Raw genomic sequence first — 115343 nt, forward strand, 5'->3', positions numbered from 1 at the left:
CGTGCGGGGCAAGGGGCTGGTCGCGGTGGAGACGGCCGCGCTGCTGCTCGGTGCCTTCCGGGAGGCCGCCCACGACGAGCCCGACCTGGCCCGGGTCGCCCACCGGGCCGAGCGCAGCATGCGCCGCAGGGCCGCCCAACTGCCCGGCAGCGATGTCGCCGAACGCTTCGTCACCGCGGTCTTCGCCGAGGTCCCCGACGACGAACCCGTGGTGCGCATCGTCAACTGCGGTCACCCGCCGCCCCTGCTCATCAGCGGCGGATCGGTCACCGAACTGCATTCGACCGACCCCGCGCCGCCCCTCAACCTCGGCGTCCTCTTCGGCGACGACTACCAGGTGGACACCGAGCCGTTCCGGGCCGGCGACCAACTGCTGCTGTACACCGACGGCGTGACCGAGACCCGCGACCGCGCCGGTGCCTTCTATCCCCTGCTGGAACGCGTCGGCCGGTGGACCGCCCTGCCGCCCCGGGAACTCCTCGACCGCCTCCACGAGGACCTGCTCACCTACAGCGAGGCCAGGCTGGACGACGACACCGCCGCTCTCGCCGCCTACCGGCTCCCCGAGGAGCCGGGCGGCCCACCGCACCCTCACGGGGACCGCCCGGCCGGTCAGAACTGACGTTTTGTCAGCGACACGCCTGGTAGACCGAGTTGTCGAGGTCCTTGGCGAAGAAGACACCGTTGAAGTCGTTGGCGTTGTCCTTGGGGCAGAACAGCGACGGGGTCATCAGCGGCTTGGAGGGGTCGTTGTCGACGTGGTCGCCCTGGTACTCGGCGTTGAAGACCGGCTTGCCGGCGTTCACGTACTGGTCGAGTCCGTAGGCGCCGTTGTCGTCGGTGGTGCACTCGGAGAACTGGTTGCATTCCTCGTTGAGGGCGGCGTCGAAGTACGGCAGGAGCTTGGGGATCTGCTCGTTGTCGTTCTTCTGGAGCACGCTCATGCCGCGCTGGTGGGTGTCGTTGGCGAGCGTGCTGTTGAAGTAGAGCTGGTCGTCCTTGGTGATCTTGAACGAGGTGTTGTTGGCGTACCCGTCGATGTTGTCCAGCTCGACCGCGTCGAACCCCTTCTGCCGGCACATGTCCAGCCGGGCGTCCATGATCTTGCGCAGCGCGCTGTCGGACTTCTGGATCTCCCGGACGTCAAGCCACTTCTCCCCCTTCCAGCCGTTGGAGTTGCCCAGTACGGCGGCGGGGAACTGCTTGGCGTCCGGACGCCAGTCCTCGTAGGAGCCGGCCGAGATGTAGCAGACCGCCTTGGTGCCCTGGGCGTGCAGCTTGGCGACCGTGTCCGCCGGGGTGTTGAAGCCGTCGACGTCGTACATGTCGACCTTGCGGAACGTGGTGGGCACCGAGCGCAGCACCCAGTCCCACGATGTCTTCACGTCGGGGTGCCAACACCCCGCGCAGGCGACGGGCTTGGGCATGGCCGGGGTGGCCGCCGACGCGTGCGGGGCCAGCGATATCGCCAGCAGGGCCGCGGTGGCGCCCGCGGTCAGCAGCCGGCCGGTACGACGGGAAACGGACATGGGATACCTCCGATGGGTCGGGACGAGCGCGCGCGAGCGCGCACGCACCACGGGGCGGAAACCGCCACGGGTACGGGCCTGGGGGGTGGGTTCAGTCGAGGGCGCCGGAGCGTCGGCGGGCGGCTTCCCCGGTGATGGTGCCGTGGTGCGGGCCCCGCGTCGACGTGTGGTGTCCGGACGGACAGGAAACTCTGCCTTCACGTCGCAGCAGCGCGTCGGCGCTGCCGGCGGCCCCCAGCACACCGAGGATCCGGGCCACCTCCTCGTCCATCGCCGCCCGCGCCGGTGCCAGGTAGCGGCGCGGATCGACCATGGCGGGCGCGTCCGCCAGCGCGGCGCGCACGGCGGCGGAGAAGACGCGGTTGAGGTGGGTGGAGAGGTTGACCTTGGTCATGCCGTTGCGCACCGCGTCGGCGATCATCGCGTCCGGCACCCCGGAGGAGCCGTGCAGCACCAGCGGAACGGGCACCACGGAGCCGAGGGTGGCGATCAGCTCCAGGTCCAGTACGGCGTCGCGCGAGGTCATGGCGTGCGAGGAGCCGACCGCGACGGCGAGCGCGTCGACCCCGGTGCCGGAGACGAACCGCGGCGCCTCGTCGGGGTCGGTGCGCACCCCGGGTGCGTGCGCGCCGTCCTTCCCGCCGATCTCCCCGAGTTCGGCCTCCACCCACACCCCGCGCTCCTGGCACCACGCGGTGATCTCCCGGGTGGTCTCCATGTTCTCCCGCCACGGCAGCCGCGAGCCGTCGTACATCACCGAGCTGAACCCCAGCGCCACGGCCTCCTTGACCAGCTCGGTGTCGGTGGCGTGGTCCAGGTGGAGCGCGGCGGGGGCCGGGCCCGCCTCGGCCGCCGCCAGCACCGCCTCGGCCAGCGGCGCCAGCGCCCCGTGGTACCGCACGGCGTTCTCGCTGATCTGCACGATCACCGCCGAGCCGGCCCGGGCGGCACCGGCCAGCACCGCCTCGGCCTGCTCCAGCAACGCCACGTTGAAGGCACCGGCGCCGTGGCCGTCGCGTACCGCGGCGGAGACGATCGTCGCGGTCGGGATCAGGGGCATGAGGACTCCTCATGGTGGGCGTCCGGCCGGGGAGGGCGCCCCGGACGGACACGGTGGCGGGTGGGGCCGGCCGCGTCGGGCGCGGGCGTCACTCGGCGCTCTCCAGGATCACCGAGCGGGTGAGGTTCGGCGGGTTGTCGACGTCCCGGTCGACGGAACGGGCCAGTTCGACCGCGACCCGCTGCGCCTTGATCAGCTCGGCCAGCGGGTCCAGGGTGCCGACCACCAAGTGGGCGCCGGTGCGCAGGATCTGCCGGTCCAGGCCCTCCGGGAGTGGGCCGAAGCTCCACACCGCGCGCCCCGCCGCGGCGACGCCGATCGGCCCGTGCCGGTATTCCATGGGCGGGTACGCCTCGGTCCACCAGGCGGCGGCCTCGCGGACCTTCAACGCGGCCTCCAGCGCGACCCCGCCCGCCCATCCCTCGCCGAGGAAGGTGATCTGGCCGGCCGAGCAGAGCATCGGGTCGAGTTCGTCCCGTACCGCGAACTCGGCGTCGGCCACGGCCGCCGACAGGTCCTCGCCGAGGTGGGCGCGGAGCAGCACGAGCTGGGTGGTGGGGAAGCGGGTCTGCACCACGGACTGCTCGTCGGCGTAGGTCAGTTCCACCACGTCGTCGGCGAACCGGGCGGCGGGCGAGCCGGTGACCGCGGTGATGACGGTGGTGCGCGCGTTGCCCTGGACCTTCTCCAGGGCGTCGATCACCTCGGTGGTGGTGCCGGAACGGGTCAGCGCGACCACCCGGTCGAAAGTGCGGGAGGACGGCAGCGGCTGGGACGCCGGGAACGCCTCGGTGTGGCCGGCGCCGGCCGCCTCACGCAGCGCCGCGTACGACTGGGCCATGAACCACGAGGTGCCGCAGCCGATCACCGCGACCCGCTCACCGGGTGCGGGCAGCGCCGGTGCGTGCTTCGGCAGTTCGTCGAGTACCCGTCGCCAGCACTCGGGCTGGGACGCGATCTCCTGGGCGGTGCGGGACATGGGATGACTCCTTCTACTGCACGGGCTGCTCACTTGTGCTCAACTTTGCGCGTCAACGTAGCAGAGATGAGCAACGCAGGGCAGTGGTCGCGGCGTAGCGGATCTCTCCCGTCGGGTGACAGCCCGGACGCAAGCCGTGAAAACAACAGACGGTTGCCGGAAGCTCTCAATCGAATGCTTGTTATTGAGCAGTTCATTTGCTAGACATACGGCCATCCGATCAACCTCGATCAGTCGGCCGCGACGCGGAGGGGCTGCCGCCGCCCGCCCGGCCCGGCGTCTTCGCGCCCCACCGCGCGCGACCTCCCCGACGGTCTGCAAGGAGTCCGCCCATGGCCCATACGCGAGGTGCACCCGTTGGACCCGCGCGGCGCGACGTGCTGCGTCTCGGCGCTTCCGCCGCCGTCGCGGCGGGGCTGACCGCCACGGTGAGCGGCTGCTCCGCCGCCATGGACGACGGGGTGGGCCCGGACGGCCGGGTCACCATCGAGCTGTGGCACGGCCAGGTCGACTCCTCCAAGGTGGCCGTCGAGGCGATGGTGCGCGAATTCAACCGCACCCACCCGAAGATCCGCGTCGACGCCGGCGGGGGAGGGGCGGTCGCCGACGACATGCTGCAGAAGGTCACCGCCGCGCTCGCGGCCGGCGCCTACCCGGACGTCGCCTACATCTACGGCTCCGACCTGCCCAACATCGCCCGCAGCCCACAGGTGGTCGACCTCACCTCATGGACCGGGCACGGCGCCACCCCCTGGCAGCAGTACTGGCCGGCCGCCCGCGAGGCGGTCACCGTCAACAAGCACGTCCGCGCCCTGCCCGCGCTGATCGACTCGCTCGCCGTCGTCTACAACAAGAAGCTCTTCCGGCAGGCCGGCGTCCCTTACCCCAAGGCGGGCTGGACCTGGGACGAGTTCGTGGAGACCGCCCGCCGGCTCACCGACCCCGGGCACGGTGTCTTCGGCACCGGCTGGCCGGGGGCCGGCGACGAGGACACCACCTGGCGGCTGTGGCCGATGATCTGGGACCTCGGCGGGGAGATCGTCGGCCCCGACGGACGCAGCATCGGCTTCGCCGACCAAGGCGTCCGCGCCCTGCAGACCCTCGCCGACCTCACCCGCGACCACTGCGTCTACATCGACTCCAAACCCGGCGGCGAGCTGATGTACCAGGTCTTCACCGGCGGCCGGCTCGCCATGGTGGCCACCGGCCCGTGGAAGCTCCCCGACATCATCGACGCCAAGGTCGACTACGGCGTCGTACCGCTGCCCACCTACAGCGGACGTCCGCTGACCATCTCCGGCCCCGACACCTGGACGATCTTCGACAACGGTCCGGCCCGTTCCCGGGCCGCCAAGGAGTTCGTCAGCTGGCTCATCCAGCCCGACCAGGACGTACGCCTGGACCTCACGGCCGGCACCCTGCCGCTCAGCCGGATCAGCGCCGCCCGGCCCGCCTGGCTGCGCGAGGTGGAGAGGACGACGGGCCTGGAGGTGTTCACCAAGGCACTCGACACCGCCCGGGTACGCCCGGTCATACCGGCCTACCCGCAGATATCCCAGGCGCTCGGCCAGGCGATCATCTCCGTGCTGATCGGCAGCCGCACCCCGGCCCAGGCCATCCGGGCCTGCGCCTCGACCGCCAACGCGGCCCTGCGGATACCGAGATGAGGAGGACAACCGTGTCCCAACGCCCCCGGTCGTTCGCCCCCCGGCCCGAGGTGGTCACGGCCGCCGCCAACCGGCGCCGGGCCCGCCGGGAGTCGGCCACCGCCTGGGCCTTCCTCAGCCCCTCGGTCCTGATCATCATCGGTCTCGGCGTCGTCCCCATCATCTGGTCGATGCTGCTCTCCTTCAAGGCCGACGACCTGGTCACCCCCAGCCGCTGGGTGGGGCTGGACAACTACCGGGCGCTGGTCTCCGACCCCAACTTCCACCAGGCGGTGGAGCACACCCTGGTGTACACCGCGCTCTACGTCCCGCTGAGCATCGTGGTGGGGCTGGCGATCGCCCTCGCGCTCAACCGCCGCATCCGGCTGATCGGCGTCTACCGCACGCTGATGTTCGTCCCCTTCGTCATCTCCGCCGCCGCCCAGGGCGTGCTGTTCTCCTTCATCCTCGATCCGCAGTTCGGCGCCGCCAACTCCCTGCTGCACCGGCTCGGTCTGCCCGCCCAAGGGTTCTTCGGCAGCCCGCACCAGGCGCTCTACCTGCTGGTCGCCATCTCGCTGTGGAGCGGCACGGGCTTCTGCATCGTCATCTACCTCGCCGCCCTCCAGGACGTGCCCGCCGAACTCGTGGAGGCTGCCAGGCTGGACGGGGCCCGCGGACCCACCATCCTGCGCCACGTCACCTGGCCGGCCATCACCCCGGTCACCGTCTTCCTGGTCCTGTGGCAGCTCATCCAATCGCTCCAGGTCTTCGACCTGGTGTACGTGACCACCAAGGGCGGCCCGCTGCAGTCGACCACGGTCGTCGTCTACTTCGTGTGGCAGCAGGCGTTCCAGGCGTTCACCGCGGGCTACGGAGCCGCCGCGGCCTACGTCCTGGCAGCCGCGCTGTTCGTGGTCGGCGGCCTGCTGCACCTGTTCCAGCGGCTGCGCAACCGGGCCGAAGGAGCCACCCGATGACCGTCCAGACCGTGCGTTCCGTGACGCGGCGGGCCGCCGCCACCGACGTGCCGGCGCCCGGCCGGCGCCGCTTCAAGCTGCCGTTCAGCCCGTGGCACCTGCTGCTGGCGCCGCTCTCGCTGGGCTTCGCCGTCCCGTTGCTGTGGCTGGTGCTCAGCTCGTTCATGAGCAACTCGGAGATCAACCGGTTCCCGCCGGCGCTCTTCCCGCACGGCCTCCACCTCGGCGGCTACCGCTACGTGCTGGGCAACGCGATGTTCCCGCGCTGGTTCGCCAACTCCCTGATCGTCTCGGCGGTCGCGGTCCTGGGCAACCTGGTGCTCGGCTCGCTGGGCGGATACGCCTTCGCGCGGATGCGGTTCTTCGGCTCCCGGGCGCTGATGGGTCTGATGCTCGCCACCATGGCGGTGCCGTTCCAGCTCACCATGATCCCGACGTTCCTGGTGATGAAGCAGTTCGGGCTGATCGACACCCTCGGCGCCCTGATCGTCCCGTCCCTGGTGACACCGTTCTCCGTCTTCCTGCTGCGCCAGTTCTTCCAGTCGCTCCCGCGTGAGCTGGAGGAGGCCGCCTGGATCGACGGGTGCTCGCGGCTGCGGGTGCTGGTCTCGGTGATCCTGCCGCTGGCCCGCCCGGCGCTGAGCACGGTGGCGGTGCTGACGTTCCTGAGCACCTGGAACGACCTGACCTGGCCGCTGATCGCGGTCAACCACGACACCCAGTACACCCTGCAACTCGGGCTGACCACGTTCCAGGGCCAGCACCACACCCAGTGGGCCGCGGTGATGGCCGGGAACGTCATCACCGTGCTGCCGGTCCTGCTGGCCTTCCTGCTGGCGCAGAAGGCGTTCATCCAGTCGCTGACCACCACCGGGCTCAAGGGGTAGCCGGCCCGCCCGGCACCGCCGCCCTGTCCGACACCGCCTTCCCGTCCGACACCGCCGTCCGCCCGATACCGCCGTGAGAGAAGACACCATGTCCCCAGCCTTCGACCTCCTCGTGGTAGGCGACGTCAACCCTGATGTCGTCGTCGGCCCGCTGTCCGGTGAACTCGCCTTCGGGCAGCGGGAACAACTCGTCGACTCCGGCAGTCTGCTGCTCGGCGGATCGGCCGCCATCATGGCCTGCGGTGCCGCCCGGCTCGGGCTGCGGGTGGCGTTCGTCGGCCGGGTCGGTGACGACGCCGCCGGCGCGTTCGTCCGGGAACGCCTCGTCGAACGCGGCGTCGACGTCAGCGCGCTCACCGTCGACCCGTCGCTGCCGACACCGCTGACCACCATCGTGACCCGCGGTGCCGACCGGGCCATCCTCACCGCGCCGGGCTGCCTGCTGGCCACCGGGCCGCAGGACGTGCCGCCCGCACTGGTCGCCGACTGCCGCCATGTGCACGCCGCCTCGCTCTTCCTCATGCCGCACCTGGCCGGCGCGCTGGCCGGGCTCTTCCGCACCGCGCGGGAGCACGGCGCGACCACCTCGCTGGACACCAACGACGATCCCAGCGGCCGTTGGGACCCGTTGCTGCTGCGTGCGCTGCTGGAGGTCACCGACGTGCTGCTGCCCAACGCGGCCGAGGCCCGGGCCATCGCCGGCTCGCTGCGCGGTGTGACGGGACAGGACGCCCCTGCTGACCTGGCGGAGGTCTCCCGCGAACTGACCCGGCGCGGCCCGCTCGTCGTCATCAAGGACGGGGCCGACGGGGCGCTGGCGGACGACGGCACCGGGCCGATCCGTACCCCCGCCGACCGGATCGAGCCGGTGGACACCGTCGGCGCCGGGGACAGCTTCGACGCCGGTTTCATCGCGGCGATGCTGCGCGGTCTGGGCCTGCCGCGCGCGCTCGCCTTCGCCACCGCCTGCGGGTCGCTGTCCACCCGCGCCGCCGGTGGCACCACAGCGCAGGCCGACTGGGCCGAGGCGGCACTGGCCGCCGACACCACCGGAAGGAAAACCGCATGACCCACCCGAAGATCACCTTCATCGGGGCCGGCAGCGTCGTCTTCACCCAAGGACTGCTCGCCGACATCTTCGCCTTCCCCGAACTCGGCGGCTGCCACGTCGCGTTGCACGACATCGACGCCGAACGCCTCAGCACGGCCGAGGCCGCCGCCCGCCGCATCGCCGAGTCCCGCGGCGTCAAGCCGGTGATCACCGCCCACCTGGACCGGCGGGCGGCGCTCGACGGTGCCGACTTCGTCGTCAACATGGTGCAGGTCGGCATGAACGAGGCCACCCGCACCGACTTCGAGATCCCCGCCTCCTTCGGGCTGCGCCAGACCATCGGCGACACCCTCGGCGTCGGAGGCATCTTCCGCGCGCTGCGCACCTTCCCGCTGCTGCACGGGCTCGGCCACGACATGGCCGAGGTCTGCCCGGACGCCTGGCTGCTGAACTACACCAACCCGATGGTGATGAACGTCGGCTACCTGACCGCGGCCACCCCGCTGCGCCGGGTGGTCGGACTGTGCCACTCGGTGTACTGGACGATGCACGACCTGTCCGCGCTGGTCGGCGTACCCTTCGAGGAGGTCTCCTACCTCGCCGCCGGGGTCAACCACCAGTCGTGGGTGCTGCGTTTCGAAAGGGCCGGGCAGGACCTCTACCCGCTGCTGGACCAGGCCATCGAGAAGGACCCGGAACTGCGCCGCCGGGTACGGGTCGACATGTACCGCCGGCTCGGCCACTACCCCACCGAGACCAGCGAGCACTCCTCCGAGTATGTCCCGTGGTACCTCCACCACGACAGCGAGGTGGAACGGCTGCGGCTGCCGATCGGGGAGTACCTGCGCATCGTCGAGGAGAACCTCGCCCAGTACCACGCGACCCGTGACGCGCTCGACGCCGGCCACCCGCTGCCGGTCGAAGGCAGCATGGAGTACGCCCCGCAGATCATCCACAGCATCGTCACCGGCACCCCGCGCACCGTCTACGGCAACGTGCCCAACCGCGGTCTGGTGGACAACCTGCCGTCGGACGGCGTGGTGGAGGTGCCGTGCCTGGTCGACTCGCTCGGCGTCCAGCCGACCCGGGTCGGCTCGCTGCCCCCGCAGTGTGCCGCGCTCAACCGCAACTACCTCGGGGTGACCGACCTGGTGGTGCGGGCGGCGGTGGAGGACGACCCGCGGCACATCAGGCACGCCGCCATGGCGGACCCGGCGACCGCCGCCACGCTGACCGTGGAGCAGATCTGGGAGTTGTGCGACGCGATGGTGCGTGCCCACGGCGAGCGGCTCCAGCCGGGGCTGCGCGCGGTGCTGGGCCATTGAGCCACCCCCGGGCCACCCCCCGTCCCACCATGGCAATTGTCCCTCTTTGCGCGAGTGATGCTCGCTCGCGCACGTTCTAGACTGGCAACATGCTCAAAGCTGATCGACTAGCCCGTCTCCTCGAACACGTGGCCACTGAAGGCAGCGCGAACGTGCACGAGCTGGCTGATCTCCTCCAGGTCTCCAGCGCCACCGTCCGCCGTGACCTGCACGTCCTGCACGAGCAGGGTCTGGTGCGACGCACCCACGGCGGCGCGGTGACCGGAGCCCTCAGTCTGGAACTCCCGGTCCGGCACCGGCTCGGCACCCGCCAGGCCGAGAAGAGCCGGATCGCCGCCAAGGCCGCCGCCCTCGTCCCCGACGGGGCGGTCGTCGGGATGACCGGAGGCACCACGGTGACCGAGGTCGCCAGGGCCCTGAGCGACCGCACCGGCATCACCGTGGTGACCAACGCCGTCAACATCGCCGCCGACCTGGTCATGCGGCGCGACATCCACCTCGTGGTGATCGGCGGCAACGCCCGCTCACAGAGCTACGAACTCGTCGGCCCCATCGCCGAACGCACCCTGGCCAACTACCACATCGACATCAGCTTCATCGGCGTCGACGGACTCAGCCCCGGCCAGGGATGCACCACCCACGACGAGATGGAGGCCCACACCGACCGCGCGTTCCTGAGCAACAGCGACCGCACCGTCGTCGTGGCCGACAGCTCCAAGATCGGCAAGGCCACCTTCGCCCGCATCTGCCCGCTGAACGAGATCGACACCCTGGTGACCGACGACGGCGCCGACCCGGCCCAGCTGGAGGCGCTGCGCACCATGGGCATCGACGTCATCGCCACCTGACCCACCCGCCTCTTCCCCGCCCCCGGCCGCCCCGCGCGGCCGGGGGCGGGCGCCGCGCATCGCACCCACCCCGCCGACCGGCGTGACGACCGTCACAGCGATTCCTCGCGACCGGTGTCGACCGGATGCCCCGCGCCGGGCGTATACCCGGATGAAGGAAGAGATCCGGGAGTGGCTGTTGACCGTCGAGGAGTTCGAAGAGTTCTACGCCCAGACGGTCGCTCGTCTCACGGGACAGCTGTACGTCATGCTCGGCGACCTGCACGAGGCGCAGGACGTCGTGCAGGAAGCGTTCGTCAGGGGCTGGAGCCGGCGACGCCGCCTCCAGCGGGACGGCCAGCCCGAGGCGTGGATCCGTACCGTCGCCTGGCGGCTCGCGGTGAGCCGGTGGCGGTTCCGGCGGCGCACGGCTGACGCCTGGAAGCGCAGCGGTGCACCGCCGCTCCACGTCGAGGCGCCCGGCCCGGAACGGGTGGCGCTGGTGGACGCGTTGCGCGGACTCCCCGCCCAGCAGCGCCGCACGCTCACCCTGCACTACCTGTGCGACCTCACCGTCGAGCAGATCGCCGGTGAGACGGGCCTGTCCGCCAGCACCGTCAAGACACACCTGGCCCGCGGACGGACCGCGCTCGCCGACCGCCTGCACGACCCGCGCATCGAGGAGGCCCCCCGATGTCTGAGCCCCAGGATCCCCTGCGGTCCCTGTTCCACCAGGCCGGCGCCGTGGGGCAGGCGCGCGCCGCCGCGCCACCGGTGGCACGGATCGCCGCCCGCGGACGTCGGGCGTACCGCCGCCGGATGGCCGTGCTGGCGGCGGGTGCCTGCCTGGTGATCGCCGCCGGCGGCACCGCCGTGGCCGCCTTGCTGCCGGGGCGCCCTGTGACCGTCGCCCCGGCCGGCCCCCCGTCCCTCCGCCTCGGCCCCTCCTCGACCAGCCCGCCGCCGATGCGGGACCTCCCGTTGCCCGGCCGGACCACCCTCGGCGCCCCCACGATGCCGAGCGGGGGATCCCTCGAATCGACATATCCGCCCACCACGCAGCCCCCCAGCTATCCGACCCGCACCTCCCCCTCCTCGCCCTGATCCGTTCCGCACCGCCACCGTGCCTGCCCGGACATCCGCCCGCGCCCGAAAGATCCGTCCACACCCATGCCTTCCTCCGAGCTGCGTCACCGTCCGCCCGAGTCGGCGAGACCCTCCGCACAGCATCCGCCGCCCCGGCCCCGCATCGCCCTCGCGGGACGCCTCGCCGCCCGCCTCGACCCGGCCGACCGCGCGGTGCTGGGGCTGTATCTGCTCACCCGGATATCCATCTGGGTCACCGCGTACGGCGTCCGTTACCTCTTCCCCGGCGACGCCGACTCCCACCGCGCCACCTCCCTCCTCGCCCCCTTCCAGCAGTGGGACTGGGAGCACTATCTGCACATCGCGCGGGACGGCTACTTCCCCGCGCGGACCGGCCCGTGGCTGCCCGGCTGGGACAACCGCGAAGCGTTCTTCCCCGGCTTCCCCTTCCTGCTGCGTGCCGTGCACACCGTCGTCCCGGACTGGACCGCGGCCGGGCTGCTGATCTCCCTGGTCGCCGGGGCCGTCGCCGTCCTGGCGTTGGCCCGGATCGCCCGGCTCCACCTGCCCGGCACCGACGCGGGCCGGCGCGCCGTGCTGTTCTTCCTCCTCTCGCCGTGCGCGATCTTCCTGGCCGTCGGCTACACCGAGGCGCTCTTCCTCGCGTTCGGGCTGCCCGCCTGGCTCGCGGCCCAGCGGTACAAGTGGGCCCTCGCGGCCACGCTCACGGCGCTCGCCACCACCGTGCGCGTCAGCGGGCTCTTCGTCGCCGCCGCCATCGCCGTGCACTTCCTCGTCACCGCCCGCGCCCGCGCGCACTGGCGTCCGCTGCCATGGCTGGCGCTGCCCGCCGTCCCCGCGGCGCTCTACAGCTGGTACCTGCACGCGCACACCGGCGACTGGATGGCCTGGAAACATGCCCAGGAACGCGGGTGGTACCGCACCTTCCACACCCCTTGGGACGCCTGGGCCAACACCTGGCGCGCCGCCTTCGAGGGCTCCCAGGCCACCGGGTACGCCATCATGTTCCGCGCCGAACTCCTCGCGGCGCTCGTCGGACTCCTCCTGCTCGTCGTCCTGCTGCGGCGGCGCCGCTGGGCCGAGGCCGTCTACATCGCCGTCAGCATGTGGGCACTGACCACCTCCTACTGGTTCATGTCCATCCCGCGCGCCACCCTGCTGTGGTGGCCGCTGTGGATCGGCCTCGCTGCCTGGAGCCTGCGCAGACCCCAGGTCAAGGCCGTCTACCTCTGCCTCGCCGCCCCCCTGACGACCGTCGTCGCCGTCACCTTCCTGTCGGGACGGTGGGCCGGCTGACGTCGGGAGCGCTGCCGTCACCTACGACGTTAGGCACCACGGGAACGCAGGGGAATCCCACCAGCACCCGTCCTGAGGGTGCGGAAGGTGTCAGGAACAGGGTGAAACAGGCACCACCCTGACCGCGGGCGTCCCGCCCACCGACCCGTCATCCACGTACCGTTCACACCACCGCACCCGACGCGCGGCCCCCACACGGCGCCGCCGCCCCGGCCACGACGCCGCGACGCCGCGGCGCGGACACGACGCCACGACGCGGACACACCATCCGTACCCCCACCGCGACGGCCCCGCGCGGGGGGCGGGCCCGCCCGGCGTGAACAGGCCATAGGCTGTGGGGCCGACGACGGCAGGCGAGGCGGCCGGGCGCTTGGCCCGGGAGGGAGCGGTGGCAGTGACGGGGACCGGCGGCGGTTCGAACGGCAAGGTACTCGCCGGGCGGTACCGGGTGATCGAGCAACTCGGGCGCGGCGGCATGGGCGTGGTGTGCCGGGCGATGGACGAGGTGCTCGGCCGCGAGGTCGCCGTCAAGGAGCTGCGTACCTTCGCCGACGCCTCGGCCGCCGAACTCGCGGAACTGCGGCTGCGCATGCAGCGCGAGGCGCGGGCCGCGGCCCGGATCCGGCACACGGGCGTGGTCTCCGTCCACGACGTGGCCGAGGAGGACGGCCGCCCGATCATCGTCATGGAGCTGGTGGACGGTCCCTCCCTCGCCGACGTGCTCGCCGGACGCGGCGTCCTCGAACCGCGCGAGGCCGCCGCCATCGGCGCGAAGGTGGCGGACGCGCTGGGCGCCGCGCACGCCGCCGGAGTGCTCCACCGCGACGTCAAGCCGGGCAACGTCCTGCTGGAACGCGGCGGCCGGGTGGTCCTCACCGACTTCGGGATCGCCACGATGGACGACCCCGGGGACGGCGCGGCGGCCGGCCTGACCCAGAGCGGCCAACTCGTCGGCTCGCTCGACTTCCTCGCCCCCGAACGCGCCCAGGGCCGACAGCCCGGCCCGGCCTCGGACATCTGGTCGCTCGGCGCGATGCTCTACGCGGCGGTGGAGGGCGACTCGCCGTTCCACCGTACGTCGACGTGGTCCACGTTCTCCGCCATCGTCACCGAGCCGTTGCCGGAGCCCCGGGCGGCGGGTCCGCTCGCCCCGGTGCTCAAGGCGCTGCTCGCCAAGGAGCCGCACGCCCGGCCGGACGCGCGGCGCGCCCGCGAACTCCTGGAGTCGGTGGCCCGGGACACCCCCTGGCCGGCGGCCGGATCGTTCGGGCCGCCGCCCGGAACGGAGGCCGCCGACCGGACGACCGAGGCACCGCGCACGCACGGCACGATGCCGGGAACGGTCCCCGCCCGGCCCGTGGAGAACGGGCCGGGCCCCGGTGACACGCAGGGCGGGAGCGGGGGTGCGCAGTCGGGTACGGCACCGTTCCAGCCCGGGTTCGGGCCTCTGCGGCCGGAGTCCGGCCACCCGCAGGCCGGGACCGCGCGACCCGGGCCCACGGCGGGCCAGCCGCGGCCGGCGACCGGCCAACCGCAGCCCGGCGCCGCACAACTCCGGCCCGGAGCCGACCAGTTCGACACCGCGTCCGACCAGCCACAACCCTGGGCCCCACATCCCGAGCCCGGGACCACACAACTCCAGCCAGGGACGGGCCAACCGCACCTCGGGACGGACCAACCCCCCTCCGGCATGGGCCAACCCCACGCCGCGACCGGCCACCCACAGCCCTGGGCCGCCCAACCCCACCCGGCAACCCCCCAACCCCAACCAGGTCACCCGCACCCCGGACACCCCCACCCCGGCACCCCCGCCCCCTTCCCCTCCCCGCAACCCCGTCCGCCGCGCGACACCGTCGCCGGGGGCGCGGACGCGGGATGGCGGCCTCCGTCGGGGGAGACGCGGGCAGTGCCTGCCGGGAGGGCGGGCGGGCGGCGTCAGCGGCGTACCGTCGTGGTGCTGGCCGCCGCGGTCGCCGTGATCGTGGTGGGGGGCGGGGTGACGTGGGGGTTGATGAAGACGTCGGGCGGCGAGGGGGACGGGGGTGCCGGAGGGCGGACGCGAGCGCAGGCGCCCGCGCAGCCGTCGCAGGGCGACCCCGTCGAGGGGTTGGCCGGCGGGGCGGCGGCCTCCGCGTCGCCGGGCACCTCTCCGTCCGCCGGGGCCTCCGCGTCCGCGAGCGCGGGCGCGCCCTCGGCCACCGCGTCCCCTTCCGCGTCCTCCGGCGCCGGGAGGAACCCGGCCGCGCCCGCGCCGAAGGCGCCCACGGACGACCCCGCCTACATCCCCGGCTCGCTGGCGTCGATCAACGGGTGCATGGCGTGGCTGGACTACAAGACGTCGGCGGCGGGCGGGTTCGCCATGGGAACGCTCGCGTCGGCCGGCCAGTCGTGCCAGATGCACTTCTTCCGCAGTTATGTCCCGGATCCGAAGTCCACCCAGAACCTCGACACCACGCACGTGCTCAACGGCGCGGGCAAGCAGTCCACTTACTGGTACTGGGACGGGCCGAAGTACTACGCGGCCGTCTGCGTCTGGCGCGCCGGTGACTTCCCGCATCACGACTGCGGTGGCCACTACTACGTGGACGGCGGGGCGCCCGTTTCCCGCTGAGCGCCGCCCGGCACTCAGGGGATGAACGAGGAATCAGTGGCCGACGCATCGTTCGTCGACGAAATGCGTTGACGCGATGGTCAGTCGCGATGGAATCATTGGCGGAACGTCCACCGATCGTTCCACGTGAGGTTTCCGCAATGAGCCATTCCGACCGGCGGCTGTCGCAGACGGACCGGACCCGGCACCGCCGGCTACGGGAGCAGGGGAGCGAGGACCGCGCCGACCTCGACGCGATACTCTCCGCCGGGTTCGTCTGCCACCTCGGGGTCCGGGTGGACGGGGACGTGCTGGTCGTTCCCACCGTCTACGGCAGCGACGGCACGACGTTGTACCTGCACGGTTCGGTGGCCAGTCGCAGCGTGGTCGCCGCGCCGGAGGAGACCGTGTGCGTCACGGTGACCCACGTCGACGGGCTGGTGCTGGCCCGGTCGGTCTTCGAGCACGGGGTCAACTACCGCAGTGCCATGGTGTTCGGCACGCCACGGCTGGTCACCGACCCCCAGGAGAAGCTGGCGGGGTTGCGTTGCCTCACCGAGCAGGCGGCGCCCGGCCAGTGGGGGTACGCCCGGCAGCCGAGCCGCAAGGAGCTCGCCGCCACCTCCTTGCTGGCGCTCTCCCTCGACGAGGCGTCCGTGAAGATCCGTACCGGTGCGCCGGACGACGGGGACGGGCCGGACGCCCGGCTCGGCCTGTGGGCGGGGGTGCTGCCGCTGCACGCCCGATGGGGCGACCTGGAGCCCGACCCCGCCCTCCCCACGGGCGTCGAACCCCCGCCGCACCTCACCGGACGGCAGGGCACGCCCGCGTCCTGACGGTCCCCGCCGGTCAGCCGTCCTCGGCGGGGACCGGGAGCAGCAGCGCCGAGTCCCCGTGCACCGTGACGCGCACCGCCGTGAAGTCGACCGCCTCGGCCCGTGGTTCGCCGGTGCCGGGGTTGCGGGCGTAACGGGGGTGGGCGCCGCCGCTGACCTGCCAGCGGATGCGGTGGCCGGGCAGGAAGCGGTGGGCCGCCGCGCCCATCGCCACGGTGACCTGGGACGGCGCCCGGTCCCCGGTGCTCAACTGGCCGAGTCCGTCGCAGACGTTGACGGAACGCCCTGCGGGGTCCACGTCGCACAGCCGGGAGAAGACATCGGTGTGGCCGGTGTCGGCGGAGACGGCCAGGCGTGCGGAGACCGGTCCGAGGACGTCCACGGCTGCGGTGAGCGGGGCGCTGGTGAACGTGAGGACGTCGGGCCGGGCCTCCAGCGCGGCGTTGTCGCGGGCGCCGGCGGTGGCGGAGAGCAGCGGGCCGCCGAGGGACGGGGTGGGGTCGTCGGGGTCGTAGCGGAAGGAGGCGACGGGCGCGTCCGGTGCCGTCGCCTGCCGGGTGAGGTGTCCGTCGGCGGTGGGGAACCACGGTGTGGTGGCCGGGGAGAGCGGCCACTCGTCGAGGTCCCGCCACGCGTTCTCGCCGCCGACGTGCACCCGTGCCGTGGTCGCGCGCAGGCCGGAGCGGTCGTCGCACAGGTGGGCGCGCAGCCACGCGAGGCTCTCGGCGAAGACCTCCGGCAGGCCTTTCCCCAACGCCGAGGTGTGCGTCCAGGGGCCGACGAGCAGGGCGGTCCGGCAGCCGGCCCGGCGCAGTCTGCCGTACTGCTCGAAGGTCTGGCCGGCCAGGACGTCGTGCCATCCGGTGATCAGGGCGGTGGGTACGCTCGGCCGCTCGATCGCCGTCGCCGGTGAAGCGCCGTGCCAGTAGGGGTCGTTGGCGTCCGGATGCGTCATGGCACCGTCCAGCCAGGTCACGTCGTCGCCGAACGCGGCGGTGTGGGCCCGGCGCAGCGGACGCGCGGTGGTGATGGCACGCAGCCGCTTGCGCAGCCGCAGCGTCGCCCGGAGGAAGGGCCGAAGTCCCCGGTGCTGGTAGGTCATGGCGGCGCCGACGGCGAGGGCGTTCTCCAGGGCGAACGCGCCGTCGCCGTGGAAGAAGGCGTGCGGGTCGTGCAGTCCGACCTGCACCACCATGGCCTTCAGCTCCGGCGGCGGCTCCAGGGCCAGTGCCCACTGCGCGTACCCGAGGTAGCTGGGGCCGATGGTGCCGAGCGCCCCGTTGAACCAGGGCTGTTCACGCAGCCAGGACACGGTGGCCAGGCCGTCGGCCGGTTCGTTGCGCCACAGGTCGAACGTCCCGCCCGAGCCGCCGGTGCCGCGGCAGCTCTGCACGACCACGTGGAAGCCCTGCTCGGCGAAGAGGATGCCGAGCATGGGCGACCATGGCAGGCCCCTGCCGTACGGCGAACGCACCAGGAGGGTGGGGAAGTCGCCCGCGGCGCGCGGGAAGTAGTGGTCGGTGACGAGCGGGGTGCCGTCGGCCGCCGGGACCACCAGGCGCGAGTGCCATCCGACGTCGTGCCGTCCGGCCGGCAGACCGCGCCAGGTCGCCCTCATCAGCCACGCGGACAGCGGCGGTCTCCCGGCCCTCGGTGCCGGCGCCGGGCTCGTCGCGGTGTCCCGCTGGAGTGAAGTCGTCATTCCCCCTCCTCATTTCCGGTACGTTGTACGAGAATAGAGGATGGTTGGATGGCCTGCGCAAGGGCCCGCAGTGATCAGGGGAAGGAGTGCGACGACCGTGTCCCGTGCCGAGGGGTCCGGCGCCACCGGCGTCGACCCGCAACAGCTCTGGCTGCGCCCCGCGCGGTCCGGCCGGGGCCGCAAGCCCGCCTTCAGCCGCGAGGCGATCACGGCGGCGGCGGTCGCCCTGGCCGACGCGGAGGGGCTGGAGGCCGTCACGATCCGGCGGGTCGCCGCGCGGGTCGGCGCCGGCGCGATGTCGCTCTACAGCTACGCACCCGACAAGGAGACGCTGCTGGAGCTGATGGTCGACCACGTCAGCGGCGAACTGCCGGTCACCGAACCGCTCACCGGCGACTGGCGCGCCGACCTCAAGGCCATCGCCCACCACCAGCGCGCCCTGATGCTGCGTCACCCCTGGCTGCCGGCGACCCTGACCACCCGCCGCACCCCCGGCCCCAACACCCTCGCCTTCCTGGAGCGCGCGCTCGCCGCCCTGCGGCCCAGCGGTCTCGACGGCGCCGCCAAGCTGGAGGTGTACGCCCAGCTCACCGCGTTCGTCGCCGGACACGTCGGGTACGAGATCGCGCAGGCGGCCGTCGCGTCCTCCCCCGAGCGGGCCGCCGCCGAGACCCGTTACCTCGCCGCCGTCGCCGCCGACGGCCACCACCCGGAACTCGCCGAAGCCCTCCGCGCGCCCGGCCGCTCCCTCGCCCCGGAAGCCACGTTCGCCCGGTTCCTGGGCCGGCTCGTCGACGGCCTCGACGCCGGCTGACCCCGCCGGGGCGGCGTGGTCGGGCGAGGGCGGCGGCGGATTTTGCCGAACGGTCGACCGGCGGGGCTCCGCCGTGCCGTAGCGTCGGCGGCGTTCCCGATCACGGACGCGGACGTCCGGCGGCGGTTTGCATCGCGTGCGCCGGAGGGCCGCTCAGGAGGTGCGCCATGAGCATTGTCGACATATCGCTAACAGCGGCCGGGTTGCCGGACGCCTGGAGTTCACGTCTGCTCGGGCGCGTCGGCGCCGCCGCGGTGAAGGTGGTGCGGATGGACGGACGTGCCCTGGCGCCGGAGTCCCACGGCACGGCGGAAGCGCTGCTGGTGCTCGACGGGACGCTTCGACTGGCCGTAGGGGACGCCGAGTTGGAGGTGGGCCCCGGCCGGATGTGCCTGGGCGAGGCCGGGGTGCGCCATGCCGTGCGGCCCGGCAGCCACGGCACGCTGGTCGTCGTGGAGCGGACGCCGGACGCCGCCGACGGCCAGGTCGTCTCTAACGCCAGGTCCGGCGCGGGGAGTCCGCCTTCGGGGTGGGTGGCTCGGGCGGCAGGACGCTGAGGGCGTAGCGGACGGCCTCGGCGCGGGAGCTGAGGTCGGCCTTGGCGAACAGGTTGTTGATGTGGGTCTTGACGGTGGCCTCGGAGATGAACAGCCGGGCGGCGATCTCCGCGTTGCGCAGTCCGTCGCCGATCAGCCGCAGGACCTCCCGTTCCCGCGCGGTGAGCATCGCGACCTGTTCGGCGGCGGGTCGCGGGCGGCGGGTGGCGAGGTCGAGCAGGCGACGCTGCACCTCGGGGGCGAGCACGGCCTGGCCGAGGGCGGCACTGCGCACCGCCTGGACGATGGTGGCCCGGTCGGCCTCCTTCGTGAGGTATCCGGCGGCACCGGCCTGGAGGGCGGCGAGCACGGATTCGTCGTCCTCGAAGGTGGTGAGCACGACCACCTCCGTCTCCGGCCGGTCGGCCCGGATCCGCCGGGTGGCTTCCACACCGTCCATCACCGGCATGTTCAGATCCATCAGCACCACGTCGGGACGGTGTTCGGCGACGACCGCGACCGCCTCCTCGCCGTTGACCGCGGTGGCCACCACGTCGACGTCCTCGTTGAGGTCGAGCATGACGGCCAGCGCCTCCCGGACGGCCGTCTGGTCGTCCACGACCACCAGCTTCACGCTGCTCACCTGGGTACCTCCAGCTTCACGGTCCACCCGCCCCGGGCGGGGTCCTCGACGGTCGGGCCGGCCCGCAGGGTGCCGCCCACCAGGGCCGCGCGCTCCCGCATGCCGACCAGGCCCATGCCGGTGCCGGAGGCGCCCTCGGGCGGCCCGCCGTCGGGGCCGGGGCCGTTGACGACGGTGAGGGAGATCCCGTCCGCGGTGTAGGCGAGCGTCATCGTCCGCGCCGCCCCCGGAGCGTACTTGACGGCGTTGGTCACCGCCTCCTGAGCCACCCGCAGCACGGTCTGCGCGGTCTCCACCGCGACCGGCGCCGGATCACCGAGCACGTCGAAGGAGACGTCCGCACCGGCGGCCATCAGCCGCAGCGTCTCCGGCAGCGGCAGGGTGTCCTCCCGCAGCGCGTGAACGGCCCGGCGGGTCTCGGCGATGCTGTCGACGGCCAGCGTGCGGGCCCGGCGGATCGCCTCGCCCGCCTCCTCGTCACGGCCGCTGCCGCGCAGCGCGTCGGCCATGTCCAGTTGCAGCGCTATGCCGGACAGGGAGTGCCCGAGCACATCGTGGATCTCCCGCGCGATACGCCCCCGTTCCCGCAACGCCGCCTCCCGCGCCTCGGAGTCCGTGGCGCGGCGGGCCTCGGCAGTCGCTCGCCGGGCGTTCTCCAACGCCTGCCGGAAATCACGGTTGGAGATGCCCATGTACACCGGGAGCCCCACGGTCAGCGCCAGCCACCACGACCAGCCGTCCTGTGTCGGCACGGTGTGGTTGACGATCAGCTGCGTCACGGCGCCGACGATCGAGCCGCCGGCCGCCACCAGCAGCGCGGCCCGCCGGGACGCCAGGTTGGTCCCGGCGACGGCGGCGGCGAGGTACGGCAGCAACGGGGCCAACGTCGTGTGCGCCAGCGGCAGCAGCAGCGACGCCGACCCCATGTAGCAGGCGGCCAGCGCGATTTGCCGGCCGGGCGACAACCGGTTCCAGAAGAGGCGCACGCAGACCGCGGCGACGGCGAGCACGACGAAGGCGGCGACCGCCAGCGGAGCGGCGATCAGCCGGTGCGTCGGCAACTCGACGGCGACCACCGCGATGACGGTGAACGCGACGAACGGCCGCAGGAGTTCGTCACCGAAACGCACGGTCCGCGGCGTCGGCGCGGTCTCCGTCACGGCAGGCCGGACCGACGCGGGATCCGCACCGGGTGTCGTTGATGGCACGGCGTGGGTTCTCCGCCCTCGGCTGCGTCGGGATGACGGGGGCCGGCATCCTCGTACGCGTCCAGCATAGGGACCCGCACGGACACCGGCGGCGGTGGGACGGTTCAGGCCGCGAGGATCTGGCGGGTGAGGGCCAGCAGATCGGGGACGGCGGGGTGCGCCAGCCCGTCGCGCCAGGCGAGGACGACGGGGACAGCCGGGGCGTCCAGCAGCGGGCGGTAGATCAGCGACGGCCGCGCGTGGGTGCTCGGGGTGGCCGACGTGGAGACGCCGACGGCGCGGCCCGCCGCGATGGCGATGAGCCACTCGTCGGTGTTGGTCACCTCGACGGTCGCGGTGGGGCGGGCCGACGGCGGCCACAGGTCCATGGTGGTGGTGCCGGAGACGGTGTTGAGGGCGATCGGATGCGGGGCGAGGTCGGCCAGGGTGAGGCGGGGGAAGGCGGCGAGCGGACTGTCCGCCGCCATGACGACCACCCGTTCCTCCCGCAACAGCAGCTCGGTGCGGATCCCGGCGGTGGTCACCGGGCCGCGCAGCAGCGCCGCGTCGACCTTGCCCTGGGTGAGCCCCGCCGTGCGGTCGTCCACCCGCAGCAGCTCCAGCGGGATGCCGGGGCGCGTCTCGTCCCAGCGGCGCAGCAACGGGACGGTGTGGTCGCCGAGCGCCGCCCAGGTGTGACCGAGGCGCAGCGGACGCCCGCCCAACGACCCCGGTTCCAGGGCGGTTTCGACGGCGGCGACGGCGGCCCGGGCCCGCTCGCGGAAGGCCCGGCCCTCGCCGGTCAGCTCCAGATGGTGGGTGGACCGGTCGACCAGGCGGGCGCCGAGGTGGCTCTCCAGTTGCCGCAGGGTACGGGAGAGCGCGGGGTGGCCCACATGGAGCCGGGCGGCGGCGCGGGTGATGGTGCCTTCCTCCGCTATGGCGAGGAAGGCCCGCAGGTGCCGCAGCTCGATGGTCATGCCTCAGAAGCATAACCGTGCCCCGACCGGCATTTCCCGCGACCGCCGAGGGTTCCTAGCGTGGTAGGCATGACATCCACCACGCCCACCTCCTCCGCGGCGACCGCCGCGCCCGCCGTCCTGCGTCACGCCCCGGGGCGTGGCACCCTCACCGGTGTCGGCCTGGTGCTGGCCGGGTCGGTCTCCGTGCAGTTCGGGTCGGCGTTCGCCGCGTCGCTGTTCCCACGGGCCGGAGCGCTCGGCACGGTCGCGTTGCGGGTGACGTTCGCCGCGGTGCTGCTGCTGGCCGTCGCCCGGCCGCGGCTGCGCGGGCACTCGCGCGCCGACTGGGCGGTGGCCGGCGGGTTCGGGCTGGCGCTCGGCGGCATGAACATCCTCTTCTACCAGGCGATCGACCGCATCCCGCTGGGGGCCGCGGTCACCGTCGAGGTGCTCGGGCCGCTGCTGCTGTCGGTCGTGGTCGCCCGACGTGCCGCCAGCCTGGTGTGGGCCGGGCTCGCGCTGACCGGGGTGTTCCTGCTGGGCCGTGGTGACTTCGGCCGCCTCGGCGTCGCCGGGGTCGCCTTCGCGCTGGGCGCCGGGGCGATGTGGGCGGCGTACATCGTGCTCAACGCCCGTGCCGGGGCCCGGTTCCCGAGGCTGGACGGCCTGGCGATCGCGATGACCGTCGCCGCGCTGGTCAGCCTGCCGCTGGGGGTCGGCGCGTCGGGCGGGCGGCTGCTGGAACCGGGGGTGCTCGGGCTGGGTCTGGTGATCGCGGTGATGAGCTCCGGGGTCCCCTACACCCTGGAACTCCTCGCCCTGCGACGGCTGCCCGCGGCCGCCTTCGCGGTGCTGACCAGCCTGGCGCCGGCCCTCGCCGCGCTCGCCGGCTACCTGGTGCTCGGTCAGGGGCTGTCGCTGCCGCAGTGCGCCGCCATCGCGATGGTGGTCATGGCGAGCGTGGGCGCGGTCCGTACCGGACGGTGCTGACCGGCACGGCTCGCGGCGTTGGCGGGAACCCGTCGAGGGCTGTCGGTCCGGCCCATGTCCCGGGGACGGCGACCCTCCTAGGTTGTGTCGTCAAGAGATCGCCGGCCGGAACGTCCATCACGCCGGGGTACCGCGTACCCCGGCGTCGCACGGTAGGAGTCGTCCCATCACCGCCGTCACCCCGTCGACGCCCAGGAGCCCGCGCGGCGCGCTGCGTGTCTCCGCGGCCGTCGAACTGATCACCCTGGCCGTCCTGTTGACCAACATGGCCACCCTGGACGCCCGTCCGGTCGCCGCGCTGACCGGCCCCGTGCACGGCTTCGCCTGGCTCTTCGGCGTCATCGTCACCTGGCGCGACGCCCGCCGCACCACCGGCACCGTGGTGCGCGCCGCGATCCCCGGCATCGGCGGCATGCTCGCGCTCCGCGCGCTGGGACGCGCCGACGCCCGGGCGGGGGCGCCTGCGGCGCGGTGAGGGCGCCGGGTGCTACCAGGGGAGCACGGCCGCGCGCCCCTGCGCCCGGCCGGCCTCGGCGGCGGGGGCGCGGGTGGCCGGGTCGAGGGCGTTGGTGCCCATGGCGGCAAGTGACGCCTCGTCAGGTGTGAACACGGCGACCTCCGCGCCCTCGGCCCGCAGCTTGCCGACGACGTCGGCGAAGGTGCCGGAGGGCCGGGGCAGGTTCTCGGGGTCCATCGGAAGGACCGCCACCACGCGGCGCGCCCCGCGGCCCAACGCCAGCTCCGCGTTGTCGATGGTGAGCACGCCGCCGTCGGTGTACCGGCGTCCCCGCACCGTGGCCGCCGGCCAGATCCCGGGCACCGCGCAGCTGGCGGTGACGGCGTCGACCAGGTCCACCCCGCTGTCGCGGTCGAAGACACGCGGCTCACCGGTCTCGGCGTCCACGGCGACGATCAGCAGGCGGTGTCCGGGCCACCGGTCGGACGGCAGCCGGGAGACGATCACCGCGCGGCGCTCCGCCTCGGGGACGGTCTTCGCCTCCAGCGCGAGCCGGCCGAGGCGGCGGCGCTGGTCCTCGGGGGAGTCGGCGGCCTCGTAGGCGGCGGCGAACGAGGCGGCGAACGCGTCGGCGTCGAACTCCGCGGCGATCTCGGCGGCTTGCAGCGCCGGGTCCACCTGCCGCGCGTACAGCTCCTCCAGGCTCAGCCCGCTGCCGAGCTGGGCGCCCACCGCGGAACCGGCCGACGTGCCGATGACGGTGCCGGCCCGGCTCACGTCGTTGCCCTGGTCCGCCAGCCCCGTCAGGAGACCGGTCGCCCACGCGATCCCGGCCACGCCCCCACCGCCGAGGATCAGGATCCGGTCCGACTCACTCATGTCCCCTCCAGGGCTCGTCACGCCAACTGGTCCGCGGTACACGGACGTCAGGCACAACCACGGGTGCGTCCGTGGTCTTCCCCACGCAACGGGTCGTCCCGGGGCGCCGTCAGGGCAGGTCCAGGCGCCACCTGACCTCTCCGTCGTGCCACTGATCGGTGGGGGTCAGCCCGGCCGCGGCGGCGACCGCGGCGGACGCGGTGTGGTCGGGGTGGATGTGGGCGAGGACCGTACGCACCTCGCGTGCCGTGAGCCAGCCGACCAGCCCGCGGGCCGCCTCGGTGGCGATGCCGCGCCGCTGCCACGAAGTCCCCACCACCCAGGCGACCTCCGCGACGACGCCGTCCTCCCCGCCGGTCACCGTGGCCTGGACGGTGCCGACGAGGCGGTCCGCCTCGGTGAGGCGGACCACCCAGTTGCACCAGGAGACGGTGGGGTCGGGCGAGCCGGCGACCAGTCGTTCGTAGCGGGCACGCAAGGCGTCGGCGGTGGCCGGGGCACCGCCGATGAAGGTGTGCAGATCCGGGTCGGACAGCACCGCGGCCATCTCCTCGGCGTGTTCGACCCGCAGCGGCACGAGGGAGAGCCTGCCGGTCCGGACGGGCTCCGGCGCGAGCGTGGTCATTCGGTGCCGTGCCGTGGGGAGCGGGAACAGGCGCGGGCCGGGGCCCACCGCGGCGCGGGCGGCGCCTTCGTGGGGTCGTCGGCGGCGGAGGTCATCGCGGGCGCTCTCCAGAGGGGGTCGGGTTGTCGTCCGGGAGGAATCCCAGGTCCGCCGTACACCGTCCGACGGACCGGCGGGCCCGCGGACGAGCGGCCTCCCGCGCTCCGGGACGTTGCCGGAACGCGGGAGGCCGGTGACGGGTGTGCGGGCGGATCAGGCCAGGTCGAACCGGTCGAGGTTCATCACCTTGTCCCACGCGGCCACGAAGTCGTGGACGAACTTCTCCTTGGCGTCGTCGCTCGCGTAGACCTCGGCGACGGCGCGCAGTTCGGAGTTGGAGCCGAAGACGAGGTCGACGCGGCTGCCGGTCCACTTGACCTCGCCGGTGGCGGCGTCGCGCCCCTCGAAGGTGGTGGCGTCCTCGGAGACCGGCTTCCACGTCGTGCCCAGGTCGAGCAGGTTGACGAAGAAGTCGTTGGTCAGCGTGCCGGGGGCGGTGGTGAGGACACCGAGGCGGGACCGCTGGGAGTTGGCGCCCAGGACACGCAGGCCGCCGACGAGGACGGTCATCTCGGGGGCGCTGAGGGTCAGCAGGTTGGCCCGGTCGATGAGCAGGTATTCGGCGGGCAGGCGGTTGCCCTTGCCGAGGTAGTTGCGGAACCCGTCGGCCGTGGGCTCCAGCGCCGCGAACGACTCGGTGTCGGTCTGCTCCTGCGAGGCGTCCACCCGGCCCGGGGTGAAGGGCACCTGGACCTCGAAGCCGGCGTCCTTGGCGGCCTTCTCGACGGCGGCGCAGCCGGCGAGCACGATCAGGTCGGCCAGCGAGATCCGCTTGCCGGAGGTCTGCTCGGCGTTGAACGACTGCTGGATCCCCTCCAGGGTGCGCAGGACGCCGGCCAGCTGGTCGGGGTCGTTGACCTCCCAGCCGCGCTGCGGTTCGAGGCGGATGCGCGCACCGTTGGCGCCGCCGCGCTTGTCGCTGCCGCGGAAGGACGAGGCGGAGGCCCACGCGGTGGAGACCAGCTGGGAGACGGAGAGCCCCGAGGCGAGGACGCGTTCCTTGAGGGTGGCGATGTCCCCGGCGTCGACGAGCGGGTGGGTCACCTCGGGGAGCGGGTCCTGCCACAGCAGCGTCTCGGACGGCACCTCGGGGCCGAGGTAGCGCGCGACCGGGCCCATGTCGCGGTGGGTCAGCTTGAACCACGCCTTGGCGAAGGCGTCCGCGAACTCGTCGGGGTGCTCCAGGAAGCGCCGGGAGATCTGCTCGTAGACCGGGTCGAAGCGCAGCGCGAGGTCGGTCGTGAGCATCGCCGGCGCCTGCCGCTCGGACGGGTCGTGGGCGCCCGGGACGGTGCCCGCGCCGGCCCCGTTCTTCGGCCGCCACTGGTTGGCGCCGGCCGGGCTCTTGAACAGCTCCCATTCGTAGCCGAAGAGCGTTTCGAAGAAGCTGTTGTCCCAGGTCGTCGGGGTGGGCGTCCAGGTCACCTCGAGGCCGCTGGTGATCGTGTCGGCGCCCTTGCCGGTGCCGTAGGAGTTCCGCCAGCCCAGGCCCTGCTCCTCCAGCCCGGCGGCCTCGGGGTCGGGGCCGACGTGGTCCGCGGGGCCGGCGCCGTGGGTCTTGCCGAAGGTGTGGCCGCCGGCGATGAGGGCCACCGTCTCCTCGTCGTTCATCGCCATCCGGCGGAACGTCTCGCGGATGTCGCGGGCGGCGGCCAGCGGGTCCGGGTTGCCGTTGGGGCCCTCGGGGTTGACGTAGATCAGGCCCATCTGGACGGCGCCCAGCGGGTTTTCCAGCTCCCGGTCACCGGTGTAGCGCTGGTCGCCGAGCCAGGTGGTCTCGGGGCCCCAGTAGACGTCCTCCTCGGGCTCCCAGACGTCCTCCCGGCCGCCGGCGAAGCCGAAGGTCTCGAACCCCATCGACTCCAGCGCCACGTTGCCGGCCAGGACCAGCAGGTCGGCCCAGGACAGCGCCTTGCCGTACTTCTTCTTCACCGGCCACAGCAGCCGGCGGGCCTTGTCCAGGTTGGCGTTGTCGGGCCAGCTGTTGAGCGGGGCGAAGCGCTGCTGGCCGGCCCCGGCGCCGCCGCGGCCGTCGCTGATCCGGTAGGTGCCCGCGCTGTGCCACGCCATGCGGATGATGAACGGGCCGTAGTGGCCGAAGTCGGCCGGCCACCAGTCCTGCGAGGTCGTCAGAACCTGCGCGATGTCCTGCTTGACCGCCGGCAGGTCGAGGCCGCCGAACGCCGCGGCGTAGTCGAAGTCCGCGCCCAGGGGGTTGGCCACGGCGGGGTTCTTGGCGAGAATCTTCAGATTGAGGCGCTCCGGCCACCACTGACGGTTCCCGCCGCCCTGGGTCGGGTGGAGGGCGCGGTCGTGGGCGACCGGGCAGCCCCCTTCGCCCGCTGCCTTGGGGTCGGTGACGATTGCATCGTGGTTCTCAGTCATGAGAATCCTTCCGGACTACGGACTGGGCGGATCACCGTGCTCAACAACTGCGGGCGGTGGAACGTGCGGGGCGGAACGGGCCGACGCGGCCGACGGCACGGAACGGCCGGGCACGAGGCGGTGGTGGTCCACGCGCCGTCCCCCCGGCCTCGTCCCGCTCCCTTGGCTGTCACCGGAACCGATCCTACGATTGACCAAATCCAAGTCAATATGGCGACCAGAACTGAACGAACTCTTTGGTCCGACCCTGTTGTCCGATGACGCACAGTGAGGCTGGTGGGCATGAGTGACCTGCTGGAACGGCTTCGCGGACGTGGCTGGCGGATGACCGCCCAGCGGCGGGCCGTCGCCGAGGTGCTCGACGGCGACCACGTCCACCTGACCGCGGACGAGGTGCTGGCACGGGCCGCCGCCAGGCTGCCGGAGATATCCCGCGCGACCGTCTACAACACCCTGGGCGAACTGGTCCAGCTCGGTGAGGTGGCCGAGGTGGCCGCCGACGGCCGCGCCAAGCGCTACGACCCCAACGCCCACCGCCCCCACCACCATCTGGTGTGCGCGCGCTGCGGCACGATCCGCGACGTCCACCCCGGCGGCGACCCGCTGGCCGACCTGCCGGCCGGCGAACGGTTCGGCTTCACCGTCCTGGCGGCCGAGGTGACCTACCGCGGCCTGTGCCCGGAGTGCGCCGGCGCGTGACCGCCGCCGGGGGCGCCGCTCACCGGGGCGGAACACCCGCTTCCGTCGGCTGGTTGAGATGCACCCGCCGGGCGGCGAGCCCGGTCAACTGGGGGCACAACCACGACGCCTTGGCGCGCGTGTACACACTCAGGTGCGGCCCGGTCAGCCGGGCCAGCGCCAGCGCCTCCGCCCAGGCGGTGAACGGGACGACCGAGGCGACCGGCCCGACAGGGGTACGCGGCGGGGAACCGGTCGCCCGGCCCAGCAGGACGAGCGGGTACGGCACCCGGGGCACGGCACCGTCCCGTACCGTCCGGTGCCACACGACCTCGACGCCGACGGCCGCCTCAGCGCAGGCGCTGAAGGCGCGACGCTGCCGCCGTTCGGGCAGCGCGGTGACCGGGGTGAACCGCTCGGCGGTGTAGGCGAGTTGCTCCAGGAAGGCCGGGAGCACACTGTCGTGCACCGCCACCGCGGGGGTGGCGGAGCAGGGGCGCCCGGCGCGCGCGAAGCAGGCGCGGAGCGTGCCGCGCACGGCGTCGGGCACCCGCGCGTCGTGCCGGACCACCAGGAGCCCGGGACGGTGCCGCGGGCTCCCCGGCCCGTACCGGCAGCACTGCGGCGCCGGCCCGTCGGCGTGTTCGGCGAGCACCGCGCGGACCGCCGAGGGATCCGCGTCCGCCGGGCCCCGGACGACCAGTTGCCACACGTGGCGCGGCAGCCCGGCCCGGCGAGCGGCGGCGACGACGGCGAGAGCCGGCACCGCGCTGCGCCGGTCCGCCTCGGTGACCACGGCGACCCCGTCGAGCAGCGCGGGCACCACCCCTTCCAGCAGCGAGGCGAGCGGACGGGCGTCGTCCACCCGGGAGAACACCACGGCCGGCCGATCGGCGGACCACCACGCCGTACCCGCACCGCCGCGCCGGGGCCGGACGGCCGCCGTGAGCGAACGCACCACCCGGTCCGCGTTCCGGCACTCGGCCTCGGCATCGGGCGGCCCCAGCCCGGAGGACTCCGGCAGCACGGCGAGGAAGGCGTCCGCACCGCACGCCATCGCCCGGCGCAACCGCCGTGCCCACCGCGCCCGTTGATCCGCCGGCACCCCGCTCCACCGCCCTGCCGCCTCCCGCGCCCGGACGACGGCCGCCCGCGCCTCGCCGGCCGAGGAGACCGGCACCGACAACAGCGGCCGGCCGGAGAAGACACCGGTCACCGGCGGATCCGGCCCGGCCGCCGCCCCCAGACCGCTGAACGCCAGCGCGTCGGCCGCGCACCCGCCGAGCAGCCGTGCCGTGGCCGGATCCGGACACACCTGACGACCCGTCACCGCACACCGCCGCCGACGACGGACACCGGCGCCGCCGCGACCGGCGGCGGAGCCTCCACGCACCAGGAAGGCAGCCGCACCCCGGCGAAACGCAACTGCGCCAGCCGGCTGTGGTAGGCGGCGCCCCGCAGCAGCGCCCCGGCCACCTCCGCCACGCGCCGGTTCTCCGGGGCGCTCCACGCGGTCCCCGCGACCCACGCGTTGAAGGCGCCCATCGCCGGGCCGCACCAGATCTGGAAGTCCGCCTGCCGGGCCGGGTCGCCGCGCGTCGCCCAGCGGGACGACAGCCCCAGGTACCAGCGGAAGACCAGGGCCATCCGCAGCCTGGGGTCGTGCTCGGCGCGCTCGGCCCGTTCCGGATGGTGCCGGCGCAGATAGGCGGCGACGTTGGGCCACATCGCCTCCAGCGGGCGGCGGAAGATCTCACGTTCCAGCCGGGCGCGGTCCGGGGCGGGGATGCCGTCGAGGCAGGCGTGGTCGCGGTAGAGCCGGTGGAGCCAGGCGGCCCGGCCGGGGAAGAGCGTGCCGCGTCTGAGTACCTGGACGTCCACCCCCATCTCGAACATGTCGGCCGACGGCGCCATGACGCAGTCGGTCACCCCGGCCTCCGCCAGCAGCGCCTTGACCGCGGTTGAGGTCCCGGCCTCCACGCACCCCTGGTTGACGGACCCGGTGACGATGTAGTCGGCGCCCAGCGCGAACGCCGCGAAGGCCGCCTGCGGGGTGCCGATGCCGCCCGCGGCCCCGACGCCCACCACCTTGCCGGGCCGTCCGGCGCGCGCCTCGTCGTCGCGCAGCGCGAGGACCAGGGGCAACTGGGTGACCAGCGGGCGGCGGTCGGTGTGGCCGGCGGAGTCGGCCTCCACCGTGATGTCGTCGGCCAGCGGCACCCGGGCGGCGAGCGCGGCCTGTTCGGCGGTGAGGGCACCCTGCCGCTCCAGGACGGCGACCAGTTCGGCCGGGGCGGGCCGGAGGAAGAACGCGGCCGGGCCGGCCTGGGAAACCTTGGCGATCACCTGGTGTCCGGCGTGCACCGTCCCGTCGCGGTCGCGGCGCAGCCCGGTGGCGCGGTAGCGGACCAGGTCGACGGTGGGCGTCATGAACGCCGACGCCTCGATCCTGGTCACCCCGAGCCGCAGGAAGAGGTCGACGGTCTCGCGTTCGGCTCGCGGATCGGCCGGGTTGTGGATGAGGTTGCATGCCCACGGCGCATCGGGCAGCCGCCGGTGGAGCTCGCGCAGGGCCCGTTCGACGCGTACGGTGCGCAGGCCGGCGGCGCCGTACGAGGCGAGGCATCCGGCGTCGGCCAGGGCGACCACCAGGTCCTCGGAGGAGATGCCGCCCGCCATCGACCCGGCCATGTACGGAGCCCGCAGCCGGTGGCGCCGCAGGAACGCGGCCGACCCCAACTGCTGGGCGGCCACCGGCGGTACGGTGGCCAGCACCTGGGCCCCGGAACGGGTGCGCGGCGGCTCGTCGCCCACCCCCACCCGTCCGTCGGCGAGGACGACGTAGCACGGCCGGTCCAGCGCGGCGACCGCGTCGCGGATACCGGCCCGGTCGAAGCGCACGGTGGTCACGGCGCCTCCCACGGGGTGTGCAGCGCGATCCCGTCGACGGCGTAGATGCGCAGCCCGTCACGCCAGACGCTGCCGTCCGCCACCGCGACCAGCCGCCCGTCCGCCACGCGCACCTCCCGCAGGTGCACCTCCGCCTGGACCTCGCGGTCGCGCGGCAGGATCTGCCCCCGGTACGTCCAGCGCAGCACCTGCCCGGGGACCGGCACGAGCCCGCGCACCGCCTCCTCGGACAGCCTGCCGCCGTGCAGCAGAAGGAACTTCAGCGCCTGGAACAGCGTCTCCACCCCGCACGACCCGGGCAGCACCGGGTCGTCGAGGAAGTGGTGGGCGAAGTACCAGTCGTCCGCCCGCACGGCCCTGGTCACCAGCAGGCACCCCAGCCCGTACCGCCCGCCGTCCGGGACGAGGACGCACTCGGCGCCGGACAGCAGCGCGAGGCGGCCGTGGCCGAGCGGCGGCCCGTCGTCCGCGTCGAGCCGGCGGGCCGAGGGCGGCGGCGCCTCCAGGCCGAGCAGCCACGGCGGGACACGGCGACCGCCGTCGAGGCCCTGCTGCCGGGCGAGCACCGGCCGGGTGAAGAACCCGTGCACGGTCTCCCCCTGCTGGAACACCTCGTCGTCCACGGCGAGTTCGAAGGCGTACCGCTGGAGCACCGCACCCGGCAGCGGGGTGTGCGCCAGCAGCGTGGTGCGCTGGCGGACGGTACGGCCGCACAGCCGGACCGGGCGCAGCAGATGGCTGTGGCCCTCCAGGTTGCGGACGGTGAAGTCCTCGCCGGGGTGTTCCAGGCTGGTGCCCAGTGCGGCCCCGACGAACGCCGTCGCCTGCAGGGCGCTCTCCAGATGCGCGAACCAGGGGAAGACGCCGCCGTTCTCCCGTACGTACCAGGGGACTTCGGGGACGTCGTACTCGGTGGTGTGCACCGAGCCGAGTGGCCGGTCGCGGCGTGGCGCGGTCAGCAGGCGGTCGAGCATCAGCATGTCGCCGCGGGGCAGCCGGGGGCGTACCCGGGCCGCCGTGGTGTGGGCGGCGGGGCCGTAGGTGACGGCGAGGTCGCCCTCGGCGGCGTGGGCCATGTGGAGTTCGTCGGCGTGGACACGTTCGCCGCGGCTGGAGCGGCGGACGGTGCCGGTGGCCGGGTCCGGGGCGACGCGGGAACCGGGCGCCTCCCGCAGGGCCACGCCCGGACCGCGTACCCAGGCGACGGTGCCGCGGGCGTCGCAGACCCGTACGTCCGCCACGAGATGGGGGCGCGGCACCAGTCCGATCGCCGTGATGTCGGCGCCCAGCGCCAGCGGGCCGGCGAGCCGGGCGACGTCGCGGACGTGGACGGTGAGCGGCGCCCCCCGCAGCGGGTGGACGAAGGGGGCGGGCAGGCACAGGTGGAGCCCTTGGTGGAGGGCGTGCACCCCGAGCAACTGCCATACGGCACGCACCAGTTCGGTCCAGCCACGGTTGCCGGCGGGGGCGGCCGGCACGGTGGCCGTGACGTGCCCCAGCCCGTGCCGGCCGGCCCCGGGACCGGTCGGCACGGCCGAGGCGAGCAGGTCGAGCCCGGTGTGGCGGCACCAGTCGGGGTGGGCGCCCGGGGCCTGGGGACCGTCGAAGACCTCCTGGATCCGTCCGGCGGCGAGGGCGTCGAGACCGGCCCGGGACAGCACGTGCCGGGAAGCCCGTCGCAGGGGCCGCCACTGTGGCGGTACCGGGGGTACGGGGGAGTGGCAGTCGTGCGCGTCCGGTGGCGTCGCCCGGTGGGCCTCGGCCAGGATCCGTCCGTTCTGCCGGACCGTCCAGCCGGGCGGATCGGTGACCGCGAGCCCCAACAGCCGGGCGGCGCCAGATTCTTGACACCACGTCAGCTCGATGTGGACGGCTCCGGCCGGACCGGCGAGAGCGAGGGCACGTTCCCCTTCGGCGAGGACCGCGGCCGTGGTGGCGGACGGCCGCTCGGCGGCGCGCCGGCCCGGCACCGGTGGCGCGTCGGGGGCCAGCCCCTGCAACTGCGTCAGGAGCAGGTCGCCGAGGGCGCGGTGGGCGTTGAGCACGGTGGAGTGGGCCGGGACGGCAGCGGCGGGGTCGCCGAGCGCCGGATCGTCCATGGTCGTCGTCCCTTCGAAAGGCGGGGGTGCCGTGGGGTCACGCCGGGTCGGGGTGGGGGACGGGCCAGGCGGCGCGGCTGCCGAGCTGCGGTGCGGCGACGATGCCCTTCAGGCCGCTCCAGCGTTGCAGGACGGTGCCGTCGGGCAGGCAGGCCGTCACGGCGCAGGTCAGCTCCAGCGGGTTGTGGTCGAGCAGTTCCGCAGTGATGGTGAAGGGCTCGCCGTCCGGCAGCGGCGCGAGGAGTTCGACCCGTTCCACCGCGACGGGCAGGCAGCGGTGACCGCAGACCCGCCGGCCGAGCAGCGCGGCGGCCTGGAGGAGGAGATCGGCCAGCGCCGGGCTGTGGTACGCGCCCGCGTAGGCGCCGCCGGCCAGCGGGGGATCGGGCAGGCACGCCTGGACGGTCAGCCGGGCGTCGTCCTCGTGGAGCACCGGTCCCAGCCCGCGCAGCAGCGGCCCGTGGAAGAGGAACCCCTCGTCGTAGGCCGGGTGGAACAGGAACGGCGGCGGCGCAGCGGCGGCCGGGGCGGCGGGCGCCGGACGCGGGACGCCGGTGTCCTCGGCCGTGCGGAAGACGCCCTCGTAGCGCGGTACCGCGGGCGCCGCGTCGTCGTGGACGGTCACCGTGGTCCCGCCGTCCGGACGCGGGCGCAGCACGACGCGGGCGCGCGCCGGGTGGGCGCCGTTCAGCACCAGCCCCTTGCGGACCCGGAAGTCGCGGACCTCGGTCACCGCCCGGCCGCCCGCGGTGCGCTCCACGGCGCCCAGGCACCAGCCGATCGCCGCGGTCATCGGGAGCACCGGGTGGCCGTCGATGGTGTGGTCGCGCAGCACCGGTTCGGCGGCGAGACCGGTCAGGTCCCGCAGCAACTCGGCCCCGCCGGACGGCAGCGGGGCGGGCGGCACCGGCGGGGTGAGCGGACCGAGCACGGCGACCACGTCGTCACCGCGCTCGGCGGCGAACTGCTCGGTGAAGTAGGCGCACCCCTCCTCCCGTGACAGCACCGGCACCCCGAGCCGCCGGAACAGGTCCTGCGTGTGCTCGGTCGCCATGCCGCCACGCCACGGCCCCCAGGCGAGCGCGGCGACCCGGGTCCCGGGCCGGGCGGCCTTCCAGGCGCAGGCGAAGCGGTTGAGCGCCTCGTTGGCCATCGCGTAGTCCGTCTGCCTGCCGTTGCCGAAGACCCCGGAGACCGAGGTGAACAGGACGAGATGGCGCAGCCGTTCGGCCGGGAGGACATCCGCCACGTTGAGCAGACCGGTGAGCTTGGTGGCGACCACCCGCTCGACGTCCCGCGGGCGCTTCGCCGCCAGAGGCTGGTCGGCCAGGACGCCGGCCCCGTGGACGACGCCGGTCACCTGGTCGGCGTAGGGGGCGAGCGCGGTGCGCAGCGCGTCGGTGTCGCCGACGTCGACGCCGAGGTAGTCGGCCCGGGCGCCGAGGCCGCGCAGGGCGGTGAGGGTCGCGTCCAACTCCCGCTGCCGGTACAGGAGTTGGGCCTGCGCCTCGACGGCCTCCTGGTGGTCCGGGTGGCGTGGGTCCCGTCCCTCGGCACGGGACCGCGCGGCGCACGCCTCCCGCAGCGCGGGCAGGGTGTCCAGGCCGGCGGCCCAGTCGGGCGGATCCGCCTGCGGGGTACGCCCCAGCAGCAGCAAGCGGCACGGCCGGCGGGCGGCCAGCGCGATCAGGCACCAGGCGGTGATGCCCCGGGCCCCGCCGGTGACCACCAGGAAGTCGTCCGGACCCGGCTCGTCCACCGCGGGCCCGGACGGCAGCAGCCCCGAAGGGCGGGGTGACAACGCCAGGGCGCGGCGCGACACACCGTCCCAGGCGACCTCCGGGACGGGCGCGGCGTCGGCCGCCTCGCGCACCACCTGCCCGGCCGACTCGGCCGGGTCGAGCCCGGGCGCGAGGTCCACGGTGCGGCAGAACACGTCCGGTTCCTCGACGGCGACCGCCTTGGTCAGCCCGCCCAGGCCGCCGTGGAGCGCCTGGGCGAGGTCACCGCCGGAACCGGCCAGCCCCAGCGCGCCGTCGAGCTGGGTGACGGCGAGGAAGCCGGCCCGGTGTCCATCGGCGGCGGCCCGTTTCAGCGCCGGCACGGTGTGTTTGGCGACGAGCACGGCGTGCCGCAGCCGGGTGACGGCGTCCCGCGCGCCGACCGCCGTTCCCCGGCCGGCGACCAGCAGGCACAGGTCGAGCCGTTCCTCCGGCGGCACCAGGTGACCGATCTCCTTGCGCAGCGTCCCCTCCCGCCAGTCGGGCAGGCACCGGCCGGAGGCGCCGTCGGCGGTGCCCGGGATCCCCAGGCGGCGCACGTTCCACCCCTCGGCGGTGAAGGCGGTGGCCAGCGCGTCCGCCAGGGCGCTGCCGTCCGCCACGAGGAGCGCGGTGGGCCGCGGCCGGTAGGGGTCCGCGAGCGTGTCGACCGGGGGCAGCGGACGCAGGCCCACGCAGGCCCGTCCCGCGGGGCGCACCGGGACCGGCTCGCCGGGTGCCGCCGGTGCCGCCGGGGCCGTCGTGCTGGCGGCGAGCAGTCCGGCCAGCTCCCGTACGGTGCGGGCCTGCGCGAAGCGGTAGATCTCCTCGCGCGGCAGGAACGGGTAGCGGCGCCAGGCCTCGGAGGCGATCTCGACCTGCTTGAGGGAGTCGATCCCCAGGTCGGTCTGGATGTCGAGGGACGGGTCGACCATCTCGACGGTGTAACCGGTCTTCTCGGCGACGAGTTCACGCAGGATGCGTTCGACCTCGGCCGGGTCGGTGGGCGGGGTGCCGGGCGCCTCGACGGGCGCGGGCGCTTCGGCCTGGTTCGCGGAGGTGTTCATGGTGGCTTCCTCGTCGGGTTCGTGCCTACAGGGGGCGGGGCGGCGGGGACGTCGGGGGCTGGGGGGCGTCGGCCGGTCCGGGCGCGGCGGAGCGGTCCGGCGGCGGTCCGGTGGGCGTGCACCGGTAGGGGACGGCGAGCCCGGCCTCGTACGCCGCCCGGCGCGCCCGCATCGCGAACACGGGTCCGGCCAGCCGCCGGGCCACGGGGGACGGCGGGGCGGGGGGCGGTGGGTCCGGCGCGTCGTAGCGGTTGATGTGCCGGATGCCGAAGCCCAGGACGGCCAGCCGCAGCGCCGCGTTCTTCAGTGCCGCCGCGCTGTCCGTCCCCGGCCCGGTGTCGGCGGGCACGGTCTCCACGGTGGCGTCGCCGAGGGTACGTCGCACCAGCCGGCTCAGGATCCCCTTGGGGCCGCACTCGACGAAGACCCGGCAGCCGTCGTCGTACAACTCCCGTACCCGGCCCGCGAAGTCGACCGGGCGCGTGATCTGCTCGGCGAGGACGCGCCGGTCGGCCTCCGGGTCCGTGCCGTACCGGGCCCCGGGGGTGCAGGCGAGCACCGGGTGGGCCGGCGGGCGTACCTCGGTGCGGGAGACGGCCTCGGCGAAGACGGGGACCGCGTGCGCCATCAGCGGGGTGTGGAAGGCGGCGGCCACCGGCAGGCGGCGCACGGCCGGTCCGCCGTCGCGCAGGCAGGCCGCGGCCAGTTCCTCGACGGCCGGGGTGGGGCCGCCGACCACGATCTCGTCCGGGGCGTTGATGTTGCACAGCGCCAACTGCGGGAAGTTCTGGGCACGTTGGCGCCATTCCTCGGCGGACAGCCGTACCGCGGCCATCGCTCCCGCGTCGCGGTCCGTGCCGCCCGGTGCCGGCCGCATGGCCTGACCGCGCCGCCGGGTGAGCAGCAGGCAGTCCGCGTCGGACAGGCTCCCGGCCGACCACAGCGCGGTCACCTCGCCGCAGCTGTGCCCCAGCGCCGCCGCCGGGGCGAACCCCAGCTCGGCGAGGTAGGCGTAGTGGCCCATGGCGAGCGCCCCGATCGCCGGCTGCGCGTACGCGGTGCGACGCAACCGGGCCGTATCGGCGGCCGGGTCACGCCGCCCCGGCTCGGGGTGGACGACCTGGGCCAGCGTCTCCTCCTCCCCCTCCCACAGCGCGTTGGCGTCGTCGAAGGCCCGGCGGACCGGGGGGACGGCGAGGAGCGCGTCGGCCCCCATGCCGACGTACTGGCTGCCCTGGCCGGCGAAGAGCACGGCGGCCCGCGCGTCGGGCGGCAGCCCCGAACGCCGGTAGTGCGCACGTCCGGCGAGGGTCCAGCCGTCGGCGTCCGGGGTGTCGGACAGCCGTGCCGTCGCCGCGGCCAGCAGCGCCTCGCGGTCCGCCGCGTCGTGGACGAGGACGCCCAGCCGGGCGTGGTGCGGCGGCACCGGGCCGCCGTCGGCCGGGTCCGCGCCGTCGCGCACCAGGGCGAGCAGCGCGGCCGGGTCGGGGGCGTGCCACACCAACGCCCGCGGGGTGCGGTGCAGCGTCCGGGGCGGGGTGGGCGGGTGTTCCTCCAGGACGGCGTGGAAGTTCACCCCGCCGAAGCCGAACGAGGAGACCCCGGCGCGGCGCACCGGACGGGCCGGGTCACGGATCCAGGGGCGGGCGCGGGTGTTGACGTACAGGGCGCTGTCGCGGAGCGCGTCGTTGGGTTCGGTGACGTTGATGGTGGGCGGCAGCAGGCGGTGGTGCAGGGCGAGCGCCGCCTTGATCAGCCCGGCCGCGCCGGCCGCCGCCTTGGTGTGCCCGATCTGGGACTTCACGCTGCCGACGGCGATCCGCGGCCGGTCCGGGGCGGGGCCGAGAACGGTGCGCAGGGCGCCGAGTTCGACGGTGTCGCCGACCCGGGTGCCCGTGCCGTGCGCCTCGATCAGCTCCACGGAGGCGGCGGGGACCCCGGCGTCGGCGTAGGCCCGGCGCATCGCGGTGACCTGACCGTCGGCGCTGGGGGCGTAGATGCTGCCGGTGCGGCCGTCGCTGGAGCCGCCGAGTCCGCGCAGCACGGCGTAGACGCGGTCGCCGTCCCGTTCGGCGTCGGCGAGGCGTTTGAGCGCCAGCATGCCGATGCCCTCGCCGAGCAGGGTGCCGTCGGCCTCCCGGTCGAAGGGGCGGACGGCGCCGCTGGGCGACAGGGCCGGTGTCTTGCTGAAGCACAGGAACGTGGTGACCGAGTTGTCGGCGTCGCAGCCCCCGGTGATCATCAGGTCGGCGCGGTGCTCGACGAGTTCGCTCACCGCCATCCGCAACGCGGCCAGCGAGCTGGCGCACGCGGCGTCGACCACGCAGTTGGCGGCGCCCAGGCCGAACCGGTTGGCGATGCGCCCGGCGACGACGTTGGCCAGGATCCCGGGGAAGCTGTCCTCGGTCCACTCCGGGGACTCCGCGAGGAACCTGCGGGCGATCTCGTCGGCGTCCCGGGGCGACAGACCGCAACTGAGCGCCGCCCTGCGCACGGCGGGGGCACGCAACCGGGAGGCGAGCGGCACCATCGTGCTGTTCTGGCCGCACACCCCGAGGACCACCCCGGTGCGGCCCGGGTCGTACCACGCCGCCCCCGGGCACCCGGCGTCCCGCAGCACCTCACGCGCCACCCGCAGACTCAGCAACTGCACCAGCCCGATGGAGTCCAGCGTCGCGGGCGGCATGGCGAACTCCACGGGGTCGAAGACGACCGGCGGCAGAAAGCCACCACGCCGGGCGTACGTCTTGTCCGGCGCCCGCATGTCGGGGTCGTAATGGTCGGCGACGCTCCATGACGTCTCCGGCACGTCGGTGACGCAGTCGCGGCCGGTCACCACGTTGTCCCAGAACTCCCGCACGTCGTGCGCCTGCGGGAACATCGCCGCCAGGCCGACGATGGCGACGGGGTGCCCGGAGGGCTGGTACGCGTGTGAATCCACCACTGATGACCTCGGTTTCCTTGACGTTTACGGAGGTTTGACGCGGCGCGCGGCACGGGCCGCGATCGCGCCGCCCGACCGGATCCGGCGAGGCCGGGACCGCGCCGGATCCGGTGCCGCGGCGAAGCGGGCTACCGCGCCGGTGTCTTCGACGGCGCCCGCCCCGTCACCGCGTCCAGGAGCTGGCGCATCCGGTCGAACTCGGCGCGCAGCGCCTCGATCCGCTCGTCGTCGGGGCCGCGTTCCCGCTGGGCACGGGTGGCTTCGTCACGGACGTCGCAGCCCGCGGCGCGCTGCCTGCGTACGGCGGACGGCGACTCACCGCCGCCCTCGACCATGTCCAGGGCGTCGATGACGTCGTCGAGGTAGTCCTTGATGTCCGCGACGAGCTCGTGCAGCACGCGGGCGAGGTGGAAGCGGTGCAGTGGCATGGGGGTTCCTTCCGCTGGAGGGTGGAGGACGGCGCCGGAAGACACGGGCGACCGCAGGCGCAGGCGCAGGAGCAGGCGAAGGCACGGCCACGGCACACCGGGCACGGCACGTCCGGGAACCGCGCCCGGCCGTGCCCGGGGGTGTGGGCAGGCGGGGCGCCGGCTGAGGGGTGCGTGGACGGGCGTCACCGACGCGGTGACGGTGAGCCGTGGTGTGGTGTGCTCGGTGAGCTGCGGATGCCGGGTGCCGGTGGCGAGTGGTGCCCTGGTGGGGGCGGGGAACCGATCAGGTCCGCGCGGCCGATGCGTCGTCGGACCTGGCCGAGCCGGGCCGCGGATGCGGCCACCTCTTCCGGTACCGCCGTCGTCGCGCATCCCTGGTCACCCGGGAGTGCGTCGTCCTCTTACGTTGGATCGGGACCGGTGATTTCCGCAATACCCCGAATGACGTACATCCGGTACAGACGTTCGCCGGTTGTCTTCCGTGTGCCATCGGAAGGGGAGGCCCGGACGCCGGCACGCGGGCCGCGTTGTGTTCTCCGGCCGGGCCGCGTCGAGTTCACAACACGACGATCCCCCCAACGGGCGGTTTCCCGGGTGTGTGCGGGTGCGAGTGCGCCGCCGCGTGACGGCACTTCGCCGTTGCTATGTTTCGGCCCCCCGCGGTGTGGCCAATGACGTAACGAAGGCACGCTTCAGCGCGGAACCGCGGCCCGGTGCGCGCCCGAGCCCGAGTGGCCCGTGCCCCATCCACATCGAAGACCCCCGGCACGGGGCGCGCCATGCCACGGCAGGCGGCGGCGCCCCGCGCCGAAGTCACCGTGCGGTGCCGTCCGGAAGGGTGCGGCGACCGCACACCCACCGGTGTTGTGACGTGCCCCGTCACAACACCAGCCCCCTCGCCCGCCTGCCGAAGACGTCCCCGACCGGAGGTGCCGGTGCTTGCTGAACGTGGTCGGCTGCTGCTCACCGTCGTCGGTGAGCTGCTCGCCGCGGAAGTCTGTGCGGCCGGCACCCGGATACGCGGCCCGGACGAACGCGCCCGCCGGGAACGCCAACGCGCGCTGCGGATCCGCACCGCCCTGGAACGGCTCGGCCCGCTGTACGTGAAGGCCGGCCAGGTGCTCTCCACCCGCGAGGACCTGGTGCCGCCCGCCGTCGCCCGTGAGCTGGAGAGCCTGCACGACCGCGCGGCGCCCTGCCCCTTCGACCGGATGTCCGCCGTCCTGGAGGCGGAACTGGGCCCCGACTGGCGCCGGCGCTTCCGGCACTTCGACACCGAACGCCCGCTGGGCTGCGCCTCCATCGCCCAGGCCTACGCGGCCGTCCTCGACGACGGCCGGTCCGTGGTGGTCAAGGTCCAGCGCCCCGGCATCGCGGCGCAGATGACCACCGACATGCGCCTGCTGCGCGGCATGACCCGGACCCTGGCCCGCCGCACCCCCGTCCTGAGCGAAACCATCGACTTCGAGGCCATGCTCGCGGTGATCTTCGAGGCGGTACGGAACGAACTCGACCTCACCCTCGAAGCGGCCAACATGGACGAAGCACGCGCCGCCGTCACCGCCGTCCCCGGCATCGACGTGCCCGGCGTGGTGCACGCCACCGAGCGGGTCCTGATCCAGCGGCGCGCCCCGGGCACCAGCGTCCGCGACGCCGACCCCGCCGCCTTCGACGACGCCGAACGCGAACGCGTCGGCACCGGCCTGCTGACCGTGATGTACCAGGGATACTTCATCGACCACCGCTTCCACGCCGACCCCCACCCCGGCAATGTCTTCGTCTGCCCCGGCGGCCCGACGACCCTCATCGACTGGGGCATGATCGGCCGCCTCGACCGTCACTTGAGCTCCACGCTGCTGATGACCCTGCTCGGGCTCGCCAACAACGACGCCCACGCGGTGGCCCGCGCCTGGTCGGAGATGGGCCGGCCGACGCCCTGGGCCGACATCGGCGCCTTCGAGCAGGACATGTCCGTCGTGGTGCCGCGCCTGGCGTCGATCCCGCTGGACCGGCTGCGCTTCGGTGCCTCGCTCGCCACCTTGCTGCGGCTGTCCACCCGGCGGGGCATCCGTACCAACCCCATGATCGGCCTGCTCGGCAAGTCCTTCGCCAACATGGAAGGCACCGTCCGCCACCTCGCCCCCCACCTGAGCGCCACCGACGTCCTGGTCCGCCAGACCGGCCGGGTGCTCGGCGAGTACGCGGCGCAGTCGCTCTCCCAGCAGCAACTGGGCTTCACGGCGCTGCAACTCCTCTCCGGCCTGGAGACGTTGCTGCCGCACGCCCGGGCCGTCGGCCGCAGCCTGTCCGGCGGCGACCTCACCCTCCAGCACACCGCCGTCACCCGCCCCTTCTCCCTCGTCGACCACCGCTCGTCCGCCCGAATAAGGCGTGCCGAACACCACTTGCTCGGCGCGGCGGCCCTGGTGTGGCTGCTCCGGCGCCGTGGCCGGGGCTGACGGTCCTGGCCACTTGTTCCACGCCCGCGCTGCCGTCACCGGAGGAGTTCCTACCCGGTGGGTGAGGAAACCCGGCCGGCACGGCAGCCGCCCTCACCGGCGAGAACCGCCTCGTCCGTCTCGACGCGGTCGGCGGTCATGGCCACCCCCTGCGCCTCGACGTCGGTCAGTTGGATCCACGGCACCGGAACGCCGGGCAGCAGGCGGGTGGAGAGGGTGACCGGGAGGTGGCCGAGGAGGAGGCCGGACAGCCGCTCGGCGCGGATGCGCACCGGCCCGCCGATCGTCATCCGGCTCGCCCGCAGGCACATCCGCGCCGGACCGTCGTACCTGACCACGACGTCGTCGAGCACCACCGAACCGGCCGCGCAGACACCGTCACCGAGCGGCACCAGCGGACACATCAACCCGGTGACCGTCATCGTCCGCGCCGTGACGCCGACCTCGGCGGGGCGGAGCGCCGGTGCCGTACCGGCGTTCCGCCCCGCCGCGCGCAGACAACCGGCGAGGGCGCTGACCGGCACCGGATCCGCGGCGGCCGACGCGTCGGCGGGAAACCGGTCCGGACGGCATTCCGGCGGCGCCGGAGGCACCGGCCGCGCGGTGGGCGTGGGCGTCGCCGCGGCCGGGCCGGCGGGGCCGCCCGCACCGGTCAGGAACCCCGGGACGAGCACCGCCAGCGCCGCCCAGCGCGTGCTCCGCGATGCCATCACGCCGTCGTGGGCCCACCGGACGCGGGCGACCACGCCAGGGCGAACGCACCACCGAGCACGGCCAGCACCATCCCGACGACGAACCCCCCGAGGTTGGCCATCGGACAGGAGACGAGCCCCAGCACGACGGCGGCCACCCCGATGACGGACGCATGGCGCGGTCGGCACAGCACCAGCACCCCGCACCCGGTCAACGCGGCGGCGATCAGCAGGGCCGACGTCCCGCCGAGCCCCTGCAACCCGAGGAACTCCGGGTGCCGCAACGGCGGATACGCCAGCTCCACACCGGCCGCGGTCATCAGCGCGGACGCGGCGAACGGCCGCCGTGGCAGGCGGCGCGGGAACCCCCGCCGACCGGTACGCGGCCCCGGGACACCGTCGGTCACAGGCATGGGTGGTCCCCCGGCTCGATGGACATCCCGGCGTTCTTCAGGCTGAACGTCCCGGCCGCGATGGACCAGGCGTGCAGCCGCATGCGGTCGATCTCCAAGGTGCCCGCCTGCTGCCCGTACGCGCCCGGCAGGCCGTGGACGCCCTCCACGGCGTCCAGCCGCCCCGCGTCCCGTCCCATCACCACCTGGCCGAACCGCCAGCGGCCCTCCAGCCGGTCGAGGTCGATGACCAGGTGGTCGGCTTCCACCGGGTTGTCCCCGACGGAGCGGATCCTCAACGTCACACTGCCGAACGGGGTGCGGGCCACCGAGGACTGGCACATCCGGTAGATGCGCGCGTGGTTCACCCCGGCGACCGCCACCGGTCGCTGCTTGCCCGAGTTGTCCTGGGCGAAGGCGGCGAACTGCACCGCTCCCGTACCGGTCAGATGGTCGGCGGCGACCTGGAACGTACTGCCGGAGACCGCGAACGACACCGGCGCCCCGACGGCCGTCGAGGCCCAGACGGTCCCTGCGGCCAGCGCCAGCGTCACCGGCGCCACCATGGCGAACCGCCGCCAGTTGGTGCGCGCGGGGGTCGAAGGGTGTGGGCCGGTCCGGCCGGTGCCCGCGGTCGGGGTGGCGGTTCTCGACGTCATCGGTGGTGCTCCTGGAGGACGGGGGTGGCGGGGCTCTGTTCCGGGACGACGGCCACGGTGCCGTCCGGTGCGGTCGTCCGGGTCCGGCCGAGGGCCTGGTGCTGGACGTTGCCGAGCGCCCGGGCCAGGTAGGCGCTGTCGACCGGGCCGGGGTCGGGGAGGTCGCCCACGGCACGGCCGAGGTTGGTGCGGTCGTAGGTACGCCGGTGCGCGCTCAGGCTGAGCAGGCGGGTGCCGTAGGTGGCGAGCAGGGTCTCGTACCGGGTGGGGGCCGGGACGGTCGGCATCATGGTGACGGTGGCCCCGGGATAGAGCTCGGCCAGGGCCGGTTCGATGGCGTCGGCGCTGGTGTTGCGCGGATGCGTGAGGTGCACGGTGTGGACCCCGGTGCCACCGGCGCGGGCGGCGGCGACCCGTACCGCGGCCTGTGCCGCGTACTCGACCTGGACCATGTTGGCGGTGCCCTCCGGATCCCCCCTGGACCCGGAAGACCAGGCCGCCGCCGTGGGCGGTGGCCTGCGGGTCGTCGAGGAGTTCGGCCAGCGCCTCGTCCTCGGTGGCCATGACGCGCACCCCGTCGGCGACGAGTCGCGCCAGTACGCCCAGCGGCTGGTCGGGCATCCCCTCGGGGATCGGCCGGTCGGTGACGAGCAGGCTGGGGCGCAGGATGGTCGCGGGCCGGCCGGTGCGGTGGGCCCACGCGTGGACGAGGCGCTCCGCGGTGTACTTGCTCTCCTCGTAGTAGGTCTGGAAGCCTTCCGCCTCGCTGAGTTCGTCCTCGCGGACGTGGCCGGTGGCGCGGCGTCCGGCGACGTACACGGTGCTGATGTGGAGCAGCCGCGCTCCCGGTGCCTCGTCGGCGAGCTCCAGGACGCGGCGGGTGCCGAGGACGTTGGTCTTGTACACGTCGGTCGGGTCACCGTCGAGCGCCAGCCGGGCCGCGCAGTGCCACACCGTGGTGACGCCCTCGGTCACCCGGGCGCGCAGTCTGGGCCCGAGCCCGAGGTCCGGCTCGGTGAGGTCGGCGCGCAGGTAACGCAGCCGGCCGAGCGAACGGGCGCCGCCCTCGGGAAGGCCGAGCCAGGTCAGCGCGGACTCCACCCGCCGGCGCAGCTTCCTGGGGGTGTCGTGGCCCAGCACCGTGATCACCTCGTCGCCGCCGTCCGCGAGGAGTTCGCGCAGGATCCGGCAGCCGAGGAAGCCGGTGGCGCCGGTGAACAGCACTGACAACACAGTCTCCTTGGGGGATGCGGGCGGCGCGCCGCCGATGCACGGCGGGCGTTGTCCTCATGGCGCCGGCTCCTGATGCCGGCCCGGACCCGGAACGGCCGCGATGTGGTGACCGGCCGCACTATGCCGGACAGCGGTGACCGGCTTGCCGTGCCACAGCGGCGCGGCCGGACTTTCACCCGAAAGCGCAGCTCCGAACACCCGCCGAGAATCACACTATGTGTGTGCCTCCCACGGGGGGGCGAGGGGTCGATGAACCGCAGCCGGTTTGACGACGGCGATCAGGACCGTCGGATCGCCGTCGTGGGGGTCTCCTGCCGCCTGCCGGGCGGCGTGGACGACCTCGGTGCGGTGTGATGCCACCGCTGGTCGAACCCCGCGCCTGCCCGCCCGTGTTGCACCCGGACGGCACCTACGTCGTCACCGGCGGGTTCGGCGCCGCCACCGCGGGCCGTCTCGCCGACCTCGGCGCCCGACACCTCGCGCTGGTCAGCCGACGTGGCGCCGACGCCCCGGAAGCCGCTGGCCTGATCACCCGGCTCGCCGAACGCGGGGTCACCGCCACCGCCCACGCGGCCGACCTCGACGCCACCCTCGCCGACTTCGACCGTGCCGCGCGAGCAACTGCCGGCATCCGTGCCGGGAGCTATCCGCACCCGGCCGTGAAGCCCCACCCTCCGTGCCTCCGCTGCCTCAGCCGTGCATGTCGCAGCAACTGTCGCGGCGCAACTGCCGGCTCACCATCTGCCAGTGCGCGTCGTGGGCGTCCGTGCGTGTTCCGTCGGCGAAGGCGGCCACCAGGTCGGCCTGGCGGAACGGGACGCCGCCGCGCAGGACGGAGGCGGTGCGGACCAGGGTGGAGAAGTCGGTGAAGGGGTCGCCGTCCACGATGGTGAGGTCGGCGAGTCTGCCGGGGCGCAGGGTGCCCAGGTGGGCGTCGACGCCGAAGACGCGGGCCGGGGTCACGGTGGCCGTGCGGAGGGTTTCGGCCGGGGACAGTCCGGCGCGGTGGAGCGCGCGCAGCGCGAGGTGGAGGTGGAGGCCGACCGGGACGAGGGGGGAGTCGGTGCCGAGCGCGACGAGGGCGCCGTCGGCGAGCAGGCGGCGGTAGATGTCGGTTTCCGTGGTGAGCGCCGCCAGTTGGGCCGGGGTCGGCGGGGCCGCCGCCTGGGCGCGGACCACGGCGGTGTCCCAGGGCGGCATCAAGGTGGTGACGCGGGGGTCGGCGGCGAGCGCGGGGTCGGCGCCGAGCAGCGGCAGCGCGGTGAACGGCGTGGCGATCATGTGGAACCGGTCGCCGGCGTAGAGCGCGGTCACGTCCTGGTAGGCGTGGCCGGTGGCGGTGGTGGCGTGGCCGTACTCCAGGCGTTGCGTCGCCTGGAGATGGGTGGTGAGGTCCTGCCCGGTCTGGATGCCGGGGGTGCACAGGTGGCCGCCGGAGCGTACGCCCAACTCCTCGTGGGCGAAGCGCGCCGCCTCCGCCATCAGCCAACCCGGCGCCCGCACATAGGTCTTGACGAAGTCCCAGTCGAGCGCGGCGCCCCGGGCGAGGGAACGGCGCAGTCCCTCGGCGGTGCGGTGGGCCCGCCCCATGCTGTAGGCGACGCGGGAGCCGTCGAGGAGTTCGCCGGTGGTCAGCAGCCGGGGTCCGGCGAGTTCGCCGGCGTCGACGGCCTCGCGCAACCGGGCCTGCTCGTAGGCGAAGCCGCCGAGGGAGACGGCCGTGGTGATGCCGTAGGCGAGTTGCAGCGCGGTCTGCCGGCCGCCGTAGGTGCTCTGCCAGGGGTGGGTGTGCGCGTCCCACAGCCCGGGGACGACCGTGGCCGCCGAGGCGTCGACGTGGCGTACGGCGGCCCGGGGCCGGGCCCGGTGCGGTTCGACCGCGGCGACGCGGCCCCGGCGTACGACCACGTCGACGTCGTCCCGGACCGTCTCGCCGGTGCCGTCCCAGAAGCGGCCCGCGTGGACGACGGTGTCGGCGGGCTCGGGGCGCCGCTGGTCGAGCGGGATCCGCAGGGTACGGGCCTTGCCGGTGGCCACGTCGAGCAGGCGCGGCCGGCCCGCCGACAGGTACAGCAGCGAACCGGAGTCGCCCGACCACGACGGATGGTCGGCGCTCTCCTCGGTGACCTGCCGGGCGGGGCCGTCGGGCGTACCGTCCGGCCGCACCGGCAGCAGCCACAGCGCCGACTCGACGATCACCGCCATCCACCGCCCGTCCGGCGACCACACCGGGCCGGAGTCGTAGCGGTCGGAGAGCGAGGTGTGCGGGGCGGCGGTGTGCAGGCGGGAGGTGCCGTCCGCGGTGTCGACCACCCGGATGAGGTTGTATCCCTCACGGAAGCGCTGGTTGAGCCGGTTGCGGTCGCACAGGGCGACGTACCGTCCGTCCGGGGACCAGGAGGGACGGCCGGGCAGGCCGCCGCCGCCCATCGGTGCCGCCAGCACCCGTTCGGCGCCGGTGGACAGGTCGCGGACGAGGAGGCGGCCGGCCATGTCGAGGCAGGCGAGCCGGGTGCCGTCGGGGGAGAGCGCCGGATGCACCCGGCCGCCCGGGGCCAGGACGGTCTCGGCGCCGGTGGCCAGATCGTGGCGGCGGACGGCGTGCAGGCCGTCGCGGTCGTCGGTGTACAGCAGCGACCGCCCGTCCCGCGCCCAGACCGGACCGAGCAGATAGCGCGTGGGGTCGGCACGGGTGATCCGCCGTGGCGTACCGCCCGAAGTCTCCTGCACCCACAGCGAGTTGAGTGCGGCGAACGCGATCCGCCGCCCGTCGGGGGAGAGCGCGGGCAGATGGATCCCGCGCACCGGACGCACGGCGCCGCCCGCCAGGTCGTACGACTTGACGCGGTAGGCGGGGCGGGCGACGGACATGGCGGCGCGGAACGGGATGACCTCACCCGTTCCCCGGCCCGGGCGCAGCAGGCGGAAGTGGCCGTCCACGGTGAGCAGCAGTTCCTCCGGCGAGACCCAGCGCGGCGGCACCGGCGCGAGGTCGCCGTCCACCGGTACGTCCCGGCCGTCCACGACCAGGGTGCAGGAGGCCGCCGGGGAGGGCGTGGTGCGCAGGTAGGCCAGGCGCCCGTCCGGGGCGACGGCGGGCACCATCAGCTGTCCCGCGGCGGTGTCGGTGTGGGCCACGGTGACCGGGCCCGAGCCGTCGGCGGCCACCGCCGCGATGGTCCGGGCCTCGAGCACCGTGCCGGCCGGGCCGGGGTCGGGGACGGTACGGCCGCGGACGAAGAGCACCCGGCGCCCGTCGGGGGACCACGTCGGGTCGAAGTCCTCCCAGGGGCCGTCCTGCGACGGCCCGTCCTGGCCGGGCAGCCCGGTGAGGCGCAGCAGCCGCCCGGTGGCCACCTCCAGCACCCAGATCCGGTACGGGCTCCCCGCTACCGGGTCGCCGCCGCGCTCGGAGGCGAAGGCGATCCGGGTGCCGTCCGGCGACCAGGCCGGCCCCCGGTCGTCCCACGGCCCCTCGGTGAGCTGCCGGACCCCCGAGCCGTCCGGGTCCAGCGACCACAGGTGGAACTGGCCGCCACGGTAGGCGCAGACCACGAGCCGCGAGCCGTCGGGGGAGAAGACCGGCCGGGTCGGCTCCAGGTCCGGGGTCGTCAGCGGCACCGCGTCACCGCCGCCGCGCGGCACGGACCACAGCACGTTCTGCATCTCCGCGACGAGGCGGTCACCGGCCGGGGAGAGCGTCGCCGCGCCGTTGGTGGCCGAGGTGAACGACAGCGTGACGTGTTCCGGCGTCGCGGCGGTGGCGGACGCGGCCGGGGTGAGCACCGCCCCCGCCGCCGCGGTCCCCGCCGCGGCCTGGATGAACCGGCGCCGGGACAGTCCGGAAACGTGCGGTGCGTTGTCCATGCGGTGGCCTCCCCGAGGCTGACCAGGTGACGCTCCATCAGATGTCTGGCACGCAACCCGCCGATCATGGCACAGTCCACCGCCGGATGAGGTGATGTGTGCGCGAATCGGCCGACCGGCCGGTGTCGGCGACGGACGGTCCGGTTGCGGAGCCCGGTCAACACCCGCCTCGGCGGCGGCGATTGGCGGCCTCGTAGACTCGTGGGCATGTCCGATCACCACGTCCCTCGCGCCCGCCGGGTGGCGGTGAACCCGGCCGGTGCCCATGACGCGTCGGCGTTCGCGCTGCCGGCCGCCGCTCTGCCGTCCCTGACGCCCGAGGAGTGGGCGCGGGCCACCTTCGAGGGTGCGCCCGGTCCCCTGCGGCAGGTGTTGCGGGCCGGGTGGACCGCCGGGCTCGGACTGCGGCTGGGACCCGGCTCGTCCCCCCGCCACGTGCTGGGCTGGCCGATCACCGGGTCCGGGGCCGACGCGGTCACGCTGGAGGCGCGTTCACCACTGCTCACCGCGCGCAACGTGGTGACGGTGGAGGGGTCCCGGCTGGTCTGGGCCACCTTCGTGTGGTTCGAGAAGCCGGCGGGCCGCGCGGTGTGGTCGGCCGCCGCGCCGGTGCACCACCGCACGGTCCCCTACCTCCTCGCCCGCGCGGCCCGCCGGAGAGCCCCGACCCCCGGGAGCCGGCTCAGCCGACCTTGATGGAGTTCCACACGGTCAGAAAGCCCCAGCTTCCGTAGCGCGAGGCGAGGTCGGTCGTGCCGGGCGGGATGACCACGCCGTCCGTGGCCGACCCGGTGCAGTCCTTGCTGAAATAGGCCGTGACGTTGACGTTGGTGTTGTTCGTGACGCTGTGCGCGCCGGGGTAGCCGTTGCTGCCCAGCAGCTTGGTGTAGCACGTCCCGTTCGGCGAGTTGGTCAGCACCTGCGAGCCGTTGTCGATGACCACCGTTCCCGTCGCGGCCTCGGCGGAGCCCGGGACGGTCAGGACGGCGGCGGCCGACAGGGCGGCCAGCACCCCGACGCGGCCTTGGATCTTCCTACGCATACGCATGTCCTCCAAAGGGTCCTCGGAGAAATCCGGGAAAGACGTTTCCGTCACTTCGGCGAAGGTGTCCCACGCCAGCCAACGGACGCTAAGCAGGCCGGTTATCGGCCGACTATCCGCCGCCTATCGGCGAACGGCAGCCTCGTACCGGACACACCACGGGGCGTGCCCGCTCCCCGTGGTGCTCCGGTGTGCGCCCTCGTGTGCCTCCGCCCGCGCCCGAACGGTACGAGCGGTCGCCGCCGGCGCGGATAGATTCGGGGAACGGGAACGTGGGCGGCGGGACGCGGCACGGGCTCGGGGAGGGGTCGGGTGGAGATCACGGTACGGCCGGGCTGGCGCCGGTACTCTCCACGGCTGTTCCGGTCCTTCGACGACCCGGACGGTCCGCTGTGGTCCGTCTACGACCGCCAACTCCGCGCCGATTGCGCCCTGCCCGACCCGGACGGAACCCCGCGCCCACTGCTGTTCACCACACCGGAGCAGGCCGACCGCTGGCTGGAGGGGTGCTACCGCGCGTGGGGCCGGATCCCGCTGGTCGAGTAGGCCGGCGCGATGCGGGGGCGGGGGGACGCCTTCCCCTGACACCGCTCGTCCCCGCCCACTCGGCTTCCCGCCTGCGGGGCATGGTGTGTTGGCCGTAGCATGACCCGGCACGGAGTCACGGAGGGGACGAGTCAGCATGTCGGACGAGCAGTACAACCCTTATGCGGCGCAGCCGGATCAGCAGCAGCCGCAGCAGCAGCCCGGGTACGGATACCCGGCTGCCAACTACCCGCCGGCCCCGCCCTACGGCGCCCCGGGGTACGGCGCTCCGGGGTACGGCGTCATGCCGATGCAGCCGAGCAACGGCATGGGGACCGCCGGCCTGGTGCTGGGCATCATCGGTCTGGTCATGAGCCTCACCTTCGTGCTGACGGTCATCGGCATGATCCTCGGCCTCCTCGCGATCATCTTCGGCGGCATCGGGATCAGCAAGGCGAACAAGGGCGAGGCCACCAACAAGGGGGCCGCCATCACGGGACTGGTCACCGGCATCCTGGCCCTGGTGCTGCTCCCGCTGCTGTTCACACTGTTCCTGGGCAGCGTGTACAGCAGCATGTAGCCCGGCACGACACGGCCTATGGGCGGGGCGGCCGGTCGCCGGTGACCGCTCGGCGGGCCTCCGCGACCAGTTCCGCCGCGGGGCCCACCAGCCGGCGTCCGGTGGGCCAGACCGCGCGCAGGTCGCGGGTGAGGTCGACGCCCGCGACGTCGACGCCGACGAGCCGGCCCTCGGCGATGTCCCCGCGGACGGCGAGTTCGCTCAGGACGGACGGCCCGGTACCGGCGATCACCGCACCGCGCACGGCCGCCGTCGAACCCAGTTCCACCAGCGGCCGGACGCGTTCACAACCGGCCAGGTACAACGCGCGGTCCAGGGTCTGCCGGGTACCGGAACCGCTCTCCCGCAGCACCAGCGGCGTACGCGACAACTCCCGCGCCGACAGCGGCTCCTGCCGCCGCGCCCACGGGTGGCCGGGGTCGACCACGACGACGAGCCGGTCCTCGGCCACCTGCCGGGTGGACATCACACGGGACAGCCGCGGCCCCTCGATGAACCCGATGTCGGCCTCGCCCGACTCCACCAGCTCGGGAACGTTCTCGCTGTTGGTCACCTGAAGCCCGATGTACAACTCGGGCCGCCGGCCGCGCAGCCGGCTGATCCACACCGGCAGCAGATACTCCGCGATGGTCAGGCTCGCCGCGACCCGCAGCTCGGCCTCCCGCCGGTCGCGCAGCTTGCCCGCCCCGGCCAGCAGCTCGTCCAGTTCGTCCAGCACCCGCCGGGCGTGGCCGGCGACGACCTGACCGGCCAGCGTCAACCGGGACCCGCGGCGGGTCCGGTCGACCAGCACCAGCCCGAGCCCGCGTTCCAGCGTGGACAGCCGGCGGCTGGCGGACGGCTGGGAGATCCGCAGCCGCTCGGCCGCCCGGCCCAGACTCCCCAGGTCGGCCACGAGCACCAGGAGCCGCAGCGACTCCAGATCCGGCGTGCGCGGCGGGAGGGGAACGGTACGGGGGTCGGGCACGCGGGGCACAGTCACAGCTCCACCGTATGACGAGCTCATACACCTGCGCTATGACCTCCTGCTCGATCAAGGGCTACAGGACGGACGCCGGGCCGCCCACAGTGGTGATCATGAAGAACGCCAGCCTTTCCCGGCCAGGGACCACCCGCCGCCCGTCGCGCCTCGCCACCGCGGGAAGACCGGGCACCGCCCGGCTGCCCGGGCTCGCCCTCGCCGTCGCGGTCGCCCTCGTCGCCACGGTGCTCGGCCGGCTGGTCCCCGTGGTCGGCGGGCCGGTGAGCGGGATCGTGCTCGGGGTGCTGGTCGCGCTGGTGGTGCGGCCCGGCGAGCGGACGCGGCCCGGCATCGCCTTCGCCGGACGCGGAGTGCTCCAGGCCGCCGTGGTGGTCCTGGGCGCACAGCTCTCCCTCGGCCAGGTGCTGCGGGTCGGCGTCGGCTCGCTGCCGGTGATGATCGTGACCCTCGCGGTCTGCCTGGCGGCGGCGTACGGGATCGGACGCCGCCTCGGTGTCGTACGCGACCTGCGCACCCTGATCGGTGTCGGCACCGGGATCTGCGGCGCCTCCGCGATCGCCGCGGTCACCCCGGTCATCGGCGCGGCCGAGGCGGAGGTGGCCTACGCCGTCTCCACGATCTTCGTGTTCAACATCGCCGCGGTGCTGACCTTCCCCGCCCTCGGGCATCTGCTGGGGATGGGCCAGCACGCCTTCGGCCTGTTCGCCGGAACCGCGGTCAACGACATGTCGTCGGTGGTCGCCGCCGCCACCACCTACGGCGGCCCGGCGGCCGACTACGCGGTGGTGGTGAAGCTGGCCCGCACGCTGCTGATCATCCCGATCTGCCTGGGCCTCGCCGCCCTCGCCCGCCGCCGCGCGCGGACGGTGGACGCGGCGGCCGACCCCGGCCAGGGCCGCGCCGGTGCGGTGCGCGTCGGCCGGCTGGTGCCGTGGTTCCTCGTCGGCTTCCTCGTCCTGGCCGCCGTGAACACCGCCGGTCTCGTGCCGTCCGCCGCGCACGCCCCGCTCAGCACGCTCGCCGTCTTCCTGATCACCGTCGCCCTGTCCGCGATCGGCCTGTCCACCGAACCCGCCAGGCTGCGCCGCACCGGCCCGGCGCCGCTGCTGCTCGGCGGTTGCCTGTGGCTGGTGGTCTCCGCCACCAGCCTGGGCGTCCAGTTCCTGGCCCGGTACGTGTGACCGCCGCGCCGATCCAGCCGTCCACCTGCGCGGCCTTGCGCGCCCGGCGAGTTGGAGGTTGGCGGCCGGCCCGGACGTGAAGTCGTGATGGCCGGTACGCCAGTCGTCGGCGGGCGGCCCGGCCACCCGCTCGACGGAGAAGGCCCCGGTGAGCGGGCCGGACCGGAGCGGTGAGCAGGCGATGACGCCGGTCCCGTGCGCACGGGACCAGGCGATCTCGTCGGCGGACGAGCGGTTGGCCGCGGAGAACGGCCGAGCTGGACCACGCCGACGTGGGCGATCCGCTCGGCGGCCTCCAGCAGGTCGGGCGTGTCGCAGTCATCAGTGATGCGTTCCTTACGAATCGGAGAGCCGGAACCGTTCCGGCGGGCCACGACTCTCCGCGTTCCGCCCGGACCCAGGCAGTGGCCGACGTTGCCCAGGCACGCCATGACCACCCGGACCCGGCCGGTCAGATGCCGTACGACGGCGACGCGCCCACCGCGCCGGGGCGGACGGACTCGCGCAGTTCCGCGAAGTCGAGCGGCGGCAGTTGTGACAGCGCGGCGTCGGCGGCGCTCATGGCGGCGCCGTAGCGCGCGGTGCCGAGGAGGTCCGTCACGGCGTCGGCGATCTGGTCGCGCGCCGCCCCGATGTCCAGCGCGCGGCCCAGGCCACGGCGGGCGAACGAGGCGGTGTTGTCGGGCTGGTCGGCGAGAACGCCCATGCCGAGCACGGGGGTCGCGCCCTGCACCGCGTCGAGCAGGGAGGCCCGGCCGCCGTGCGTGACGAACAGGTCGGCGCGGCGCAGGAGGGCGGGCTGCGGGACGTGCTCGACCACCGTGACGCGCGGGTCCGCGCCGCGCAGGCGCTCCGCGAGGTCGCCCGCGGACACGATCACGTCGCAGCCGATTCCGGAGAGCGCGGCCATGATCTCCCGGTACGCGCTCTCGACGACGGTACGCAGACCGGACATCGCGGTGGTCAACGTGCCGAGGCTGACGTAGACGAGCGGGCGGGAGGAGGGGGAGCGGTCCAGCCACTCCGGGAGGACGGTCCGGTATTCCGCGACGGTGCGCCGGACGGCGCGCGCCGAGGGCGGAGGGGTCCGGTAGAACCACTCGACCGGCGCGGGGGTGAGCATCGCGGGGAGCGTGGGCGCGTCCAGCTCGTACCGCTCGCACAGGGGGGACAGGGCGGGCGCGATGTCGGTCTCCCAGAGATCCAGCAGCAGCGGGCCGAGGCCGTTGTCCGCCGCGAGCAGGGGCAGCCCCAGGATCCTGGCCGCGAGGTGGGCGCCGTGATCGCCGCATTCGGCGACCACCAGATCGGGCCGTTCCCGTGTCCACGCGGTGAGCAGGTCACGCGCTTTCGCCTCGGCCTGTTCCGGCCACAGGTGACCGAAGACGTACCGGTTGAAGACCGCGTTCCCCGATCCGCTCCAGATCGCGCTCACCGTTCGCTGAACGGTCGGATCGCACGTCCAATTCGTTCCGGCACCGTGGAACTCCACCCCGCGCCGCCGGGCGTCGCGGCGGAACATCCCGGAGGCGTGGAGGGCGACATGGTGGCCCTGTTCACGGGCCGGACGGATGACGTGATCCAGCGCGGACACGTGCGACGGTATCGGCTCGGCGGTGATCGCCATCCGTAGGGCCACGAATACTCCAAGGGTTTTTCCGTCGATGGAGAACGCGGTGATCTGATCACGGCGTGATGAATCGCTTTCTTTCGGGCAGCGGTTTTCAGTCGTGATCGTTCAGGCGGTGCGGAGGTACGGCGGGGATCACGTCGTCGCTGCCGGAGGAGTCGGCGGATACACGGAATTCGGCGCCGCCTGTGTCGGACTTTGGCCGGAAACATTCTGAAAACGCTCCGGACGTGCCCGTTTCGGGCAGGGAGACGGTGTGCCCGGGGACACGAGGGGCGGGGTACGCGGTCCGGGGGGCGCGGGGTGTCACCATACCGGCAGGGCCGTCGTCCGACGGTTCGTCAGAAACGGGCGGAGGGTGATGCGCCATGGGGGAGCACACGGCGGACCGGCCGCGGATCGTGGTCGGGATCGACGGCTCCGCTCCCTCGAAGGCGGCGCTGCGCTGGGCGATGCGCCAGGCGGAGCTGTCCGGGGCCGTCGTCGAGCCGGTCCTCGCCCGCCGCGAGCCCCTGGAGAGCTGGTACGGCCTGGCCGAGAACCAGTCGTACTACGACGAGGCCGCGGGCAACTACCTGGCCGAGGTGGTGGACGAGGTGCTCGGGGCCGACCGGGCGGGCGAGGTCCGGCCCAAGGTGGTCCAGGGCCACGCCGCCGCCGTGCTGGTGGAGGCCGCCCAGGGCGCCGACCTGCTGGTCATCGGCCACCGCGGCCTCGGCGGGCTCGCCGGGTCGCTGCTGGGCTCGGTCTCCCGCTACTGCGTCCAGCACGCGACGTGCCCCGTGGTGGTCGTGCGCAAGCCTCGGGACTGACCCCCGCCGCATCAGGCACCGGCGGCACGCGGTCCGCCTCGGCCCGCCCGCATGGTCGCGTGGACCAGGGAGCGCGTGCGGACACCGACCCGGCCGGCCACGCCGCGATCGGCCGGGGCGCCAAGGCGCCGCTCGGCGGGCCGCGCCCGGAGGACGGTGGTGCGTCACGCCGGGCGCTCGCCGCGGCCGACCGTGGCCGGGACGCGGTGGTCCGCGCTCTCGGGCCGGGGCCGCTCGCGCGGGTCGCGGTGGATCGGGGAGTCGGAACCGGTCAGCGGCAGACCCGTCCCGCCCTCGCGGGCCGCGACGATCTCGGCCGCGATGGACAGGGCGGTCTCCTCCGGGGTACGCGCGCCGAGGTCGAGCCCGATCGGCGAACGCAGCCGGGCGAGTTGGGCCTCGGTCACCCCGGCCTCGCGGAGCCTGCGCTCGCGGTCCTCGTGGGTGCGGCGCGACCCCATCGCCCCGACGAACGCGACCGGCAGCCGCAACGCCTCGACCAGCAACGGCACGTCGAACTTGGCGTCGTGGGTGAGCACGCACACCACCGTGCGGCCGTCGGTGCGGGTACGCCGCAGATAACGGTGGGGCCACTCCACCACGATCTCGTCGGCCTCCGGGAAACGGGCCCGGGTGGCGAAGACCGGACGGGCGTCGCAGACGGTCACGTGGTAGCCGAGGAACGCACCCACCCGCACCAGCGCCGCCGCGAAGTCGATCGCCCCGAAGACGATCATGCGGGGCGGCGGCAGACTCGACTCGACGAACACCGTCAGCGCGGCGTCGCAGTACGAACCGTCCTCCGCGATGTCGAAGACACCGGTGCGGCCCGCCTCCAGCATCGCCCGGGCCCGCCCCGCGACCGCCCCGTCCAGCTCCGCGGCCACGCCGAAGCCGCCCTCGGCCGAACCGTCGGGGCGTACCAGCAGCGCCCGGCCCAGCAGATGCTCCGGGCCCGCGGCCACCCGGACGAGGGCCGCAGCCTCACCCCGGGCAGCCGCCGCCACGGCCGCCGCGAACACCGCGCGGTCGGCGGCGTCCGCACGCACCGGGGTGACCAGGACGTCCACCTCCCCGCCGCAGGTCAGCCCGACCGCGAAGGCGTCCTCCGCGCTGTAGCCGAAGCGTTCGCGCACCACCGTGCCGTCCTGGAGCGCCTGGACGCACAGCTCGTACACGGCCCCCTCCACGCAGCCGCCGGAGACCGAGCCGACGGCCTCGCCGCGGTCGTCCACGGCGAGGGCGGCGCCGGGGCCGCGCGGCGCGCTGCCGCCGACCGTCACCACGGTGGCGACGGCGAAGTCCCGGCCCTGCTCGACCCATCGGTTCAACTCGTCGGCGATGTCCAGCATCTCGAATCTCCTGTGGCCGTGCGGGGCCGGAAAACGGTGCGCGAACGGACGGCGGCGCGGGTCAGGCGTTCCGGGCCGCCGCCAGGACCCGGTCGGGACGGATCGGCAGGTGCCGGTGGCGTACCCCGGTCGCGTGCCAGACCGCGTTGGCGACGGCCGCCGCGGCCCCCACGATCCCGATCTCGCCCACGCCCTTCAGGCCGATCGGGTCGTCCTCGTCCGGGTCGTCCACCCAGTCCGCCTCGACGACGGGTACGTCGGCGTGCGCGGCGATGTGGTATCCGGCGAGGTCGGGGCCGACATGGGCGCCGGAGGTACGGTCCCGTACCGCCTCCTCGTGCAGGGCCATGGACAGGCCCCAGATCATCCCGCCGACGAGCTGGCTGCGCGCGGTGAGCGGGTTGACGATCCGGCCGGCGGCGAAGATGCCCAGCATCCGGCGGACCCGGACCTCGCCGGTGGTGACGTCCACGGCGACCTCGGCGAACTGCGCGCCGAAGGAGTGGCGTTCCTTCTGCGACAGCGCGGCGACCGCCTCGGTGGTGTCGGCCCGGGCGGTGATGCCCTGCGGCGGGATGTCACCGCCCAGGTCGAGCCGGTCCCGCAGTTCGCGCACCGCGGTGCGCACCGCCCACGCCCACGAACGGGTGCCCATCGAACCGCCGGCCACCATCGCCTGTCCGAAGTCGCTGTCGGCGATGCGCATCCGGATGCGTTCCGGCGCCACCCCGAGCGCGTCGGCGGCGACCAGGGTCAGCGCGGTGCGGGCCCCGGTGCCGACGTCGGCGGCGGTGATCCGGACCGTGAAGGTGCCGTCCGGCTCCGCCGTCATGGCCGCCGTGGAGGGGGCGACCCCGGAGGGGAACGAGGCGGCGGCGGTGCCGGTGCCCAGCAGCCAGCGCCCCTCGCGGCGCACCCCCGGGCGCGGGTCCCGGTCGGCCCAGCCGAACCTGCGGGCGCCCTCCTCGAAGCAGGCGAGCACGTTGCGGCTGCTGAACGGCAGACCGGAGACGGGGCCCGCCTGCGGTTCGTTGCGGGCGCGCAGCGCCACGGGGTCCACGCCGCACTTCTCGGCGAGTTCGTCGAGCGCGCACTCGACCGCGAACGAGCCGGGGGCCTCGCCCGGGCCCCGCACCCAGGTCGGGGTGGGCACGTCGAGGCGGACGACCCGGTTGACGGTGTGGTGCGCGTCGGCGTCGTACATGGTGCGCCCGACCGAGGCGCTCTGCTCGACGAACTCGTGGATGGTGGACGTCTGGTTGAGCGCCTGGTGGTCGAAGACGCGCAGGCGTCCGTCGCGATCGGCGCCGAGCCGGACGCGGTGCGCCGTGGGGCTCCGATAGCCGACCAGCGAGAACATCTGACGCCGCGTCAGGGCGACCCGGACCGGGCGTTGCAGAACGGTCGCCGCCATCACGGCGCACACCTGGTGCGGACGGATCCCCTTGGAACCGAAGGCACCGCCGACGTGTTCGGAACGCACCCGCACCGACGCCACGTCGAGGGAGAAGAGCTTCGCCAGCTCCTCCGCGACCCACCTGCTGCCCTGGTTGGAGTCGAGGATCTCCAGCCGGCCGCCGTCCCAGTGCGCCAGCGCCGCGTGCGGCTCCATCATGGCGTGGTGTTCTTCCGGGGTGGTGTACTCGGCGTCCACCACGGCGGCGGAGGCGGCGAGAGAGGCCTCCAGGTCGCCCTTGGTGGTCTCGGCGGGCATCCGCGGGTTGCCCTCGGGGGTGTACACCCCCGGCCGCCCGGCGGAGAACGCCACGTCGGGCGCCTCCTCGTCGTACCGCACCACCAGCGCCTCGGCGGCCTCCCTGGCCTGCTCCGGGGTCTCGGCGACGACCAGCGCCACCGGCCACCCCGCGAACGGCACCCGGTCGTGCTGGAAGACCGCGACGGTCGGATCGGGCTTGCCCAGCAGGCCGACGTAGTCCGCGTCGACCCGCGGCGCGTTGCCGTGGTGGAGCACGGCCAGCACGCCGGGCATCTGGAGGACGGGGCCGGACTCCACGGCACGCACCCGGCCCCGGGCGACGGTGGAGAGCACCAGCCAGCCGTGGGCGAGGTCGGCCGCGGGGAAGTCGGCGGCGTAACGGGCCGCCCCGGTGACCTTCTCCCGGCCCTCCACCCGGCGGTACGACGTGCCCAGCGCCCCGGTGGCACCGGCGGTCTTCGTGGGTGTGGTCATCGGCCGGCCTCCTCGGCGAGTTCGGTCAGGACGGCGACGACGAGGTTGCGCATCAGCGTCACCTTGTATCCGTTGTCGGGCAGCGGCCGGGCGGCGGCCAGTTCGGTGTCGGCCGCGGCGGCGAACGCCTCGGCGGTCGCCGGGCCGCCGGTGAGCACCCGTTCGGCCTCCGCCGCCCGCCACGGCCGGGAGGCGACCGCGCCGAACGCGAGGCGGACGTCGGCCACCACCCCGTCCCGCACCGTCAGGGCGGCGGCCACCGAACCGATGCCGAAGGCGTACGACGCCCGCTCGCGCACCTTGCGGTAACGGGAGACGGCGGCGACCGGGGCCGGCGGCAGGGTGACCCCGGTGATCAGGGCGCCCGGCGGCAGCGCGGTCTCCAGATGCGGGGTGTCGCCCACCGGCAGGTAGAAGTCCCGCAGCGCCAACTCGCCCGCGCCGTCGGCGGTTTCGTAACCGATGACGGCGTCGAACGCGGCGAGCGTGACCGCCATGTCCGAGGGGTGGACCGCCACGCACGCCGTGGAGGCGCCCAGGATCGCGTGGTTGCGGTGTTCGCCGGTGATCGCCGGGCAGCCGCTGCCGGGGAGCCGCTTGTTGCACGGCCGCGCCACGTCCGTGAAGTAGCCGCAGCGGGTGCGCTGGAGCAGGTTGCCGCCGACGGTGGCCATGTTGCGCAACTGGCCGGAGGCGCCGGCCAGTACGGCCTGGGCCAGCGCCGGGTAGCGGCGGCGCACCTCGGGGTGGGCCGCCAGGTCGCTGTTGGTGACCGTCGCGCCGATGCGCAGGCCCCCGTCGCCGGTGACCTCGATCCGGTCCAGGGGCAGGTGGCGTACGTCGATGAGCAGACCGGGCCGTTCCACCCCGGCCTTCATCAGGTCGACGAGGTTGGTGCCGCCGCCGAGGAAACGCGCCTCGGGGTCGCCGTCGAGCACGGCGACCGCGTCGGCGACGTCGTACACCCGCTGGTAGCCGAACTCCTTCACGCCGCCCCCTCGTTCGTGGTCCGCGCGCCGGTCTCCGCCGCGGCGCGGGCGACCGCGCGCACGATCGACACGTACGCGCCGCAGCGGCACAGGTTGCCGCTCATCCGCTCCCTGATCTCCTCGGCGGTCAGCGGTGGCGGCCCCGCTTCCGGGCGTACGTCGGCGGTGGCGGCGCTCGGCCATCCCGCCGCGTGCTCCTCGATCACCGCGATCGCCGAGCAGATCTGGCCCGGGGTGCAGTAGCCGCACTGGTAGCCGTCGAGGTCGAGGAAGGCCTCCTGCACCGGGTGGAGCCGGTCCCCCTCGGCGACGCCCTCGATGGTGGTGATCTCCTGTCCTTCGGCGGCCACCGCGAGGTGCAGGCAGGAAAGGGAGCGGCGGCCGTCGAGCAGCACCGTGCAGGCACCGCACTGCCCCTGGTCGCACCCCTTCTTGGTGCCGGTCAGGTCGAGCCGCTCGCGCAGCGCGTCGAGCAGGGTGGTGCGGTGGTCGACCGGCAGCGTGTGTTTCTCGCCGTTGACGTTGAGCGTGATGACGCCGGCCGTCGATCGGGCCATGCTCAGCCTTCTTTCACGTGTCTGGTGCGCTGCCGGTGCCAGGGCCCCGGCACCGGCGTGGTGGACCGGGGGCCGGGACGCCGGCGCCGCCCGGGAAAGGGGTGGTGGCCGGAGGGTCCCGGCGGTTCCGGAGGGGTGGAGCTGGACGTTGTGGTCGTATGGCGTGCGTGCGGTGCCGGCCCGCCCGTCGCGGACGCGCCGGTGGCCGACCGGGTACGGGCGGCCCCGCGGGTCCCGCACCGGTCGCGCCGACCGCTATGGTGAGCGCAAGCGGACAGCTGTCCGATCTATCCTGGGAACTTACCGGACAGCTGTCCGGTCAGCAAGGGCGATTCCGGCGCGACCCCGGGAGGAGGACGAGTGCAGGACAGGAAGGACACCCAACTGCGCTCGGACGCGCAGCGGAACCGTGAACGCATCCTGGCCGTGGCCCTGACCGAGCTGACCCGCTCCGCCGACGTGCCGCTCAGCCTCATCGCGAAGAAGGCCGGCGTCGGCCAGGGCACGTTCTACCGCAACTTCCCCAACCGCGAAGCCCTGGTGCTGGAGGTCTACCGCCACGAGGTCCAGCAGGTCCACGACGTCGCCGTCCACCTGCTCGCCACCCGCCCGCCCGACCTCGCGCTGCGCGAGTGGATGGACCGCCTCGCCCAGTACGCCATGGCCAAGGTCGGCCTCGCCGAGGCGATGCGCAAGGCCGCCAGCGCCCCCGGCGCCTTCGGACGGGTCGGCCGCGGACCGCTGACCAGCGCCGTCGAACTGCTGCTCGGCGCCAACGAGGAGGCCGGCACCATCCGCCCTGGGGTCACCGCCGACGACTTCATGCTCGCCATCGCCGGCCTGTGGCAGATCGACCCGCGCGGAGACTGGCAGCCGCGCGCCCGGCGCCTGCTCGACCTGGTGATGGACGGACTGCGGGCCGGCGCCCCGGGCGGTGACGGAGAAGTTCACCGTCACGGGTAGTGTTCGCGGTTTCCGTCCCCTCCCCGCCCGGTCGCCGGTGCATCCTGCTGGTAGGGGGCCGCGATCCGGTGGGCTCTACGGGGAGGAGGGAGAGCGCTCGTGCGCGCTGTGGTCAATGTCCACGCCAGACCGCTGCCGGTGCCTGCGGCGCGGGTCGGGGCGTTGCTCGACACGCTCGGCGGTCCGGACGACCGGCTGTGGGCGCACCGTTGGTGGCCGCCGGTCTGGTTCGACCGGCCCCTGTCGACCGGGGCCAGGGGCGGTCACGGTCCGGTGCGCTACACCGTCAGCCATTACGTGCCCGGCCGGTGGGTACGGCTGGGTTTCACCGGTCCGCGCGGGTTCTCCGGCTTCTGCGAGTTCACCGTCGAACCCGACGGGCCCGGGCGCACCGTGCTGCGCAACACCCTGGTGCTGCGCCCGCACGGGGTGAGCTGGACGGCCTGGCCGCTGTTCTTCCGCCCGATGCACGACGCCGCCCTGGAGGACGCCCTCGACCGCGTCGAGTCGGCACTGACCGGACGCGTCGCCCGGGCCCCGCGGTGGAGCGGGTACGTACGGCTGCTGCGCGCCCTCTGCCGGCCGTTCGCGGGGCGCTGGAACGTCCGGGGGTTCGCGGTCCCGCCGGACGGGGTCCACGCCATGGCCGCCGGGGAGGGCCGGACGCGGTAGCCGGCGACTACGGCCGGTCCACGCCCGGCTCCCGGGCCGGCAGCCCCCGCAACAGGGTGTCGAGGAACAGCTCGAAGCGCGGGGCGCCGTGACCGAGGTCGAGCGGGTTCTCCTGGGCGGCGAGCCAGCTGACGACGGAGGTGATGAAGATGTACCAGCTCTGCTCGGCCAGTCCGGGGCCGACCCCGGCGTTGGTGAAGGCGGTGACGACCTCGTGCCGGAGCCGTCCGAAGGAGTGCGAGGTGTGGCGGTGCGGCCGAGCGGTGCGGGTCGCGTAGCCGGGTACCGCGAGGAACTGGTCGTGCATGGCCCACCCGACCCGCGCGAGCCACGGCCGCCAGTCCTGGCCGGGCGGACCGTCGGGGGGCAGGATCCGCTTGACGATCACTTCGCTGACCAGGTCGAGGAGTTGGTCCCGGTCCTTCACCCAGCGGTACAGCGCGCCGTGGGTGACCCCGAGCCGGGCGGCCAGCTCCCGCATGGTCAGCGTGTCGAGGTTCCCGGCCGACAACGCGGCCTCGACGATGCGTTCACGGTTGATCCGCGCGGGGCGTCCCGGGCGCTGTCGGCTCGTCGCGGCTTCGGCCATGACCAGGACTTTACGACCTCGCCGGCCCCCGTCACCCCGGCGACCCCCGGCCGGCGGCGTGGTGGGCCAGGACGGCGTGCGGGTCGGAGCCGTCGGCGGGGTGGTCGGTGTGGACGGTGGCGGCGGTCAGGCGGGGCACGGCGTGGATGAGGGCGTGCTCCGCGGCGACCGCGAGGGAGTGGGCCTGGACGACGGTGAGGTGCGGCGCGACGACGATCTCGGCTTCGGCCCGCAGGGCGTGCCCGATCCACCGCATCCGGACCCGGCCCACGTCCAGCACACCGGCCACGCCCCGCAACGCCCGCTCGGCGGTGTCGACCAGCTCCGGGTCGACCGAGTCCATCAGCCGCCGGTAGACCTCGCGCGCGGCGTCCTTGAGGACCATCGCGATCGCCACCGTGATCAGCAGGCCGACCACCGGATCGGCCCAGCGCACACCGGCCCCGGCACCCCCGGCGCCGAGCAGGACGGCCAGCGAGGCCAACCCGTCGCTGCGGGCGTGCAGGCCGTCGGCGACCAGCGCCGCCGAACCGATCCGCCGGCCGGTGCGGATCCGGTACCGCGCCACCCACTCGTTCCCGGCGCACCCCACGACCGCCGCCGCCGCGACCGCCCACAGATGCGTGACCTCCCGGGGACGCAGCAGACGGTCGACGGCCCCGTACACGGCCGGCACCGCCGACACCGCGATCACCACCACGACCGCGATCCCGGCCAGGTCCTCCGCCCTGCCGTACCCGTAGGTGTAACGGCGGTCGGCCGCCCGCCGTCCGAGCAGGAACGCGACGGCCAATGGCACGGCGGTCAGCGCGTCGGCCGCGTTGTGGACGGCGTCACCCAGCAGCGCCACCGACCCCGACAACGCCACGATCACACCCTGCGCGACGGCGGTCGCCCCCAGCACCCCGAGTGACAGCCACAACGTACGCATGCCGACGCGGGAGGTCTCCATCGCCGCGTCGACCTTGTCCACGGTGCGGTGGCTGTGCGGGGTCACCAGGTGCGCGATCCGGTGCCGCACCCGCCGCCACCGTCCGCCGTGCCGGTGTCCGGATCCGTGCCCTGGCCCGTGGTGGCCGTGGGCCGCGTCGTGCGTGGAGGAGTGGTCGCCTGCCATGGCGTCCACCATGGCACGGGACGACGATCGCGGCTATAACGGTCATACCGCCCACAAGTAGGTGAGAAGCGTTGGCAGTTGCGGCCGACGCGCCGCCGCCCGGCCGTGTTGACCTTCGAGTTGGTCGAAGCCCGATGCTTCCGCCGGTGCCGCCGGTGCCCGACCCCGGCACCTCACCCGACCGGGACGAGGAGGAACCCATGACCGCCGACCCCACCATGGACGCCATCGGCCGAGCCGTCGCCGAGGGGCGGGCCGGTGACGCCGCCTCGGCCCGCCGCCAACTCCTGGAACTGTGGGCCGAGACCGGGGTCACCGGCGACCCACTGCACCGCTGCACCCTCGCGCACCACCTGGCGGACTTCTACCCGCACCCCGCCCGGGCCCTGGTGTGGGACGTCCGCGCGCTGGACGCCGCCGACGCGGTGACCGACCAACGCGTCCAGGCACACCACGCCGGCCTGCGCATCGCCGGCTTCTCCCCGTCCCTCCACCTCAACCTCGCCGACGACCACCGCCGGCTCGGCTCCTTCGACGCCGCCGCCGAACACGTCGAGGCGGCCGAAGCGCACGCCCCGGCCTTCCCCCGGGCCCGTACGGCGACGCGATCCGCACCGCCGTACGGGAGGTGGCCGAGGCCATCACCCGGCGCGACACCGCCGCACGGGCCTCCGCCCCCGGCCCCGCCTGACGGCCCCTACTGACGCCGCTGACCGAGGACGCAGAACTCGTTGCCCTCGGGGTCCGCCAGCACGACCCACGACTGGTCACCCTGGCCGATGTCGACACGCCGGGCCCCATGGGCCACCAGCCGGGCCACCTCGGCCTCCTGGTCATCGGGGCGGAAGTCGAGATGCAACCGGCTCTTGGCCTTCCTCTCCTCGTCGATCCGGACGAAGTCCAACCCCGGCAGGCGATCCGGCGCCGGGCGGATCTCGAACTCGTCGTCGGAGGAGTGGACCACGACCCAGCCAAGGGCTTCGGCCCACCACCGGCCCAGCGCCGCCGGATCCACCGAGTGAACGATCACTTGTTCCCATTCCAAGGGCATGCGGGGATCCTAGATCAGCCGGGTCTGGCCCCGCGCGACCCACGGGAGCATGATGACCGGGTGATGTCATGGGGGGAGCGGCGGCGCCGCGCGTCGGACGAAAACGCCCGTTCCAGGGGCAGTTGACCGCGTTCGGCGAGATGCTGGCCGGGCATCCCTTCGCCACGGACCGCCCGGGGGCCACGCACGAGATGGCGGTGGAGTACGCGCGGGCCCTGGACGCCTACGAACGGGCGACGCGCGAGGCCGTCCGCGACCCGGCGCTCGCCCGCCGGGAACTGGACGACGGCCTCGCGGCGCTCAACCGCCTCAACGTCCTGCTCGTCGGAGCCCTGCCGGGAGACCCGCCGCCACCCCCGAAGGACGCTCGGCTGGACAAGCCCCCACCGGCCGGAACCCCCCGGCCACCGGTCGCCGCCGTCGGCCGGACGAAGCCGGGGCTGCGCGACCGGTACACCCGGGAGCAACTGCTGCTGCGGGCAGGGCTGTCGGGGCTGGCCTGCTACATCACGCTGGTGGGCGTCCTGGGCAGCTGGCAGTATGCCGTCTTCTGCCTCGTCGGGACGAACTTCGGCGTAGGGCTCGCCGCCGGCGGTGGCGTCTTCACCGGATGGCCGGTCGCCCAGCTCCGCGGTGCCCTCAAAGGCGGCCGGGTCGTCGCGGAGTACACGGGCACCAAGCGTTCCGGGAGCGGCGGCACGTCGTGGCAGCAGCACTACGTCCATGTCCGCCCGGACGGAGGCGCGTTGACCTACCGGCGCGACGTTCCCAGCGAGTCACGCGCCCCGCTGCCGACCCGCCGGCTCTGGCTGGTGGCGGGGGCGAAACCCGAGATGTTCCTCACCCCGCTGGCGCTGCTCCTCGGCGTCCCCCTCCTGCTGGGCGGCACCGCGCTCACCCTGGCCGCCGTGCCCGGCACCCTGATCCTGGCGTTGGCGCACCACCACGGGTGAGGCCCCGCCCGGCCGGCCTCAGCGGCGGGCGAAGAACTCGACCTCGCCCAGGGCGATGTGGCGGCCGGGGGCGGTGCCGGCGGCGGAGCGGATGACGAGTTGGATGCGGGTGACGTCGCTGATGCCGGTGGGCACGGTTTGCTGGCCGGGGCGGTCGTCGAGGGTGAGGTGTTGTTGGTGGCGTCGTCCGTCCTTGGTGGTGGTCCACATGTCGAGGGCGATGGGGCGGGCCTGGCGGTGGAACTCCTGGGGGTCGGTGGAGGCCCCGGTGTGGATGACGAGGTCCACGAGGCGGAAGGGGTCACGGAAGGTGAAGGTGACCGAGTCGCCGAGGGCGGGCGCGCCCCAGTAGCGGTTGGTGAGGCCGTCGGCGGCGGCGGACGCGGGGTGACCGGGCACGGCCGCGTCGGCCGAGACACCGGCGGGGGTGATCTGCTTGGCGCCGCGCAGTTTGTCCTCCGTGTCCTGGACCGTACCGCGCAGCGCCAGGTACGCCACGACGGCCCCGGCCACCACGCAGGCCGCCACGAGGAGCATGACGAGACGGCGCACGGCGTTGCCGGAACCGCCGAAGCGGCGCCTGCGGCGGGTGAACCACCGGCGCCACCACGGCAGATCGGCGGCGGCCGGACCGGAGGCCGTCAGCGGCTCGGCGCACCGCGCGCAGAACCGCCTGCCGGGCGGGTTGGGGGTGCCGCAGTGGGGGCACGGCGCGCCGTCCCGCGGAGTGTCGGCGACCACCCGGCGCACCTTCGGCCGCTGTGCCACGGGCTTGGCCGGCCGCACGGCCACCGGATCGCCCGCGGCGTCCGCAGGCGTGGTCGGCGGCTCCGGCGGGCGGTCGGCGGGGGGCGGGGCCGGGGCCGGGGACGTGGCAGGGCCGGTCCCCGCCGTACGCGACCAGCCCAGGTACGCACCGCAGTTGGGGCAGAAGTCCTCGCCGTCGGCGACGGCCGTGCCGCAGTCGGGGCAGCTACGCATCGGTCACCTCTCCTTCGTCGGGGGGCGGGCCGGGGAGGACCTCGACCCGGCACGAGAGGTGGACCGGGCAGCTCGCCCGGACGACGGCGAGCACCTGCGCCGGATCCACCTCGGCGACCCGTTCCGGCCAGACCCGTACCAGCAGTTCCCCGGAGGGCGCGGGCGGCAGGGGCGCGCCGGGGGTGGTCGACCAGTACACGCCGCCGCCGTCCGTGATCCGCGCGCCGACCCCGAGGGCGAGCCGCAGCAGCTCCCGCAACCCGCGTCGCGTCCCGCGCAGGCGGTGCAGCTCCACCGCGCGCGCGACCACGGTGCGGCGTACCTCGTCCGGCCACGAGGGGTCGTCCTCCACCCCGAGCCACCGCGCCAGCCAGGCGAGGAAGTCCGGCGGCGCCAGCCGTGGCTGGAAGTAGGCGGGCAGGTTGTCCAGCGTGGCGAAGACCGGCGCGAGGACGGTGTCGAGACCGGCCGTGAACCGCTGGGCGAAGTCGTCGTCCGCGTAGAGCGCGGGCAGCAGGCCGCCGATCGGGTGCGGCGTCGGCAGTCCGGGGACGGCGGCGCGGCTCATGCCGTACCCCCCGGCGCCGGGGGCTCGACGGCGACCTGGTGCTGGTAGGAGAAGACCAGGGTGTCCGGCGCGAGGTCGATCCGCTCGGCCGGGGCGCCACGGCGTCCGGTGACCGGATCCGCGGGGAAGAGCCGCAACTCCTCGACGGAGGCCACCCCCGCCACCCGTTGCAGCAGCGCGAAGACGTCGCCGTACCGCACGGCCAGGCCGAACGGCCAGCCGGTCCCGTCCGGTCCGCCGCGCAGCGGGTTGAGGTGGCGGTACAGGGCGGCCAGCGCCGACTGCCGTACCCGGTCCGTCCCGTCCGGGCGGCCGGTGAGCCGGGCCACCACCGTCACCCCCTGGTAGTCGGGGGGCCGCACCACCAGGCGGGTGCCGACCAGACGCCGTTCGTCGAGGGCCGACGCGATGGCGGCCAGCATCGGCTCGCCGGGGATCAACTGCTCGAAACGCAGCCGGTCGCCGTCGTCCGCGACCGCGTCCGGCGTCACCAGCACGCGCACCGCGCCCGGCTCGTCCGCGACCGCGGGCAGACAGGTGACCCGCGCCGCGGACGGGGCCGCCTGCCGGGCGATCACCTCGAAGTCCCGTGCCGTGACGGCCCGTTCCTGGAGCCGCAGCACATGCGGGGCGCGCAGCCGGGCGTTCTCCACCGTCTCGCCGTCCACCCCGCCCCGGGCCGCCTCGCGGTTGCCGACCCGGGCCACGTACGGCACCGAGCTGCGCAGCAGCGAGATGGCGCCGCGGGCCACGTTGCCCGCGGTGCCGCCGCCGGTGCGGTAGGAGGGGACGCGCAGCCGGGCGCCCTTGGGGGGTACGGCACCGAAGGCGCGCAGGGCGCCGTCGGGCTCGCGGACGGCGGGCGGGAAGGCGAACTCCCCCGTGGTGGCGTCGATCACCACGTGCCGGTCGGCGGGGCCGGAGTCGCCGAAGTGCTCGACGGCCGTCCAGGTCTCCCATCCGTCACCCGCCGACACCTCCACCACCGGCGGCTCCCCGTCCAGCAGCACCGGTGCCTTGGCGAGCCGGAAGCGCTGCCCCGCGACGCCCTCGGAGGTGCCCAGGGGCGCGTCGGTCACGGTCTCCGCGTGGGTGACGGTGGCCGTGCCGCCCACCGTGAAGACCTCGGCGCGCCGGATCGTCGGCGACTCGGAGTAGAACGGCTGGTCCGGGGCGGGCTCGGTCACCCGGCAGCGCAGCCAGCCCGCGGTGCGGCCGAGGACCGCCGACGCGGTGTGTCCGTCCGGCACGAAGACGACCACCTCACCGGCCCGGTTGAGGCCGCCGGTGGTGTCCGAGCCGGTCTCGCAGCCGATCCACCGCGCGCCGTCCCACACCTCCCACACCAGCGGCGGCTGCCGTGGATCGACCCCGACGCCCTCGACCCGGCTGTCGAGGCGCACCACGAGGATGCACCGGGGCACCACGGCGGGCAGGCCGAAGAGCATGGTGTCGCCCGGCTCCGGACGCGTCTGGAAACACGGCACGTCGGCGCCCTCGGCCAACCGCCCGGTGCGGTCGGTGTGTTCCCCGGTGGCGGAGACGGTGACCAGCCGGTCCAGGGCGCTGGGGACGACGGCGAGGTCCTCGGTGGTGGCGAAGACCACGGCCTCCTCGGTCCCGGTGCGCACCGTGGAGACCTCGGTGCCCGCCCGGAGCGGCACCGTGTCGGGCTGCGGGGCGGAGAGCCAGAAGTCCACCTCGGCGGTTGCCGCCGCCGGGGGGAAGAGCCGGATGCCCAGCAGGTCGAGGAAGGCGGTGTAGTTCTTCTCCGGCACCCGGTTGAGCCGGTACAGCAACTGGTCGACCAGGTAGGCGAAGGTCTCGATGAGGGTGACCCCGGGGTCGGAGACGTTGTGGTCGGTCCACTCCGGGGCGCGCTGCTGCACGTACCGCTTGGCCTCGTCGACGAGTTGCTGGAACCGGCGGTCGTCCAGGTTGGGGGAGGGCAGCGCCATCAGTCGTCGTCTCCGTCCTCGGGGTCCGGCGAGACCGGAATGGTGTAGAAGGGGAAGACGAGGTTGCGCCGGTCGTTGGTGGAGCGCACGGAGTAGCGCAGGTCGATGTAGAGGGTGCCGAGGTCGACGGTGTCGAAGGCGATCAGCACGTCCTCGACGTCGATCCGCGGCTCCCAGCGCTCCAGCGCCGCCCGCACCTCCCGGGCGATACGGCCCGCGGTGGAGCCGTCGCCCGGCGCGAAGACGTGCTCGTGGATGCCGCAGCCGAACTCCGGGCGCATCGGCCGCTCGCCCGGCGCCGTACCGAGGATCAGCCGGATGGACTCGGCGATCTCCCGGTCCCGGTCGACCATGCCGATGCCGCCGGTGGCGTTGACGCGCAGCGGGAACGCCCAGCCGCGGCCGATGAACCCCCCGCTCACACCACGCCTCCGATCAGCACGTCGAAGGCTCCGACGACCACCTGGGCGCCGCAGGCCGTCCTGTCCCGCGCGCGGGCCGCGGGCAGGCCGCCGATGAGGACCAGCCCCGGCCCCCCGGTGGCCGCGCCGGGCAGGATGACGTTGGCGGGGCCCAGTTCGGGGTGGGCGGGGCAGACGTGCAGGCTGCCGGTGACGGCCGCCGGCCGGCCGCCGATCAGTACGGTCTCCACCGCGACGGCGCCCGGCGGCGGGGTCGTGATGACACCGCCGTGATCCGTGGCGTCGCCCGTCCTGGCTGCGGGGGGCATGTGCGTTCTCCATTCCGAGGGTGGTCAACGGCGCCCAGCGCCGGGTCAGTTGATGCGGATCTCGTCGGCCTTGAACACCGCGAGCACACCGCCGTCCACGGTGACCCCGGTGGTGCCGCCGACGGTCACCGACCCGCCGCGCAGGTCGAGCGATCCGGTGCCGGCGTCGACGGTGATCCCGGAGCCGGTGACCCGTACCGAACCGGCCGCGCGCCGGCCGCCCGCGCCGAAGACGGTGAGCGTGATCTCGCCGCGCTGCTCGTCCAGCCTGACCTCCAGCCTGCCGTCACCGCTGGCGAGGCGGACTCCGGACGGGCCCGCGGGGGCGTCCAGCAGCTCCACCCGGTTGCCGGAACGGGACACCAGCGAGCGGCGGTTGACCTTCCCCGAGGCGCCGTCGACCAGCGGCACGTCGTGCGGGGAGGGCCGGTCCACCCCGTTGTACAGGCCGCCGATCACGTAGGGGCTGTCCAGCGAACCCTGCTCGAAGCCGACCAGCACCTCGTCGTTGACCTCGGGGCTGAAGACACCGCCGCCGCCCTGGCCGCCCCACTGCACGGTGCGCGCCCAGTCGGAGACGTAGTCGTCGTCCAGCCACGGGAACTTCAGCCGCACCCAGCCGCGTTGGCCGCCGTCGGGTTCGTGGACGTCGGTGACCACGCCGATGGCCAGGCCCGGTACGCGTGGGGCGTGCGGGGGCGCGGCGGCGCCGGTGACGAGGCCGGTGAGGGAGCGGTCCGGTGCGGTGCAGACCGTCACCGTGGTGCGGTAGCCCCGGTGGGGTTCGAGGAGGTGGCGCACGGCGGTGGCGGTGTAGCGGCCGGAGAAGGCCGGCCCGACGTTGCCCAGCGCGACCGGGGTGCCCGCCTTGATGTCCGGGTTGCCCTCGGCGACCGCCTCCAGCTCCGCGACGCCGGCCCCCACCGACGAGGCGAGCGCGTCCGCCGCCGCGTCCGCCTCCGCCTGCGTGCGGTACGGCGTGTCGGTGACCGTCGTGCGCGGGCTGCCGGGGAAGGCGGAGACCACCGTGGCCGGACTCATCCCCGGCCGCACCGCCTGCGTGGACACCGGGCGCCCGGTGGCGACCAGCGGGGTCTTCGTGGTGACGTCCCACCCCCGAACCTGCACGGTGTCCGCCGTGTCCGCGCCGGTGAGCGCGCTGCTCAGCTCCAGCAGGTTGCGGCCGTACTCCAGCACCAGCGGGTCGCGCGGCGCCGGGGTGGCCGGGTCCGGGGCGCCGGAGGCCGGCCGGGGCCGGACGAACTCCAGTCGGCCGTCCTCGTCCACCCCGGTCCACGCGCCGCTCTCCCGCGCGAGGTACCGCAGGAACTCCCAGTCCGAGACGTTCGCCTGCGACAGGTGCCGGTGCACCACCGGGAACGCGTCGACCCGGGCGCACTCGACACCCGCGTCCGCCGCCACCCGGCGCACGATGTCCGAGGTCGTCATGTTGCGGAACGCCTTGACCTTCCGCCCGCGCATCAGACGGTGCGTCACCGCCGACGCCCGCACCACGGTGAACGTGCCGGTGGTGTCCACGTCCAGCTCCAGCGCGGTCACCTCCCCGGAGAACAGCGGCACTTGGGCGTGTTCCTGCACCGTGACCACGGAGACCTTCAGCCGGGTGCCGATGGTGATCCCGGTCTCGGTGAGGAAACGGTGGTCGGCGTCGCGGAACGTCAGCGCCACGGCGTCGGGCAGGCCGACGCTCTGCTCGATGTCGCAGGAGACCAGCTGGGTCGCCCACACCGGCGGCAGCCGGCCCGGCGCCTCCACGACCGGCTCGGCGGCGAACGCGCGGCCACCCCGCGCCTCCGGGGCGCTCACCGGCGCCCCTTGGCGCCCGGCTGGTGCGTACCCGGCACGATCAGCTCGGTGCCGGGCACCAGCACCATCGGGTCGTCGATGTCGTTGGCCTCCGCGATGGTGCGCCAGGCCGTCGCGTCGCCGTACTCCCGCCAGGCGAGCAGCGGCAGGCTGTCGCCGGCGACCACCTGGTGGGTGCGGCGTGCCTCCGGCGACCCGGAGGTCGGGTTCTGGCCCGGCGGATCGACGCTCGCCTCGTCGATGGTGAGCGAGCAGATCGCCCGCAGCGGCTTGCCGTCCACGTCGAAGAGCGTGTACCGCACGGACAGCCCGGTCAGCACCCCGTCGAACGACGTGGTCTTCGCCGTCCCCCAGTCGAACCGCACCCAGGGGCTGGCCGGTGCCTTGCGGGCCAGGCTGGCCGGGGTGGGCACACAGGCCGTCATCAACTGCTCCACGGCCCGCTCCACCGAGTTGTCGTGGCGTGCCGTGGCGTCCAGGAAGACATCCAGGGAGAGCGAGCGCGGCCCGCTGCCGACGAATTCCGGCAGCGCCGACTGCCCGGCCATGCGCGAGGGCGTGCGCCGCCACTCGGTGGTCTTGCTCAACGACAAGGTGGCCGGGTTGAACTGGAGGGGCAGCCGGGTGATCGTGCCGCCGGGAGGGGCTCCCACCATGGACGGCGGTTCCATGATGGTCAGTTGGGCACGGGCCTGGCTCGTGGGAACGGCGGACGCCACCTGCTGCCTCCTTCCGGGACGGGGTCGGCACGACGGAACGCGGTCAGGACGGGCGCAGACCGCAATGGGCTATCTCCAGGGACTCCACGGCCGCCGCGGAGTTCGCCGGGTCGAACGAGGGCCCCTGCCACCGCACCGGCACGATGCCGAGCACCTGCCAGCTGACGATCGGCGTCAGGTTGGGGCGCAGCGCGACGATCTCGCCGTCCTTCGGCTCGACCCGCCGCACGATCTCGTCCAGCCAGCGCGCGATCTTCGTGGTGTCCTCGGTGACCGCGCGGGTGAGCGTGATGTTCGACCAGGTGATGCGGCCCGGCAACTGCCAGGAGAAACCGTTGTTGCCGCCCTCCGCGTAGCTCTCGATCTCCACCTCGGCGCCGAGCCCGGAGCAGGTGGAGAAGTCCCCCAGGTCGTTGCCGCCGATCGTGAGCTTGAAGAACACACTCGTTGCGAAGATGCCGTCGGTCATTCCCGTCTCTCTCCGTCACCCTGCCCGCCGATGCCGTCCACGCGCTCACCGCCGGCCGTCGTACGGCCGTCCGGCGCGCTCCCTTCCCCTGCGCAGTTCGGTGCGCAGCAACCTTCCGACGGGCTCGATCAGCCGGCGGGCCAGTTCGTCGATGTCGAGCCCGGCGACCGGCCCGCCCGACCCCTCCGCCCCGGCCGTCCCGGTTTGGCGGGTGGCGTCGGGTGGCGCGGCGGCCGGCTCGCGCGGCGGTACGGCGGTCACCTCGACCTCGGGCACCCCGGACGGCACCGATCTGCGCTGCACCGCCTGCGCCGTGGCCGCCGGTGGCCGTACCCGCGCCGGCGCCGGACGCCCGCCCGCCCCCGCCCGCCCGGAGAACACCGCCGGTACGGCCGGCGGCCCGGCCTCGGCCACTGTCCCGCTCCCGTTCCCGACGGGCCGCGGACGCACCACGGGCATCGCGGGCCGGGCCGCACGCCCGGAGACGGGGGCCGGCGACCGGGCGATCGTGAGGGGATGTGTGGTGCCGGGTGCGAAGTCCGTCGGCACGGAGGCTGGTTGGGCCACCGCGTCGCGGGTCGGGCGCCGGTACGGGGTGGTGGGCCCCGGACGGGCCGCGGAACGCTGGACCGCCGGGCCGGACGGCTCCGGGTGCGGGGCTTTGGGCGCGGCCGGGCGAACGCTCCGTGCGCGCCCCGGCCCGCCCGTACGCCCTCGGGGACCCACCGCACCGTCCGGCGCGTCGCTGTCCCGCACCCACACCGCCCGCGCGACGGGTACGGCGGCACCGGCACGCGACGGCCCCGCCCCGCCCTTCGGCGCGGCGTGACCGGTGCGCAGCCCGAGCACGGGGCGGCGTTCCCCCAGCAACGGGCGCACACGCGGTGCCGTTCCGCCGGAGCGCGCCGCCAACCGTACGACCGCCGGACCGCCCGACGAGGCGCGGCGGTCGGTGGACGGACGCCCGGTCGGCGCGTGGTCGCCGGATCGCGTCAACTGGACGTCAACGGGCCGGTGTTCGCCCGCTGTCGCGCAGGGGCGGGCGGACGGACTCGTACGTGACGTGTCGTGCCCGGAGGCCGTCGGCCGGACGAGCGGACCCGTCGCGGGCGTGGTGCGGCTGGACCGCACCGGCCGGGCCGAAGCGCCGCCGCTCGCCGTGGCGGACGGTCGGGCGGACGGGACCGCGCTCGACGTGCCACCACCGGCGCCCGTCCCGCCGTCCCGCCGACCGGAAACCGTGCCGGAGACACCCGGGGCCGCGGATCGGTCCCCCTGACCGGAAGGACGCGGCACGACGGTGCGAGGCTCGCTCGGTGGCGGGGTGTCGGGGCGGTCCCGCCGCGCGCGTTGGACGGCCGGGCCGCGACCGGGCGCGGCGTACGGCAGGTCCGCCCGGGGGCTGAACGGGCCCGGAACGTTCCCGGCCGGGGCGGCTGTCGGGGGAAGGGCGTTGAGCGGTGCTCCGAGTCCGCCGTGGGCCCGCGCGTCACCGGGGCCCGTGCGGGCGCGTTGGACGGTGCCGGACGCTCGGTCCGCCGCCGTACCCGGAACCGCCGGGGCGCCACTGGCCGGCAACGTGGTCAGCGGCGCGCCGAGCAGGGGCCTGCGCGGCGCGGGCGTAGCGGCACCGTTCGGGGAAGGCGTGTCGGACACGCCCGGGACGGGGCTGCGCGAGACGGACGTAGCGGCATCGGCCGGGGGAGACGTGTCGGACGCGTCCGGGGCGGATCCACGCAGGACGGGTGTGGCGGCATCGTGCGGTGGAGCCGCGTCGGCCGCGCCTGGAACGGGCTCGCGCGGCGCGGGCGTGCCCGAATCGGCCGCTCGCCGGGTAGGCGTCTCGGGCGCGGGTGGCACGGGCCCGCGCGACACGGGCATGGCCACATCGGCCGGTGCCGTGGGACGGGCAGGCGCGTCGGGCGTGCCCAGGACGGGCCCACCGCTGTCGGCCGACCGCTGCACCAGTGTGTCGGGCGCGCTCAGGACAGGTCTGCGCGGGGCGGACGGACCGGTACCGGCAGGCGCCTCGGACACCTCCGGGGCGGACGTACCCGTACCGGCCGGCCGCTCGGCAGGCGCCTCGGGCGCGCCCGGGACGGACCCGCGCGGGGCGGGCGTACCCGTACCGGCCGCTCGCTCCGCAGGCGCCTCGGACGCGTCCGACACCGGCGCAGCGCCATCGCTCGGAACAGGCGCCTCGGACACCCCCCGGACGGACCCGCGCGGCACGGACGCACCCGCACCCGTGGACCGCTCCACACGCCCATCGGGCGTGACGGCCTTGAGCCGGCGCACCGGGAGCGAGGCCGGGCGCCTCGCCACGACCAGCGGGCGGGCCGTGGGGCGTGGGGTGACCGGGCGGGGGCGGGGCGGACGGGGCGTGTCGTCACGCGTCGGCTCGGCCTCGCCCGGGGAGGCGTCGGCGTGCGGCGGCGCGGGCGTGGCGTACGGCAGGGGCGGACCGGAGTCGGCGGCCACCGGCGTACCGGGCGGACGGACCACCGCCCGCAGCACCCCGGCGGGGGCCGACGGCAGCACGGCGTGGCCGAGGGCGCCACCCACCGAGGGGTCGCGCCAGGCGGCGAGCCGGGCTCGGAACCGGAGCCCGTCGCTGACCCCGGTCACCGACCGCAGGACGGTGACCGCCGGGGGCGTGACCGCCCGCCAGCCGCCGTCCCAGGGGTCGCCGGCCCGTTCCGGCGCCGCCACGGCGGCGGTCGCCACCTCGTCCGCCGTGCGGGCCGGACGCTTCCAGAACGCCATCGCGCCTCACCCGCCCTCGTTCACCCGGGTGTTGATCCGGGCGATCTCCCGTACCCACTGGCGGCGTTCGCGGTGCGAGAGGTCGAGGATGTCCTCCCGGGCCCAGTGGAAGTGGTAGGCGACGTACGCGATCTCCTCGTACAGCCGGGGAGACGCGTACGTCACGATTCCCCCAGGCGCCCGCCGGCGAGGTCGACTTCGAAGGCCCCGTCGCAGTGCGGGCAGGTGACCGCGGCCCGGGTGTGGCCCTCGCTGTTGATGCGTTGGTAGAAGTCCTGGAGGAAGGCGACATCGGTGGCGTACATGCGCTCGATGACACCGGTGTGGACCTCCGGGACGGTGCCGAGCCGGGTGATGACGTGGCTCAGCAGGACGACTCCGAGGTACGCCGGGTTCTCCTTGACCCGCAGGTCGATCTGGGGCATCAGCTCGTCCCGCGCGGTGGCCAGGCGCATCGCGCCGTGCCGGTGCACGGTGCCCTCGTCGTCGACGTACCCGCGGGGCAGCTCGAATTCGAACTCGGTCAGCGGCGCCGCGCCGCGCGGTGGCCCGTCGGCGCGGTGGGGCGCGGCGGGGCGCTGGGCCGGCGGCGGTGCCTGCGCCACGAGTTCGTCGATGCCGATCCGTCGCCTCATTCGACGGTGATCTCCTCGAACGTGATGGTCACCGTCTCGGTGGCGGCGTTGGACTCGCCGGCGGTGAGCGTGGGCCCTTCCCACCTGCTGGCCCAGGCGTTCGCCAGCTGGATGCGGCGCAACGTGGCGCCGGTGGTGTCCTTGATCTCGATGGTGAGGTTCTGCCGGGCGGTGTTCACCGCGCCGTTGTTGATGGTCTCCTTGATCCAGTTGGTGAACGTGCTGCTCTGGTCGAGCCCGCGGGTGATCGTCACCTCGCCGGGCAGCCGGGAGCCCGGCTGCTTGCGGACGATGAGCTTGCCCTGCTCGGTGACCTGCTTGTACTCGACGACGTCCTGGTCGACGGTGAGGTTGCTGATCTCCTTCACCGACTCGACGTTGTACCCGCCGAGTTGGACGCCGAATATGTGTGTGGAGAGCGGATCGCCTTCGGCCATGGGGAGGTTTCACCTTCCGGGGTGCGGACCGGGTCGGGTCACTCGTTGACGAGACTGGTGCTGTCGGAGAACTGGGCCAGCCGGAACACCACGAACTCGGCGGGCTTCACCGGGGCGACGCCGATCTCGCAGACCACCTGGCCCAGGTCGATCGATTCCTGCGGGTTGTTCTCCTGGTCGCACTTGACGTAGAAGGCCTCCGCCGCCGTCCGGCCGAACAGCGCGCCGCGCCGCCACTCCTCGGTGAGGAACGCCGTGATGTTGCGGCGGATGCTGGACCACAACCGGTCGTCGTTGGGCTCGAAGACCACCCACTGGGTGCCGAGGAGGATCGACTCCTCCAGGTAGTTGAAGAGCCGCCGCACGTTGAGGTAGCGCCAGGCCGGGTCCGAGGAGAGGGTCCGCGCGCCCCACACCCGGATGCCGCGCCCGGGGAAGGCCCGTACGCAGTTGACGCCGATGGGGTTGAGCAGGTCCTGCTCGCCCTTGCTGAGGCGCACCTCCAGGTCGACCGCGCCGCGCACCACCTCGTTGGCGGGCGCCTTGTGCACCCCGCGTTCGGCGTCGCTGCGGGCCCACACCCCGGCGATGTGCCCGCTCGGGGGCACCGCCCTGTTGCGTCCGGTGGCCGGGTCGAACACCTCGATCCACGGGTAGTACATGGCGGCGTAACGGGAGTCGAACCCGGCCTCGTCGTTGCGCCAGGTGCGCACCTGCTGCGCGCTCAGGCCGGGCGGGGTGTCGAGCACGGCGACCCGGTCGCCCATCTGCTCGCAGTGCGAGACCACCGCGAGCTGCACCGTCTTCACCCCGGTCGCGTCGATGTCGCCGCGGTCGAAGGCGCTCATCAGGTCGGGGACCGCCACCATGGTGATCTCGTCGATCGCCTCCAGCCCGGCGAACCCGGTACGGGCCGCGGCGTCGCCGACGTACTCGGCGGGGTCCAGGCGCGCGGCCGGGGCGGGGGATCCGGCCGCGGGGGCGGCGGCCAGCGGCAGCGTCTGCGGCTCGGGGCGGCTCGGCGCGGCGCCGGGCTGCTCGGTCACCTTGACCAGCTTCGACTCCCGCAGCTGGGTCACCAGGTACCCCTTGACGTTCTTGCGGATGGTGACGTCGTACGTCTCGACCACCTTGCCGCCCTGGCGCACCACGAGCCGGAAGCGGTCCTCCGGGACGTTCTCGCCCTCCGCGTCGGCGAACTCCACCGTGACGTCGGGTCCCGCGCCGGGCAGCGCCGAGAACAGGAAGCCGGCCGCCGCGACGGCCGCGGGGGCGGCCTGCGCCGTCTCCTGCCCGCGACCGGCGTCCTGGCCGGCGGGTCCGCCGACGCGCACCACGTAGACGGCGCCGCCGCCGTTGGAGAAGAAGCCGTACACCGCGTGCGGCAGGTAGGCGCCGTCGACGAAGCCGCCGAACTGCTGGACGTACTGATCCCAGTTGGTCACCAGGGTCGGGGTGTGGAAGGGTCCGGTCTCGGCGAAGCCGACCAACGCGGCGACGGCCGTGCCCACCCCCTCGATGGGCCGGGCACCGGACTGGACCTCCTCCACGTAGACACCCGGGGTGAGGTACGACGGCATGCGTGCTCCTTCGAGGTGGGCGCGTCATTCGCGTCACCGAGTCTGCTGCCCTAGGCGCCCGTGGCAGCAGGTCTGCCGGTCCCCTGCCAGGGGCAACGACGCTGCCCCCGCGGGCCATCGGCGGTGTCCCCGGCCGTCAGGCGCCGCCGCGCTCCGCCTCCAGCCACGGCCCGAACTCGCCCTCCAGCACCAGGCGGCCCAGCTTGCGGTACTCCTGGAGCACCGCGGAGACGACCTGCCGCATGGTCACCGGACCGCCCGCCTCGGCGGCCAGGTAGGCGGCGGTCACGGCGCACGCGCGGATGGAGCCGCCGGACAGCTCGAAGCGCCCGGCGCACCACGCGAGGTCCAGGTCGCCGCCGCGCGGGATACGCGGCCCGAGGCAGCGGTCCCACAGCGCGAGCCGCTGCTCCTCGTCGGGCATGGTGAACTCTGCGATGACGTCGAGCCGCCGGATGAACGCCTCGTCGAGGTTGGCGCGCAGGTTGGTGGTGAGCACCGCGATCCCGTCGAAGGACTCCATGCGCTGGAGCAGGTAGGCCGACTCGACGTTGGCGTGGCGGTCGTGGGCGTCCTTCACCTCCGAGCGCCGCCCGAAGATGGCGTCGGCCTCGTCGAAGAGCAGCACCCCGTTGACCCGGGACGCCTCGGTGAAGATGCGTTCCAGGTTCTTCTCGGTCTCGCCGATGTACTTGTCCACCACGGTGGCCAGGTCCACCACGTACAACTCCATGCCCAGCGCCGCCGCGACGACCTCGGCCGACATCGTCTTGCCGGTGCCCGACCCGCCGGCGAAGAGCGCGGTCACCCCGCGGCCCCGGCCGCCGCCGGGCCGCATCCGCCAGTGACCGAGCACCTGGTCGCGGTGGCGGGCCCGCAGGACGAGTTCGCGCAGCCGTCGCGCGACGGGGGCGGGCAGCACGAGGTCGTCCCAGCCGACCGCCGGTTCGATCCGGCGGGCCAGCCGGTCGAGCCCCGCGGCGTTCTGCGCGCGCACCGCGGCCCGCAGGTCACCGGCGTCCATCGGGCGTCCCGATGCCGCCGCGGTCCGGGCGGCCAGGCCCGCGGCCCGTTCCATCTGCTCCTCGTCCAGCCGGTAGGTGGCGACGGCCTCGGTGAACTCCCCGTCGGCATCGGCGAGTCGGTGCGGGCCGCCCACGGCGTGGCTCAGCGCCCGCGCCCACCGCTCGGCGCGCTGCCGGGCGTCCGGCGGCGGCACCACCACGGACACCGGGCTCTGAGCCGCCCACGAGGGGTCCCACGCCAGGGTGCCGTGCACGACCAGCGGAAGACCGGCGAGCCCCGCGCACAACTCCCGCAGCGCACGGGCGCCTTCGGGACGCCGCGGATCGAGCCGGTCCAGCGGGCCGAGCACGACCCCGCCGCCGGTCAGCCGCGCCTCCCGGGCCAGCGCGCGCACCGGCGCCGCGCCCGGTTCCGTGGCGAGCGCGGCGGGCTCCACCACCAGCGGGGGCGCACCGCCCGCGGCCAGCGCGTCGACCGCCAGCCGCCCGGCGCCGCCGCCCTCGTCCAGCAGGTAGACCAGACCGCCGCCCAGGACCGCGGCGCGGACCCGCTGCGCCGGCTCGGACGCCTCCTCCGGGCCGGGCCGGACGCTCCGGAGCAGACCGTGCAGCGCGTCGTCGGCCGCGTCGTCGCCGAGCAGATGGGCGGTGACCCGGTCCGGCACCCGCAACCCCCGGGAGAGCAGCGGGCGTTCGGCCTCGGTGACCTCCAGCAGCCCGTGCGCGATCAGCGGGGCCCGCGCCGAGAAGCGGAACCGTCCGGCCCCCGCCCCCGGCAGCCCGCACAGCTCCAGGGCGAGCCCGATGGTCGGCCGGCCGCGGGTCAGGTCGTCGTTGAGGTAGCCGTAGAGCCGCTCGAAACGCGGGTCGAGGTCGGGCGCCATCGCCACCAGCAGGATCTCGACGTCCACCGGCGGCAGACCGAACGCGGCGGTGAGCCGGCCGAGCGCCGACCCGGGCGGGGCCGGCGGCGGTTCCCCCAGAGCCGTGCCGGGGTGGAACGCCGTCCCGGGCGCCGCCAGGATGCGGTCCACCTGCGCCGGGGTGAGGTACTGGCCGCGGTACGGGTCGTCCGGCTCCGGATCGGTGGCCCGCCGCTCGTCGACGGCCGTCCTGACGCGCTCTTCGACATGGCGCAGCCGGGTCCACAGGTGGTGCGGGTCCGTGGGCGGACCGGTCGGGGCGGCCTGCGTCCCGACGCTCACCGGGGCGCCCCGCCGCGTCGGCGCCGGCCCGGCGGCAGCGGGCGTTCCCGGGGCGCGGCGAAGCCGTCGCGGCGCGGTTCGGCGCCCTCGTACCGCAGCCTGCGGGCGGGGCCGGCCTCCGCCCGCGCGGCGGCGGACTCCGGCGCGGGAAGGTGGTCCTCGGTGCGCAGCAGCAGGCCGTCGGTGACCGCGGGCGCCGCGAGTTCCGGGTCGGTGGCCAGCGGCGCGACCACCCGCAGGTCGACCGAGGGCTTCATCTCGCCGCCGAGGGCCGACCACACGTCGGACACCGATGGGGCGCCCTCGCCGGGCCCCGCCGTCCGCAGCCCGACGGTCAGCCCCAGCCGGGCCAGCGTGCCGGTGAGCAGCCGCCCGGGCAGCGCGTCCGAGGCGACCAGGCAGCGCAACGCGGCCGACAGCAGCCGGTGTTCGTCCTGCGGGCGGTTGGTCCAGGCGGTCACCAGGTAGGCCAGCTCGAACCAGTGGGGCGTCGAACGCCGGGCGACCACCAGCCCGTCCGCGTCGTACTCCTCGGCCCAGCCGACCTGCCTGCGGGCGGCGTCCTCCCGGAGCGCGTAGAGGAAGACGCTGATCGTGGGGACGTTGCGGCGCGCGGCCCAGTCGCGGGTGGGCGGGTCGAAGACCAGCTCCACCCCGCCCTCCTGCACGCCGCCCTCGACCAGCAGCAGCCGCAGCGCCTCGTCGACCTCGTGGATCACCGGCGGTCCACCTCCCCGGGCGGGCCGATGCCGCCGGCGACCACCAGGAACGGCGTGGTCACCGGGGAGAACCCGGGGCCGTCGGCCGTGATCACGCGCGGTCCCGTCTGGTCCTTGGGCAGGATGAGCAACTGCCCGGCGAAGGTGCCGTCGGAGCCCGGGACCGTGGGCGCCGCCGCGGCCGTGATCCCCGGCAGCCAGGTGAACCGCACCGGCACGCCCGGCGGGAAGTCCCGGCCCCGCACCGAGGTGACGAACCCGGGCTTGCCGATCGGCGGCACCGCGACGATGCGCGGCTGGAGGACGCGCAGCACGGTGGCGGCCACGTTGTCGCGCGGGTCGGCGTCGCTGCCGGTGGTGGTCAGCCGCGCGGTGATCACCACCCGCGTGGCCGCCTTCGGCGCGAGCACCACCTGCACCACCGACCGCCCCGACGGGGCCAGGTCACCCAGGTCGCACTGCGTGGCCGAACAGCCGGCCGGCAACGGCCCGGCGGGGATCCCCGGGGGCAGCCCCAGCGCCAGCCGCAGCCCCGTGGCGGGCGACCGCCCCCCGTTGCGCACCGTGTACGTCACGGTGACGTGCCCGCCGACGTACCCGGGGTCGGGCTGCGCGCCCACGGTCACCCCGGGGCCGGCCGGGGGCGGGGGCGGCGGCGGTGACGGCGTGGGCGGCGGGGACGGGGTCGGGGTCGGCGGTGCGGGCGCCACCGGCACGTCGGTCCGCGCGGCGTTGTCGCCGGGGGCCGGGTCGACCACCGTGCCGCCGACGGACCACTCGAAGCGCTGGTCGCCCGGTTGTGTGCCCTCGACGACCACGGTGATCCGGACGGTGCCGCCGGGTGGCAGCAGGCCGAGGTCGCAGCGGAGCGCCGTGATGTCGCACCGGCCGGCCGTGGTGGTGGCCCCGGTGATCCGGGCGCCGGACGGCACCGACACGGTGAGCGCGGTCCCGGGTGAGGGCGACGGGCCGTGGTTGGTGACGGTGACGGTGACGGCGGTGCCGGAGCCGACGGTCACCCGTGGCGTGGTGGCCGGGGCGCTCAGCGACAGGTCGACCGTGGCCCGCAGAGCCGGCTCCTTCTGCCGTCCCGGCAGCCGGTCGCCGACGGGGGTGAGCCGTCCGGTGCCGACGTCGTAGACCGACAGCTCCTCCGGCGAGTTCGGCGGCAGGGCGCGGCGCGAGCTGAGCACCAGCTGCGATCCGTCCGCGGACCAGGCGACGTCGCGGGGCTGGAACGGTCCGGTGGCGGAGGTGTCCGGCAACTCCCGGCGGCAGGCGTCGCGTTGACCGCTCAGGCCGGCGGGGAGGACCACCTGGCAGTCCGCTCCGGTGGGCGAGGTGACCAGGACGCCGTCGCGCTCGTTCACCTGGCCGTCGCCGCCCTTGCGGTTGAAGGCGATGTCGCGGCCGTCGGGGGAGAAGGCGGGGCTGTCGTCGATCACCGCGCAGTCGCCGGGGCAGATCGCGCGGCTCAGGTCGCTCTGCCGGTCGAGCGCGTCGGCGGGCACCGTCCAGATGTGTTTGTTGCCGCCGTTGCCGTAGACGGTCTCGGTCCTGGTGAAGGCGATCAGCTTGCCGTCCGGGGACCAGGCGGGCTGCGCGTCGGAGGCGCCCGGCCGGCCTGCGGGGGGCTCGATGGTGCCGGTGATCGCGCCGGTGGCGACGTCCGCGATCAGGACGCGTCCCGGCCCGGAGGCGCCGCCGACCCCGCCGGGGGAGGTCCGGGTGAACGCGATGCGGCGGCCGTCGGGGGAGAAGGCCGGATCGGTGTCCCAGTCGCGCGGCCCCCGCCCGGCGAGGTTCATCGGACGGGCCTGCCCGCCGTCGGCGTCGGCCAGCCAGACGCGTTCGACGCGCCCGGCCGGCGCGTCCTCGAAGCGGGTCACCACCACCTGCCGCCCGTCCGGGGTGTAGCTCTGCCGCTCGGTCCACGGGTCGTATCCGGGGCGGGGGTTGAACAACGGGTCGGCGGCGGGGTCGGTGACGGTGTCGGCGGCCGGGTCCTCCCGCAGGATGCTCAGGCCCAGGTCGCGCGGGTCCACCCCGTCGGGCCGGATGTCCTCCAGATCGGCCACGTTGGGCGCGGCGGCGCTGGTCTGGGCCACGATCAGCGCGCCGCACGGGCAGGTGGCGCCGGTCAGCCACGCCGGCCTGGTGACCGCGCGGTCCGCGGAGTACATCAGGCCGACCGAGTCGGTGGCGCCCGGCGGGGCCTTGAAGACCTTGGGGACGGGGGTGTCGTCCGCCCCGCCGGGGCTGAGGAAGAGCAGGTTGCCGCCGTCCGGCAGCCACGTCGGCGCGCTGGTGTGCCAGTCGCCCAGGGGGCCGGTGAACACCGGCCGGTCGCCGCCCTGCGGGGTGATGATCCGCAGCCGTGGCCCGGTCTGCCCGCCCTGCTGCCAGGTGTAGGCGATCAGGTCGCGGTGCGCGTCGTCGTTCACCGGGTTCCACGCGGGGTCCACGGCGTCGCCGGCCGTCACGTCGGTGATCCGCCGGGAGCCGCTGCCGTCGAGCCGCTGGAGGTAGATCTGGGTGTGCTGCGGATCGGCGTCGCAGACGTAGGCGATCCACTGCCCGTCGGGGGAGACGGTGGGCTGCGTCTCGTTCGCCCAGGTGTCGGTGAGCCTGCGCAGCCCGGTGCCGTCGGTGCCCACCAGCCACAGGTCGCGCTGGGTGGCCCCGTTCCGGCCGCCGGGTTCGACGGCGTCGAAGACCACGGTCCTGCCGTCCGGGGTCAGTTGCGGATCGGCGGTGTCCATGCCGGTGGTGAGCTGGTGCACCGCGCCGGCCGTGTCGCGCAGGTACACCTGGGGTTTCGCCTCGTCCCGCAGGCTGGTGAAGACGAGTTGGGCGCCGCGTGCCGAGGGCTCCTGGTCGAAGTGGACGGGGCCGGCGCCGAAGAGCGGGTCGGACGTCTTCGTGCCGGTGACCTTCGCGAGGCCGAGGTGCTTGGTGCCGGCGAACAGGATCCGCTCGGCGGCGGCCGTCGCCCGCGGTGCCCGCACGTCCCCGGGGCGGCCGTCGGACCGCCAGGTGCCGAGCACCACCAGCGCGCTCACCATCGACAGCAGCGCGACGCCGACGAAGGCCCGTCGCGCCGCCCGCGGTCGGGACCGGGGAGTGCCGCTCACGCTCAACCTCGCAGACCGGAAGGGCCTGGGCCCTGTCGTCACAACCTCGCCCCTCCCGCGACGTCGGCCCGCCCGCCTGTCGGCGCGGTCGCGGACCGGTCACCAGCCTGACGCTCCCCGCCCGCCCGGCCCAGACCCGCGCATACCCCAACCGGGGGTAGACACCGGTGCCCGGGAGGGCAACCGGCACCGGCTTCCCCCGGCCACGGCACCGGACGGGCCGGGGCGCACCGCCCCGTCCGGCACCGCGGCACGACCCCGCGTCAGATCAGACCGTGCCGCATCGCGTACCCCACCGCGTGGGCCCGGTTGCGCAGGCCCAGCCTGGTGGCTATCTCGTGCAGCACGTTCTTCACGGTGCGCTCCGAGTACGAGGTCCGCGCCGCGATCTCACTGGTGTCCAGGCCGTCGGCGACCAGGCGGAGCATCTCCGCCTCCCGGGCCGTCAGCGTCGACAGGGTCAGCCCGCGCGGATCGAGCATCGTCCGCTGGAGGTTGCCGACCCGGTCCAGCAACTTGCCCAGCAGATCACCCGGCATCACCCCCTCCCCGTTGGCCAGCGCGGTGACCAGGCGGACCAGCCGGTCCTGATCGGCCTCCGAACGACGCATCACCGCCGCCACCCCGCACTCGATCACCGTTTGCAGCCCGCCGGTCTCGAACTGCCCCACCACCAGTCCGAGTCGGCTGGAGGTGCTGCGGTGCAGCCTGCGCAGGACGCCGACCACGGTGTCGTTGAGCCGGTCGACCACCATCAAGGAGACCTCCGCCTTCCCGCCCTCGTCCTCGGTGAGCAGCTCCACCTCCGGCCGGTGCCGTAACTGCTGGACGACGCCGGAGTGCAGGATGATGTCCTCCGCGTACACCGCGACCGCCACCCTGCCCGGCCCGGCGTCCCGGCCGTCCCGCCCGGGGGAGACCGGCGCCCAGTCGCGGCCGTACTGCGGCGGCAGCGCCTCGGCCTGGATCATGTCAGTAGACGTCATCGACCATCCGATCTGTGCGTGCAAACGTGCCATCGACGAACCGTGCTCCGTGCTCACCGGGGCTCCGGGACCGGACGCCCCGGGGACCGGCGGCCCCCGGTCGCGCCCCGGTCGTCCCCGGCCGTGCCACGGGGGCAGGGCGCGTGCCCGCGCGCTGCCCCCCCGTCTCTACGCGGCCCCCGGGGCCGCCCCTTACCGTCGGGGTGTGACCGCATCTGCCGAACTCGGCCTCCCCGCGCTGACGGTGTCGCCCGGGAGCGAGGCGACCACGGACCTGACCGTGCGCAACGAGACCGACATCGTCGAGGCGTACACCTTCGAGGTGGTCGGCGACTGCGCGGCGTGGACCACGGTCGAGCCCGCCCGCATCTCCCTGTACCCGGGGACGTCCCGGACGGTGACGGTGCGCCTCGCACCGCCGCGCTCCCCGGACGTGCGCGCCGGCGAGGTTCCGCTGGGCATCAAGGTGCTGCCCGCCGAACACCCCGACCTGGTCTCCGTGCCCGAGACCACGGTCACCGTCACACCCTTCCGGGAACTGCGCGCGGAGCTGGCGCCCCGGCGCCGCCGCGGCTGGCTGCGCGCCCGCTACCGCACCTCGGTACGGAACGCGGGGAACGCCGAGGCCGGGATCACCCTCGTCCCCGGCCAGGCCGGCGAGGAGTTGCGCTTCGCGTTCCAGCCGGCCGCGCCCCGGCTCGCCCCCGGCGAATCCGTGGACGTGCGTACCAAGGTCCGCACCGGCAAGCCGATCTGGTTCGGCAAGCCGGTCACCTGGCCGTTCCGGATCACCGTGGGCCACGGCGGCGGGCCGGAGGACGGCGAGGCGGAACGGACCGGCCAGGAGGAGGTGCTGGAGGGCGAGTTCCTCCAACTGTCCATCTTCCCCAAGTGGTTGCTGGCGCTGCTGGCCGCGATCATCGCGCTGCTCCTCGCCTGGTTCGCCCTCGTGCGGCCCGCGGTGCAGAGCTCCGCCAAGCAGGCCGCGGCGGAGGCGGTCGGCAAGAAGGCGGCGGCGCTCGGCCTGGACGGCACCGGGCAGCACACCGGTGCCGCCGGCGGCGCGTCCGGCCAGGGCACACCGGGCACCGGAGCGCAGCCGGCCCCCGGGGGCGGCACGGGCGGCACCGGCGGCGGACCCGGCGGCACCGGGCCGGGGCTGGCCGAGCCCGGCACCGGCCGGCAGAGCTCGACCACCATCGACGTACGCACCGGCGGCGGGGGCGCCAACGTGGGCGTCTACCGGGTGCCGGCGGGCAAGGTCTTCGCCATCACCGACATCGTCGCCGCCAACTTCCAGGGCGACCAGGGCCTGCTGACCATCAAGTTCGGCGACCAGACCATCACCACCATCGCCCTGGAGACCTTCCGCAACCAGGACTACCACTGGGTCACCCCGATCGAGGTCCCGGAGAAGCAGACCGTGTCGGCGAGTGTGACGTGCCAGAAGCCCGGCACCCCCGCCTCCGGCGAGCAGGCCTCCGAATGCCACGAACTCCTCAACGTCAGCGGCGAGTTGAGCACCCTGCGGCGCTGACCCGCCCCGCGTCCCACCGGCGGCCACCGCCGGCCACGCCGTGCCACGGGCGGGGTCGGTACGCCCGGCCACCACGGCCCGCCATCCCGTACCCCGGCCCCTCCGGCCCACCCCGCCGGTGCTCACCCGGGCGCCCCCGTGCCCCCGCACGGAACACCCGACGGGCCCGGACCGGCCCGCCCCATACCCTTCAAGCCCACCCCGCCCCTGGTGCCGCCCGGTGACGCGACCCGAACGGCCGCTCACGCCAAGGGAAGAATCGACGCCGGGCCTCCCCGGCGTCAACGGGGCCCGGGCGTGGCGCGGCCCACGTCCCGGGCCCGCCCCCGCACGGTGCCCGCGCGGTGCGCCCCGACTGCCCCCACGGGGAAGGAAACCATGTCCCCGCGACGGCTGCCGGCCACCCGGACCCCGTTGGTACCGTGCCCCATGCGCGCGCCGGGGACCGGCCCGCGCGTTCCAGGCGGCCGGTACCGGTGCCGAAGCGGCGACGGAAGGGGTCCACACCACCATGCGCGCTCAGCAACCGGCCCGCCGCACCCCGGACAGCGACACCCCCGCCCGGGCCGACCGGCCGGCCCGTGGCCGTGCCCCGGCACCGCTCGCCGGCGCCGCCCGCTCCGGCCGCCCGCCCGGCTCCCTGCGCGCCCTGCAACGCACCATGGGCAACAAGGCGGTGGCCCGCCTCGTCGAGGACGAACTGCGGCCGCGCGCCGACGTCGGCGACGGCGGACCGGCCGTGCAGCGCTCCTCGGTGCACCAGGTGCTGCGTTCCTCCGGACGGCCGCTGGACGCGTCCACCCGCGCGGAGATGGAGTCCCGCCTGGGCGCCGACTTCTCCGACGTACGGCTGCACACCGGCAGCGCGGCCCGGGAATCCGCCGCGCGGATCGGCGCCCGCGCCTACACCAGCGGCAACCACGTCGTACTCGGCGAGGGCGGCGGCGACCACCACACCCTCGCCCACGAACTCACCCACGTCATCCAGCAGCGCAAGGGCCCCGTCGCCGGCACCGACAACGGCGACGGCCTGCGCCTGTCCGACCCCTCCGACCGCTACGAACGCGAAGCGGAGGCCAACGCCACCCGGGCCATGGCCGCCCCCCTGGACACCGGCGCCGCGCCGTCCGGACCCGGCACCACGGCACAACGCGCCACCGACGGGGCCGCCGTCCAGCGGATGCCCAAACGCACCAAGGACGACGCGGGCATCAAGGGCGACAGCCCGCCGCCCCGGCGCGCCACCCGGTCCAGCACCAAGGAGTACGACCTCGACAAGCCCGTGCTGGAATTCGAGTCGTCCTACGACGGCCCCGCGAGCCAACGCCTCCACACCGAGCAGAGCATCGGGTTCCAGCAGGTCGCCCGGTTGAGGAACCCGGCCGGCGCCCCGCTGGCGGTGGCCACCAACTACCACTTCTGGCAGGAGGTGACCGACTCCAACGTGCAGATCGTCGAGGAGGACGGGCTCGACAACGACCAGGCGTCCTCCCGGGGTTGGGCGCAGGACGGCCCGTACCACCCGCCCTACAACAACCCCGTCATCACCAACAGCCAGAACAGCATCGAGTTCAACGACAACCCCGGCTTCTCCACCTCGGAGAGGTTGTCCTCCGGATACTGGCTGAAGCGCTACTCGATCTCCTTCCGCTGGAAGGTCGCCAGGAACAACGGCGCCTGGAACCGCAACGTCCCCTGCTGGACCAGCCCCGTCGTCACCCACACCCTCAGCTCCACCCTCGACCCGGAGCACCCGGACGAGCCGGTGCCGATCACCGCCAACGCCGCGGGCGACCGCACCTGGACCGTGGACCTGTCGGGGCTGGGCACCCAGTAGGACGGAGGCGGGTGGCGGCGCACGGCTTGCCCGACGGGGCTCCCCGGCCCACCATGGACGGCATGTGCCGTCTTTTCGGGATGAGCAGCGCACCACACCGGGTACACGCGGTCTTCTGGCTGCTGGAGGCGCCGGACAGCCTGCGGGTGCAGAGCCGCCGGGACCCCGACGGCACCGGGCTGGGCTTCTTCGACGCCGACGGGCGCCCCCAGGTGCACAAGGCACCGATCGCCGCCTACCGGGACCGGGCCTTCGCCCAGGAAGCACGGCACGTGGAGTCCGCCACCTTCGTGGCCCACGTCCGGTACGCCTCCACCGGCGGCCTGGAGGACCGCAACACCCACCCCTTCACGCAGCACGGCCGCCTCTTCGCGCACAACGGCGTCATCGAGGGCCTGGACCGGCTCGACGCGCGGCTCGGTGACGCCCTGCACACCCTGGTGCACGGCGACACCGACTCCGAGCGCTTCTTCGCCCTCATCTCCCGGGAGGCGGAGGCCAACGGCGGCGACGTGGGCGCCGCCATCACCACGGCGGCCACCTGGATCGCCGACAACCTGCCGGTCTTCGCGCTCAACCTGGTGCTCATCACCCCCGGCGAACTATGGGCGCTGCGCTACCCCGAGACCCACGAGCTGTACGTGCTGGAACGCCCGCCCGGCGGCCAGCACGGCGCCCGCCACCTGGAGCAGCACGGCCGCCGCGGCCGGCTGCGGGTCCGCAGCGAGGACATGGACACCCTGCCCGCCGTCGTCGTCGCCAGCGAACGCCTCGACGACAACCCGCGCTGGCGCCCGCTGGCCCCGGGCGAACTGCTGCACGCCGGGCCGGGCCAGGAGGTGACCTCGCGGATCGCCCTGGCCCGGCCGCCCGCCCATCCGCTCACCCTCGCCGACCTGCGGCCCGAGGCCGCCGCGTCCCAGAAGGCGGCCTGATCGCACCACCCCGGGCCCGGCCCGGTACCCTGCCGGCCATGACGGAGTGGCGGATCCGGCCGGCCTCCGGCGCGGACGCCGAGGCGGTGGCCGAGGTGCGGGCCGTGGTGCTGCGCGCGGATCTGGAACGGCTCGGACGGTACGACGAGCGGCGGGTACGGCAGCGGCTGCGGGACGGGTTCGCCCCGGAACACACCTGGGTGATCGAGACGGGCGGCGCGTTCGCCGGCTGCGTGGCGCTGCGCCCGGCCGAGGACGCCCACTGGCTGGAGCACTTCTACCTCGCCCCGCGTCTGCACGGCAACGGCATCGGCACGGCCGTGCTGCGTAGTCTGCTGGCCCGGTGCGACCGCGACGCCACCGTCGTCCGGCTCAACGTCCTGCGCGGCAGCCCGGCCCGGCGGCTGTACGAGCGGCACGGCTTCGCCCTGGAGACCGAGGACCCGGTGGACGTCTTCATGGTCCGCGAGCCGGCCCCGCCCGTAGGCGGCTGACGCCCTCCGGAACCCGGCCCCCGAGACGGGCGATGAGGCGGACCTCGCGATGGGTCGCGGGGACGGTGGATGTCGCGGGCATGTTCTGACGCATCGTCAGTTGTGTTCGGTGGCAGCGGAACGGGGGATCGCCGCACTGTCAGGGTTCCTTGACGGCGCCCTTCATGTCAGGGCATCCTGACGGCATGAGTGCTGAGGACTCACCGGCCGCCGAACTGGCCGTCCAGGTCACCAACAAGGACCCCGCCATCGGGTTGCAGGCGGTCGTCGCGCTGCGGCGCCTGCTGGAGGAACTGGAACGCCTGCACGTGGACAACGCCCGCGACCAGGGCTGGACATGGCAGAGCATCGCGACGGCGCTGCGGGTGAGCAGGCAGTCCGTCCACGAGAAGCACGCCGGCCGGCGCAAAGCCACGGGCAAGGAGGACTGACCACCGTGTTCGACCGATTCACCGAACTCGCCAAGCGGGCCGTAGTGGCCTCGCAGGACGCGGCGCTGTCCATGGGCCACGACTTCATCGGCACCGAGCACCTGCTGCTCGGCCTGGCTCAGACCGCGGGGACGGCGGGCGAAGTCCTGCGCGAAGAGGGTCTGGAGCCGGCACGGGCGTGCGCGGAGACGATCCGGCTGCTGGAAGACGCCGGGGTGGCCGCGACCGGCGGCAAGCCGGCCAGGGACGCCCTCGCCTCGATCGGCATCGACCTCGCCGAGATCCAGCGCCGGGCCGACGACGCCTTCGGCCCCGGTGCCTTCCAGTTCCCCCGGCCCGCCTACACGGCGCACGCCAAGAAGGCGCTGGAGCTGACCGTCCGGGAGGCGACCGCCCTCGGGCGGGAGCACTTCGACACCGAAGACATGCTGCTCGGCATCCTCGCGGAGGGTGAGGGCGTCGCGATCAAGGTCCTCGCGGCCCTTCACATCGACCCCGCCGCCCTGCGCCGGTCGGTCCTCGACCGCGTCGGGTCCGGCGCCTCGTAGGCCGTTCCGGTCAGCCGCCGCAACGGTTCCCCGGTGCCGCCGTGCCGCCTTCCCGGCCACGTCGGCTCCGGTGACCGGTGACGCATCTTGCATGGTCATGCGTAATCATGCATACTCTTCCCATGTCTAAGGTCCTTACGTCCCTTCCCGTCGGCGAACGCGTCGGTATCGCCTTCTCCGGCGGCCTCGACACCTCGGTCGCGGTCGCGTGGATGCGCGACAAGGGCGCCGTCCCGTGCACGTACACCGCTGACATCGGTCAGTACGACGAGCCGGACATCGCCTCGGTGCCCGGCCGCGCCAAGACCTACGGCGCCGAGATCGCGCGCCTGGTCGACTGCCGCGCGGCGCTGGTGGAGGAGGGTCTGGCCGCCCTCACCTGCGGCGCCTTCCACATCCGCACGGGCGGGCGCACCTACTTCAACACCACGCCGCTCGGCCGCGCCGTCACCGGCACCCTCCTGGTCCGCGCGATGCTCGAGGACGACGTACAGATCTGGGGCGACGGCTCGACGTTCAAGGGCAACGACATCGAGCGCTTCTACCGGTACGGCCTGCTCGCCAACCCGCACCTGCGGATCTACAAGCCGTGGCTGGACGCCGACTTCGTGACCGAACTGGGCGGTCGCAAGGAGATGTCGGAGTGGCTGGTCGCCCACGGCCTGCCCTACCGGGACAGCACGGAGAAGGCGTACTCCACCGACGCCAACATCTGGGGCGCCACCCACGAGGCCAAGACGCTGGAGCACCTCGAGAACGGCGTGGAGACCGTGGAGCCGATCATGGGCGTGCGGTTCTGGGACCCCTCGGTGGAGATCGCCACCGAGGACGTGACGATCGCCTTCGACCAGGGCCGCCCGGTGACGATCAACGGCAAGGAGTTCGCCTCCCCGGTCGACCTGGTGATGGAGGCCAACGCCATCGGCGGCCGGCACGGCATGGGGATGTCCGACCAGATCGAGAACCGCATCATCGAGGCCAAGAGCCGCGGCATCTACGAGGCGCCCGGCATGGCCCTGCTGCACGCGGCCTACGAGCGCCTGGTCAACGCGATCCACAACGAGGACACCCTCGCCCACTACCACACCGAGGGGCGGCGCCTCGGCCGGCTGATGTACGAGGGCCGCTGGCTCGACCCGCAGGCGCTGATGGTGCGCGAGTCGCTCCAGCGCTGGGTCGGCGCCGCCGTCACCGGCGAGGTGACGCTGCGGCTGCGGCGCGGCGAGGACTACTCCATCCTCGACACCACCGGGCCGGCGTTCAGCTACCACCCGGACAAGCTCTCCATGGAGCGCACCGAGGACTCCGCGTTCGGCCCCGTCGACCGGATCGGCCAGCTCACCATGCGCAACCTCGACATCGCCGACTCGCGCGCCAAGCTGGAGCAGTACGCCGGGCTCGGCCTCATCGGCACCGCCAACCCCGCCATCGGGGCCGACCAGGCCGCCGCCACCGGGCTCATCGGCAGCATGCCCGAGGGCGGCGCCGAGGCCATCGCCTCCCGCGGCGAGGTCTCCGAGGACGAGATGCTGGACCGCGCCGCGATGGAATCCGGCACGGACTGACCGGTCCCGCCGGACCAGGCACGCACCACCGGCCCCGGCCGTGGACGACCGCGCTAGGGTGCCACGGTGATCGTGATACCGGAGGCCTTCGCGCGGAGCACCGTCGAGCGCGAGGGGGAGCCGGGGGCCGACTGGCTCGCCGCGCTCCCCGGGATCGTGGAGACACTGCTGGACCGCTGGGGGTGCGTGCCCGACGGCGACATGACGCACGGCGGCGTCGGCATCGTCGTCCCGGTGCGCCGGGCCGGGGTCGGCGCCGTGCTCAAGGTGTCGTTCCCGCACCCCGGCAACGTCCACGAACCGGAGGCGTTCGCGGTGTGGGACGGACACGGAGCCGTCCTGCTGCACGAGCGCGCCGACGCCGACTTCGCCATGCTGCTGGAGCGGGCCCACCCGTCGACCCTGGCGGAGGTCGCGGACGGCGACGAGGTGGTCACCACCGCCGCCCGGATCAGCCGCCGGCTCGCCGTCCCGGCGCCCCACGGCCTGCCCCGGCTACGGGACCGGGCCGGCGCCTGGGAGGAGCAACTGCGCAAGGACGCCGGGGAGTTGGCACACACCATGCCGCGCCGCGTGGTGGACGCCGCGCTGGCGACGGTACGCGAACTCGGCGCCGTCCAGCCCGACACCCTGGTCCACGGCGATCTCCACCCCGGGAACATCCTGCGGGCCGACCGCGAGCCGTGGCTGGCGGTCGACCCCAAGGGGTACGCGGGCGACCCCGCCTACGACGGCGGCACCCTGCTGAAGTCCCGCGCGCCGACCTTCCTCGGGGCGGACGACCCCCGCCGGGCCGCCCGCCGCGTCGTCGACGTCTTCGCCGAGGCCGCCGGGCTCGACCGGGTACGCGTGCGGCGCTGGGCCCAACTCCACGCCGTCCAGGCCGCGTTCTGGGGCCGCCGCCACGGCTTCCGCGTCACCCGCGGCGGAGCCTGGCTGGACACGCTCACCGAGTTCGCCGACCGCCTCGCGGAGACGCTCACCGAACCCGCCCGGCGATCCTGAGCAGCCGCGCCCCCGGCGGTCAGCCGGCCGCTGCCGCCGGGTTCGAGGCGACGCCGGCCATGCGCTCGTCGTAACCGGTGACCGGGTCGACGACCCGGCCGGCGGCCCACCAGTTCTCCCGGGCCGTTTCCAGGATCATCATCATCACGTCCTCCTCCGGAACGCCGGCCAGCTCCCGCAAGTTGGCGACGATCGCCCGGAACAGCTCGTCCTTCACCTCGGGGGTGCGCTGGTTCAAGTGCAGCGCGATGAACATGGCGCGTTCACCGCGCGGCAGGCCGAAGACAACCGGCTGGATGACGAAGTTGTCGGGCGTGACCTCGTGGAACACGTGGAACTGGTCGTCCTGGGGGATCTTCAGGACATCCACCATGGCCGTGTGGATGGCCGTGGAGACATCGCGGCGGTACTCGGGTGTGGTGCCCTGGCGCAGACTGATGGTGATCAGCGGCATGACGGTTCTCCTGGTGCGGGGTGTCTTCGGCGGAGGGGCCGGAACGGCGGGTCGCCCGTTCACGTCCGCCACGCTACGAACGGGTGGGGGCATTCGGCCAGCGAATGCTCGGCATGCCGGATATGCTGTTCGCTCATGGACATCACGGTGGCCGGAATGCGGGTGCTGCGCGAGGTGGCCGAACGCGGCACCTTCACGGCCGCCGCCCGGGCCCTCGGCTACACCCAGTCGGCCGTCTCCCGGCAGGTGGCCGCGCTCGAACAGGCCACCGGCGCCCGCCTCTTCGACCGCCACCCCGGCGGCGTACGGCTGACCGGCGCGGGCCGCGCGCTGCTGCGCCACGCCGTCGTCGCCCTGGACGCCCTCGACGCGGCCGACCGGGAACTGCGCGGCGCCGGCGCCGAGACGGGCCGCGTCCGCCTCGGCTGCTTCCCCACCGCCGGAGCGGTCGTCGTCGCCCGCGCCCTGGCCACGCTGCGCCGCGACCACCCCCGCCTCCAGGTGACCACCCGTGAGGCGACCACCCCCCAACTCGTCCGCGCGCTGCGCGCCGGCACCATCGACCTCGCCCTGCTGTCCTCCCGGCCCCCGCACCGCTCACCCGACACCGACGACCCGCCGCTGCACGTCGAACCGTTGGTGGAAACCCACCTCGCGGTCGCGGTGGCGGCCGACGGCACGTTCGCCGGGCGCACCCGCGTCGCCGTCGAAGAGATCGTCGGCGAACCGTGGATCGCCGGCCCGGCCGGCGCGGACGAACCCCTGCTCGGCGTCTGGCCCGGCCTGCCCGGACGACCCAAGGTCCACCACACCGCCCGCGACTGGCTGACCAAACTCCACCTCGTCGCCGCCGGGGCCGGCATCACGACAGCCCCACCCGTCCTGCTCCCCGCCGTCCCGCCCGGCATCCACTTCGTCGAGGTCGACGGTGTCGCGGAGGAGATCCGCCGCGTCAACCTCGTCCGCCTCCCCGGCCCCCTCCCCGGCCCCTCCCAAGCCCTGGTGCACGCCCTCCGCCACCAAGCCGCCGCCCTCGCCGACGGCCCGGGGTGAGCGTGCGGGCGTCCGGAGGGAGAATGACTCCCGGCCCGGTGTGGATCCGGGTGGCGGGACGGCGACGTGGAGGGGCTTACGGTGGCGGTCGCGGGGCGAGGCGGTGCGGGTGGGAAGCGGGTTCCCTTGCTGCTGGCGGTGGCGGCGGTCGCTTACGGGATCGACCTGGGCAGCAAGATGTGGGTGGTCGGTCATCTGGAGCACCGCGCACCGGTCGAGGTGATCGGTAGCTGGCTCGAACTGGACGTGACGCGCAACTCCGGGGCGGCGTTCAGTTTCGGTGCGGCGGTGACGATCGTCTTCACGGTGATCGCCGCCGCCGTCGCGGTGGCGATCTTCCGGCTGGCGCGGAAGTTGTACAGCGTCCCGTGGGCGATCGCGCTCGGCCTGCTCCTGGGCGGCGCGTTGGGCAACCTGACGGATCGTCTGTTCCGTGCGCCCGGGGATTTTCAGGGGGCGGTGGTCGACTTCATCGCCGTCCGCGGGTTCAGCGTCATGAACCTCGCGGACTGGGCGATCGTCTGCGGTGGCGTCCTGATCGTCGTCCTCTCCTTCTGCCGGCTGGAACTCGACGGCACCCGCAGCGCCCCCGGCGACCGCGACACCGCGCGGGAAGCCACACGCACGGGGGACCAGGCACCGCACGGCGGGGCGTGACCGGCCGGGCCCGCCCGCGCTGCGCGTCCTGTCGGCCGAGGAGCCCTGAAGCAGGGGGAGTTGGGGAAAGCGGCCGACTTCGACGGAACCGGTCCCTCCGGGGCCGGGGTGCCCGCATGCTGGTGCCTTACATCCATCGAGGAGGCCCCGTGCTCGTCCGCTCCCTGCTCGCCACCGTGACCACCGTCGCGCTCGCCGCCTGCGGCATGGCCGTCGCCACCGGCACCGCCGACGCCGCCACCACCACGGCCTCGGCGACCACGTTCACCGTGCCCGCCGGCGTCACCCACGCCACCGTGTCGCTCGGCACGGCACACGCCACCGTCACCAGATCCCCGGCCACCGCGCAGACCGGCGTCACCTGCACGCTGACCGTCAACACCCCCATACACACCAGCACCATCGTCTACGGCTCGGCGAGCATCGGCTGCACGGCACCGGTCTCCCAGCTCACCATGAGCGCCAACCTCTACAAGAACGGCGCGCTCGCCGTCGCCGGCGACCTCATGGAGACGTGGTCCTCCGGCAGCCTGTCCGCCAACGCGTACACGCCGTACGCGCCCGGCACCTACCAGACCGGTGCCCAGGGCACCGTCACCTACCCGGCCGGATACACGCCCCCCACCGGCACCATGCCGCTGACCTACAGCCCCAAGGCACTCCTCTGACCGGCACGGACGTCCGGGCCCCGGGTTCCGCCACGGCCGACGTGGCGGGAACCGGGGGCCCTTTGACTTCTTCGCCACTGTCGGGCGTATCGGTGCCGTTCCTAGGCTTTCGCACGTCAACCCACGACGAGAAGGCCGAACGACGTGATGGACAACAGCAACGAGCATAACGACGTCACCCGGCGCATGGTGCTGGGCCGCGGTGCCTCGATCGCCGTGGCCGGCGCGGTGACCGCGCTCACCACGGGTGCGGTGGCCGCCCCCGCCGCACGGGCCGCGACGCCGGGCCCACGCCCCGACGCGCTGCCTTCTTCGGTGGCCGGGGTGCCCATCCCGGACAGCCGGCTCGCCCGGGAAGCCGTGGCGTTCGCCCGGGGCGCCGCCCCCGAGGTGCTCTTCAACCACGTCATGCGGACGTATGTCTTCGGTGCCCTGGTCTTCGACCGGCGTGGGGTGCGCTACGACCGGGAGCTGGTCTTCGTCGCCTCCGTGCTGCACGATCTCGGACTGGTCGAGTCGTTCCAGACCCCGACCGAGCGTTTCGAGGTCGACGGTGCCGACGCCGCGCAGCGTTTCCTGCTGCGGCACCGGATGTCCGCCGACCGGGCGGCGCTGGTGTGGGACGCGATCGCGCTGCACACCAGCGTCGGGATCGCCACCCGGAAGAGGCCGGAGATCGCCATGGTGTCCGTCGGCTCCGGCCTCGACTTCAGCGGCAACGGCCTCCAGCAGATCCCGTCCGACGTCCTTGAGGAGGTGCTGACCGCCTTCCCCCGGGAGGGATTCAAGGAGGACGCGGTCGACCGCATCCTCTCCCTGTGCCGCACCAAACCCATGGCGGAGCTGATGCATCCCTTCGTCGAGGTCGGCCGACGCCACATCCCCGGTTTCCCGGTGCCCACCGTGGAAGACATGCTCCTCGCCGCGCCGTTCGACAGCTGACCGGCACCGGGTCGTGCGGGGGCGCGTCAGCCTTGCGCCGTCAGCCCGTGGCGGTCGAGTAGTAGACGGACCCCATGAGCTGGTCGGTCTCGGCGGTCAGATCGAGGTCGGCGGCCAACTCCCCGCGGGCCACGGCGCGTTCCGGTGGAAGACGGGGCATCGCCCTGCTCGACGGCTGGAAGGACCTGTGCCTGCCCGTGCTGCGCCTGCTCGAACCGGTCCTGAGCCCCGGCGCCCTCGTCATCGCCGACGACGTCGACCAGGGCGAGGGCGCCCCGCGACCGTACCTCGACCACGTACGCGACCCCGCGAACGGCTACCGGAACGTGACCTTCCCCGTCGGGGACGGCATGGAGATCAGCTGTCGCCTGTGAGTCGGACCTCCCCGTCTCCGTCACCGGTGGCGTGCGCCCGCCGACGTGCGCGGTAGGCCCGCAGGTTGGCCGCGTTACCGCAGGTCTTCACGTCGTGCCAGACGCCGCTGTTGTTACGGGAACGGTCGTAGAAGCCGACGCGGCAGCGTGGATTGCGACAGGTCTTCAACCGCCGCCAGGTATCGCCCAGTTGGGCCTCGAAGGCGGCGCCCAGGACGAGGGCGGCGAGGCGGTGCCAGCCGGTGCCGCGTGGTTCGAGGCGCACCACGCCGTCGTCACCGAGCTGGAGGGAGGCGGCCGTCGAGTGCAGGACGGCGGCGGGCCCCGGACCGTCCTCGCCGGAGGGCGGCCCCTGCGCGACGAGCTGGTGCAGGTCGTCGCGGAAGGCCCGCAACTCCTCCAGCCCGTCGGCGTCGAGCACGACCCCGCGCGGCTGCCGTCCGGTGACCGCCGACCACCGGGCCAGGGCCTGGTCCGCCCATGCCCGCGCGGCCTCCGGCGAGGCGAGCAGATCGGGCTCACGGGGGGCGCCCGCCGCCACGGTGTTGAGGAGGTCCTGGACGAGGCCGAGGCGTCCGGGGGCCGGATCCAGCCCGTAGCGGCCGGTGGCCGGCCAGTCCGAGGCCGTCATGGCGCATGCACCTCCCACGTGGGCCCGGGCCCGTCCGGTACCGGCCGCGCCCGCATCGCACGGCGAAGTGACCGGGCATCTGTCGGTGGACCGCTCGTCAGTGATCGCGGCCGATGGATCTCCGCTGTTGGCGACGGAGGTTCCGGCGAAGCCGTCGAATCCCAGGGTAGCAGCGGGTAAGGGCCGAAGGATGGTCGGTTGCTTCGCCGGGTGATGCGGCCCAACGGTGGTGTCCGGTCAGCCGGCCGGCGTCAGGTGTTCGCGGAACCAGTCCAGCGCCGCGGTGGACGCCTTGTCGAACTCGGTGGTGTACGGGTCGAAGTGGCCGCCGGGGATCAGCGCCAGGCGCTTGGGTTCCCGTGCCTTCTCGTAGGCCTCCAGGGCCAGGTCGGTGAGGGTGACGGTGTCGTCGCGGGCGACGACCATGAGCAGCGGGGTGGGGGAGACCCGCGGGACCCACACGCCGGGTTCGTACATGCGGGCGGCGCGGGTGGAGCGGACGGTGACCTCGTTGCGCCACCCGTCCCGCGGCGGCCACCGCAGGTGGAAGTCGATGGCCTCCCGGGTCCGGTACGAGGCCGGTGTCTTCGGGTCGTCGCCGACCAGGGCCTGCCGGCGGGCCGGTTCGCCCCGCAGCCGGGCCCTTTCGTCCTCGTCCAGCGCGGCCTCCAGGGCGGCCGTGCCCTCCGGCGGGACGCGTCGCAGGCCCTGCTGGTATCCGCTGATGGTGGGCACCTGGGCGACCACTGCCTTCAGGCGCCGGTCGGTCGCCCCGAGCACGACGGCGTGGCCGCCGGCGTAGCTGGTGCCCCACAGCCCGATGCGGTCGGCGTCGGCCTCCGGGCGGCTCTCCAGGTAGGAGACGGCGCGCCGCCAGTCGGCGATCTGCTGCCAGGGGTCGATGTCCTGGCGTTCGTCCCCCTCCCCGTCGGCGGCGCCGAACCCGCGGTGGTCGTGGGTGAGGACGACGAACCCGGCCCGGGCGAACGCCTCGGCGAACGGGAGCAGGCCGTGGTGGATCGTCCCGCCGTAGCCGTGCGCCATCGTGATCGCGGGACGGGGTGCGTCGTCCGGGGCCGCGTCCGGCGGCAGGTGGAGGATGCCGCGCAGGGTCGCCCCCCGGTCGGCGGGGAACGCGACGTGCTCGGTGCGCACGGGTGCCTTCGGTGCGTGGTCGGCCATGGTGACCATCCTTGGTGGGAACGCGTACCGCGCGGTCAGCCGGCGGGGTGGAAGTGGACGGGGGCGACGACGCCGGCCAGCCGCCGGCCCAACTCGGCGGAGAAGGCGAGCAGTCCGTCCAGCGGGCGGTGTTGTATCACCGCCCGGACGATACGGCCGTCGTCGCCGGTGGTGAGGATCGTGCAGCCGGACAGGGCGACCCCGCCGAGCGCGGTGGCCTCCCATTCGAGGTAGCGGCGCGTCCCGCTCGCCGTCTCGTGCGTGAACACCAACGACTCGTAGATGCCGCTGGCCGCGCCCATCACCCGGGCGACGTCCTCCCGCCCGGTGACCGGCACACGCAGCCCCGATGCCTCCAGCACCACGTCCTCGGCGAAGGCGGCGGCGAACGCCTCGGGGTCCTGGGCCGCGAACGCCTCGGTCCACGGCTGGACGGCGACCCCGTCCTCGGTGTTCCCGCCCCGCTGCTGCGCACTCATGGAAACCGGCTCCTCTCCCGCCCGCGCCGATCGCGGGCTCGGCTGTATGCCATCAACATAACCATAGCGTGATGGCCTCTGTGAGGTGTGTGCATTTACTCCAAGCGAACCGTGCCCGTCGAGGCTTCCGCGACATACCCTATAATCGTTTACAGATTTCGCTCTGTCGGAGGAGGACACCATGACCACCCCCAAGTCCCTGGCGTACTCGACCCTCGTCGTGGCGGGGGCGCCGCGTGCCGGGGGCAGCGTCTGCCGGACGGCCGCCCGATCGTCTCGTCGCCGGTGACCAGCACCCTGATCCACGGTGAACGGGACGCGGCGCTCGTCGACCCGCCCTTCACCCACGACCAGATCGCCGAGGTCGGCGACTGGATCGAGGCGTCCGGCAAGCGGCTGCGGTACGTCTACGTCACCCACGGCCACGGCGACCACTGGTTCGGCACCGGCGAGCTGCTCAAGCGGTTCCCCGGCGCCACGGTGTACGCCACCGAAGGCACCATCACGGTCATGCGGGAGCAGGCCACCACGGGGCGCGCACAGCTGTGGGACAAGCAGTGGCCCGGCCTGATCCCCGACAGCCCGGTGCTCGCCGAGCCGGTCCCGGCGGACGGGTTCGAGCTGGAGGGCGACGTGCTGCGGGCGGTGGAGACCGGGCACACCGACACCGACCACACCACCGTGCTGCACGTGCCCTCCACCGGCCTCGTGATCGCCGGCGACGTCGCCTACAACGGCGTCCACCAGTACTTCCTCGAAGGCGCGGACGGCGGGCTGGACGCCCTCGACCAGGTCGAGGCGCTCGACCCGACGGCCGTCGTGGCCGGCCACAAGAACACGGCACTGCCCGACTCCCCGGCCGTCCTCGACCAGACCCGGCGATACCTCCGTGACGTCGCCGAGCTGCTCGACACCTGCTCCAACGCCCGTGACTTCTTCGACGAGATGCTCCGCCGCCACCCCGACCGGCTCAACCCCGGCCCGGTCTGGTACGGGGCCGTCGCCCTGCTCGGCGAGTGACGCGCGCCCCGGACGCAGTCGGAGGTGACGGCCGCCACTCCCGCTATTTCTAACCAATGGTTACTAACTCTGCTAGCCTCGGACGTGCCCGGCGCGGGCCGGGCGACGCCTCACCATCGGGAGGAAGCCATGCCGGAGCACGACACGCCGCGGGGCACCGTGGCCGAGGGGTTCGAACCGGTACGGGACGCGTTCGCCGCGGCCGTGCGGCGGGAGGGCGGCGACCTGGCCGCGCAGGTGGTCGCGTACTGGCACGGCGAACGCGTCGTGGACCTGTGGACGGGGCCGGAGATCACCGGCGACTCGCTGCTGGGCGCCTACTCCGCGAGCAAGGGCGCCGCACACCTGATCGTCGCCCTGCTCGTCCAGGAAGGCGTGCTCGACCTGGACGAGCGGGTCAGCCACTACTGGCCGGAGTTCGCCGCCGAAGGCAAGCGGGAGATCACCCTGCGTGAACTGCTGGCACACCGGGCCGGACTGGTCGGCGCGGACACCGGCTTCACCCCCGACGAACTCGCCGACGACCGGGTCGTCGCCGCCCGCCTCGCCAGGCAGCGCCCGTACTGGCGTCCCGGTACCGCCTTCGGCTACCACGCGCTGGTCGCCGCGGCGCTCACCGGTGAGGTGGTCCGCCGCGCCACCGGCCGGACCGTCCAGGAACTCTTCGCCGAGCGGGTGCGCGACGTCTACGGGGTCGACTTCCACCTCGGACTCCCGGCGGACCAGGAACCCCGCTTCCTGACCGCGCAGCCCCCGCTGGCCACCCCCGAGCGGCTGGCCGCGCTGTCGTCACGCGCCACCGGCCCCCACAGCCTGCCCGGTATCGCGTTCAACCGGAACCACCCGGACAACCCGGAGCTGTGGACACTGCCCAACCTCCGGACCGTCCGCGCCCTCGGACCGGCCTCCTTCGGCGGCGTCGCCTCGGCGCGCGGCCTGGCCAGGATGTACGCGATCGCCATCGACTCGGTGGACGGCCTCCCACCGCTCCTCACGCCGGACACCACCGCCGCCTTCGCGCAGATCCACTCCATCGGCCACGAACTGGTCACCCGCGAGCACAAGGCGTTCACCGCCGGCTTCCACGCCACCTCCGAGCTGTATCCCTCGCTCGGACAAGGCGCGTTCGGCCACAGCGGCGCCGGCGGCCAGCAGGCCTTCGCCGACCCGCGCAACGCCATCGCCTACGGCTACACCCGCCGCCGCTTCCCCTTCCCCAACGGCCCCGCCCCCGAGAACGCCCCCCTCGTCCACGCCCTCCACACCGCCGTCGACCGCCTCCGCTGAGCCCCGCCCCCACGGCGCCCGCTTACGGGGACTCTCTCAGCCCCGCCCCTTCCCGACGCGCCACCATGGCGAACGGGAACCGGTCGGCCTCCAGGCAGAGTTCGACGTCGTCCCGGTGGACCCCCGCGTATCCGCGGCGCACCCCCGCGGCGAGATCGGCCGCCGCACGCGACCTCCGGGCGCGCCGCAGATACGGTTCCACCCCCTCGACACCACCGCCACCGACGCGCCGCGCGACGTACTCCGCACACGCCACGTCCTCCTCCGCCCGCCCCTCCTCACCGGTGACGACGAACGTCACCGCGCCGGAACCCGCCGCCCGCAGGAACCCCGCCGTCGCGCCGGCCACGACGAAGCTCGCGCACAACACGAGTGGCGCCTCCGCGACCGCCAGGACGCCCACGCTGCCCGCGGTCGTCTTCTGCACGACGGTGCGACCCGCCAGGTCGGTCTTCCTGACCAGACCGCACGCCGACCGGCACGGCCGGGCGCGGACGAAGGACGCGGCTACGCCTTCCGCAGCCGGGCGATGATGCCGTCGAGGTCGCGCAGGAACAGCGGGGTGCGCAGCACATGGCCGCCGGGTTCCTCGTGTGCCTCGTACGGGATGCCGGCCTGGTCCAGTGACGCGCGGAACTCGCGCTGGCCGGCGAGGACTTGGGCCTCGGTGACCTGGTTGAACCAGTCGACCGGCTGGCCGCCGGTGCCGGCCACCAGGAAGAGGCGTTTGTCGCGGTAGCTGTCGATGTGTTCCACCGGGTTGTCGGCGCTCACCCTGGCTTCGTTCCACAGTGGGGCGCCGTAGATCGTGCCGCCCGCGAGGTCGGCGACGGCGGAGGAGACGTTGGCCCAGTGGGTGACGAGGCCGAAGTCGCGGCGCAGGCTGGCCGGTCCGGAGTGGGCGCTGACCGAGGCGAAGTGGCCGGGGTACTTGGCCGCGTACTTCAGCGCGCCGAACCCGCCCATCGAGAACCCGGCGACGGCCCGCCCGTCGGACTCGGCGTAGGTGCGGAAGTTGGCGTCGACCCACGGCAGCAGCTGGGTCATGTGGAACGTCTCCCAGTCGCGCGGGCCGGTGTTGGAGCTGACCGGGTCGGAGTACCAGCCGGCGTGGCCGCCGTCCGGCATCACGACGATGATCGGCTTACCGGCCGTCCAGGCACGGATGCCCAGGCGGTCGTACCAGGTGAAGTCGGCGGTGAGGCCGCCGCCGTGGAAGAGATGGAGGACGGGGTAGGTGCGTCCGCCGGTGTCGTAGTCGTCCGGGAGCAGGACGTTGACGCCCGGGTTCCAGCCGATGGCGGCGGTCTGGAAGCGGTAGTAGCGCAGCCGGGGGTCGCGTTCGTCGCGGTCGACGACGCGCAGGCCGAAGCCGTCGCCGGGGGCGGTGGCCGCCGCGGCCCGGGCGGCCGGGGCGAGGGCACCCGTGGCGCCGAGGGCCAGCGCCGCCGAGAGGCCTCCGGCGGCCTTGAGGACGCCTCGGCGGGTGGGACGGTCGTCGTTCACCATGCTCTCCTGACGGTTGACGTGAGGCCGGGCTTTCCGGGCCGGTGGCGTGAACTCCCCGGCGGATGTTCAGTGGTGGTGGCAGGAGACCGCGAAGGACAGCAGCAGGACGATGACGAAGACGGCCTGCAGGCAGGCGACGCCGCCGCCCGGACGTCTGCGGTCGGCCTCCACATGGCCGCCGGGAGGGATGCCGGGATGCCGCTTGGCGTAGTGCTCGATCTGCAGCTCCACGCCCTCGGACTCGGTGACCCAGGGCGTCTTGTAGCCGCACTCGCCGCACCAGTAGCGGTATGCCATCTCGTCCCCTCCCGGCGCTCCCGACCCGTCGACGATGCTGGTCGGCGCGGGGCTCGCCGCACAGGCCAGACGACCGGCCAGATATGACCGGTGGCGGACGGTAGGCTCCTGGCCGGTCGGGCGCGTGAGGGGAGGGGGTGTCGCGGTGGCGGACCAGCTGGGGCCGCTGTTGCGTCGGCTGCGGACGGGGGCGCGGCTGACGCAGGAACAGCTCTCGGAACGGTCCGGGGTGAGCGTGCGGACCATTCGCAGACTGGAGACCGGCAACGCCGTCGACCACCGGCTGGGCACCGTCAACCGGCTGGCGGACGCGCTGGAGGCCGGCCCCGAGGAACGCCGGCGGCTGGCCGCCGTGGTCGGCGGGGCGCAGGACGCGCCGCACGTACCGGTCCCGCCGCCCCCGGTGCGCCCCGGCACCTCGTCGGTCCGCGGGGCGCTCGCCGACCACGCCGGCGAACTCGCCCGCGAGGTCGCCCGCCGCTGGCGGCGCGAGGAGGAACAGCGCCGGGTCCACGACCCCTTCCCGCTGCCGGTGCGCTGGCACGAGGCCGCCACCGAGCTGACCGACCACTCGGAGAACGTCCAGCGCCTCGAACCGGGCGCGACGGCCGGCCGGATCGACCTCAGCGGTGACCTGCGCGCCACCGCCGAGGTCTACCGCAGGATCCGCTCCGGGCGGCTGGTCGTCCTCGGCCGGGCCGGCTCGGGGAAGTCGATCCTGACGATCCGGTTCGTCCTGGACTTCCTGGACACCTGGGCCCCTCCGGACCCGGTACCGGTGATCTTCAGCATCGCTTCCTGGGACCCGACGGCCACCGCGCTGCGGGACTGGCTGATCGGCCGGCTGCTGCGCGACCACCCCCATCTGGCCCGCCGGGTCCCCAGCGGGGAGACGCTCGCCGCCGCGCTCGTCGACGCCGACCTCATCCTGCCGGTGCTCGACGGGTTCGACGAGATCGCCGAAGGGCTGCGGTGCGAGGCTCTGGAGGCGCTCAACGCCACCTCGCTGCCGCTGGTCCTCACCAGCCGCCGCGGCGAGTACGCCGAGGCGGTCCGGGCCACGGGCACCCCGCTGATCTGGGCCGCCGGCATCGAGCTGGCCGACCTCACCCTCGACGACCTGACGGCCTACCTGCCCCGCACCACCCGCCCCGCCGCCCGCGGCGACGACGGGTCCGGCGCCGGCTGGGACGCCGTCCTGGCCCGGCTGGGCGACGGGCGGACCCCCGTCTGCGCCAACCTGGCCGGCGTGCTGAGCACCCCGCTGATGGTCATCCTGGCGCGCACCCTGTACAGCGGGGCCCGCGACCGGGACCCGGCGGAACTCCTGGACGACCGGCGCTTCCCCACCGAACACGCCCTGGAGGAACACCTGTTGGCGGGGTTCGTGCCCACCGTCTACCGCGGCCGGCCCGCCGAACGGTCCGCCGCCGGCCACCCCGCCGGACGGCGCGACCCGGACCCGTCCCCGGAACAGGCCCAGCGCTGGCTCGGCTACCTCGCCCACCGCCTGGTGCTGCCCGACCGCGAACGCCACGACCTCGCCTGGTGGCACATCGCCGGCTCGCTGCGCCGCTCGACGCGCCTCACGGCCGTCCTGCTGGCCTCCGCGCTCTGCGTCGCCGTCGCCGACTGGATCGTCGACCTGCTCGCCACCCCGCTGCGGCCGGTGGAGGTCCTGGTGCAGGGCGCGTTGATGGGGCCGGTCGCGGGGCTGGCCTTCGCCGCGGTGTACGGCGTGGTGGACGCGCTCGGCGGCGGCGTCCTCGAACCGTCCCGGGTGCGGTTGCGGCTGACCGGGGCGCGTGACGGCGTCGGCCGCCGTCCGGCCCGCTCGTTCACCACCCGCTCCGCGGCGGCGCTCGGCGGGTTCGCCCTCGGCGCCGGGTGCGCGTGCGCCTTCGCCCTGGAACGGGCGCTCTACAGCGGCGTCCCGCTCACCGACGACGGCGCGCTCACGGTGACGCTCGTCAACGTGCTCGCCTTCGGACTGATCTTCGGCCTGGCCGCGGGGCTGGTCTTCGGGCTGATGTCCGTGCTCGAAGCGCCGCTGGACGTCACCTCCGCGGCCACCCCCGCCAGCCTGCTGGCCGCCAACCGCGCGGCGGTCAGACGGCAGATCGCCGTCCTGGTACCGCTGCTCACCCTGGCCATCGCCGGTGGCGGGCGCCTCGTCGTCGGCCTGCTGCGGGGCTTCCTCGGACCGATGAACTGGGGGCTGACGGACGGCCTCGTCATCGGCGCGGTCGGCGGGCTCGGCGGCGCCTTCGCCTACGTGTTCTCCTTCACCGCCTGGGGCCACTGGGTGGTGCTGGTCCGCCTCTGGCTGCCGCTGACCGGGAAGCTGCCGTGGGACACGGCCGCGTTCCTGGACGACGCCTACCGCCGGGGGGTGCTGCGCCGGACCGGCGCCGTCCACCAGTTCCGCCACACCCGGCTCCAGCACCACCTCGGCCGCCTCCACCGCGAGCGGCGGCCCGAATACGCGCGGGCCCGGCTGACCGGCCCACGCTGACCCGGCCTGGAGGACGGGGCGTCTCCGCCTTTCGGCAGAGAGACGGATCGCCCCGAAGGCGCACACCTCCGCCGCGCCCGGGCGCCGATACTGGTCCATATGTCGCGTCCCAGCATCGTCCGCCGCCTCGCCCGGTACCGCCGGCCCGCGGGCACCGGACGGGCGGTGGCGGAGACGGCCGGGGCGCTGCTGGCGTCCTTCGCCGTGTACGCGGCGGTGGGAAGGCTCGGACTCCTGCCGCACCCGCGGTTCCAGGCGCTCACGCTCGCCGTCGGCGCCGGGATCTTCCCGCTGCGCCGCCGTCTCCCCGACGCCGTCCTCCCGGCGCTCGCCGCGCTCACCGGCCCCGCTCCCTGCCTCGCGCCGATGACGGCGGTGGCCGCGTACACGGTGGCCCGCGGGACGGACCGGACACGCCGTCTCATCTGGCTGCTGGGCGTGGCCGCCGCGCTCGTCGTCACCGCCGCCACGGTGACCGCGCCCTGGCTCGGCCAGGGGGCGGTGGCGTACGGGTTCGCCCTCGGCCTCGTCCTCGCGCCGACCGCCGTGGTCGTCCCGGGCCTGGTCGGCACGGCGTACGGACAGCGCGGCCGCCTGGTGCGGGCGTTGCGCGAACGCGGCGACGCGGCCGAACGCGCCCGCCGGCTCGCCGACAGCGAGGCCCGCACCCACGAACGGTCCCGCATCGCCGCCGAGATGCACGACCTCGTGGGCCACCGGCTCAGCCTCGTCTCACTGCACACCGGAGGGCTCGAACTGGCCCTCGCCGACGCCGCCCCCGAACTGCGCGAGGAGGCCGCCCTGGTCCGGCGGACCACCCGCGACGCCATGCGCGAACTGCGGCAGACACTCGGCGTCCTCGGACCGCCCGGCCGCGACACCGGCCCCGACGCGCTCACCGACGCGACCGGCACCCGCGCCGACATCGAGGCCCTGGTCGCGCAGTCCGGCCGGGGCGGGATCGCCGTCCGGCTGGAGTGGACGGGGCCCGACCTCGACACCCGCCCGGCAGCGGTACGCCGCGCGGTGCACCGGGTCGTCCGCGAGGCCCTGACCAACGTGCACCGGTACGCGACGGCGGCCCACGTCACCGTCTCGGTCACGCACGACGACGCCACGGTACGGGTCCGCGTCCGCAACGGCGCCCCACCCGGGCCGCCCGTGTCCGGCGAGACCCTGGGCACCGGTCGCGGCCTGACCGGGCTGCGGGAACGGGTGCACCTGCTCGGCGGCGCGTTCGACGCCGGCCCGCTGCCGTCCGGCGGCTTCCAGGTCGACGCGCTGGTACCGGCCGAACCCGGCGACGCCGCCAGCCCCGGACCGCCCGGCTCCGGCGCCCCGGGCCCGGACGACCTGCCCGGCGCGACGGGGCAGCGCGCCGCCCGCGAGCCGCCTGGACGCCGCACCGTCGAGGCGGCCACGCTCGCCTTCGGGCTGGTGGCGCTGTGCGTGCTCATGGTGCTCGGCGTCTCCTTCGTCTACGCCGTCCAGCCGCACGGGCGCGCCGGCCCCGCGCCGCTGCCCCGCGTCGGTATGACCTACCAGGAGATGGCGGCGACCGGCGTGCTGGACAACGCGGCGGTCAGGGCCGCGGCCACCGGTCACGAGCCGCCCCGCCCCGCCGGTGCGGCCGGCTGCGTGTACCCGTTCAACGGCGGCACCGTGAGCCGCCCCGGCGGCCTGACGATCGCCCGCTACTGCTTCGACACCGCTCAACGCCTCATCGCCATCGACCGTTTCACCGTCCCGTCGGTCCGGGACGCCACGCCCTGGGAGACCCCGTGACCGAACCCACCCGGCCGATCCGCGTCCTCCTCGCCGACGACGAGGCGTTGATCCGGCACGGCGTCCGCCTGATCCTCCGGCACGCCGAGGGCATCGACGTCGTCGCCGAGGCCGCCGACGGCCAGGAGGCGGTCGACCTGGCCGCCGTCCACCACCCCGACGTGGCCCTGGTCGACATCCGGATGCCGGTCCGCGACGGCCTCGCCGCCATCGCCCCGCTGCTCGCCCTCGACCCCGCGCCCCGGGTGGTCGTGCTCACCACGTTCGGCGACGAACCCAACGTCCTGCGGGCGCTGCGCGAGGGCGCCGCGGGCTTCCTGCTGAAGGACGACGGCCCCCAGGAGCTGATCACCGCGGTACGGTCGGCCGCCGCCGGCGACTCGGTGCTCTCCCCAGGCGTGACCGGGACGGTCATCGCCAGGATGCTCCGCTCCGGTGCCGCCGACGACCCCGCCCAGGCCGCCCTCGCCGACGAGCGCGTCTCCCGCCTCACCGCCCGCGAACGCGACGTCCTGGCGATGCTCGGCCAGGGACTGTCCAACCAGGCCATCGCCGACCGGCTCGCCATCGGCGTCGGCACCGTCAAGACCCACGTCGGCGCCATCCTCGACAAGACCGGCTCGTCCACCCGCGTCCAAGCCGCGCTCCTGGCCCACCGGTTGGGTCTGTCCGGCTGAACGACCCCCCCGGCCGTCCTCTGCCGAAGGTCGGAGACCCACCGCGCGGGCCTCCGCCCCACGGCCGGGGCGGGACGCCGGGGCACCTTCCTCCGGCAGAGGCCAACTCCCGCCTCCGGGGCGACGTTCGCGCAGGTGGGGGACGTGAGGATGGAAGGGTCCCCAGGTCCGCGACGCTTGCCGCGGCGGACCGTCGTCGCAGTCGCAGGTGGAGTACCCATGCCGCGTCCCTTCCCGTCCTCCGGCCCCTCCGGCACCGCACCGGCCGCCTGTGCCGTCGGTCTGACCAAGGTGTACGGGCGGGGTGAGACCCGGGTCACCGCGTTGGACGCGGTGTCGGTCGAGTTCGCGCGCGGTCGGTTCACCGCGGTCATGGGCCCGTCCGGGTCCGGGAAGTCGACCCTGATGCATTGTGTGGCCGGGCTGGAGCCGGTGACCTCGGGTTCGGTCCGGATCGGGGCCACCGAGCTGGCGCCGTTGGGAGAGCGGGAGCTGACCCGGTTGCGCAGGGAGAAGGTCGGGTTCGTGTTCCAGGGCTTCAACCTGCTGCCGACGCTCACCGCGGCGGAGAACATCACGTTGCCCTCGCTCCTGGCCGGACGGCGGCCCGACGCGGGGTGGATGGAGACCGTGGTCGCCACCGTCGGGCTGACCGGCCGGCTCGCCCACCGCCCCGCGGAACTCTCCGGCGGTCAGCAGCAGCGGGTCGCGGTGGCCCGCGCGCTGGTCTCCCGGCCCGAGATCGTCTTCGCCGACGAGCCGACCGGCAACCTCGACTCACGGACCGGCGCGGAGATCCTCGGCTTCCTGCGCGACTGCGTACGGGAGTTGGGGCAGACGGTGGTGATGGTGACCCACGACCCGGTGGCCGCCGCCCACGCGGACCGGGTGGTCTTCCTCGCCGACGGCCGGGTCGTCGACGAACTGCGCGAACCGGCCGCCGAGACGGTACTCGAACGGATGCCACGGCCCGCCGCCCAGGGCCGCACCCGCTGACACCGCCCCGTCCCCGAACGCCTCCCGAAAGCCCCGCCATGCTGACAACAGCCCTGCGCAACCTCCTCGCGGACAAGGCACGCCTGGTCATGACCGCCCTCGCCATCTGCCTGGGGGTCGCCTTCGTCTCCGGCACCCTCGTCTTCGCGGACTCCGCCGCCCAGGCCCAACGCGCCGCCGCCTCACGGAGCTTCGCGGACATCGCGGTCACCGTGACCCCGAAGGACCCGCCGCCCGGCACCGCCGCCACCCCGCGCACCGCAGTGCTCGACGACGCGCTCGCCGGGAAACTGGCCCGGGTCCCCGGTGTCACCGCCGTACGGCCCTCGGTCGACGGGACGGCCACCCTCGACGCGGCGGACGGCTCCCCACTACGGGCCGGCTCGGCGTGGGCCAACCCGGCCGCCGCCTACCTGCCGGGCCCCGACGGCACGGACAGCCGCTACCCGCTGGCCGAGGGCCGCGCCCCGGGGAACGGCGGCGAACTCGCGGTGGACTCCGGCACCGCCGCCGCCGGCCACCTGCGCCTCGGCGACCCGGTCACGCTGGCCACCGACGGACCGGTCATGACCAAGCGGCTCGTCGGCATCGTCACCACCAAGGACCCCCGGGTGACCGCCGGCGGCACCCTCACCCTGTTCGACAAGGCGACCGCCCAGCGGCTCTTCGCCTCCCCGGGGCGCTACACCGCGATCGACCTGTCCGCGACCCCCGGCACCGACCCGTACCAACTCCAGCGCCGGGTCACCGCCGTGCTCCCGGCCGCCGGGGCCGAGGCCGTCACCGGCGCCGCCCAGGCCGCCCAGCAGGCCGCCTACGTGGACACGCTGACCCGGGGGTACGTGAAGCTGCCGCTGGTCCTGGCCGGTGTGTCGCTGTTCATCGGCTCGTTCCTGATCGTCAACACCTTCTCCACGCTGGTGACGCGGCGCGCCCGGCAGATCGCGCTGCTGCGGGCGATCGGCGCGTCACGCCGCCAGGTGGTCCGTTCCGTCCTCGCGGAGGCGGCTGCGCTCGGCCTCGCCGCGTCGGGCGCCGGTTTCCTGCTCGGCCTCGGCGTCGCCGCCGTGCTGCCCGGTGTCCTCGGTGACGCGCGACACGCCCTGCCGAGCGGCCCGTTGGTGATCGCGCCGCGGTCGGTGGTGGCGGCGCTCGGGGCCGGGGTGGGGGTCACCGTGCTCGCCGCGTGGCTGCCCTCGCGCAGGGCGGCGAAGGTCGCGCCGGTCGAGGCGATGCGCTCGGCCGAGCAGCCGCCCTCCGCCGTCCGGTCCCGGATCCGTGGCGTGGCCGGGGTGGCCGGGCTCGTCCTCGGCGTCGGCCTGCTGGCGTCGCTCACCGGCGCGAAGGACGCCTCGGTGGCCAACCTCCGTGCCGCGATGCTCGGTTGCGCCCTCCTCGTCGTCGGTCTGACCGGGTCGGCGCCGCTGCTCGCCGGTCCGGTGATCGGGGTGGCCGGGCGGCTGACCGGGCGCTTCGGGGTCGCCGGCCGGCTCGCGGTGCGGAACGCGCTGCGCGACCCGCGGCGTACCGCGGCCACCGCCTCCGCCCTGATGGTCAGCACGGCACTGGTCGCCGGGCTCGCCGTCATCGGCGACTCCACCGGGCGGGCCCTCGACCGCCAGGCCGCGGCCGGTCTCACCGCCGACTACGTGATCGGCGCCCGCACCCCCACCGTCGGCATCACCCCGTCCACCGTACGGCGCGTGGCCAAAACCCCCGGGGTGCGCACGGCGGTCCCCGTCGCCGACTCCACCCTGCTCACCGGCGGCCGTCTCCGGCAGATCTCCGGCATCGACCCCGGCGCCGTCGGCACCGTGCTCGCCCTCGACTTCGTCAGCGGCTCCCCGGACCGCCTCGGACCGGGCCGGATCGCCGTCTCCGCGACCATGGCCCGCGAATCCGGCCTGCGCACCGGCAGCGGCCTCGTCGCCGGCCTGGGCCGCGACCACGCCCCCGGGCGGTACACCGTCGTCGGCGTCTACCAGGACAACCCCGTCGCCCACGACGCGCTCGCCACCCGCGACGAGGTCTGGCGGCACGGCTTCACCCCCGGCTCCGCCCAGCGCGTCCTCGTCCGCACCACCGACGGCGCGACCCCGGCCACGCAGCGGCGGCTGCGCACCGCGCTGGGCCACAACCCGCTGCTCACGGTGGAGGACCGGCGGCAACTCGTCGACGAGGCCGCCGGCGTCATGGGCGACCTGCTGACCCTGATGTACGGGCTGCTCGCCGTCGGCACCGTGATCGCCGCACTCGGCGTCGTCAACCCCCTTGCCCTGTCGGTCTCCGAACGCACCCGGGAGATCGGCGTGCTGCGCGCCCTCGGCATGGACCGCGCCGCCATCCGCCGCATGATCCGCCTGGAATCGGTGACCGTCGCCGCGTTCGGCACGCTGCTGGGGCTGGCCGGCGGGCTCTTCGCCGCGTGGGCCGTCGGCGCGCTGGCCAACGGTGCCATGGCGCACTACACGCTGGTGCTGCCCTGGGGAACGCTGCTCGCGGTCTGCCTGCTCTCCCTCGCGGTCGGCGTGCTCGCGGCGGCCGTCCCGGCCCGCCGGGCCGCCGCCCTGAGCCCGCTGGAAGCCGTCGCCAAGGCGTGACGGACGGGGGGCCGGCCACCGACCCCCCGTTCAGATCGCGGTGAAGCCGCCGTCCGCCGCGACGACGGCGCCGGTGACGAAGCTGGAACGGGGCGAGGCCAGGAAGCAGAGCACCTCGGCGATCTCCTCGGGCCGGGCCACCCGGCCCAGCGGCTGCGCGTCGGCGAAGGACGCCAGGTACTCACGGCTGTCGGAGCGGAACGTGTCGAGGAAGTCCGTCTCGACCACGCCTGCGGCCACGACGTTGGCCCGGATGCCCACCGGCCCCCCTTCGACGGCGAGCACCTTCGTCAGCTGGGCCAGCGCCCCCTTGGAGGCGCTGTACGCGGCGCCCTCCGGCAACCCGACGGTGCAGACGTACGAACCCGTGCTCACGATGGCTCCACCGCCCCGCTCCCGCATCGCCCGGAACGCCTCCCGGGCGAAGAGGAACGCCCCCCGGACGTTGACCGCCATCACGTCGTCCCAGTCCCGCGCCGTGGTCCGCGTGAGGGGTTTGTTGAGGGGGCGCCCGGCGTTGTTGACCAGGATGTCGAGGCCGCCGAAGGCGTCCACGGCCGCGTCGACCGCGCGCTGGGCGGTCGCCTCGTCGGTGATGTCGCCGACGAGGGGGCTGACGCCCGGGAAGCGGCCGGGCAGTTCCGCCACCTCCTGGCGCCGGTCGACGGCGACGATCCGCGCGCCGCGTTCGTGCAGCAGCCGTACGGTCTCCGCGCCGATGCCGCGCGCCGCCCCGGTGACGATGGCGGTGCGGCCGGCGAACTCCGCTGTGGTGGCGGTGTGTTGGGGTGTGGTCATGACGCTTCTCCTTGCCGGGTGTTACCGCGCGGAGCGGTGGTGGTGGGCTCCCGCGTGTCCCGCAGGAGCGTGGTGGCGGCGAGGCCCGCGAGGACGACGCCGATGACGACCGCGGTCGCCGGGAGGTATCCGGCCGACGGATCCGCGCCGCCGCCCGCCCGCCGCCCGGCCTCCGTCACCGCGGTGACGACGGCCAGCACCACGGCCCCGCCGATCTGCATCGAGGTGTTGAGCAGCGCCCCGGCGAGGCCCTGGTCGCGGTCGGCCACCCCGGAGACCGCGCTCATGTTCAGCGCGGGGAACGTGGCGGCCGTACCCAGGCCGTTGAGGACCATCACCGGCAGCACCACCGACACGAAGGACGCCTCGGGCCCGATCCGCAGGAACATCGCGTAGGACGCGGCCAGCAGCAGCATCCCCGTGGCGATCACCCGCTGCGTGCCGAACCGGGCCGCCAGACGTCCCGCGAACGGGGCCACCGCGCCGTTGACCAGCCCGAGCGGGACGAAGGCACCGGACGTGGCCAGCGGCGACCAGCCCAGCACGTTCTGCAGGTAGAGCGTGGCGAGGAACGCGAAGGAGGTGTAGGCACCCCACATCGCGAAGATCGTCAGATTGGTGCCGGCGCTCCGGCGCCGGGTGAGGAAGGACAACGGCACCAACGCGTCGGCCCGCCGTGCCTCCAGCCGCAGGAACGCGGCGAGCAGCAGCACCGCCACCGTGAACAGGGCGATGGTGCGCACCGACGTCCAGCCGTGGTCCGGGGCCTGCGCGATGGCGTAGACGCAGACGAGGAGCCCTCCGGTGACGGTCAGCGCACCGGCGACGTCGATCCGCCGCCGCGCGGCGCGCGGCGGGTCGGGCGGCAGCAGCCGGCCGCCGGCGGCGAACGCGGCCACGGCGATGGGCACCGGCAGCGCGAAGACCAGCCGCCACGAGACCTCGGTGAGCGCACCGCCGAGCACCAGCCCGCCGACGAACCCGCCGGCGCCCGCGGTGGCGTACCAGCCCAGCGCCCGCCCCCGCTCGCGCCCCTCCGGCCAGTTGGTGGTGATCAGCGACAGGGCGGCCGGGGCGAGGAAACCGGCGGCCACCCCCTTGACCAGCCGGGCCCCGATGAGCGCCGCGCCGCCGGGGGCGACCGCTCCGAGGACGCCGACCACCGCGAACACCGCGACCGCCGTGAGGAAGGTCCGCCGGCGCCCGAGCAGATCCGCCGCCCGGCCGCCCAGCAGCAGGAACCCGCCGTAGCCGAGCGCGTACGCGGAGACCACCCACTGCAAGGACGCCGGCGACATGCCCAGACCGTGCTGGATCGCGGGGAGGGCGACCCCCACGTCGGACAGGTCGATCGCGTCCATGAAGTGCGAGGCGCACAAGGTCACCAGGGCGAGCACGCCGGGCACCACCGGCGCGGACCGGGCCCGGGGCCCCGCCCGTCCTGCGGTGTCGTGCGCCGGCGTGGAGGCTTCGGCCGTCATCGTGGTGTGTCCTTTCCGGCGGTGGTGAACGGAGCGCGGGGCGGCGGCGTCAGGAGGCGGGCCGCTCGTGGCCATGGC

At 74.3% G+C, this 115343-nt stretch carries 100 protein-coding genes and 6 pseudogenes (1 of these 106 cut by a window edge); 48 read left to right on the forward strand and 58 right to left on the reverse strand.

Going from position 1 to position 115343, the window contains the following annotated elements; translation table 11 throughout:
• Positions 1-622, forward strand: the 3' portion of a protein-coding gene (locus SCATT_RS33460) for a PP2C family protein-serine/threonine phosphatase (protein WP_014627025.1). Its footprint begins 569 nt before the window's first position; only the last 622 of its 1191 coding nucleotides appear in the window; the start codon falls outside the window, past its left edge; it ends in the stop codon at positions 620-622.
• A 7-nt stretch (positions 623-629) separates the two neighbouring features.
• Here the strand turns inward: SCATT_RS33460 and SCATT_RS33465 are convergent, their stop codons facing one another.
• From SCATT_RS33465 to SCATT_RS33475, 3 genes are all read right to left on the reverse strand, one after another.
• Positions 630-1529, reverse strand: a complete 900-nt coding sequence (locus SCATT_RS33465) for an endo alpha-1,4 polygalactosaminidase (protein WP_014150906.1) — start codon at positions 1527-1529, stop codon at positions 630-632.
• Positions 1530-1620: 91 nt separating this feature from the next.
• Positions 1621-2589: a class II fructose-bisphosphate aldolase gene (locus SCATT_RS33470; protein ID WP_014150905.1), complete on the reverse strand. Its 969-nt coding sequence runs from the start codon at positions 2587-2589 to the stop codon at positions 1621-1623.
• Between the two features lie 88 nt (positions 2590-2677).
• Complete coding sequence (locus tag SCATT_RS33475) at positions 2678-3568, reverse strand: SIS domain-containing protein (RefSeq protein WP_014150904.1); 891 nt, start codon at positions 3566-3568, stop codon at positions 2678-2680.
• 332 nt (positions 3569-3900) lie between these two features.
• Between SCATT_RS33475 and SCATT_RS33480 the strand changes: the two genes are divergently transcribed.
• From SCATT_RS33480 to SCATT_RS33530, 11 genes and pseudogenes are all read left to right on the forward strand, one after another.
• Positions 3901-5235, forward strand: coding sequence for an ABC transporter substrate-binding protein (locus SCATT_RS33480; RefSeq protein WP_014150903.1), 1335 nt, complete (start codon positions 3901-3903; stop codon positions 5233-5235).
• 11 nt (positions 5236-5246) lie between these two features.
• Positions 5247-6194 carry a carbohydrate ABC transporter permease gene (locus SCATT_RS33485; RefSeq protein ID WP_014150902.1) on the forward strand — a complete coding sequence of 316 codons (948 nt, stop codon included), beginning with the start codon at positions 5247-5249 and terminating at the stop codon, positions 6192-6194.
• Complete coding sequence (locus tag SCATT_RS33490) at positions 6191-7081, forward strand: carbohydrate ABC transporter permease (RefSeq protein WP_014150901.1); 891 nt, start codon at positions 6191-6193, stop codon at positions 7079-7081. The genes SCATT_RS33485 and SCATT_RS33490 overlap by 4 nt, the downstream gene beginning before the upstream one ends.
• An 88-nt stretch (positions 7082-7169) precedes the next feature.
• Positions 7170-8150, forward strand: a complete 981-nt coding sequence (locus SCATT_RS33495; RefSeq protein ID WP_014150899.1) for a carbohydrate kinase family protein — start codon at positions 7170-7172, stop codon at positions 8148-8150.
• Positions 8147-9457: an alpha-glucosidase/alpha-galactosidase gene (gene melA / locus SCATT_RS33500; RefSeq protein WP_014150898.1), complete on the forward strand. Its 1311-nt coding sequence runs from the start codon at positions 8147-8149 to the stop codon at positions 9455-9457. Before SCATT_RS33495 ends, melA begins: the two co-directional genes overlap by 4 nt.
• A gap of 89 nt (positions 9458-9546) precedes the next feature.
• A complete protein-coding gene (locus SCATT_RS33505; RefSeq protein WP_014627027.1) occupies positions 9547-10305 on the forward strand; it encodes a DeoR/GlpR family DNA-binding transcription regulator in 759 nt (252 codons plus the stop codon).
• Between the two features lie 151 nt (positions 10306-10456).
• Positions 10457-10975, forward strand: a pseudogene (locus SCATT_RS33510) (SigE family RNA polymerase sigma factor); the annotation flags it as partial.
• Between the two features lie 128 nt (positions 10976-11103).
• Complete coding sequence (locus SCATT_RS33515) at positions 11104-11388, forward strand: hypothetical protein (protein WP_239013390.1); 285 nt, start codon at positions 11104-11106, stop codon at positions 11386-11388.
• A gap of 66 nt (positions 11389-11454) precedes the next feature.
• A complete protein-coding gene (locus SCATT_RS33520; protein ID WP_014150894.1) occupies positions 11455-12687 on the forward strand; it encodes a mannosyltransferase family protein in 1233 nt (410 codons plus the stop codon).
• A 394-nt stretch (positions 12688-13081) separates the two neighbouring features.
• Positions 13082-15298 (forward strand): serine/threonine-protein kinase, encoded by a 2217-nt coding sequence (locus SCATT_RS33525; RefSeq protein ID WP_014150893.1) that lies wholly within the window; start codon positions 13082-13084, stop codon positions 15296-15298.
• 140 nt (positions 15299-15438) lie between these two features.
• Positions 15439-16113 carry a pyridoxamine 5'-phosphate oxidase family protein gene (locus SCATT_RS33530; protein WP_014150892.1) on the forward strand — a complete coding sequence of 225 codons (675 nt, stop codon included), beginning with the start codon at positions 15439-15441 and terminating at the stop codon, positions 16111-16113.
• A gap of 13 nt (positions 16114-16126) precedes the next feature.
• On the opposite strand, the gene SCATT_RS33535 is transcribed toward SCATT_RS33530, so the two are convergent.
• Positions 16127-17815 carry a CocE/NonD family hydrolase gene (locus tag SCATT_RS33535; protein ID WP_014150891.1) on the reverse strand — a complete coding sequence of 563 codons (1689 nt, stop codon included), beginning with the start codon at positions 17813-17815 and terminating at the stop codon, positions 16127-16129.
• 97 nt (positions 17816-17912) lie between these two features.
• Between SCATT_RS33535 and SCATT_RS33540 the strand changes: the two genes are divergently transcribed.
• Both SCATT_RS33540 and SCATT_RS33545 read left to right on the forward strand, forming a co-directional pair.
• On the forward strand, positions 17913-18629 hold the full coding sequence (locus tag SCATT_RS33540; RefSeq protein WP_014150890.1) for a TetR/AcrR family transcriptional regulator C-terminal domain-containing protein: 717 nt from the start codon (positions 17913-17915) through the stop codon (positions 18627-18629).
• Between the two features lie 167 nt (positions 18630-18796).
• Positions 18797-19186 (forward strand): cupin domain-containing protein, encoded by a 390-nt coding sequence (locus SCATT_RS33545; protein WP_042507729.1) that lies wholly within the window; start codon positions 18797-18799, stop codon positions 19184-19186.
• Here SCATT_RS33545 and SCATT_RS33550 read toward each other — a convergent pair.
• The 3 genes from SCATT_RS33550 to SCATT_RS33560 all read right to left on the reverse strand — a co-directional run bounded on the left by SCATT_RS33550 (position 19122) and on the right by SCATT_RS33560 (position 21975).
• On the reverse strand, positions 19122-19808 hold the full coding sequence (locus SCATT_RS33550; RefSeq protein WP_014150888.1) for a response regulator: 687 nt from the start codon (positions 19806-19808) through the stop codon (positions 19122-19124). The genes SCATT_RS33545 and SCATT_RS33550 overlap by 65 nt on opposite strands.
• Positions 19805-20938, reverse strand: a complete 1134-nt coding sequence (locus SCATT_RS33555; RefSeq protein ID WP_231904893.1) for a sensor histidine kinase — start codon at positions 20936-20938, stop codon at positions 19805-19807. Before SCATT_RS33555 ends, SCATT_RS33550 begins: the two co-directional genes overlap by 4 nt.
• Positions 20939-21120: 182 nt before the next feature.
• On the reverse strand, positions 21121-21975 hold the full coding sequence (locus SCATT_RS33560) for a LysR family transcriptional regulator (RefSeq protein ID WP_014150886.1): 855 nt from the start codon (positions 21973-21975) through the stop codon (positions 21121-21123).
• A 69-nt stretch (positions 21976-22044) separates the two neighbouring features.
• Here SCATT_RS33560 and SCATT_RS33565 point away from each other — a divergent pair, with 69 nt between their 5' ends.
• Positions 22045-22947 (forward strand): EamA family transporter, encoded by a 903-nt coding sequence (locus SCATT_RS33565; RefSeq protein WP_014150885.1) that lies wholly within the window; start codon positions 22045-22047, stop codon positions 22945-22947.
• An 82-nt stretch (positions 22948-23029) separates the two neighbouring features.
• A complete protein-coding gene (locus SCATT_RS33570; protein WP_014627034.1) occupies positions 23030-23422 on the forward strand; it encodes a hypothetical protein in 393 nt (130 codons plus the stop codon).
• A gap of 12 nt (positions 23423-23434) precedes the next feature.
• Here the strand turns inward: SCATT_RS33570 and SCATT_RS33575 are convergent, their stop codons facing one another.
• From SCATT_RS33575 to katG, 3 genes are all read right to left on the reverse strand, one after another.
• A complete protein-coding gene (locus SCATT_RS33575) occupies positions 23435-24283 on the reverse strand; it encodes a patatin-like phospholipase family protein (protein WP_014150883.1) in 849 nt (282 codons plus the stop codon).
• Between the two features lie 109 nt (positions 24284-24392).
• Positions 24393-24908, reverse strand: a complete 516-nt coding sequence (locus SCATT_RS33580) for a GNAT family N-acetyltransferase (protein ID WP_014150882.1) — start codon at positions 24906-24908, stop codon at positions 24393-24395.
• A 252-nt stretch (positions 24909-25160) separates the two neighbouring features.
• Positions 25161-27392: a catalase/peroxidase HPI gene (katG, locus tag SCATT_RS33585; protein ID WP_014150881.1), complete on the reverse strand. Its 2232-nt coding sequence runs from the start codon at positions 27390-27392 to the stop codon at positions 25161-25163.
• 282 nt (positions 27393-27674) lie between these two features.
• Between katG and SCATT_RS33590 the strand changes: the two genes are divergently transcribed.
• On the forward strand, positions 27675-28091 hold the full coding sequence (locus SCATT_RS33590) for a Fur family transcriptional regulator (RefSeq protein ID WP_014150880.1): 417 nt from the start codon (positions 27675-27677) through the stop codon (positions 28089-28091).
• Between the two features lie 19 nt (positions 28092-28110).
• On the opposite strand, the gene SCATT_RS33595 is transcribed toward SCATT_RS33590, so the two are convergent.
• The 6 genes from SCATT_RS33595 to SCATT_RS38300 all read right to left on the reverse strand — a co-directional run bounded on the left by SCATT_RS33595 (position 28111) and on the right by SCATT_RS38300 (position 39278).
• Positions 28111-29400: an aldehyde dehydrogenase family protein gene (locus SCATT_RS33595; protein WP_014150879.1), complete on the reverse strand. Its 1290-nt coding sequence runs from the start codon at positions 29398-29400 to the stop codon at positions 28111-28113.
• Positions 29397-30980 (reverse strand): PfaD family polyunsaturated fatty acid/polyketide biosynthesis protein, encoded by a 1584-nt coding sequence (locus SCATT_RS33600; protein ID WP_014150878.1) that lies wholly within the window; start codon positions 30978-30980, stop codon positions 29397-29399. Before SCATT_RS33600 ends, SCATT_RS33595 begins: the two co-directional genes overlap by 4 nt.
• Entirely contained in the window at positions 30977-33079 is a 2103-nt protein-coding gene (locus SCATT_RS33605) for a hotdog family protein (RefSeq protein ID WP_014150877.1), read from the reverse strand. The genes SCATT_RS33600 and SCATT_RS33605 overlap by 4 nt, the downstream gene beginning before the upstream one ends.
• A 37-nt stretch (positions 33080-33116) precedes the next feature.
• Positions 33117-35906, reverse strand: a complete 2790-nt coding sequence (locus tag SCATT_RS33610; RefSeq protein WP_014150876.1) for an SDR family NAD(P)-dependent oxidoreductase — start codon at positions 35904-35906, stop codon at positions 33117-33119.
• A 25-nt stretch (positions 35907-35931) separates the two neighbouring features.
• Positions 35932-38847, reverse strand: coding sequence for a type I polyketide synthase (locus SCATT_RS33615; RefSeq protein ID WP_157894779.1), 2916 nt, complete (start codon positions 38845-38847; stop codon positions 35932-35934).
• Positions 38848-38978: 131 nt separating this feature from the next.
• Positions 38979-39278, reverse strand: a complete 300-nt coding sequence (locus SCATT_RS38300; RefSeq protein WP_014150874.1) for a hypothetical protein — start codon at positions 39276-39278, stop codon at positions 38979-38981.
• Positions 39279-40216: 938 nt separating this feature from the next.
• Between SCATT_RS38300 and SCATT_RS33625 the strand changes: the two genes are divergently transcribed.
• Positions 40217-41740 (forward strand): ABC1 kinase family protein, encoded by a 1524-nt coding sequence (locus SCATT_RS33625; RefSeq protein WP_014150873.1) that lies wholly within the window; start codon positions 40217-40219, stop codon positions 41738-41740.
• 50 nt (positions 41741-41790) lie between these two features.
• Here the strand turns inward: SCATT_RS33625 and SCATT_RS33630 are convergent, their stop codons facing one another.
• The 5 genes and pseudogenes from SCATT_RS33630 to SCATT_RS40100 form a co-directional block, all read right to left on the reverse strand.
• Entirely contained in the window at positions 41791-42450 is a 660-nt protein-coding gene (locus tag SCATT_RS33630; RefSeq protein ID WP_157894778.1) for a hypothetical protein, read from the reverse strand.
• The gene (locus tag SCATT_RS33635) at positions 42450-42845 is read right to left on the reverse strand and encodes a DUF6114 domain-containing protein (protein ID WP_014150871.1); all 396 of its coding nucleotides are present in this window, start codon (positions 42843-42845) and stop codon (positions 42450-42452) included. Before SCATT_RS33635 ends, SCATT_RS33630 begins: the two co-directional genes overlap by 1 nt.
• Positions 42836-43483, reverse strand: coding sequence for a DUF6230 family protein (locus SCATT_RS38305; protein ID WP_014150870.1), 648 nt, complete (start codon positions 43481-43483; stop codon positions 42836-42838). The genes SCATT_RS33635 and SCATT_RS38305 overlap by 10 nt, the downstream gene beginning before the upstream one ends.
• Complete coding sequence (locus SCATT_RS40095) at positions 43480-43935, reverse strand: hypothetical protein (RefSeq protein ID WP_014150869.1); 456 nt, start codon at positions 43933-43935, stop codon at positions 43480-43482. The genes SCATT_RS38305 and SCATT_RS40095 overlap by 4 nt, the downstream gene beginning before the upstream one ends.
• A 190-nt stretch (positions 43936-44125) precedes the next feature.
• Positions 44126-44716, reverse strand: a pseudogene (locus tag SCATT_RS40100) (SDR family oxidoreductase); the annotation flags it as partial.
• 353 nt (positions 44717-45069) lie between these two features.
• Between SCATT_RS40100 and SCATT_RS37400 the strand changes: the two are divergent.
• Positions 45070-45288: pseudogene (locus SCATT_RS37400) on the forward strand (KR domain-containing protein); the annotation flags it as partial.
• 118 nt (positions 45289-45406) lie between these two features.
• Here the strand turns inward: SCATT_RS37400 and SCATT_RS33660 are convergent.
• Positions 45407-48583: an amidohydrolase family protein gene (locus SCATT_RS33660; RefSeq protein WP_014150868.1), complete on the reverse strand. Its 3177-nt coding sequence runs from the start codon at positions 48581-48583 to the stop codon at positions 45407-45409.
• A gap of 207 nt (positions 48584-48790) precedes the next feature.
• Between SCATT_RS33660 and SCATT_RS33665 the strand changes: the two genes are divergently transcribed.
• Positions 48791-49279, forward strand: coding sequence for a hypothetical protein (locus tag SCATT_RS33665; protein WP_041823585.1), 489 nt, complete (start codon positions 48791-48793; stop codon positions 49277-49279).
• On the opposite strand, the gene SCATT_RS33670 is transcribed toward SCATT_RS33665, so the two are convergent.
• A complete protein-coding gene (locus SCATT_RS33670) occupies positions 49266-49625 on the reverse strand; it encodes a hypothetical protein (protein WP_014150866.1) in 360 nt (119 codons plus the stop codon). The two genes, SCATT_RS33665 and SCATT_RS33670, sit on opposite strands and share 14 nt — an antisense overlap.
• A 312-nt stretch (positions 49626-49937) precedes the next feature.
• Between SCATT_RS33670 and SCATT_RS33675 the strand changes: the two genes are divergently transcribed.
• Positions 49938-50171 (forward strand): hypothetical protein, encoded by a 234-nt coding sequence (locus SCATT_RS33675; protein ID WP_014150865.1) that lies wholly within the window; start codon positions 49938-49940, stop codon positions 50169-50171.
• 136 nt (positions 50172-50307) lie between these two features.
• Positions 50308-50730 (forward strand): membrane protein, encoded by a 423-nt coding sequence (locus SCATT_RS33680; protein WP_014150864.1) that lies wholly within the window; start codon positions 50308-50310, stop codon positions 50728-50730.
• Between the two features lie 16 nt (positions 50731-50746).
• On the opposite strand, the gene SCATT_RS33685 is transcribed toward SCATT_RS33680, so the two are convergent.
• On the reverse strand, positions 50747-51706 hold the full coding sequence (locus SCATT_RS33685; protein ID WP_014150863.1) for a LysR substrate-binding domain-containing protein: 960 nt from the start codon (positions 51704-51706) through the stop codon (positions 50747-50749).
• Between the two features lie 101 nt (positions 51707-51807).
• Between SCATT_RS33685 and SCATT_RS33690 the strand changes: the two genes are divergently transcribed.
• A complete protein-coding gene (locus SCATT_RS33690; RefSeq protein ID WP_014150862.1) occupies positions 51808-52893 on the forward strand; it encodes a YeiH family protein in 1086 nt (361 codons plus the stop codon).
• A 451-nt stretch (positions 52894-53344) separates the two neighbouring features.
• Here SCATT_RS33690 and SCATT_RS33695 read toward each other — a convergent pair whose 3' ends face one another.
• A complete protein-coding gene (locus SCATT_RS33695; RefSeq protein ID WP_014150861.1) occupies positions 53345-54532 on the reverse strand; it encodes a glycosyltransferase in 1188 nt (395 codons plus the stop codon).
• Between the two features lie 359 nt (positions 54533-54891).
• On the opposite strand from SCATT_RS33695, the gene SCATT_RS33700 reads away from it, so the two are divergent.
• On the forward strand, positions 54892-55335 hold the full coding sequence (locus SCATT_RS33700) for a universal stress protein (protein WP_014150859.1): 444 nt from the start codon (positions 54892-54894) through the stop codon (positions 55333-55335).
• A gap of 164 nt (positions 55336-55499) precedes the next feature.
• On the opposite strand, the gene SCATT_RS33705 is transcribed toward SCATT_RS33700, so the two are convergent.
• The 4 genes from SCATT_RS33705 to SCATT_RS33720 all read right to left on the reverse strand — a co-directional run bounded on the left by SCATT_RS33705 (position 55500) and on the right by SCATT_RS33720 (position 60424).
• Positions 55500-56687 (reverse strand): XdhC family protein, encoded by a 1188-nt coding sequence (locus tag SCATT_RS33705; RefSeq protein ID WP_014150858.1) that lies wholly within the window; start codon positions 56685-56687, stop codon positions 55500-55502.
• A 61-nt stretch (positions 56688-56748) separates the two neighbouring features.
• On the reverse strand, positions 56749-58878 hold the full coding sequence (locus SCATT_RS33710) for a xanthine dehydrogenase family protein molybdopterin-binding subunit (RefSeq protein WP_014150857.1): 2130 nt from the start codon (positions 58876-58878) through the stop codon (positions 56749-56751).
• The gene (locus SCATT_RS33715) at positions 58875-59867 is read right to left on the reverse strand and encodes an FAD binding domain-containing protein (protein WP_014150856.1); all 993 of its coding nucleotides are present in this window, start codon (positions 59865-59867) and stop codon (positions 58875-58877) included. Before SCATT_RS33715 ends, SCATT_RS33710 begins: the two co-directional genes overlap by 4 nt.
• On the reverse strand, positions 59864-60424 hold the full coding sequence (locus tag SCATT_RS33720) for a 2Fe-2S iron-sulfur cluster-binding protein (RefSeq protein ID WP_014150855.1): 561 nt from the start codon (positions 60422-60424) through the stop codon (positions 59864-59866). The genes SCATT_RS33715 and SCATT_RS33720 overlap by 4 nt, the downstream gene beginning before the upstream one ends.
• Positions 60425-60784: 360 nt before the next feature.
• Between SCATT_RS33720 and SCATT_RS33725 the strand changes: the two genes are divergently transcribed.
• Positions 60785-61387 (forward strand): TetR/AcrR family transcriptional regulator, encoded by a 603-nt coding sequence (locus SCATT_RS33725; RefSeq protein WP_014150854.1) that lies wholly within the window; start codon positions 60785-60787, stop codon positions 61385-61387.
• A 99-nt stretch (positions 61388-61486) separates the two neighbouring features.
• On the forward strand, positions 61487-62059 hold the full coding sequence (locus tag SCATT_RS33730) for a hypothetical protein (protein ID WP_014150853.1): 573 nt from the start codon (positions 61487-61489) through the stop codon (positions 62057-62059).
• A gap of 7 nt (positions 62060-62066) precedes the next feature.
• Here SCATT_RS33730 and SCATT_RS33735 read toward each other — a convergent pair whose 3' ends face one another.
• Positions 62067-62648 (reverse strand): TetR/AcrR family transcriptional regulator, encoded by a 582-nt coding sequence (locus SCATT_RS33735; protein WP_014150852.1) that lies wholly within the window; start codon positions 62646-62648, stop codon positions 62067-62069.
• 31 nt (positions 62649-62679) lie between these two features.
• The gene (locus tag SCATT_RS33740; RefSeq protein WP_106433075.1) at positions 62680-63765 is read right to left on the reverse strand and encodes a cation diffusion facilitator family transporter; all 1086 of its coding nucleotides are present in this window, start codon (positions 63763-63765) and stop codon (positions 62680-62682) included.
• Positions 63766-63965: 200 nt separating this feature from the next.
• On the opposite strand from SCATT_RS33740, the pseudogene SCATT_RS33745 reads away from it, so the two are divergent.
• Positions 63966-64456 (forward strand): annotated as a pseudogene (locus SCATT_RS33745) (hypothetical protein).
• A gap of 6 nt (positions 64457-64462) precedes the next feature.
• Here SCATT_RS33745 and SCATT_RS33750 read toward each other — a convergent pair.
• On the reverse strand, positions 64463-64816 hold the full coding sequence (locus SCATT_RS33750; protein WP_014627052.1) for a VOC family protein: 354 nt from the start codon (positions 64814-64816) through the stop codon (positions 64463-64465).
• A 68-nt stretch (positions 64817-64884) separates the two neighbouring features.
• On the opposite strand from SCATT_RS33750, the gene SCATT_RS33755 reads away from it, so the two are divergent.
• A complete protein-coding gene (locus SCATT_RS33755) occupies positions 64885-65769 on the forward strand; it encodes a hypothetical protein (protein WP_014150848.1) in 885 nt (294 codons plus the stop codon).
• 18 nt (positions 65770-65787) lie between these two features.
• On the opposite strand, the gene SCATT_RS33760 is transcribed toward SCATT_RS33755, so the two are convergent.
• From SCATT_RS33760 to SCATT_RS33840, 17 genes are all read right to left on the reverse strand, one after another.
• Entirely contained in the window at positions 65788-66750 is a 963-nt protein-coding gene (locus SCATT_RS33760) for an NADase-type glycan-binding domain-containing protein (RefSeq protein WP_014150847.1), read from the reverse strand.
• Positions 66743-67318 carry a phage tail protein I gene (locus SCATT_RS33765; protein ID WP_014150846.1) on the reverse strand — a complete coding sequence of 192 codons (576 nt, stop codon included), beginning with the start codon at positions 67316-67318 and terminating at the stop codon, positions 66743-66745. The genes SCATT_RS33760 and SCATT_RS33765 overlap by 8 nt, the downstream gene beginning before the upstream one ends.
• Positions 67315-69276 (reverse strand): putative baseplate assembly protein, encoded by a 1962-nt coding sequence (locus tag SCATT_RS33770; protein ID WP_014150845.1) that lies wholly within the window; start codon positions 69274-69276, stop codon positions 67315-67317. The genes SCATT_RS33765 and SCATT_RS33770 overlap by 4 nt, the downstream gene beginning before the upstream one ends.
• A complete protein-coding gene (locus tag SCATT_RS33775) occupies positions 69276-69698 on the reverse strand; it encodes a GPW/gp25 family protein (RefSeq protein WP_014150844.1) in 423 nt (140 codons plus the stop codon). The genes SCATT_RS33770 and SCATT_RS33775 overlap by 1 nt, the downstream gene beginning before the upstream one ends.
• Entirely contained in the window at positions 69695-70006 is a 312-nt protein-coding gene (locus SCATT_RS33780) for a PAAR domain-containing protein (protein WP_014150843.1), read from the reverse strand. The genes SCATT_RS33775 and SCATT_RS33780 overlap by 4 nt, the downstream gene beginning before the upstream one ends.
• A gap of 45 nt (positions 70007-70051) precedes the next feature.
• On the reverse strand, positions 70052-71833 hold the full coding sequence (locus SCATT_RS33785) for a VgrG-related protein (protein WP_014150842.1): 1782 nt from the start codon (positions 71831-71833) through the stop codon (positions 70052-70054).
• A complete protein-coding gene (locus SCATT_RS33790) occupies positions 71830-72504 on the reverse strand; it encodes a CIS tube protein (RefSeq protein ID WP_407696579.1) in 675 nt (224 codons plus the stop codon). Before SCATT_RS33790 ends, SCATT_RS33785 begins: the two co-directional genes overlap by 4 nt.
• Before the next feature lie 91 nt (positions 72505-72595).
• Positions 72596-73021, reverse strand: coding sequence for a phage tail protein (locus tag SCATT_RS33795; RefSeq protein WP_014150840.1), 426 nt, complete (start codon positions 73019-73021; stop codon positions 72596-72598).
• Positions 73022-73066: 45 nt separating this feature from the next.
• On the reverse strand, positions 73067-73324 hold the full coding sequence (locus SCATT_RS38760; RefSeq protein ID WP_162130492.1) for a hypothetical protein: 258 nt from the start codon (positions 73322-73324) through the stop codon (positions 73067-73069).
• Between the two features lie 2469 nt (positions 73325-75793).
• Complete coding sequence (locus tag SCATT_RS39165; RefSeq protein ID WP_014150837.1) at positions 75794-75952, reverse strand: DUF6760 family protein; 159 nt, start codon at positions 75950-75952, stop codon at positions 75794-75796.
• The gene (locus SCATT_RS33810; protein ID WP_014150836.1) at positions 75949-76422 is read right to left on the reverse strand and encodes a hypothetical protein; all 474 of its coding nucleotides are present in this window, start codon (positions 76420-76422) and stop codon (positions 75949-75951) included. The genes SCATT_RS39165 and SCATT_RS33810 overlap by 4 nt, the downstream gene beginning before the upstream one ends.
• A complete protein-coding gene (locus SCATT_RS33815; protein WP_014150835.1) occupies positions 76419-76859 on the reverse strand; it encodes a phage tail protein in 441 nt (146 codons plus the stop codon). Before SCATT_RS33815 ends, SCATT_RS33810 begins: the two co-directional genes overlap by 4 nt.
• A 38-nt stretch (positions 76860-76897) precedes the next feature.
• Complete coding sequence (locus SCATT_RS33820) at positions 76898-78439, reverse strand: phage tail sheath family protein (protein WP_014150834.1); 1542 nt, start codon at positions 78437-78439, stop codon at positions 76898-76900.
• A gap of 136 nt (positions 78440-78575) precedes the next feature.
• Entirely contained in the window at positions 78576-80669 is a 2094-nt protein-coding gene (locus SCATT_RS33825) for an ATP-binding protein (RefSeq protein WP_014150833.1), read from the reverse strand.
• Positions 80666-81388 (reverse strand): DUF4255 domain-containing protein, encoded by a 723-nt coding sequence (locus SCATT_RS33830; RefSeq protein WP_014150832.1) that lies wholly within the window; start codon positions 81386-81388, stop codon positions 80666-80668. Before SCATT_RS33830 ends, SCATT_RS33825 begins: the two co-directional genes overlap by 4 nt.
• The gene (locus SCATT_RS33835) at positions 81385-84522 is read right to left on the reverse strand and encodes a DUF11 domain-containing protein (RefSeq protein WP_014150831.1); all 3138 of its coding nucleotides are present in this window, start codon (positions 84520-84522) and stop codon (positions 81385-81387) included. The genes SCATT_RS33830 and SCATT_RS33835 overlap by 4 nt, the downstream gene beginning before the upstream one ends.
• A 263-nt stretch (positions 84523-84785) precedes the next feature.
• Positions 84786-85508: a helix-turn-helix transcriptional regulator gene (locus SCATT_RS33840; RefSeq protein WP_014150830.1), complete on the reverse strand. Its 723-nt coding sequence runs from the start codon at positions 85506-85508 to the stop codon at positions 84786-84788.
• Between the two features lie 205 nt (positions 85509-85713).
• Between SCATT_RS33840 and SCATT_RS33845 the strand changes: the two genes are divergently transcribed.
• The 8 genes from SCATT_RS33845 to SCATT_RS33880 all read left to right on the forward strand — a co-directional run bounded on the left by SCATT_RS33845 (position 85714) and on the right by SCATT_RS33880 (position 93860).
• Positions 85714-87045: a COG1470 family protein gene (locus SCATT_RS33845; protein ID WP_014150829.1), complete on the forward strand. Its 1332-nt coding sequence runs from the start codon at positions 85714-85716 to the stop codon at positions 87043-87045.
• Positions 87046-87556: 511 nt separating this feature from the next.
• Positions 87557-88882, forward strand: a complete 1326-nt coding sequence (locus tag SCATT_RS33850) for an eCIS core domain-containing protein (RefSeq protein ID WP_014150827.1) — start codon at positions 87557-87559, stop codon at positions 88880-88882.
• Between the two features lie 62 nt (positions 88883-88944).
• Positions 88945-89817, forward strand: coding sequence for a class II glutamine amidotransferase (locus SCATT_RS33855; RefSeq protein WP_041823854.1), 873 nt, complete (start codon positions 88945-88947; stop codon positions 89815-89817).
• 38 nt (positions 89818-89855) lie between these two features.
• Complete coding sequence (locus SCATT_RS33860; protein WP_014150825.1) at positions 89856-90311, forward strand: GNAT family N-acetyltransferase; 456 nt, start codon at positions 89856-89858, stop codon at positions 90309-90311.
• A gap of 185 nt (positions 90312-90496) precedes the next feature.
• Entirely contained in the window at positions 90497-90742 is a 246-nt protein-coding gene (locus SCATT_RS33865) for a hypothetical protein (RefSeq protein WP_014150824.1), read from the forward strand.
• A gap of 5 nt (positions 90743-90747) precedes the next feature.
• Positions 90748-91290 carry a Clp protease N-terminal domain-containing protein gene (locus tag SCATT_RS33870; RefSeq protein ID WP_014627058.1) on the forward strand — a complete coding sequence of 181 codons (543 nt, stop codon included), beginning with the start codon at positions 90748-90750 and terminating at the stop codon, positions 91288-91290.
• 122 nt (positions 91291-91412) lie between these two features.
• Positions 91413-92855 (forward strand): argininosuccinate synthase, encoded by a 1443-nt coding sequence (gene argG / locus SCATT_RS33875; protein WP_014150822.1) that lies wholly within the window; start codon positions 91413-91415, stop codon positions 92853-92855.
• 66 nt (positions 92856-92921) lie between these two features.
• Positions 92922-93860 (forward strand): aminoglycoside phosphotransferase family protein, encoded by a 939-nt coding sequence (locus tag SCATT_RS33880; protein ID WP_014150821.1) that lies wholly within the window; start codon positions 92922-92924, stop codon positions 93858-93860.
• Positions 93861-93879: 19 nt separating this feature from the next.
• Here SCATT_RS33880 and SCATT_RS33885 read toward each other — a convergent pair whose 3' ends face one another.
• Positions 93880-94314: a tautomerase family protein gene (locus tag SCATT_RS33885; protein WP_014150820.1), complete on the reverse strand. Its 435-nt coding sequence runs from the start codon at positions 94312-94314 to the stop codon at positions 93880-93882.
• 135 nt (positions 94315-94449) lie between these two features.
• Here SCATT_RS33885 and SCATT_RS33890 point away from each other — a divergent pair, with 135 nt between their 5' ends.
• From SCATT_RS33890 to SCATT_RS33910, 5 genes and pseudogenes are all read left to right on the forward strand, one after another.
• On the forward strand, positions 94450-95367 hold the full coding sequence (locus SCATT_RS33890) for a LysR family transcriptional regulator (protein ID WP_014150819.1): 918 nt from the start codon (positions 94450-94452) through the stop codon (positions 95365-95367).
• Positions 95368-95448: 81 nt separating this feature from the next.
• A complete protein-coding gene (gene lspA, locus SCATT_RS33895; RefSeq protein ID WP_407696542.1) occupies positions 95449-96024 on the forward strand; it encodes a signal peptidase II in 576 nt (191 codons plus the stop codon).
• Positions 96025-96173: 149 nt separating this feature from the next.
• Positions 96174-96692, forward strand: a complete 519-nt coding sequence (locus SCATT_RS33900) for a hypothetical protein (protein WP_014150817.1) — start codon at positions 96174-96176, stop codon at positions 96690-96692.
• 147 nt (positions 96693-96839) lie between these two features.
• Positions 96840-97634 (forward strand): HD domain-containing protein, encoded by a 795-nt coding sequence (locus tag SCATT_RS33905; protein WP_014150816.1) that lies wholly within the window; start codon positions 96840-96842, stop codon positions 97632-97634.
• A gap of 161 nt (positions 97635-97795) precedes the next feature.
• Positions 97796-98008, forward strand: a pseudogene (locus SCATT_RS33910) (methyltransferase); the annotation flags it as partial.
• On the opposite strand, the gene SCATT_RS33915 reads toward SCATT_RS33910, so the two are convergent.
• The 3 genes from SCATT_RS33915 to SCATT_RS33925 form a co-directional block, all read right to left on the reverse strand.
• Positions 97992-98639 carry a CGNR zinc finger domain-containing protein gene (locus SCATT_RS33915; RefSeq protein ID WP_014150814.1) on the reverse strand — a complete coding sequence of 216 codons (648 nt, stop codon included), beginning with the start codon at positions 98637-98639 and terminating at the stop codon, positions 97992-97994. The pseudogene SCATT_RS33910 and the gene SCATT_RS33915 sit on opposite strands and share 17 nt — an antisense overlap.
• 237 nt (positions 98640-98876) lie before the next feature.
• On the reverse strand, positions 98877-99821 hold the full coding sequence (locus SCATT_RS33920) for an alpha/beta hydrolase (RefSeq protein ID WP_014150813.1): 945 nt from the start codon (positions 99819-99821) through the stop codon (positions 98877-98879).
• Positions 99822-99856: 35 nt separating this feature from the next.
• A complete protein-coding gene (locus SCATT_RS33925) occupies positions 99857-100300 on the reverse strand; it encodes a nuclear transport factor 2 family protein (RefSeq protein ID WP_014150812.1) in 444 nt (147 codons plus the stop codon).
• Positions 100301-100585: 285 nt separating this feature from the next.
• Here SCATT_RS33925 and SCATT_RS33930 point away from each other — a divergent pair, with 285 nt between their 5' ends.
• Complete coding sequence (locus SCATT_RS33930; protein ID WP_014150811.1) at positions 100586-101320, forward strand: MBL fold metallo-hydrolase; 735 nt, start codon at positions 100586-100588, stop codon at positions 101318-101320.
• A gap of 129 nt (positions 101321-101449) precedes the next feature.
• Positions 101450-102607, forward strand: coding sequence for an EstA family serine hydrolase (locus tag SCATT_RS33935; RefSeq protein WP_014150810.1), 1158 nt, complete (start codon positions 101450-101452; stop codon positions 102605-102607).
• 22 nt (positions 102608-102629) lie between these two features.
• Here SCATT_RS33935 and SCATT_RS33940 read toward each other — a convergent pair.
• The 3 genes and pseudogenes from SCATT_RS33940 to SCATT_RS33950 form a co-directional block, all read right to left on the reverse strand.
• Positions 102630-103073 (reverse strand): annotated as a pseudogene (locus SCATT_RS33940) (2-phosphosulfolactate phosphatase); the annotation flags it as partial.
• 41 nt (positions 103074-103114) lie between these two features.
• Entirely contained in the window at positions 103115-104116 is a 1002-nt protein-coding gene (locus SCATT_RS33945; protein ID WP_041823577.1) for an alpha/beta hydrolase, read from the reverse strand.
• A gap of 66 nt (positions 104117-104182) precedes the next feature.
• Positions 104183-104413: a hypothetical protein gene (locus tag SCATT_RS33950; protein ID WP_014150807.1), complete on the reverse strand. Its 231-nt coding sequence runs from the start codon at positions 104411-104413 to the stop codon at positions 104183-104185.
• Positions 104414-104558: 145 nt separating this feature from the next.
• Between SCATT_RS33950 and SCATT_RS33955 the strand changes: the two genes are divergently transcribed.
• The 5 genes from SCATT_RS33955 to SCATT_RS33975 all read left to right on the forward strand — a co-directional run bounded on the left by SCATT_RS33955 (position 104559) and on the right by SCATT_RS33975 (position 112986).
• A complete protein-coding gene (locus tag SCATT_RS33955) occupies positions 104559-106928 on the forward strand; it encodes a helix-turn-helix domain-containing protein (RefSeq protein ID WP_014150806.1) in 2370 nt (789 codons plus the stop codon).
• A gap of 99 nt (positions 106929-107027) precedes the next feature.
• Positions 107028-108713, forward strand: a complete 1686-nt coding sequence (locus SCATT_RS33960; RefSeq protein ID WP_014150805.1) for a sensor histidine kinase — start codon at positions 107028-107030, stop codon at positions 108711-108713.
• Positions 108710-109390, forward strand: a complete 681-nt coding sequence (locus SCATT_RS33965) for a response regulator (RefSeq protein ID WP_014150804.1) — start codon at positions 108710-108712, stop codon at positions 109388-109390. Before SCATT_RS33960 ends, SCATT_RS33965 begins: the two co-directional genes overlap by 4 nt.
• A 219-nt stretch (positions 109391-109609) precedes the next feature.
• On the forward strand, positions 109610-110386 hold the full coding sequence (locus SCATT_RS33970) for an ABC transporter ATP-binding protein (protein WP_014150803.1): 777 nt from the start codon (positions 109610-109612) through the stop codon (positions 110384-110386).
• Positions 110387-110424: 38 nt separating this feature from the next.
• Positions 110425-112986 (forward strand): ABC transporter permease, encoded by a 2562-nt coding sequence (locus SCATT_RS33975; protein WP_014150802.1) that lies wholly within the window; start codon positions 110425-110427, stop codon positions 112984-112986.
• 30 nt (positions 112987-113016) lie between these two features.
• Here SCATT_RS33975 and SCATT_RS33980 read toward each other — a convergent pair whose 3' ends face one another.
• A complete protein-coding gene (locus SCATT_RS33980; protein WP_014150801.1) occupies positions 113017-113784 on the reverse strand; it encodes an SDR family NAD(P)-dependent oxidoreductase in 768 nt (255 codons plus the stop codon).
• Entirely contained in the window at positions 113781-115265 is a 1485-nt protein-coding gene (locus tag SCATT_RS33985) for an MFS transporter (protein WP_014150800.1), read from the reverse strand. The genes SCATT_RS33980 and SCATT_RS33985 overlap by 4 nt, the downstream gene beginning before the upstream one ends.
• Positions 115266-115343: the final 78 nt, after the last annotated feature.

The organism is Streptantibioticus cattleyicolor NRRL 8057 = DSM 46488 (assembly GCF_000240165.1).
GTDB classification, from domain to species: domain Bacteria; phylum Actinomycetota; class Actinomycetes; order Streptomycetales; family Streptomycetaceae; genus Streptantibioticus; species Streptantibioticus cattleyicolor.

Bases quoted from the DNA above. Each gene is read 5' to 3' on its own strand.
- SCATT_RS33465 (WP_014150906.1), bottom strand. From the start codon at position 1,529: ATGTCCGTTTCCCGTCGTACCGGCCGGCTGCTGACCGCGGGCGCCACC.
- SCATT_RS33470 (WP_014150905.1), bottom strand. From the start codon at position 2,589: ATGCCCCTGATCCCGACCGCGACGATCGTCTCCGCCGCGGTACGCGAC.
- SCATT_RS33475 (WP_014150904.1), bottom strand. From the start codon at position 3,568: ATGTCCCGCACCGCCCAGGAGATCGCGTCCCAGCCCGAGTGCTGGCGA.
- SCATT_RS33480 (WP_014150903.1), top strand. From the start codon at position 3,901: ATGGCCCATACGCGAGGTGCACCCGTTGGACCCGCGCGGCGCGACGTG.
- SCATT_RS33490 (WP_014150901.1), top strand. From the start codon at position 6,191: ATGACCGTCCAGACCGTGCGTTCCGTGACGCGGCGGGCCGCCGCCACC.
- SCATT_RS33495 (WP_014150899.1), top strand. From the start codon at position 7,170: ATGTCCCCAGCCTTCGACCTCCTCGTGGTAGGCGACGTCAACCCTGAT.
- melA (WP_014150898.1), top strand. From the start codon at position 8,147: ATGACCCACCCGAAGATCACCTTCATCGGGGCCGGCAGCGTCGTCTTC.
- SCATT_RS33505 (WP_014627027.1), top strand. From the start codon at position 9,547: ATGCTCAAAGCTGATCGACTAGCCCGTCTCCTCGAACACGTGGCCACT.
- SCATT_RS33515 (WP_239013390.1), top strand. From the start codon at position 11,104: ATGGCCGTGCTGGCGGCGGGTGCCTGCCTGGTGATCGCCGCCGGCGGC.
- SCATT_RS33520 (WP_014150894.1), top strand. From the start codon at position 11,455: ATGCCTTCCTCCGAGCTGCGTCACCGTCCGCCCGAGTCGGCGAGACCC.
- SCATT_RS33530 (WP_014150892.1), top strand. From the start codon at position 15,439: ATGAGCCATTCCGACCGGCGGCTGTCGCAGACGGACCGGACCCGGCAC.
- SCATT_RS33535 (WP_014150891.1), bottom strand. From the start codon at position 17,815: ATGACGACTTCACTCCAGCGGGACACCGCGACGAGCCCGGCGCCGGCA.
- SCATT_RS33545 (WP_042507729.1), top strand. From the start codon at position 18,797: ATGAGCATTGTCGACATATCGCTAACAGCGGCCGGGTTGCCGGACGCC.
- SCATT_RS33560 (WP_014150886.1), bottom strand. From the start codon at position 21,975: ATGACCATCGAGCTGCGGCACCTGCGGGCCTTCCTCGCCATAGCGGAG.
- SCATT_RS33565 (WP_014150885.1), top strand. From the start codon at position 22,045: ATGACATCCACCACGCCCACCTCCTCCGCGGCGACCGCCGCGCCCGCC.
- SCATT_RS33575 (WP_014150883.1), bottom strand. From the start codon at position 24,283: ATGAGTGAGTCGGACCGGATCCTGATCCTCGGCGGTGGGGGCGTGGCC.
- SCATT_RS33580 (WP_014150882.1), bottom strand. From the start codon at position 24,908: ATGACCACGCTCGCGCCGGAGCCCGTCCGGACCGGCAGGCTCTCCCTC.
- katG (WP_014150881.1), bottom strand. From the start codon at position 27,392: ATGACTGAGAACCACGATGCAATCGTCACCGACCCCAAGGCAGCGGGC.
- SCATT_RS33590 (WP_014150880.1), top strand. From the start codon at position 27,675: ATGAGTGACCTGCTGGAACGGCTTCGCGGACGTGGCTGGCGGATGACC.
- SCATT_RS33605 (WP_014150877.1), bottom strand. From the start codon at position 33,079: ATGGACGATCCGGCGCTCGGCGACCCCGCCGCTGCCGTCCCGGCCCAC.
- SCATT_RS33610 (WP_014150876.1), bottom strand. From the start codon at position 35,906: ATGAACACCTCCGCGAACCAGGCCGAAGCGCCCGCGCCCGTCGAGGCG.
- SCATT_RS38300 (WP_014150874.1), bottom strand. From the start codon at position 39,278: ATGCCACTGCACCGCTTCCACCTCGCCCGCGTGCTGCACGAGCTCGTC.
- SCATT_RS33630 (WP_157894778.1), bottom strand. From the start codon at position 42,450: ATGGCATCGCGGAGCACGCGCTGGGCGGCGCTGGCGGTGCTCGTCCCG.
- SCATT_RS33635 (WP_014150871.1), bottom strand. From the start codon at position 42,845: ATGCCTGTGACCGACGGTGTCCCGGGGCCGCGTACCGGTCGGCGGGGG.
- SCATT_RS38305 (WP_014150870.1), bottom strand. From the start codon at position 43,483: ATGACGTCGAGAACCGCCACCCCGACCGCGGGCACCGGCCGGACCGGC.
- SCATT_RS40095 (WP_014150869.1), bottom strand. From the start codon at position 43,935: ATGGTCCAGGTCGAGTACGCGGCACAGGCCGCGGTACGGGTCGCCGCC.
- SCATT_RS33660 (WP_014150868.1), bottom strand. From the start codon at position 48,583: ATGGACAACGCACCGCACGTTTCCGGACTGTCCCGGCGCCGGTTCATC.
- SCATT_RS33665 (WP_041823585.1), top strand. From the start codon at position 48,791: ATGTCCGATCACCACGTCCCTCGCGCCCGCCGGGTGGCGGTGAACCCG.
- SCATT_RS33670 (WP_014150866.1), bottom strand. From the start codon at position 49,625: ATGCGTAGGAAGATCCAAGGCCGCGTCGGGGTGCTGGCCGCCCTGTCG.
- SCATT_RS33680 (WP_014150864.1), top strand. From the start codon at position 50,308: ATGTCGGACGAGCAGTACAACCCTTATGCGGCGCAGCCGGATCAGCAG.
- SCATT_RS33690 (WP_014150862.1), top strand. From the start codon at position 51,808: ATGAAGAACGCCAGCCTTTCCCGGCCAGGGACCACCCGCCGCCCGTCG.
- SCATT_RS33700 (WP_014150859.1), top strand. From the start codon at position 54,892: ATGGGGGAGCACACGGCGGACCGGCCGCGGATCGTGGTCGGGATCGAC.
- SCATT_RS33705 (WP_014150858.1), bottom strand. From the start codon at position 56,687: ATGCTGGACATCGCCGACGAGTTGAACCGATGGGTCGAGCAGGGCCGG.
- SCATT_RS33710 (WP_014150857.1), bottom strand. From the start codon at position 58,878: ATGACCACACCCACGAAGACCGCCGGTGCCACCGGGGCGCTGGGCACG.
- SCATT_RS33720 (WP_014150855.1), bottom strand. From the start codon at position 60,424: ATGGCCCGATCGACGGCCGGCGTCATCACGCTCAACGTCAACGGCGAG.
- SCATT_RS33735 (WP_014150852.1), bottom strand. From the start codon at position 62,648: ATGGCCGAAGCCGCGACGAGCCGACAGCGCCCGGGACGCCCCGCGCGG.
- SCATT_RS33740 (WP_106433075.1), bottom strand. From the start codon at position 63,765: ATGGCAGGCGACCACTCCTCCACGCACGACGCGGCCCACGGCCACCAC.
- SCATT_RS33750 (WP_014627052.1), bottom strand. From the start codon at position 64,816: ATGCCCTTGGAATGGGAACAAGTGATCGTTCACTCGGTGGATCCGGCG.
- SCATT_RS33755 (WP_014150848.1), top strand. From the start codon at position 64,885: ATGGGGGGAGCGGCGGCGCCGCGCGTCGGACGAAAACGCCCGTTCCAG.
- SCATT_RS33760 (WP_014150847.1), bottom strand. From the start codon at position 66,750: ATGCGTAGCTGCCCCGACTGCGGCACGGCCGTCGCCGACGGCGAGGAC.
- SCATT_RS33765 (WP_014150846.1), bottom strand. From the start codon at position 67,318: ATGAGCCGCGCCGCCGTCCCCGGACTGCCGACGCCGCACCCGATCGGC.
- SCATT_RS33770 (WP_014150845.1), bottom strand. From the start codon at position 69,276: ATGGCGCTGCCCTCCCCCAACCTGGACGACCGCCGGTTCCAGCAACTC.
- SCATT_RS33780 (WP_014150843.1), bottom strand. From the start codon at position 70,006: ATGCCCCCCGCAGCCAGGACGGGCGACGCCACGGATCACGGCGGTGTC.
- SCATT_RS33790 (WP_407696579.1), bottom strand. From the start codon at position 72,504: ATGGAACCGCCGTCCATGGTGGGAGCCCCTCCCGGCGGCACGATCACC.
- SCATT_RS33795 (WP_014150840.1), bottom strand. From the start codon at position 73,021: ATGACCGACGGCATCTTCGCAACGAGTGTGTTCTTCAAGCTCACGATC.
- SCATT_RS33810 (WP_014150836.1), bottom strand. From the start codon at position 76,422: ATGAGGCGACGGATCGGCATCGACGAACTCGTGGCGCAGGCACCGCCG.
- SCATT_RS33815 (WP_014150835.1), bottom strand. From the start codon at position 76,859: ATGGCCGAAGGCGATCCGCTCTCCACACACATATTCGGCGTCCAACTC.
- SCATT_RS33820 (WP_014150834.1), bottom strand. From the start codon at position 78,439: ATGCCGTCGTACCTCACCCCGGGTGTCTACGTGGAGGAGGTCCAGTCC.
- SCATT_RS33840 (WP_014150830.1), bottom strand. From the start codon at position 85,508: ATGACGTCTACTGACATGATCCAGGCCGAGGCGCTGCCGCCGCAGTAC.
- SCATT_RS33850 (WP_014150827.1), top strand. From the start codon at position 87,557: ATGCGCGCTCAGCAACCGGCCCGCCGCACCCCGGACAGCGACACCCCC.
- SCATT_RS33855 (WP_041823854.1), top strand. From the start codon at position 88,945: ATGTGCCGTCTTTTCGGGATGAGCAGCGCACCACACCGGGTACACGCG.
- SCATT_RS33860 (WP_014150825.1), top strand. From the start codon at position 89,856: ATGACGGAGTGGCGGATCCGGCCGGCCTCCGGCGCGGACGCCGAGGCG.
- SCATT_RS33865 (WP_014150824.1), top strand. From the start codon at position 90,497: ATGAGTGCTGAGGACTCACCGGCCGCCGAACTGGCCGTCCAGGTCACC.
- argG (WP_014150822.1), top strand. From the start codon at position 91,413: ATGTCTAAGGTCCTTACGTCCCTTCCCGTCGGCGAACGCGTCGGTATC.
- SCATT_RS33885 (WP_014150820.1), bottom strand. From the start codon at position 94,314: ATGCCGCTGATCACCATCAGTCTGCGCCAGGGCACCACACCCGAGTAC.
- SCATT_RS33890 (WP_014150819.1), top strand. From the start codon at position 94,450: ATGGACATCACGGTGGCCGGAATGCGGGTGCTGCGCGAGGTGGCCGAA.
- SCATT_RS33905 (WP_014150816.1), top strand. From the start codon at position 96,840: ATGGACAACAGCAACGAGCATAACGACGTCACCCGGCGCATGGTGCTG.
- SCATT_RS33915 (WP_014150814.1), bottom strand. From the start codon at position 98,639: ATGACGGCCTCGGACTGGCCGGCCACCGGCCGCTACGGGCTGGATCCG.
- SCATT_RS33920 (WP_014150813.1), bottom strand. From the start codon at position 99,821: ATGGCCGACCACGCACCGAAGGCACCCGTGCGCACCGAGCACGTCGCG.
- SCATT_RS33925 (WP_014150812.1), bottom strand. From the start codon at position 100,300: ATGAGTGCGCAGCAGCGGGGCGGGAACACCGAGGACGGGGTCGCCGTC.
- SCATT_RS33935 (WP_014150810.1), top strand. From the start codon at position 101,450: ATGCCGGAGCACGACACGCCGCGGGGCACCGTGGCCGAGGGGTTCGAA.
- SCATT_RS33945 (WP_041823577.1), bottom strand. From the start codon at position 104,116: ATGGTGAACGACGACCGTCCCACCCGCCGAGGCGTCCTCAAGGCCGCC.
- SCATT_RS33950 (WP_014150807.1), bottom strand. From the start codon at position 104,413: ATGGCATACCGCTACTGGTGCGGCGAGTGCGGCTACAAGACGCCCTGG.
- SCATT_RS33960 (WP_014150805.1), top strand. From the start codon at position 107,028: ATGTCGCGTCCCAGCATCGTCCGCCGCCTCGCCCGGTACCGCCGGCCC.
- SCATT_RS33970 (WP_014150803.1), top strand. From the start codon at position 109,610: ATGCCGCGTCCCTTCCCGTCCTCCGGCCCCTCCGGCACCGCACCGGCC.
- SCATT_RS33975 (WP_014150802.1), top strand. From the start codon at position 110,425: ATGCTGACAACAGCCCTGCGCAACCTCCTCGCGGACAAGGCACGCCTG.
- SCATT_RS33980 (WP_014150801.1), bottom strand. From the start codon at position 113,784: ATGACCACACCCCAACACACCGCCACCACAGCGGAGTTCGCCGGCCGC.
- SCATT_RS33985 (WP_014150800.1), bottom strand. From the start codon at position 115,265: ATGACGGCCGAAGCCTCCACGCCGGCGCACGACACCGCAGGACGGGCG.